The organism is Acidiphilium sp. PA (assembly GCF_026191915.1).
In the GTDB taxonomy this organism is placed as follows: Bacteria; Pseudomonadota; Alphaproteobacteria; order Acetobacterales; family Acetobacteraceae; genus Acidiphilium.
This window is the reverse complement of record NZ_JAIMBY010000015.1, coordinates 1-83055: the sequence shown is the minus strand read 5'-3', so window position 1 is coordinate 83055 and position 83055 is coordinate 1. Positions and strand designations below refer to the sequence as shown.

General features: G+C 64.4%; 84 protein-coding genes, 2 tRNA genes, 1 other RNA gene and 1 pseudogene. 37 read left to right on the top strand and 51 right to left on the bottom strand.

All coding sequences use genetic code 11. The features are described 5' to 3' along the window. Positions 1–305: 305 nt before the first annotated feature. From AruPA_RS15950 to AruPA_RS15930, 5 genes are read left to right on the top strand one after another with little or no spacing between them, the layout of a single operon-like run. Positions 306–2564: a hypothetical protein gene (locus AruPA_RS15950; protein WP_265637756.1), complete on the top strand. Its 2259-nt coding sequence runs from the start codon at positions 306–308 to the stop codon at positions 2562–2564. A 4-nt stretch (positions 2565–2568) separates the two neighbouring features. Beyond that, on the top strand, positions 2569–2922 hold the full coding sequence (locus AruPA_RS15945; RefSeq protein ID WP_265637755.1) for a hypothetical protein: 354 nt from the start codon (positions 2569–2571) through the stop codon (positions 2920–2922). 16 nt (positions 2923–2938) lie between these two features. Next, the gene (locus AruPA_RS15940) at positions 2939–3160 is read left to right on the top strand and encodes a hypothetical protein (protein ID WP_265637754.1); all 222 of its coding nucleotides are present in this window, start codon (positions 2939–2941) and stop codon (positions 3158–3160) included. A gap of 1 nt (position 3161) precedes the next feature. Then, positions 3162–3551, top strand: coding sequence for a hypothetical protein (locus tag AruPA_RS15935; protein WP_265637753.1), 390 nt, complete (start codon positions 3162–3164; stop codon positions 3549–3551). Next, on the top strand, positions 3548–3808 hold the full coding sequence (locus AruPA_RS15930; RefSeq protein ID WP_265637752.1) for a hypothetical protein: 261 nt from the start codon (positions 3548–3550) through the stop codon (positions 3806–3808). Before AruPA_RS15935 ends, AruPA_RS15930 begins: the two co-directional genes overlap by 4 nt. Here the strand turns inward: AruPA_RS15930 and AruPA_RS15925 are convergent. From AruPA_RS15925 to AruPA_RS15910, 4 genes are read right to left on the bottom strand one after another with little or no spacing between them, the layout of a single operon-like run. Next, positions 3798–5981 carry an RNA degradosome polyphosphate kinase gene (locus tag AruPA_RS15925; RefSeq protein ID WP_265637751.1) on the bottom strand — a complete coding sequence of 728 codons (2184 nt, stop codon included), beginning with the start codon at positions 5979–5981 and terminating at the stop codon, positions 3798–3800. The genes AruPA_RS15930 and AruPA_RS15925 overlap by 11 nt on opposite strands. A gap of 30 nt (positions 5982–6011) precedes the next feature. After that, complete coding sequence (locus AruPA_RS15920; RefSeq protein WP_265637750.1) at positions 6012–6764, bottom strand: DnaA ATPase domain-containing protein; 753 nt, start codon at positions 6762–6764, stop codon at positions 6012–6014. Further along, positions 6757–7851: an AI-2E family transporter gene (locus AruPA_RS15915; RefSeq protein WP_265637749.1), complete on the bottom strand. Its 1095-nt coding sequence runs from the start codon at positions 7849–7851 to the stop codon at positions 6757–6759. Before AruPA_RS15915 ends, AruPA_RS15920 begins: the two co-directional genes overlap by 8 nt. After that, a complete protein-coding gene (locus AruPA_RS15910; RefSeq protein ID WP_265637748.1) occupies positions 7848–8606 on the bottom strand; it encodes a CDP-alcohol phosphatidyltransferase family protein in 759 nt (252 codons plus the stop codon). The genes AruPA_RS15915 and AruPA_RS15910 overlap by 4 nt, the downstream gene beginning before the upstream one ends. On the opposite strand from AruPA_RS15910, the gene purM reads away from it, so the two are divergent. The 4 genes and pseudogenes from purM to AruPA_RS21825 form a co-directional block, all read left to right on the top strand. Continuing rightward, positions 8575–9645 carry a phosphoribosylformylglycinamidine cyclo-ligase gene (gene purM, locus AruPA_RS15905; protein ID WP_265637747.1) on the top strand — a complete coding sequence of 357 codons (1071 nt, stop codon included), beginning with the start codon at positions 8575–8577 and terminating at the stop codon, positions 9643–9645. The genes AruPA_RS15910 and purM overlap by 32 nt on opposite strands. Continuing rightward, positions 9642–10262: a phosphoribosylglycinamide formyltransferase gene (purN, locus tag AruPA_RS15900; protein ID WP_265637746.1), complete on the top strand. Its 621-nt coding sequence runs from the start codon at positions 9642–9644 to the stop codon at positions 10260–10262. Before purM ends, purN begins: the two co-directional genes overlap by 4 nt. An 89-nt stretch (positions 10263–10351) precedes the next feature. Next, positions 10352–10513 carry a hypothetical protein gene (locus AruPA_RS15895; protein WP_265637745.1) on the top strand — a complete coding sequence of 54 codons (162 nt, stop codon included), beginning with the start codon at positions 10352–10354 and terminating at the stop codon, positions 10511–10513. Positions 10514–10917: 404 nt separating this feature from the next. Next, positions 10918–11733: pseudogene (locus tag AruPA_RS21825) on the top strand (transposase); the annotation flags it as partial. A 169-nt stretch (positions 11734–11902) separates the two neighbouring features. On the opposite strand, the gene AruPA_RS15875 reads toward AruPA_RS21825, so the two are convergent. The 4 genes from AruPA_RS15875 to AruPA_RS15860 all read right to left on the bottom strand — a co-directional run bounded on the left by AruPA_RS15875 (position 11903) and on the right by AruPA_RS15860 (position 14505). Next, a tRNA-Val gene (locus tag AruPA_RS15875) sits at positions 11903–11977 on the bottom strand. A 56-nt stretch (positions 11978–12033) separates the two neighbouring features. Next, a complete protein-coding gene (locus AruPA_RS15870; RefSeq protein ID WP_265637741.1) occupies positions 12034–12591 on the bottom strand; it encodes a hypothetical protein in 558 nt (185 codons plus the stop codon). Beyond that, complete coding sequence (locus tag AruPA_RS15865) at positions 12588–13616, bottom strand: cyclopropane-fatty-acyl-phospholipid synthase family protein (RefSeq protein WP_265637740.1); 1029 nt, start codon at positions 13614–13616, stop codon at positions 12588–12590. The genes AruPA_RS15870 and AruPA_RS15865 overlap by 4 nt, the downstream gene beginning before the upstream one ends. A gap of 91 nt (positions 13617–13707) precedes the next feature. Next, positions 13708–14505, bottom strand: a complete 798-nt coding sequence (locus AruPA_RS15860; protein ID WP_265637739.1) for a DUF1295 domain-containing protein — start codon at positions 14503–14505, stop codon at positions 13708–13710. Between the two features lie 100 nt (positions 14506–14605). Here AruPA_RS15860 and moaB point away from each other — a divergent pair, with 100 nt between their 5' ends. Then, complete coding sequence (moaB, locus tag AruPA_RS15855; protein ID WP_265637738.1) at positions 14606–15154, top strand: molybdenum cofactor biosynthesis protein B; 549 nt, start codon at positions 14606–14608, stop codon at positions 15152–15154. Between the two features lie 86 nt (positions 15155–15240). On the opposite strand, the gene AruPA_RS15850 is transcribed toward moaB, so the two are convergent. The 14 genes from AruPA_RS15850 to AruPA_RS15785 form a co-directional block, all read right to left on the bottom strand. Continuing rightward, a complete protein-coding gene (locus AruPA_RS15850) occupies positions 15241–15636 on the bottom strand; it encodes an OmpA family protein (protein ID WP_265637737.1) in 396 nt (131 codons plus the stop codon). Positions 15637–15756: 120 nt separating this feature from the next. Beyond that, positions 15757–16572 (bottom strand): 3-deoxy-8-phosphooctulonate synthase, encoded by an 816-nt coding sequence (kdsA, locus tag AruPA_RS15845; RefSeq protein WP_265637736.1) that lies wholly within the window; start codon positions 16570–16572, stop codon positions 15757–15759. Between the two features lie 169 nt (positions 16573–16741). After that, positions 16742–18373, bottom strand: a complete 1632-nt coding sequence (locus AruPA_RS15840) for a CTP synthase (RefSeq protein WP_265637735.1) — start codon at positions 18371–18373, stop codon at positions 16742–16744. A 67-nt stretch (positions 18374–18440) separates the two neighbouring features. Further along, positions 18441–18845: a preprotein translocase subunit SecG gene (gene secG, locus AruPA_RS15835; RefSeq protein ID WP_265637734.1), complete on the bottom strand. Its 405-nt coding sequence runs from the start codon at positions 18843–18845 to the stop codon at positions 18441–18443. Positions 18846–18927: 82 nt separating this feature from the next. Then, the gene (locus AruPA_RS15830) at positions 18928–20289 is read right to left on the bottom strand and encodes an NAD(P)H-dependent oxidoreductase (RefSeq protein WP_265637733.1); all 1362 of its coding nucleotides are present in this window, start codon (positions 20287–20289) and stop codon (positions 18928–18930) included. A gap of 4 nt (positions 20290–20293) precedes the next feature. Continuing rightward, positions 20294–21094: a phytanoyl-CoA dioxygenase family protein gene (locus AruPA_RS15825; protein WP_265637732.1), complete on the bottom strand. Its 801-nt coding sequence runs from the start codon at positions 21092–21094 to the stop codon at positions 20294–20296. A gap of 57 nt (positions 21095–21151) precedes the next feature. After that, a complete protein-coding gene (locus AruPA_RS15820) occupies positions 21152–21877 on the bottom strand; it encodes an ABC transporter ATP-binding protein (RefSeq protein ID WP_265637731.1) in 726 nt (241 codons plus the stop codon). Beyond that, positions 21874–22623, bottom strand: coding sequence for an ABC transporter ATP-binding protein (locus AruPA_RS15815; protein ID WP_265637730.1), 750 nt, complete (start codon positions 22621–22623; stop codon positions 21874–21876). The genes AruPA_RS15820 and AruPA_RS15815 overlap by 4 nt, the downstream gene beginning before the upstream one ends. Then, positions 22620–23615 carry a branched-chain amino acid ABC transporter permease gene (locus tag AruPA_RS15810; protein WP_265637729.1) on the bottom strand — a complete coding sequence of 332 codons (996 nt, stop codon included), beginning with the start codon at positions 23613–23615 and terminating at the stop codon, positions 22620–22622. Before AruPA_RS15810 ends, AruPA_RS15815 begins: the two co-directional genes overlap by 4 nt. Then, complete coding sequence (locus AruPA_RS15805) at positions 23612–24484, bottom strand: branched-chain amino acid ABC transporter permease (protein ID WP_265637728.1); 873 nt, start codon at positions 24482–24484, stop codon at positions 23612–23614. The genes AruPA_RS15810 and AruPA_RS15805 overlap by 4 nt, the downstream gene beginning before the upstream one ends. Positions 24485–24558: 74 nt before the next feature. Further along, positions 24559–25812 carry an ABC transporter substrate-binding protein gene (locus AruPA_RS15800; RefSeq protein WP_265637727.1) on the bottom strand — a complete coding sequence of 418 codons (1254 nt, stop codon included), beginning with the start codon at positions 25810–25812 and terminating at the stop codon, positions 24559–24561. Between the two features lie 321 nt (positions 25813–26133). Continuing rightward, complete coding sequence (locus AruPA_RS15795; RefSeq protein ID WP_265637726.1) at positions 26134–28131, bottom strand: DUF2075 domain-containing protein; 1998 nt, start codon at positions 28129–28131, stop codon at positions 26134–26136. Continuing rightward, positions 28132–28803 carry an RlmE family RNA methyltransferase gene (locus AruPA_RS15790; RefSeq protein WP_265637725.1) on the bottom strand — a complete coding sequence of 224 codons (672 nt, stop codon included), beginning with the start codon at positions 28801–28803 and terminating at the stop codon, positions 28132–28134. A 13-nt stretch (positions 28804–28816) separates the two neighbouring features. Then, positions 28817–29914, bottom strand: a complete 1098-nt coding sequence (locus tag AruPA_RS15785; RefSeq protein WP_408858807.1) for a Ppx/GppA phosphatase family protein — start codon at positions 29912–29914, stop codon at positions 28817–28819. A 138-nt stretch (positions 29915–30052) separates the two neighbouring features. Between AruPA_RS15785 and AruPA_RS15780 the strand changes: the two genes are divergently transcribed. Next, positions 30053–30126 (top strand) — tRNA-Gln (locus tag AruPA_RS15780). A gap of 71 nt (positions 30127–30197) precedes the next feature. On the opposite strand, the gene AruPA_RS15775 is transcribed toward AruPA_RS15780, so the two are convergent. The 6 genes from AruPA_RS15775 to ffs all read right to left on the bottom strand — a co-directional run bounded on the left by AruPA_RS15775 (position 30198) and on the right by ffs (position 35139). Beyond that, entirely contained in the window at positions 30198–30869 is a 672-nt protein-coding gene (locus AruPA_RS15775) for an SGNH/GDSL hydrolase family protein (RefSeq protein ID WP_265637724.1), read from the bottom strand. 28 nt (positions 30870–30897) lie between these two features. Beyond that, entirely contained in the window at positions 30898–32001 is a 1104-nt protein-coding gene (locus tag AruPA_RS15770) for an OpgC domain-containing protein (protein WP_265637723.1), read from the bottom strand. Beyond that, a complete protein-coding gene (recR, locus tag AruPA_RS15765) occupies positions 31998–32588 on the bottom strand; it encodes a recombination mediator RecR (protein WP_265637722.1) in 591 nt (196 codons plus the stop codon). Before recR ends, AruPA_RS15770 begins: the two co-directional genes overlap by 4 nt. A gap of 303 nt (positions 32589–32891) precedes the next feature. Next, a complete protein-coding gene (locus AruPA_RS15760; RefSeq protein ID WP_265637721.1) occupies positions 32892–33215 on the bottom strand; it encodes a YbaB/EbfC family nucleoid-associated protein in 324 nt (107 codons plus the stop codon). Continuing rightward, a complete protein-coding gene (locus tag AruPA_RS15755; protein ID WP_265637720.1) occupies positions 33212–35014 on the bottom strand; it encodes a DNA polymerase III subunit gamma/tau in 1803 nt (600 codons plus the stop codon). The genes AruPA_RS15760 and AruPA_RS15755 overlap by 4 nt, the downstream gene beginning before the upstream one ends. 27 nt (positions 35015–35041) lie before the next feature. Further along, positions 35042–35139, bottom strand: an RNA gene (gene ffs, locus AruPA_RS15750) — signal recognition particle sRNA small type. A gap of 73 nt (positions 35140–35212) precedes the next feature. On the opposite strand from ffs, the gene nudC reads away from it, so the two are divergent. Continuing rightward, positions 35213–36124: an NAD(+) diphosphatase gene (nudC, locus tag AruPA_RS15745; protein ID WP_265637719.1), complete on the top strand. Its 912-nt coding sequence runs from the start codon at positions 35213–35215 to the stop codon at positions 36122–36124. Positions 36125–36339: 215 nt separating this feature from the next. Here the strand turns inward: nudC and AruPA_RS15740 are convergent, their stop codons facing one another. Then, complete coding sequence (locus AruPA_RS15740; protein WP_265637718.1) at positions 36340–37077, bottom strand: hypothetical protein; 738 nt, start codon at positions 37075–37077, stop codon at positions 36340–36342. A 242-nt stretch (positions 37078–37319) separates the two neighbouring features. Between AruPA_RS15740 and AruPA_RS15735 the strand changes: the two genes are divergently transcribed. From AruPA_RS15735 to AruPA_RS15715, 5 genes are all read left to right on the top strand, one after another. Continuing rightward, a complete protein-coding gene (locus tag AruPA_RS15735) occupies positions 37320–37856 on the top strand; it encodes a DUF892 family protein (protein ID WP_265637717.1) in 537 nt (178 codons plus the stop codon). Positions 37857–38150: 294 nt separating this feature from the next. Then, entirely contained in the window at positions 38151–39041 is an 891-nt protein-coding gene (locus AruPA_RS15730) for a PEP-CTERM sorting domain-containing protein (RefSeq protein WP_265637716.1), read from the top strand. A 192-nt stretch (positions 39042–39233) separates the two neighbouring features. Beyond that, a complete protein-coding gene (locus tag AruPA_RS15725) occupies positions 39234–39953 on the top strand; it encodes a phosphatidylserine decarboxylase (RefSeq protein ID WP_265637758.1) in 720 nt (239 codons plus the stop codon). Further along, the gene (locus tag AruPA_RS15720) at positions 39950–40816 is read left to right on the top strand and encodes a phosphatidylcholine/phosphatidylserine synthase (RefSeq protein ID WP_265637715.1); all 867 of its coding nucleotides are present in this window, start codon (positions 39950–39952) and stop codon (positions 40814–40816) included. The genes AruPA_RS15725 and AruPA_RS15720 overlap by 4 nt, the downstream gene beginning before the upstream one ends. A gap of 266 nt (positions 40817–41082) precedes the next feature. Next, a complete protein-coding gene (locus AruPA_RS15715; RefSeq protein WP_265637714.1) occupies positions 41083–42282 on the top strand; it encodes a S9 family peptidase in 1200 nt (399 codons plus the stop codon). Here AruPA_RS15715 and bioD read toward each other — a convergent pair. Further along, positions 42272–42922, bottom strand: a complete 651-nt coding sequence (gene bioD, locus AruPA_RS15710) for a dethiobiotin synthase (RefSeq protein ID WP_265637713.1) — start codon at positions 42920–42922, stop codon at positions 42272–42274. The genes AruPA_RS15715 and bioD overlap by 11 nt on opposite strands. Beyond that, positions 42919–44061 carry an aminotransferase class I/II-fold pyridoxal phosphate-dependent enzyme gene (locus AruPA_RS15705; RefSeq protein WP_265637712.1) on the bottom strand — a complete coding sequence of 381 codons (1143 nt, stop codon included), beginning with the start codon at positions 44059–44061 and terminating at the stop codon, positions 42919–42921. Before AruPA_RS15705 ends, bioD begins: the two co-directional genes overlap by 4 nt. A 250-nt stretch (positions 44062–44311) precedes the next feature. On the opposite strand from AruPA_RS15705, the gene bioB reads away from it, so the two are divergent. Together bioB and AruPA_RS15695 are read left to right on the top strand one after the other, a co-directional pair. Continuing rightward, on the top strand, positions 44312–45286 hold the full coding sequence (gene bioB / locus AruPA_RS15700; RefSeq protein WP_265637711.1) for a biotin synthase BioB: 975 nt from the start codon (positions 44312–44314) through the stop codon (positions 45284–45286). Between the two features lie 3 nt (positions 45287–45289). Continuing rightward, the gene (locus tag AruPA_RS15695) at positions 45290–46597 is read left to right on the top strand and encodes an adenosylmethionine--8-amino-7-oxononanoate transaminase (RefSeq protein WP_265637710.1); all 1308 of its coding nucleotides are present in this window, start codon (positions 45290–45292) and stop codon (positions 46595–46597) included. Here AruPA_RS15695 and AruPA_RS15690 read toward each other — a convergent pair. The 3 genes from AruPA_RS15690 to AruPA_RS15680 all read right to left on the bottom strand — a co-directional run bounded on the left by AruPA_RS15690 (position 46594) and on the right by AruPA_RS15680 (position 50729). After that, entirely contained in the window at positions 46594–48402 is a 1809-nt protein-coding gene (locus AruPA_RS15690) for a hypothetical protein (protein WP_265637709.1), read from the bottom strand. The genes AruPA_RS15695 and AruPA_RS15690 overlap by 4 nt on opposite strands. 217 nt (positions 48403–48619) lie before the next feature. After that, positions 48620–49981, bottom strand: coding sequence for a glutamate--cysteine ligase (locus AruPA_RS15685; RefSeq protein ID WP_265637708.1), 1362 nt, complete (start codon positions 49979–49981; stop codon positions 48620–48622). Positions 49982–50012: 31 nt separating this feature from the next. Then, positions 50013–50729, bottom strand: a complete 717-nt coding sequence (locus tag AruPA_RS15680) for a 16S rRNA (uracil(1498)-N(3))-methyltransferase (RefSeq protein WP_265637707.1) — start codon at positions 50727–50729, stop codon at positions 50013–50015. Here AruPA_RS15680 and ubiA point away from each other — a divergent pair. The 6 genes from ubiA to AruPA_RS15650 all read left to right on the top strand — a co-directional run bounded on the left by ubiA (position 50728) and on the right by AruPA_RS15650 (position 55910). Next, positions 50728–51645 carry a 4-hydroxybenzoate octaprenyltransferase gene (ubiA, locus tag AruPA_RS15675; protein WP_265637706.1) on the top strand — a complete coding sequence of 306 codons (918 nt, stop codon included), beginning with the start codon at positions 50728–50730 and terminating at the stop codon, positions 51643–51645. The two genes, AruPA_RS15680 and ubiA, sit on opposite strands and share 2 nt — an antisense overlap. After that, entirely contained in the window at positions 51642–52280 is a 639-nt protein-coding gene (locus AruPA_RS15670) for a methyltransferase (RefSeq protein WP_265637705.1), read from the top strand. Before ubiA ends, AruPA_RS15670 begins: the two co-directional genes overlap by 4 nt. 155 nt (positions 52281–52435) lie before the next feature. Continuing rightward, the gene (gene sdhC, locus AruPA_RS15665) at positions 52436–52879 is read left to right on the top strand and encodes a succinate dehydrogenase, cytochrome b556 subunit (RefSeq protein WP_265637704.1); all 444 of its coding nucleotides are present in this window, start codon (positions 52436–52438) and stop codon (positions 52877–52879) included. A 32-nt stretch (positions 52880–52911) separates the two neighbouring features. Further along, complete coding sequence (sdhD, locus tag AruPA_RS15660) at positions 52912–53280, top strand: succinate dehydrogenase, hydrophobic membrane anchor protein (RefSeq protein WP_265637757.1); 369 nt, start codon at positions 52912–52914, stop codon at positions 53278–53280. Between the two features lie 19 nt (positions 53281–53299). Then, on the top strand, positions 53300–55111 hold the full coding sequence (gene sdhA / locus AruPA_RS15655) for a succinate dehydrogenase flavoprotein subunit (protein WP_265637703.1): 1812 nt from the start codon (positions 53300–53302) through the stop codon (positions 55109–55111). A 16-nt stretch (positions 55112–55127) separates the two neighbouring features. After that, positions 55128–55910: a succinate dehydrogenase iron-sulfur subunit gene (locus tag AruPA_RS15650; RefSeq protein WP_265637702.1), complete on the top strand. Its 783-nt coding sequence runs from the start codon at positions 55128–55130 to the stop codon at positions 55908–55910. A 164-nt stretch (positions 55911–56074) separates the two neighbouring features. Here the strand turns inward: AruPA_RS15650 and AruPA_RS15645 are convergent, their stop codons facing one another. The 4 genes from AruPA_RS15645 to AruPA_RS15630 are packed head-to-tail and all read right to left on the bottom strand — an operon-like array spanning position 56075 to position 58701. After that, positions 56075–57301 (bottom strand): MFS transporter, encoded by a 1227-nt coding sequence (locus AruPA_RS15645; RefSeq protein WP_265637701.1) that lies wholly within the window; start codon positions 57299–57301, stop codon positions 56075–56077. Further along, positions 57298–57627 carry a hypothetical protein gene (locus AruPA_RS15640; RefSeq protein ID WP_265637700.1) on the bottom strand — a complete coding sequence of 110 codons (330 nt, stop codon included), beginning with the start codon at positions 57625–57627 and terminating at the stop codon, positions 57298–57300. Before AruPA_RS15640 ends, AruPA_RS15645 begins: the two co-directional genes overlap by 4 nt. A 2-nt stretch (positions 57628–57629) precedes the next feature. Beyond that, a complete protein-coding gene (locus AruPA_RS15635) occupies positions 57630–58193 on the bottom strand; it encodes an isochorismatase family protein (protein WP_265637699.1) in 564 nt (187 codons plus the stop codon). 55 nt (positions 58194–58248) lie between these two features. Further along, on the bottom strand, positions 58249–58701 hold the full coding sequence (locus AruPA_RS15630) for a MarR family winged helix-turn-helix transcriptional regulator (RefSeq protein WP_265637698.1): 453 nt from the start codon (positions 58699–58701) through the stop codon (positions 58249–58251). A 243-nt stretch (positions 58702–58944) separates the two neighbouring features. Here AruPA_RS15630 and AruPA_RS15625 point away from each other — a divergent pair, with 243 nt between their 5' ends. The 6 genes from AruPA_RS15625 to AruPA_RS15600 all read left to right on the top strand — a co-directional run bounded on the left by AruPA_RS15625 (position 58945) and on the right by AruPA_RS15600 (position 64374). Beyond that, on the top strand, positions 58945–59526 hold the full coding sequence (locus tag AruPA_RS15625) for a cysteine hydrolase family protein (RefSeq protein ID WP_265637697.1): 582 nt from the start codon (positions 58945–58947) through the stop codon (positions 59524–59526). 155 nt (positions 59527–59681) lie between these two features. Beyond that, positions 59682–60884, top strand: coding sequence for a multidrug effflux MFS transporter (locus AruPA_RS15620; protein ID WP_265637696.1), 1203 nt, complete (start codon positions 59682–59684; stop codon positions 60882–60884). A 64-nt stretch (positions 60885–60948) separates the two neighbouring features. Then, positions 60949–61692, top strand: a complete 744-nt coding sequence (locus AruPA_RS15615) for a gamma-glutamyl-gamma-aminobutyrate hydrolase family protein (RefSeq protein ID WP_265637695.1) — start codon at positions 60949–60951, stop codon at positions 61690–61692. 72 nt (positions 61693–61764) lie between these two features. Next, a complete protein-coding gene (locus AruPA_RS15610; RefSeq protein ID WP_265637694.1) occupies positions 61765–62211 on the top strand; it encodes a hypothetical protein in 447 nt (148 codons plus the stop codon). A gap of 10 nt (positions 62212–62221) precedes the next feature. Beyond that, the gene (gene accD, locus AruPA_RS15605; RefSeq protein ID WP_265637693.1) at positions 62222–63091 is read left to right on the top strand and encodes an acetyl-CoA carboxylase, carboxyltransferase subunit beta; all 870 of its coding nucleotides are present in this window, start codon (positions 62222–62224) and stop codon (positions 63089–63091) included. Continuing rightward, positions 63088–64374 carry a folylpolyglutamate synthase/dihydrofolate synthase family protein gene (locus tag AruPA_RS15600; RefSeq protein ID WP_265637692.1) on the top strand — a complete coding sequence of 429 codons (1287 nt, stop codon included), beginning with the start codon at positions 63088–63090 and terminating at the stop codon, positions 64372–64374. Before accD ends, AruPA_RS15600 begins: the two co-directional genes overlap by 4 nt. Before the next feature lie 60 nt (positions 64375–64434). On the opposite strand, the gene AruPA_RS15595 is transcribed toward AruPA_RS15600, so the two are convergent. From AruPA_RS15595 to AruPA_RS15585, 3 genes are read right to left on the bottom strand one after another with little or no spacing between them, the layout of a single operon-like run. Continuing rightward, complete coding sequence (locus AruPA_RS15595; RefSeq protein ID WP_265637691.1) at positions 64435–65214, bottom strand: ABC transporter permease; 780 nt, start codon at positions 65212–65214, stop codon at positions 64435–64437. Beyond that, positions 65211–65951, bottom strand: coding sequence for an ABC transporter ATP-binding protein (locus AruPA_RS15590; protein ID WP_265637690.1), 741 nt, complete (start codon positions 65949–65951; stop codon positions 65211–65213). Before AruPA_RS15590 ends, AruPA_RS15595 begins: the two co-directional genes overlap by 4 nt. 15 nt (positions 65952–65966) lie before the next feature. Then, on the bottom strand, positions 65967–66977 hold the full coding sequence (locus AruPA_RS15585) for an ABC transporter substrate-binding protein (protein ID WP_265637689.1): 1011 nt from the start codon (positions 66975–66977) through the stop codon (positions 65967–65969). Between AruPA_RS15585 and AruPA_RS15580 the strand changes: the two genes are divergently transcribed. Then, positions 66976–67269 carry a hypothetical protein gene (locus tag AruPA_RS15580; protein WP_265637688.1) on the top strand — a complete coding sequence of 98 codons (294 nt, stop codon included), beginning with the start codon at positions 66976–66978 and terminating at the stop codon, positions 67267–67269. The two genes, AruPA_RS15585 and AruPA_RS15580, sit on opposite strands and share 2 nt — an antisense overlap. After that, a complete protein-coding gene (locus AruPA_RS15575; protein ID WP_265637687.1) occupies positions 67262–67597 on the top strand; it encodes a DUF1491 family protein in 336 nt (111 codons plus the stop codon). Before AruPA_RS15580 ends, AruPA_RS15575 begins: the two co-directional genes overlap by 8 nt. 4 nt (positions 67598–67601) lie before the next feature. Here the strand turns inward: AruPA_RS15575 and AruPA_RS15570 are convergent, their stop codons facing one another. The 8 genes from AruPA_RS15570 to AruPA_RS15535 all read right to left on the bottom strand — a co-directional run bounded on the left by AruPA_RS15570 (position 67602) and on the right by AruPA_RS15535 (position 76579). Next, the gene (locus tag AruPA_RS15570) at positions 67602–68426 is read right to left on the bottom strand and encodes a formate/nitrite transporter family protein (RefSeq protein ID WP_265637686.1); all 825 of its coding nucleotides are present in this window, start codon (positions 68424–68426) and stop codon (positions 67602–67604) included. A 110-nt stretch (positions 68427–68536) separates the two neighbouring features. Then, positions 68537–68782: a formate dehydrogenase subunit delta gene (locus tag AruPA_RS15565; protein WP_265637685.1), complete on the bottom strand. Its 246-nt coding sequence runs from the start codon at positions 68780–68782 to the stop codon at positions 68537–68539. Next, positions 68772–69599: a formate dehydrogenase accessory sulfurtransferase FdhD gene (gene fdhD, locus AruPA_RS15560; RefSeq protein WP_265637684.1), complete on the bottom strand. Its 828-nt coding sequence runs from the start codon at positions 69597–69599 to the stop codon at positions 68772–68774. The genes AruPA_RS15565 and fdhD overlap by 11 nt, the downstream gene beginning before the upstream one ends. Further along, positions 69596–72436 carry a formate dehydrogenase subunit alpha gene (gene fdhF, locus AruPA_RS15555; protein ID WP_265637683.1) on the bottom strand — a complete coding sequence of 947 codons (2841 nt, stop codon included), beginning with the start codon at positions 72434–72436 and terminating at the stop codon, positions 69596–69598. Before fdhF ends, fdhD begins: the two co-directional genes overlap by 4 nt. Before the next feature lie 12 nt (positions 72437–72448). Continuing rightward, on the bottom strand, positions 72449–73999 hold the full coding sequence (locus AruPA_RS15550; RefSeq protein WP_265637682.1) for an NADH-quinone oxidoreductase subunit NuoF: 1551 nt from the start codon (positions 73997–73999) through the stop codon (positions 72449–72451). Next, entirely contained in the window at positions 73999–74472 is a 474-nt protein-coding gene (locus AruPA_RS15545) for a formate dehydrogenase subunit gamma (protein WP_265637681.1), read from the bottom strand. Before AruPA_RS15545 ends, AruPA_RS15550 begins: the two co-directional genes overlap by 1 nt. Positions 74473–74603: 131 nt before the next feature. After that, complete coding sequence (locus AruPA_RS15540) at positions 74604–75506, bottom strand: LysR family transcriptional regulator (RefSeq protein ID WP_265637680.1); 903 nt, start codon at positions 75504–75506, stop codon at positions 74604–74606. Next, on the bottom strand, positions 75503–76579 hold the full coding sequence (locus AruPA_RS15535) for an alcohol dehydrogenase (RefSeq protein WP_265637679.1): 1077 nt from the start codon (positions 76577–76579) through the stop codon (positions 75503–75505). The genes AruPA_RS15540 and AruPA_RS15535 overlap by 4 nt, the downstream gene beginning before the upstream one ends. 157 nt (positions 76580–76736) lie before the next feature. On the opposite strand from AruPA_RS15535, the gene AruPA_RS15530 reads away from it, so the two are divergent. Then, on the top strand, positions 76737–76940 hold the full coding sequence (locus AruPA_RS15530) for a hypothetical protein (protein ID WP_265637678.1): 204 nt from the start codon (positions 76737–76739) through the stop codon (positions 76938–76940). Positions 76941–76981: 41 nt separating this feature from the next. On the opposite strand, the gene fabI is transcribed toward AruPA_RS15530, so the two are convergent. After that, positions 76982–77818 carry an enoyl-ACP reductase FabI gene (fabI, locus tag AruPA_RS15525; RefSeq protein ID WP_265637677.1) on the bottom strand — a complete coding sequence of 279 codons (837 nt, stop codon included), beginning with the start codon at positions 77816–77818 and terminating at the stop codon, positions 76982–76984. A gap of 102 nt (positions 77819–77920) precedes the next feature. Here fabI and pdxH point away from each other — a divergent pair, with 102 nt between their 5' ends. The 3 genes from pdxH (at position 77921) to AruPA_RS15510 (ending at position 81434) form a co-directional block, all read left to right on the top strand. After that, positions 77921–78508 (top strand): pyridoxamine 5'-phosphate oxidase, encoded by a 588-nt coding sequence (pdxH, locus tag AruPA_RS15520; RefSeq protein WP_265637676.1) that lies wholly within the window; start codon positions 77921–77923, stop codon positions 78506–78508. Continuing rightward, positions 78505–79824 carry an amidohydrolase family protein gene (locus AruPA_RS15515; protein WP_265637675.1) on the top strand — a complete coding sequence of 440 codons (1320 nt, stop codon included), beginning with the start codon at positions 78505–78507 and terminating at the stop codon, positions 79822–79824. The genes pdxH and AruPA_RS15515 overlap by 4 nt, the downstream gene beginning before the upstream one ends. Before the next feature lie 65 nt (positions 79825–79889). Further along, positions 79890–81434 (top strand): DHA2 family efflux MFS transporter permease subunit, encoded by a 1545-nt coding sequence (locus AruPA_RS15510; RefSeq protein WP_265637674.1) that lies wholly within the window; start codon positions 79890–79892, stop codon positions 81432–81434. A 177-nt stretch (positions 81435–81611) separates the two neighbouring features. Here the strand turns inward: AruPA_RS15510 and AruPA_RS15505 are convergent, their stop codons facing one another. Beyond that, positions 81612–82892, bottom strand: a complete 1281-nt coding sequence (locus AruPA_RS15505) for a type ISP restriction/modification enzyme (protein WP_265637673.1) — start codon at positions 82890–82892, stop codon at positions 81612–81614. Between the last annotated feature and the right edge of the window lie 163 nt (positions 82893–83055).

The window sequence follows — 83055 nt, the reverse complement described above, 5'->3', positions numbered from 1 at the left end:
GGCGTCGTCAGGAAATAGCTTCTGAAATTCGGGGAGCGATTGGGGAAAAGCCAGTTCGTCACGCTGGTGAATGTCAATGGCCGCCATGGCGGGGGCCACTAGCCCTAGTGGGTGTCTGAGTCAACCGGATAGGCACGCAATCAACCAACAAGCGTGAGCATTAGCGCAGGGTCTGGCACGCTGGCGTTGAATGGCGGCGTCAGTCCACCGCAGGCGACAGCGACACAGGTCGCATTCTCGATCAGTAATACGGTAAGCCCGACGACGGGCTGGCAAACAGCGGCAATTATCGATAACAACACCGTTTGGGCGATCTACGCGACAGTGCCAGCGTCAGCCGGAACCTATTACATCTGGGTCGAGACGACGAGCGGAACGAATGCCGTCGTTTCATCGTTCTCGATTCAGGTAACTTGACGATGGCATTAATGGTGGTTGCGAGTGGTAGTCCCCTCGTTTCGTCGACCGGACGGATTTTGACAACTGCTTTAGGGGCGACTGGGTCCGGTGTACCGGGGCCAACTGTGTTTTCAGGGCCTGATCCATCAGCAATAACGGGGCTCGCGGGGTGGTGGGACGCCGGCGCGCTGAATGGCGTCCTAGATCTGAACGGCAATGCCGTGGGTTCGTTCAATGCCACCGTCGGTTCTCTCGCAGATAAATCGGGTCAAGGCACCGCACTGGTGCCATTTCACTATTTTATCAATGCAGCGCCTAATCCTACGCTTGTCGTACCGCGTGTCAACGGTTTTCTTGGCGCCATTGGAAGTCCCAATGCTAGCATTGCGCAGTACGGACCTAGCCTCGACCCCGATTGGGGGCTGTCGCTGGCATCACTCAATTTGAGCAATGCTACAGAGTGGACAGTATACCTAGTATGGACCCGGCCGAATTGGCGGCAGGGTACTTACCAGGTCAATAACGATCCGGCACCGCTGATCCACGATATGGCAACCGGGACCACGGTGATGCAGGCAGCTGGCCCAACAGGTGTTGGACTGGTCCTGTTTGCTAATACACCCCATAGCGTGACGGTCGCACCGATATTGGCACGCCGTCATAGCCACGCGCTGATCTTGCGTAACACACCTGGTTTGGGCCTGGATGTGTGGCTCGATGGTGTGCTGGTAGTGAAAGCGGCGACAAATCCGTTGCCTGCGTCCAGCGGTGGCCAGGTTTTGCTGTTCCATGATGGTACGGCGCAGGGTTCGGCACAATGCTGGTTCCATGAAGCGGCTCACTGGGCACGGGCATTGGATGCTGTTGACATCGCGACGCTGATCGCATGTCAGGGGCGATGGGTGCTCGGAAGTCGACGTGGCGTCAATCTTTTGGTGATGGGTCAGTCTAACGCGGAGTGGTTTGTCCAGTCGGGCGCCCCGCTCGCGCTTGCGCGCGGTGTGGCTTGGTATCTTGGGGCGGCTGCGTGGGCCGCGACATCTTTGCAGTCTGGGAGTTTTATCAGCCCGGCGCGCTACTCAATGGTCTCGGGCCACCCGATCTCGAACTCGTCGCCGCCGCTGTTTCCTCCGGGCGTTGGCAGTGGAACATTCTTAACCAATCCGGGGGATGGGTCGGCGCCATCCACCTGGAGCCTCGGACCGGATGGTCAGGCACTGACCGCTTATCTAACGGGCGCCCAGGCCCTGGTTTCAGGCGCAGATTTAAGCGATATCGCCTTTTTGCTCTGGCCTTGGTCTGAGCAAGACAGCACAATGCCCTACTCAAACAAGGCCCTTTATAAAGGTAGTGTCGTTCAGCTTGCGAATGCGACGCGCGGTTTGTTCGGACGGTCTGCCGCGCAGATGCCGCTTTTGATGTGGAGCGCTATTCCATACGAAACCGATGCTGGCGTCCAGATGGTGCGCGAAAGTGTATTCGATCTTGCGCAGGACCCAACACAGGGTATTCAGACGTTTGTCTCCCAGACGGCCGATTCCAATCCGCTCAATGCAACATGGAATCCCTTGACTGGAACATTTGCCGGCGGCGACCCGCAGCATCGTGATCAACCCGATTTGTTGCGCTATGGTCAGATCGGTGCACATGTGGCGGCGCGAGCAATGATTGCGCTGGGACTATCGGACACGATTGCACCAGCTGCGTTGCCGGCAAGTGGACTGCCAGTCGCGGGTGGACCGAGTATTGTTCATGCATATCAGTCAATGCCGACAGAGGTTGTTCTGACGATCAAGCATGATGCGGGAACTGATTTGATTGTGCCGCTCCAAGCCCTTAATGGTGCGGGATTTGCCGTGATGGACGGCGGCACCGTGGCCAATCCGGGCCCGATTATAAATGCCATTGCGGCAACACGGATCGATGCGACGCATGTTTCAGTTACATTGGCGCGACCACCGGCCAGTCCGGCCAGCGAATGCCTATTCTATTATCCATACGGCAGTACTCAAATTGGCAGAGGTGATGCAGTGACCGACAATTTATCGCAAGTTACACCGCCGATTGGCTGGTCGATCGCGGATGATCTTGGTGCATCATTCTCCATCAATATGCCACTTCAAGCAACAGCGTACGGCGTGCCGTTGACGATAGTTCCAAACTAAAGATATGGCGGATGATGCGATCGCGCTTCTGCGCGATGCTATGGCGGACCTGCGATCCGAGGTCGGGCTGTTGCAGACGGAAGTGGCCTCGGCGCGCAGGGATATTGCAGCCGTCGAGGCACGTCATATGGCACTGGAGACTTGGCGTAGCCGGTTCGAAATGCAGGTTGCGACCGCACAGGACCGGTTCGTCGGCAAAAGCGATGAACTGGTCAAGGAGTTATCACGATTTCATGCCGACCTTGCCCAGTTCCGGGGTGAACAGTCGGGTGGTCATCGGGTCACAATGATTGTTGTGGGACTGCTTTCAGCGGTGATCGGTAGTATTGCGACGCACCTTATGCACTCGGTGTCATGATCGGCATGCATTCAATATGAGACGTATATTAGCGGAACTCATCTCTGATTCGAATGGTCGCGCCGACGAATTGGCTGTGTTGTCGATCGTCGGGGTGCTCAGCTTTATTGGGCTCGAGTTATTCGCTGTTCTGGTGCGGCACCAGGCGTTTGAGCCTGAGCGGTTCGGCATGGGGCTAGGTTCGGCGATTGCCGCTGGGGCAATCGGCATGGGATTGAGTTCACGGTTTGGAGGCTAAAATGCCGGCATTGCTTGCATCATACCTAACGCGATTTCTGCCCTGGTTGATTGGCGGTTTGTGCGTGATCGGTTGTTTGATTTATGTCTGGTATCTTCGCGATCAGCTCAGGACCGCGCAGGGGGACATCGCCTCAGCGCAATCGACGATCGTCCAGCTTAGTGCAATTAACCAACAGAATCTGGTTGCCTTGAAAGTCCTGCGCGCGGAGGATGCGGCCTGGCAGGCAACACTTGCGACGACCTTGGCAAGCGACAGCCAGATCACGCGCTTCACCGATGGCTTGCTTCAAACAATTGCGACAGCGCCAGCGAAAAATGATGCCGCGGTGGCGCCAGTTTTGGCAGACACTCTCGCATCTATCGCCCAAACACAAGGAGTGCCTCGATGATCAGATTGATACTGATGTGCTGCCTCATAACAGGGTGTACTGTGGGCAAGCCTGTCACCATCACCAAAATCAAGTTGGTGCAGCCGGTAATTCCAACAGCGTTATTGACTTGCCCTGGAAGCCCGGTTGTACCTGTGGCAACGCGGCAGTCGCAGGTCGCTGAATATATTGCCGCGTTGTGGCGGGCGCATGCGATTTGTTTCGATCATCTGGCCGCGGTGAGACAGACCTTGCAGGTACCGTTCGCTACTCATTGATCAGAAATGTTTTGCGATATCGATTGCGTTCGCGCTGCTGATGGTTAATCGGGCTACGCAAGGCGGAGCCCCGGCCTGACAGTGAAGGATTGGTCATGAAATACTCGTGGGCGGATACCGGGTGCGATCCCTGTGGTATTTTTGACCAGTTACCGTCTGCGCTGAGGGTCCAGGAATCGACATCGTCACGCAGGTTGACCGCCATGATTTGGTCAAGCACTTGTGCGTGCACAGTAGCATTATGGATCGGGACAAAGGTTTCGACCCGCCAATCCATGTTCCGAGCCATCCAATCGGCGCTCGATATAAAAACCTTGTTTTCCCGGCACGGCATGTCAGCACCGTTGGCGAATACTGCAATACGTGCGTGCTCCAGGAACCTGCCGATGATCGATTTGACCTGTATGGTCTCGGATAGTCCTGGCACACCAGGTCGGAGGCAGCAGATGCCGCGTATGACGCAGATGATCCGCACACCTGCGGTCGACGCCCGGTAAAGGTGGTCGATCAGTCGCTCGTCGACGAGCGAATTCAGTTTCAACCAGATGCCCGATGGCCGGCCGACTTTCGCGGCCGCAATTTCGGAATCAATTAAAGCCTCGATCGTTCGGCGTGTGCTGATCGGGCTGAAAGCCAATTGGTCCATGTGCTCGGGGCGCGCGTAGCCGGTCATATAATTGAACAATCGAGCGGAATCGCGGGTGAGTTCAGGATCGCAGGTGAAGAACGATAGATCGGTGTAGATGCGCGCCGTGATCGGGTGGTAATTACCGGTACCGAAATGGGCGTAGGCTCGCATGGCACTGCCTTCGCGACGAACGACCAGAGAAAGTTTGGCGTGGGTTTTCAGCCCAAGAAAGCCGTACACGACCTGCACGCCCGCAGCTTCCAGCGTGCGGGCCAGACGGATGTTCGCTTCTTCATCGAAGCGGGCGCGTAGCTCGACCATCGCGGTGACGCTTTTGCCAGATTCCGCGGCTTCGATCAGTGCGCCCACAATCGGGGAGTCGCGGCTGGTGCGGTACAGGGTCTGTTTGATTGCGACCACATTGGGGTCGCCCGCTGCCTGGCGAAGGAATTGCACGACCACGTCGAAGCTTTCGAACGGATGATGGACGATGATGTCCTTGTTGCGAATGGCAGCGAAGCAGTCGCCGCCGAAATCGCGAATGCGTTCGGGAAAGCGGGGCGTGTAGGCGGGAAACAACAGTTCGGGGCGATCATCGACGATCATTTCCTTCAGATCGACCAATCCGAGCATTCCGGCTTCGATGAACAATTCATCGTCGGGAGCCTCAACTTCGTCGATCACGAAGCTCTGCAGATCTTCCGGCATGTTCGCCGCAAGGGTCAGTTGGATCGCGGCACCACGGCGCCGTCGTTTCAGGGCTGTTTCATAGGATTGCACAAGATCTTCGGCCTCCTCCTCGAACTCGACATCGGTATCGCGCGAAACGCGGAACAGCCCAGAGCCAGCGTGGCGAAACCCATGAAACAGCCGGTCAAGAAATAGAGAGACCAGATCTTCCAGCACAACGAACCGGATTATGGCGGATGATGCATCCGGTAGGCGGATGAAGCGACGGATCTGGGCAGGGAGTGGGATCAGCGCACGCATCACCCCGGCATCGTCTTCGCGGACCAGTTTGAGGGCGAGCACCAGACCCATATTTGGAACAAAAGGAAATGGATGTGCTGGGTCGATCGCGAGCGGCGTGAGAACGGGAAAGACTCGTTCCATAAAATAACTGTCGAGGAATTTGCGATCTTCACCACTCAGATCGGTGGTGCCAATAATAGTGAGCCCGACGGCAGCGAGTTCGGCGCGCAATTTAGCCAGAACCTGTTGCTGGGCTTCCCGCAGACCGCGGGCACAGCGATTCACCTCGGCGAGTTGCTGGGTCGGTGTCTGCCCGTCGGATGAATGCAGGGCAAGCCCGGCGCGGGCTTGACCGATCAGACCTGCCACGCGGACCGAATAAAATTCGTCGAGATTTGATGCACTAATCGACACGAAGCGAAGACGTTCCAGTAATGGATAGCGGCTGTTTTCAGCCGCGCCGACCACGCGCAAATTAAAGTCAAGCCAAGAGAGCTCCCGGTTGATGAACCGACCCGGGTCTTCGATCGTGATCGGTGCGTCGCTTGCACAGATGTGCGTATTCTGATCCATTACATCATGTTGGCACGAATTGCCGCAGCGCTAAAGCAGCGATGGCGTTTCCAGTCCATGAAATTCACGGGGGCGGCCCGGCTGCGGACCCAATTGGTCCTCTTCCGGCGGATCGGCGAGTTCACCGAGGAGTCGTTCGGCGATGCGGCGGGACGGCGCTGTGCCGAGCGCGAGCGCATAACGATCGAGCCGGGCGATTGCCTCGCGCAACACGGCGGGGCGGCGGGGCAGGCGGCCCAGCAGAAATTGCTGGACCGATGAAGAAATGGTCATTTGCCGAGCGGCGGCGAGGCGGACGAGCATGGCATCGAGCAATGCAGGTTCGGCGGGTTCGATCTGGATGGTCAGACTGGCGCGCAAGCGGCTCGCAAGATCGCCGAGCTCGATGGCAAGTCGCGCGGGTGGCGTCCGGCTTGTCATCAGAACAGGTTGCCGGCCTGCCGCCGCTTGTTCCAATGTCGCGAACAAGGCGACTGGGGCGGCCATCGCGTCGATATCCTCGATCACGATCGCCGCACGCGATGACGATAAGGTTTGGCGCAGTTGCGATGCCTCAACGAGTTCTGCTGCATGCGTCGCACGCCAAAGATGGGAGAGGTGGCTCTTGCCACAGCCTGCGTCCCCCCACAACACCAAGCGGTTGTTGACCCAGCTGGATGGGGTAGCGAGAGCCACTCTTGCTGCCTGGTTTGATCGAGCCTCGATAAAATCTGCTGCGGCGAATTGATCGGGTTCATCAAACGGCAACGCCAGTTGGCGTGTGGCGGTTGTGTTGTCAGGCACTGGGTTTCGGCGGTTCCAGATAGAGGGAGCTCTGTAAATAATGATGCAACCAGAAGCGCGCCAGCACACCGAGTGTTGCGGTAACCGGCACCGCAAGCATGACGCCGAGAAAACCGAAGGTCTCGGCGCCGGCAAACAGGGCAAAGATCACCCATACGGCAGAGAGCCCAAGGCGATCGCCAAGGAACCTTGGCGCTACAACGTAATCGTTCAGTAGCTGACCCACCACGAAAATGAGGGCAATGACGAGGACGTGGTCGAGCCCGCTGAACTGGCCCAGAGCCAGAACAATTGAAGAGACGGCCCCAACGATCGTGCCGACGTAAGGAATAAACGACAGCAGCCCGGCCGTGAGTCCCACGACCAGACCGAGATTCAAGCCCGCGATACTAAGCGCGGCGGCGTAGAAGACTGCCAGAAACAGGCAGCATATGGCTTGGCCACGTAACCAGGCATTCAGAATTCGGCTTATTTCCTGGCAGAGATTTCGAATGACACTCTCTTGAGAGCGCGGTAGCCATGAGTCGATCCGCGCGACCACGAACGGCCAATCACGCAGGAAATAGAACGCGACGATTGGTGTGATGATCAGCAGCGTCAGAATATTGATCAACACAAAGCCAGTGCCCACCACGCGCCGCGCTGCCGTGCCGACGAAACCCATGAGCGTTCCGGCTTCGTTGCTGACCAGCGACTTAAGTTTGCTTGAAACGAAGCCCTGACCGAATTTCTGTTGAATATTGTTGATTTCATGAGTCGCGAATTTCTGCAAATTTTCCACCATGCCAGGCAATTGCTGGGATAGCAGCCCGATCTGCGCAGAAATGAGAGGGTAGAGCAGCAGAATGCAGAGCGCCGCCCCGGCGATCAACGCCAGCAGCATGATCGCAGTGCCGAGCGAGCGCGGAATGCGCAGGCGTGACAATGCTGAAACGGCCGGGTCAAGGAAATAGGCGATGCCGGCGGCGGCAACGAACGGCAGCAAGATTGAGGAAAACAGCCGTAAGAAAATAATAGCCAAAACTACCGCCGCGCCGATCGCTATGAAACGTTGCCAGCGAGGTCCCGTCTCGATCCGTCCGCTCATACCAATCTGCTGCCCCGCATGACGTAAGCCCCCCCTGAAATCAACGTGGTCAGCGCGACGAGACCAATCAGCGTTAACCGTATATACGGTGGATGCACGGCGAAGCCAGCATCGGCAAGAGAAACGCCTACGAGCATGATTTGAGCGACGCTGTTCAGCTTGGAGATGATCAGCGGCCGGATGGTAACGGTGCGCCCGAGCAAACGGAGCAAGCCGATACCGCCGATAATCACGGCATCACGAAATACCACCAGGATCGTGAGCCATAACGGCAGCAAACCGATGGCAGCCAGCGTAATAAACATTGATGTCAGCAGCAGTTTGTCGGCCAACGGATCGAGCAATGTGCCCAGGATGGACGGTCCCTGGCGCCGCGCGAGCCACCCATCCAGCGCGTCGGTCAGGCCCGCAAGCACGAAAAGTATCGCCGCGATGGCGCACTCACCGCGCAGAACCAACCAGATTGCGATCGGAACTGCACAGATCCGGCCGAACGTCAGCACGTTCGGAAGTGTCACAACTTCGGTTGAAGCGCCGAATGCGCTACCATGGCGATTTATGCCGTCTGGCATGATTGATCTTCGTGGTTGCGCTGGTTCCGGCGTTGTGGTGATAACCACGCCGAATGCAGCGTGCGCTGCCGTCCGCTGTCGAACGACGTATCGTAGGTGACGGTTGCGCGCCGGTTGTTCATAAATGACGATTAGCGCATCGGAGACGTGGATGACCAGAAGCGACGGCAGGAACGGCGTCACCTATCGCGATTCTGGCGTCGACATTGAGGCCGGCGACGAATTGGTCGATCGGATAAAGCCACTGGCGAAGGCAACAGCCAGGGCAGGTGTCATCGGCGGTATCGGCGGGTTCGGCGCGCTGTTCGACCCCAAGGCGGCTGGCTTCGTCGACCCCGTATTAGTCGCAACCACAGATGGGGTCGGCACCAAGCTCCGTCTCGCCATCGACACCGGCATTCATGACACGGTCGGGATAGATCTGGTCGCCATGTGCGTCAACGATCTGGTGGTGCAGGGCGCGGAGCCGCTGTTTTTTTTGGATTATTTCGCGACCGGCAAGCTTGATCCGGCGATAGCAGCCCGCGTCATCGCCGGGATCGCCGAGGGCTGTCATCAAGTCGGCTGCGCTCTCACCGGCGGTGAAACCGCCGAGATGCCGGGTATGTACGGCAGCGGCGATTACGATCTGGCCGGTTTCGCCGTCGGTGCCGCCGAGCGCGGCACTTTGCTCCCTGACCGAGTTGCCCCTGGCGACATACTCCTCGGATTGCCGAGTTCCGGCGTGCATTCCAATGGCTTTTCGCTGGTGCGGCGTATTATAGACAGTGTCGGGATCAAATTAGACGATGCGGCGCCGTTTTCACGGGGGCAAACCCTGGGTGCCGCGCTCATGGTGCCGACGGCTCTATACGTTCATCCTGTGCTTGCCCTGGCGCGGGCCGGTGTCCTCCGGGCCGCTGCCCATATCACCGGCGGGGGGCTGCCCGGCAACTTACCGCGCGTGTTGCCTGAAGGCTGTGCGGCCCTGATCGACCAGCCCTGGGCGATTCCGCCGGTGTTTGGCTGGTTGGCCGGTGCCGGCGGCGTATCATCCACCGAGATGCTGCGGGTTTTCAATTGCGGGATCGGGATGGTGCTTGTAGTCCGCGAGACCGATTGCGATCACGCGATCAAGCTGCTGTTGGGCCAAGGCGTGGCACCGTGCCATCTCGGGCGCGTTATTCCCACTGACGGTCCCGCCGCAGTCCATATCACCGATCCCGACGCTTTGTTTGCATGAAGCCACGCGTCGGCGTTCTGATCTCGGGGCGTGGGTCGAATATGCAGGCATTGATCCGTGCTGCGGCCAATGCCGATTACCCGGCCGAGGTCGCGCTCGTCATCTCAAACCGCGCGGATGCCGTCGGCCTCGACATTGCGCGCCAGCACGGGATCGCCGCCAGGGCAATTCCAAGCCGCAATTTCCGTACTGATCGGGCTGGGCACGAAGTCCAAATCCACGAGGCTCTTATAGGCGCCGGGTGCACCATCGTTTGCCTTGCAGGATACATGCGGCTGTTGACGCCCGAGTTCGTGACGCTGTGGGCAGGACGCATGTTGAATATCCATCCCTCACTACTGCCTGCGTTTCCCGGTCTCGATACCCACGCGCGCGCTTTGGCGGCCGGCGTAAAAATCCACGGCTGCACCGTGCATCTTGTAACGGCTGCAATGGATGAGGGGCCGATATTAGCGCAGGCCGCTGTTCCCGTCCTGCCGGATGATACAGAAACGGTACTGGGTGACCGCGTGCTCACGCAGGAACATATCATCTACCCAATGGCGCTGCTTCACTACATCGACAGCAAGCCCACCCACCCTGAATCGGTCGCTGCTCTGCTCAGCCCTTGCGCTTGACGCCAAGACGCAATAACCATTCAGAGTGTCACGAAAGCGTGTGACGCGACAGTAAGTGGATGGGATTCGAAAGGGTCAAGGCGGTAATGATGGCTGATACTGATACACCGAACAACCTCCCCATCGGTCTGGAGCAGCTCGAACGAGGCAGCCAGGCGGGCTGGAACGGTTTCACCCGCTTTTTGGTCGTGACTGTCATAAGTTTAGTTGTGATTCTGCTCTTGATCGCTGCATTCACAGTCTGGAGTTGAGCAAGACGCGGCTCGCGCCACACATTGAACCTGGCTTTAGCTTTCATCCGTCCATATCTTGGGCTATTAGAACAATTTTTGATCTAATTGATGATGGCAGGTCGCGGTAGCGACGAAGCATCCGCGAAAGAACATCACGGTTGGCGTAAGAGCGGCAAGCCGTGCCGTGTATGCCTAAACCAAATGCTGTGTTGGGCCAAAGCCGTTTTTACGTGCGATTTTGGCAAACTGACGGGCCTCCTATAGCGCGGTGTGGCCATACTGCCATCGGGTGGACGGATTCCCTGGCGGTCCGTCACACACTTACCAAGATCTTGAACCTCGTTAACGAAACTGCATTAAAGAGCTGTTTGAGAACCCGTGTGATGCTGGTGCACGCGCTGGTGATGGAGATTATCTGACTGCTGCGCGGTGGAGTTGCGAAGCTCACTCGAACCCGAGAGGCCCCGAGGACCGACAACAGACCGCCTTTGGCTGAGTTGCTGGCGAAAACCGGCGATGCAGATTGCCTGCGCCGCGGGGCGCAAGCTGTAGTGTGACTGCTTATGGACGCCGACTTGGAAGGTCTGATCGGCGCCGGGCGCCATGAGCGGGCTGACGGGCGCACAACCTACCGCAACGGCTACCGCGACTGCTCCCTTGACACCCAGCTTGGCAATCTGCAGCTGCACATCCCCAAGCCGCGGCAGAGCGCTTGCGTTCCGCCCTTCTTCGAGCCCAGGAAGACGTCCGAGCATGCCCTGGCACGGTGATCCGGGGTTGAACCGTGAACCGGATCGACGGGTTGGTGGCGTTTCCACCCGACGCGTCGACGACCTGGTACAGGCCATGGGGCTGAGCGGCATCGGCAAGCGCACGGTGAGCAAACTGTGCAAGGATATTGACGAGCGGGTGGACGCCTTCATCAAGAGCCTGGTGCGCGCGGCCTGAGCCCGATGAAGCTGGTCATCTCCGACTCGCACAAGGGTCTCAAGGCCACCGCCCGCCGGGTCATGGGCACGTCCTGGCAATCATTCCGCGTTCACTGCATTCGCAACGCCCTGGCCTATGTCGACAACGGCCAGCAGAGCATGGTCTCGGGCGCGCTCCGCGGGGCCTTCATTCAGCCTGACCGGGGTGGCGCCAGCCAGACTTTGCGCCACACCGCCGACCAGCATCGCGCCAAAGGGTCCAAGCGCGCCGTACACATCAATGACAGCGCGATCGACGTCCTCGCCCACTCCGTAGTTTTCACCACGTTGACAGACGTGATCCTCGTGACCTTGGGGCCCGATCTATGAAAATGCGGCCCATAGAATTCAAAGGTCCAATGCAGGATTGACTTTCAGTGAACTAAACTGGGGCGGGGCCAGATTTCCTGATAAGCGACCGTAGTCACTTCGGAAAATCTGGTGGGCGCGACAGGGATTGAACCTGTGACCCCCGCCGTGTGAAGGCGATGCTCTACCGCTGAGCTACGCGCCCGATCCAAGCGATGATCTAGCTTTACCCAAAGATAGACGCAAGAGGGTGCCACGCAGTCACGTGGCCTTCGTCGGGCGGGCGCTGGCGAAAGCGATACCGAGGAAGCCCACCAGGCATGCCACGCTGAAGCCGTTCAACGTGATCAGGCTCGAATACTCGGCCCCGCTATAGCGCTTCAGCGGCGCCCAGCTGCTGAACCGCAGCACGCCATACGCAATAAACGGCAAAGCTGCGATCGCGAGCGAGACGATACGTTCGCGTTGGTGAAACCCCAACGTGCCGAGCAGGACGCAGGGGATCAGGAACAGCGCGGTGCCCGACGCGAAGCCCAGCACCGCGCTGCACCACACCGTGTTCAGCACGCCCACCACAGTCAGCACCAGCCGGCCCGCCAGCCCGTTGCGCCGTGCGATGGCGGGCACCACGGCCCAGAACGGAAAGGAACACAGCGTCAGCAGGATGGACGGTGCGGCATCACGCCCGAGTACCGCCCAAAGATAGAGCGGATAGAACGGTGTGTTGCCAGCCAGCACCATCGCCACCTTGTTCAATGCGAGGGTCAGCGGGTCGTCATGCGCGATGTAACGGCCGAGTGCAGCAAACAGCGACGTCATCCGGCCGGGTGCAACCGGTAATGGCTCACCCCCCAGGCATCGCCGCCGCGATAGCCGAACAACCCTTCGGTCGCGAGAAAGAACAACCGCCAGCGGCGCTTCCACAAACCGGCATCGGCCCGGTAGACCGATTGCAGGATCTCATCGATCGCGCCTTCATTCCGGTCATAATTGTCGAGCCAGTCGCGGGCGGTGCGCGCATAATGCGTGCCGCTCCAGCGCCAGTCCGCCTCCAGCGTGAACAGGTCGGGAAACTGGGTGATCAGCCCGTGGCTCGGCATGATGCCGCCGGTGAAAAAATGCTGGGCGATCCAGTCCGCACGATCGTGATGATCGAACCGGTAGGTGCCGCGCCGGTGCGAAAACACGTGCAGGAACAATTTGCCCTCGGGCACCAGCCAGTGGCGGATGCGGCCGAGCAATTCGCGCCAGTTCGACATATGCTCGAACATCTCCACCGAAACCACCCGGTCGAACCGCGCATCGGTCTCGAAATCATTCATGTCGGCGGTGATGATCGTGAGGTTGTCAAAGCCGCGCGCCGCCGCCTGCGCCTCGATATGGGCGCGCTGGGAGGTCGAATTCGAAACCGCGGTAATGCGGGCTTCAGGGTAATGCTCGGCCATCCACAGGCTCAGCGAACCCCAGCCGCAGCCGAGTTCAAGAATCCGCTGGCCATCCGCCAGCCCCGCGTTGGCGCAGGTGCGCTCCAGCGCGGCAATCTCGGCCTCCGCCAGGGTGCTCTGGGCGCTGTCATAAAAACAGGCGGAATATTTCCGCCGCGGCCCTAGCACCAGGCTGAAAAACGCGGCCGGCACCTCGTAATGTTGCGCGTTCGCCGCATCGGCATGCAGCGCGATCGGCAGGCGCGCCATCTCCAGTGCAAATGCCCGCTCCGTCGTGTCCGACGCATCGGCCAGCTTCCGGTCGGTCCGCCCGACCAGCCCGGCGATGCCCTTGCGGGTCAGGCTGTCAGGAAGCGGGAGCCGTTCGGCGACATCGGCCATGGTGGCTGCGAAATTCATCAATCTCTCCGCTGGTTGGGGTCTATCCCGGAATACGCCGCAACACGACCATTGGATGACGCCCTATTGAAACGCGCCTGATCCCCGGTGATCACCGGCGCTTGGGCGGCAACGGAATCATCGGGCTCACACGCGCCTGATAATCGCGATAGGCGGCCCCGCGCGACTCCACCATTTCCCGCTCCAGCGGCGGCACGCCCGAGATTTTATCGAGCAGCACATACATGAACACCGGCCCGATCAAGGCGAGGAACCCCGGCCACCACCACCCGGACAGCGCGATCAGCGGGTAGCTCAGCCAGATCAGGAACTCGAAAAAATAGTTCGGATGGCGCGACCACCCCCACAACCCGGCCTCGCAGACCTTGCCCTTGTTCGATCTGTCGGCGCGAAACGCATGCATCTGCCGGTCGGCCAGCGCCTCACCGCCGATCGAGATCGCAAACACCGCAAGCCCCGCCACCGTCCAGCCAGACGACAGGGCATGCGGGCTATTGCCCGCGATCATCACACACAACGCCAACAGCCAGGCCACCACCGCCTGGATCATCAACAGGCCGAACATCCGCGATTCAAACGCAGCGCCCCACTCCGCGCGAAACCGCGCATAACGCGCATCCTCATGCGTGATCGCGCGCGTGCGCTGCACGATGTAGCCGCCCAACCGCGCCGCCCACAGCAACACCAGTGCTGCCACCAGCAATCGGCGCGCCAGCGGCGCCGGACCAATCGGCACCAGCGCGCCAATCGCCCCGGCAACGCCGGTGCCGAATGTCCAGAACGCATCGACCCAGCCGGAATTGCGCGTACGCTTCTGCGCCGCCCAGGCGCCGGCCATCACCAGAGCCAGAAACACCAGCAGTACGATCGCGAGACTGATATAACCCATCTGCCTTAAATTCATCGCCCCGGCACCCCGTCAAGAGGGCAGCTTCGGCGCCGCGGCAGAATGGCCTATAAACGCCACCAGCCCAACCAGGAGCCAAGTCATGTCCCGGATCGACGAAACCCGCCCCTTCATCCCTGTCTCCATCGCAATCATGACCGTGTCCGATACCCGGACCGCGGCGAACGATACCTCCGGCGATACGCTCGCCACCCGCATCAGCACCGCCGGCCACCACCTCGCCGATCGCACGATCCTGCGTGACGACGCGGACCTGATCGAAACCCAACTCCGCAGCTGGATCGCCAATCCCGCCATCGACGTCGTCATCACCACCGGCGGCACCGGTGTCACCGGCCGCGACGTCACCCCCGAAGCATTCGACCGCGTGCTCGACAAACACATCGAAGGCTTCGGCGAACTCTTCCGTATGCTCAGCTACCGGAAAATCGGTACGTCCACGATCCAGTCACGCGCCATCGGCGGCGTCGCCGGTGGCACCTATCTGTTCGCCCTGCCCGGCTCAACCGGTGCCGTCAGAGACGGCTGGGATGACATCCTGCTGTTCCAACTCGACTCCCGCCACCGCCCCTGCAACCTCGTCGAACTCATGCCCCGCCTGCAGGAACACCTCACCACGGCATCGCCGTAATGGCTTTGGGGTGGACATAGGGAGCAACGCCGGGCCGCGTTGCCTCTGGCCCTGTTTTCCCAGTCCAGGCCCCCACCCCGAAGCCATCAATGGCCGATCGTGATGGTGGCAGTGCGGCTGGCCTGCTGGCTGGCGGGCGGGCTGCCGACGGCACCGAGGCCTTCGGCAGAAACCCGGGTGGCGGGAACGCCATCGGTGATGAGTTGTGCGGCAACGGCGGAGGCGCGGGCGTTGGACAGTTTGATATTATCCGGCGTGCTGCCAACGGTGTCGGCGGCGCCGGAGACCGTAACGGGGCTGAGCGGGTAGTCGGCGGCGACTTTCGCGGCTTTCGCAATCACGCTGAGTCCGGGGCTGCGGAGCGTGGCGGAGTTCGGCTGAAAGAAGATCACGTAATTGCGGTCTGGATGCATGAACGGCAGATTGGCGCAACCGGCCAGAGCCAGCAGCGGCAGGGCGGACAAAGCGATCGAACGGCGCATGAAGATCTCCCGCGGGTTCATTCCCGGTATGGCATCGTTTCTGCCCGGTCTCAGCTTTCGCGACAAGCCGCTTTTATTGAGGGCGTCAGGACCACCCGCTGCCCGATTTCGCGTGTGGTCTCATTGCTTTGCCACCCGATCGAACTGCTGCAGCCGTGCCAGCAGGGCGGGCATCTGATCGAGCGGGATCATATTCGGCCCGTCGCTCGGGGCGTGGTCGGGGTCGGGGTGGCATTCGATGAAAAGCCCAGCACAGCCGACGGCGACTGCGGCGCGGGCCAGGATGGGAGCGAATTCGCGCTGGCCGCCGGATGATGTGCCCTGGCCGCCGGGTTGCTGGACGGAATGTGTGGCATCGAACACCACCGGATAACCGGTGCGCGCCATGATCGGCAAAGCGCGCAGGTCGCTGACCAGGGTATTATAGCCGAAGCTCGCGCCGCGTTCAGTCAGCAGGATGCGTTCATTGCCGGTGCTGGCGATTTTGGCGGCAACGTTGGTCATATCCCAGGGCGCCAGGAACTGCCCCTTTTTGATGTTGATGGCGCGGCCGGTGTGGCCGGCCGCAAGGAGCAGATCGGTCTGGCGGCAAAGGAACGCCGGGATTTGCAATACGTCGACCACTTCGGCGACCGGCGCGCATTGATGCGCATCATGCACGTCGGTCAGCACGGAAATGCCGAATTTGGCGCGGATATCCGCAAGGATCCTCAAGCCGAGATCCATGCCGACGCCGCGCCCCTTGCCGAGCGCGGTGCGGTTTGCCTTGTCGTAGCTCGATTTGAAAATCAGCCCGATGCCGAGTGTGCGCGTCATCGCAACCAGTTCGGCAGCCACCCCCATGGCATGCTCAGCACTTTCGATCTGGCAGGGGCCGGAGATCAGGGTGAAGGGCAGGTCGTTGCCGATGGTCAGGTCGCCGATGGTGACGCGCATGAGGTGCCTTGAGAAAAGAAGGGCAGGGTAGGCCTTCTTTTTTATAAAAAAGAAGCAAAAAATTTTCTTGAGCTAGGCCTGGGACTTTGACGCAGCCCACGGCCACGACCCAGCAAATAAAAGTTTTTTGGTTCTTTTTTACAAAAAAGAACCGCTTTCCTGCGCCTTTCTAAACCAACCGAGCCTGCCGCACCGCCGCCCCGATGAACCCGGCGAATAACGGGTGCGGATCAAACGGTTTGGATTTCAGTTCCGGGTGGTATTGCACACCGATGAACCAGGGGTGGTCGGGGTATTCGACGATTTCGGGGAGGATGCCGTCGGGGGAGAGGCCCGAGAAATGCAGGCCGGCGGCTTCCAGGGCTTCGCGGTAGTGGATGTTGACCTCGAAGCGGTGCCGGTGGCGTTCCTCGATCGTGGCGGCGTCGTCGTACACCGCGCGCGCCAGGCTGTGCGGTGCGAGGCTGGCGGGGAAGGCGCCGAGCCGCATAGTGCCGCCAAGGTCGCCTTCGGCCGCGCGGCGTTCGATTTCATTGCCGCGCGCCCATTCCGTCAGCAGCCCGACCACCGGCGTTTCGCAGGGGCCGAATTCGGTGGAGGAAGCGAGCGGCAGGTTGGCGAGGTTGCGGGCCGCCTCGATCACCGCCATCTGCATGCCAAAGCAGATGCCGAGGAAGGGGACCTTGCGTTCCCGGGCGAAACGGACCGCCTCGATCTTGCCTTCGGTGCCGCGTTCGCCAAAGCCGCCAGGCACCAGAATGCCGTGCACGCCGTCAAGCCGGGCGACGGCGCCGGGTTGCTCGAACACCTCGGAATCGACCCATTCGAGCTTGACCTTGATCCGGTTGGCGATGCCGCCGTGCGCCAGCGCTTCCGCCAGGGATTTATAGGAATCCAGCAGATTGGTGTATTTGCCCACCACCGCGATCTTCACTTCGCCTTCCGGCGCGTTGACGGTTTCGACTATGCGGCGCCAGCGCGAGAGATCGGGCGGCACGTCGTGCGGCAGGTTGAAATGGCGCAGCACTTCGCGGTCCATGCCGGCCTGGTGGTAGGAGATCGGCACTTCGTAGATGGTCGAGACATCGAGGGCGGGGACCACCGCCTCGGGGCGGACGTTGCAGAACAGGGCGATCTTGCGGCGTTCGCCATCGGGGATCGGCCGGTCGCAGCGGCAGATCAGCATTTGCGGCTGAATACCGACGTTGAGCAACTCCTTGACCGAATGCTGCGTTGGTTTGGTTTTCAACTCGCCGGCGCTGGGAATGTAGGGGACCAGCGTAAGGTGGACGAACATCGCGCCATCCGGGCCAAGCTCGTTGCCGAGCTGGCGGATCGCTTCGAGGAAGGGCAGCGACTCGATATCGCCCACCGTACCGCCGATTTCGACCAGCACGAAATCGAGCCCATCGGTGTCGTTCACCACCACCTGTTTGATCGCATCGGTGATGTGGGGAATCACCTGCACGGTGGCGCCGAGGTAATCGCCCCGCCGTTCGCGGGCGATGACCTCAGAATAGATCCGCCCGGTGGTGGCGTTGTCGGATTTGGTGGCGTGGACGCCGGTGAAGCGCTCGTAATGGCCGAGGTCGAGATCGGTTTCGGCGCCATCGTCGGTGACGAAGACTTCGCCGTGCTGATACGGGCTCATCGTGCCGGGATCGACGTTGAGATACGGGTCGAGCTTGCGCAACCGAACCTTGTAGCCGCGTGCCTGCAACAGCGCGCCGAGCGAAGCGGAAGCGATACCCTTGCCGAGCGAGGAGACCACGCCGCCGGTGATGAATACATACCGGGTCATGGACGGTCCCCATAACAGAGGGCGGCGCGGCGTAAAACCCCGCGCCGTTGGCATCGCGGATCAGCCATCAGTTTTTGGCGGGCGCGGGTGTCGGCGTGGGTGCCGGGGCAGGTGATGGTGTCGCGGTGGATTCACCCGGCACCGGCGGCAGAGGTGCCAGGGGTGCGCTGGGTGCCTTGCTGCTGGCCGGGGCGCTGGTCGCGGGCACCGGGCCGTTCAGGATCGACTCGCCGCTGCTGGTGCCGCCGTTCTTGTACAGCAACGCCAGGATCAGGCTGAGCGCCATGAATGCGGTGGCCAGAATGGCGGTGGTGCGGGTGAGCAGATTGGCGGTGCCGCGGCCAGTCATGAAACTCCCCATGCCCTGGCTGGAGCCGAGACCCAACCCGCCTCCCTCGCTGCGCTGGATCAGCACGACGCCGATCAACGCGAGAGTGACGAACGCTTGCAGCACGAGCAGAACCGTAATCATGAGAACCTTCCGAACATCGCGCGGGTTCTAATCTGCTGTGGCGATGGTGGCAATCGGCGCGGTGGCCATGGCGTTACGCCGATCACTCGACCGCTGATCGTTCTGAAATGCGAAACGACCCCGCAGCCGACAACAAACCCTCCTCCATGCTCCGGCGCGTCGCGATGGCGTCCTGCATGATGGAATCGGCGTGGGCGAAATCGACATCGGACCACAGCACGGTCTCGCCCGCCCGGATATCGCGCCGCAGCCGCGCGTGGTGCGCCAGGCCGATCGGCAGGGCCCCGCATGCCAGACTGGCCTGGGCCGGCATCAACCGGCCCCACACGGTATAGCCGCCCTCACCGTCCAGCACCTCGCCCGCGCGCAGATCGCGCTTGGCCGTGGCGGTCACATCGCCGCGAAACGCGTCCGGCGCGCCGGTCGGTTCCTGGCGCAGCACAGCGGATAGGACCGATACGTTCAATTCGAGCCCGATCAGATGAAACGGCTTGTACATCGCGGCATACCGCCCGGTGCTGTCGGTCTTCAGCCCGTATTGCGCAAAGCAGGCGGCGGCGTAATCGTTCGGTGCCTCGAGCACGACGTACACGCCCCACCGCAGGTCGCGGAACACCGGCCTGCCGTCACGTTCCAGGGAGGATACCACCTCGACCATGCCGGCGCGCTCGAGCATGCCGCCCGCCGCGCGGGGGCGCAGCACGTGCGGCAGGTCATCGACGCCGCAGGGGGGAAACCCAAGGCCGCCCTCCGGCACGTCGAGCCCCGTCGCGTTCGCGATCGCAGCCATCTCGATCGCGGATTTGGTGCCATCCAGGAAGGAGTTGAACATCTGCGGGTTCATCCCGGCCGCGCGCGCCGCTTCGGGCTGCAAGCCGTAATGCTGCCAGACCGTGTCCGGTGTCACGCCATGATAGAGCGGCAGATATTTGGTACCCTTGCCCGCCGCGACCACGGTAAAACCGCAGGCGCGCGCCCAATCGACCAGTTCGGCGGTCAACGCCGGCTGGTCGCCATAGGCGAGCGAATAGACCACGCCGGCGGCCCGCGCTTCCGCCGCCAGCAGCGGGCCGGCCAGCGCGTCCGCCTCGACATTGACCATCACGATCGCACGCCCGGCGCGGATCGCGGCGCGCGCGTGCTGAATGCCGTGGGCCGGGCTGCCCGTCGCCTCGATCACCAGGTCGATGTCCGGCCGCGCGATCGCCGCCGGCGCGTCGTCGGTAAACACCGTGGCCGCGATCAACTCCTCGCCCCAACCGACGCCGGCACAGGTGCGCCGCGCGCGATCCGGCGCCAGATCGGCGATGCAGGCGACCTCGAGACCCCTGGTATGTGGCACCTGGGCGAGAAACATCGCACCGAATTTGCCGGCGCCGATCAGCGTCACCCGAACCGGCCGCCCGGCATCGGCGCGGGCGGCGAGCAGGCCGTGCAGGTTCATCCGCCTATTCCGCGGCCACGCGGTAGGTCTGCGCCATCTGCGCCAGGGCGTCGTCGCCGACCGGTTCGATCGGCGTGAAGTCGCGATGCGCGATGAACGCGGGCCGCGTCGGCGTTCTGATCGCATTGGAAACGGCATTCAGCGTCAGATACACGATGCGGCGCGGAAACGGCGTGATGTTGCCGGCCGAACCATGCACCAGATTGCCATGGAACATCAGCACGCCGCCGGGCTTGCCGGTCGGTGCGACAATGCCCCCGGCGGCAACCAGCCGCGTCACCGTGGCATCGTCCAGCGTCCAGAGCGGGTACGAGGTGGTCTCCACGTCGTGCCGCGCCTCGAGGTCGCCGGCTTCATGGCTCTTCGGCACCAGCAGAAGCGGCCCGTTGATCGGCATCACCTCGTCGAGAAACACCGAAATATTCATCGCCTTGGGTGCGGGCATGCCATCATCGCGCTTCCAGGTGCCGTAATCCTGGTGCCACTGCCAGACCTCGCCGGTGAAGGCCGCCTTGGCGTTGATTTTATATTGATGCATGTAAACCCGCTCGCCGAAGATCTGCTCGACCGGGCGGATCAGCCGCGGATGGGCGCCAAGGACGCGGAACGCTTCGTTATAGGTATGTGCGGCAAAGGCGGTGCGGGGCGCGCCGTTGGTTTCCCGCCAGACTTCCGGCCGCTCCTGGTCGTAAATCGCCTGGGATTCGCGCTTCAGCACCTCGACTTCCGCAGGGGTGAACAATTCGGGCAGGAACAACCACCCTTCACGATGGAAGTCCTCGATCTGTTGATCGGTCAGCTTCATGGTCGTGTCCTCCATTTTCGATCGAACGAAAACGTGCCAGATCGCCAGCCCCGCTCGTCAGTGCCGGATATCGACCGCCGCGTGGCTGACACCGGCCAGCTGTTCCATCCGGGCCCGATCGTCGGCGAGGGTCGCGGCATTACCGTCATATACCACCTCGCCATCCGACAGGACATAGGCCCGGTCGGCGAGTTCGAGGGCGAGAAACGCGTTCTGTTCGACCAGCAGGATCGACATGCCCTCGCCCTTCATCCGGCCGACGGTGCGCATCACCTCCTGCACGATCACCGGCGCCAGCCCTTGCGAGGGTTCATCGAGGATCAGGAACTTCGGATTAAGCAGCAACGCGCGCGCGATCGACAACATTTCCTGCTCGCCGCCGGATAACCGCCCCCCCTTGCTGGTGCGGCGCTCGGCGAGGCGGGGAAACAGCTGGTACACCGTCTCGATCGTCCAGGGGCCTTTGGTCTGGGGCGGCACCAGCAGATTTTCGTGCACCGTCAGATGGCCGAAAATCTTGCGCCCCTCCGGCACGTAGCCGACGCCGAGGTTGGCCACCCGATAAGGCGGCTTGCCGGTGGTATCACGGCCGAACAGTTTCACCCGCCCTTCGCGCGGCACCGTCAGGCCCATGATGCTGCGCATCGTGGTGGTCTTGCCGGCACCGTTGCGGCCGAGCAGGGCCACCAGCTCGCCCTCACCGACCGTAAGTGACACGCCGTGCAGAATGTGGCTCTTGCCGTAATAGGTCTGCAGCCCCTCGGCCTCGAGCACGGCGCTCATGCCGCGTTACCCAGATAGGCGGCCTGGACGCGCGGATTGGCCGCGATCTCGGTCGCGTTGCCCTCGGCCAGCATCCGGCCGTTGTCCAGCACCGTGATCCGGTCCGCGATGCCGAACACGATCGCCATGTCATGCTCGACGAACAGCATGGTGATGCCCTGGTCCTTGTTCAGCCGGCGGATCAGATCGGTCATGTGGTGGGTCTCCTCATCGCCCATGCCGGCGGTCGGTTCATCGAGCAGCAGAAGTTTCGGCGATTTCGCGAGCACGATGCCGATCTCGACGACTCGCTGATCCCCATGCGACAATTCGCCGGCAACGCGATCGAGCTTGGCGGTCATCCGCACGATCTCGGCGAGATGTTCAACCTGGTTCATCACCACGCTGCGCACGGCGGCGGAAATCCAGGGCCTGAGATTGAGCCCCATCGCGGTTTCGACCGCGACCCGCAGGTTTTCCCGCACGGTGAGCGAAAGAAAAATCTCGGTGATCTGGAAGGTGCGAATGATCCCACGTTTGACCAGCGCGGTCGGCGTGCCCGCGGTGATCGGTTCGCCGCCGAACACGATGCTGCCGTCGGTGGGTGGAAAATAGCCGCTGATCAGATTGAACAGCGTCGTCTTGCCGGCGCCGTTCGGGCCGATGATCGCGCGCAGTTCGCCGGCCTCAACGCTCAGGGAAATCCCCGACAACGCCTGCAAAGCACCGAACCGGCGCCCCACATCGTTCAGCACCAGGAGACTCATGACCCGGATTTCCGGTTGAAGAAGCCTAGCACACCCATCGGGAAAAAGATCACCGAGATCACGAACACCAGCCCGATCACGCTCATCCAGTTATCGGTGACCGAGCTTACGTAGTCGCGCACCAGCACGAAAATCACCGCACCGGCCAGCGGCCCGTAAAAATTGCGCATCCCGCCCAGTACCGCGATGATCAGGAAATCGCCGGACATGCTGTAATTCAGCAGGTTGGGCGAGGCGAACCCATCGAGCAGCGCATTCAGCCCGCCCGCCAGCGCCGCGATGAACCCTGAGATCGCAAACGAGATCGCGATGTAACGCTGCGTGCTGACACCGAGAAATGTCAGCCGCTTGTGGTTCTCGCGGATCGCAACAAACGCATGGCCGAGCGGTGCGTTCAGGACCACCCACAGCAGCAGTGCCGCGATGGCGAATGCCGCCAGCACCAGATAATACATCCCGGTCGGACCCATCGGCAGCAGATGGCCGGGTCCCGCGAATTTCGGGCGCGCGAAACCGGACAATCCGTCGTACCCGCCGGTCAGCGTGTTCCAGCGGATCGCGATGAAATAGAACATCTGGCCGATCGCGATGGTGATCATCGAGAAATAGATGCCCCGCCGCCGCACCGCGATCGGGCCGAGCAGGGTCGCCGCGAGACCACCGAGCAGCGTACCGGCCGCCAGCGCCAGAAACAGGCTGTGGGTTTCGTATTTCAGCATCAGCCCGACGCCGTAGGCCCCGAGCCCGAAATAGGCGGCGTGGCCGAACGACAAGCCGCCGGTGAAGCCGAGCAGCAGATTGAGACCCATCGCCGCGAGCGCGTAAATCAGCACGCGGCTGGCAAGGTCGGTATAGCCGCCGACCAGCGGCAGCCAGAGCGGCACAGTGAGCAGCACGATGCCGAGCACGACATTGCCGATGGTGCGGCGCGAAACGCCGGTGCGCGCCTGGGGCGCCGTGCGCGCGGCTTCGGTCGCGAGATCGGTGCTCATTCGAACAATCCTTCCTGGCCCATCAGCCCGCGCGGCCGGACCACCAGCATCACGCCCATGATGATGTAGATCACCACCTCGCTGGCCGCCGGATAGAACGCGGTGGTGATGCCGGATGCGAGGCCGATGATCAGCCCGCCGAGCAGCGAGCCCACCAGCGAACCAACGCCGCCGACCACGATCGCGACAAAGGCGGGCATGATCAGCGCATCGCCCATGTTCGGGTTGAGCCCGAGCTGGCCGGCGGCCAGAATGCCGGCGACCCCGGCGAACACGATGCCGATCACGAAATTGGCCGAGCGCAGCAGATAGATATTCACGCCGAGCGCCGAGATCGTTTCAAGATCGGAGTTGCCCGCACGGATGCGGATGCCGATGCGGGTGAACCGCAGCACCGCGAACAGCGCGGCGGTGCCCGCCAGGGCGACCCCGACCACGAACAACCGGTAGCCGGTGAGAAAAAAATATGTGCTGCTGAGCGGCTGGTTGAGGAATTGCGGAATCGCCAGCGGCTTGCCCTGCGCACCCCAGATGGTGCGGATCATGTCCTGCATGATGAAGGCGAGCCCGAAGGTGAGCAGCAGCGTGTAGATCGGATCCTTGCGGTTATACAGCCTTCGCACCAGCGTGGTCTCGATCGCGAGGCCGAGCGCACCGGCCAGCAGCGGTGCAATGATCAGCCCGCCCCAGAAACCGACATAGGGCGTGAGGGTAAACGAGAAATAGGCCGCAAGCGCCATGAACGCGCCCTGGGCGAAGTTGATCGTGTTGTTAAGTCCCAGGATCAACGCGAGGCCGAGCGCCATCAGCGCGTAGAACGCCCCCTGGATCAACCCGTTGAACCCGTTGAACAGCAATAACAGACCCATGATGCCTCCCTATGGCGCGTGCGGCACCGCCAGGAGCAGTGCCGCACCGGAACACGCGATCGCCCGTCAGCCGATCAGGACGGGTAGGTCATCTTGCAGCCGGCCGCGGCCGGCGAGAGCGCCAGTTTTTCACCCGGAATGATCGATGACACATCGAACAGATCGGGATATTTCGCACCCTTCACGACATGACCGGGGAACATGCTGAGCATCAGCTGATGATCGGCGGCGCGGTACATCGGCGCGTTGGGTTGCAGCGCGACTTCCGGCGGCAGCACCAGGCCTTCCATGCCGCGCACGACCTTCATGGTGTCGAGCGACTTGGCCCGCTCCACCGCCAGCTTGATCGCATAGGTCGACGCATAGCCGAACCAGGACCGCGCCGAGGGATACTCACCCTTGTATTTGGCGCGATAGGCTTTGACGAAATCATCGAGATGCGGGGTGTTCGGCTGTTTCCAGTACCATTCCGCGGTCCACCAGCCATAGCGCGCATTCTCCGGCAGGGACTGCAATTGTTCAAGCTCGATCAACGCGCCCGCGACGGCGATTTCCTTGTCGATGCCGAACTGCGCGATCTGCTTCATGCAGTTCACCTGGTCATCGCCGGCGAGCAGCAGGCAGAGCACCTTAGGTTTCTTCGCCTTCACCTCAATCAGGTAGGACGAAAAATCCGTAGTGCCGACCGGCGCCAGCGCCGATCCCGCCATGGTGCCGCCGTGGTGTTTCAGCTGCTTTTCATAATCGGCCTGTTCGGCGTGGCCGAAGGCGTAGTCGGTGGTGATGAAATACCAGCTCTTGCCGAATTTATCGAACAGCGTTTCGAAATCGCCGGCGGTCAGCATCCAGGTGGTCGAGCAGGTGCGGAACGTGTTCCACTGGCAATTGGTACCGGTCAACGCATCGACGTGACCGCCAGTGCACAGGAACAGCATGTTGTGCTGATTGGCGAACTGGCTGACGGCGAGCGAGGCGGCGGAATTGACCGTGCCCATCAGAAAATTGATCTTTTCGCGCGCTACCAAGCGCTTTGCCTTGTCGATGGCGGTACCGGGACTACCGGCGCTGTCCTCGACGATCAGCTGCAAGGGCCGGCTCATGATGCCGCCCTTCTTGTTGATTTCCTCCTCGGCGAATTTGGCGCCCTTGATTTCGCTATGGCCGAGGGCCGCGAAAATACTGGTGATCGGATCGACCATGCCGATCTTGATCGGCTTTTCACTCGCGGCCCAGGTCGGCTCCGGTGTCGCGAGCAAGCCCGCGATCCCCGCCGCGGCACCGGCCTTGAGTACGCTCCTGCGATCGATCAATGCTGATTGGTTTGTCATCAACGCCCCTCTGCGTAACATCTGTTTGTTATCGTTTAAACGCACGTACAACGCACAACAATCCAGCCGCCATACCGCGCGATATCTACTCGTCGATCAGTAATCGAACCGCCCCGCTCGGACGGCATAGTCTTGGCCCTCGTTTCCACCGGTCTTTGCCGGCTGGTAATTGTTTGTCCATCCTATGTGTCACATCTGTCAACAGTCCTCAGGTGGTAACCAGCGGGTTTTTCATCAAAATTCTGCGTGATCCGGCAATAAAAAGGCAGAGTGTCTGTCCTTTACGTTGCCAAGGAACAGCCAACCGGACACCCGGCCCGCTCAAATAATATCGAACAGGGCGCCCTGATACGGCACGGGCGAAGCCGCCGTCGCCGGCGCAGGCTCGAGCATGGTGGCCCCGGCGCCCAACAGGAATCCAGCCACCTGATCAAAGGCGGCCGGGCTGCGGGTCTCATCTGCCGGATCGCCGGGCGGGATGAACAGGATGGTCTCGTAGCGAGCGCGCGAGAGCAGGACCCGATAGGTGTTGATCTGCCAGACAATCGCCTCCGGGCGCTTGATCGTCTGCCATTTCGTGCCGCGAAACTTCCGCGCGCGCCAGGCCGCACCGCCAGGCGCGATCACCAGATCGCCACCCCAGCACAGACCGACATAATCAAGTTCAAGACCCTGGCAGGCATATTGCGTGGCGGGCAGTTCGAGCGCGTCCGACGCGCGCACATCCGGCCAGGCGTTGAGAAACCAGTTGGCGACCGCATCGGCGTCCATATGCGGAAAATCGGCGGAGAGACCATCGGCGCGCAGGCGCTTGGCATCGGCGCTGCACACCAGCCCGGCGCGCCGGCTGCCGCGGGAGAGACGGCGGAGTTCGGCGCGCAGCATAGGAAGCGAGCGGGTGATCCGGAACGGAACGCCGCCGGCCGCGCGGCCGATGCGTGCGGCTTCGGCTGCATCGTGGCGCAACACCGCATCCACCCAGTCGGCCGCGGCGTGCGAGCGGATCTGCCGGACGCTCACATCGAGGTGCAGCGCAGGATCGATGCTCATGCCGGCCGGCCGGGTCGCCGCCAGACAGCGCGCCGGATCGGCGTTGCCGATAACGGTTGCCGGCCCCATGATCGACCACGCGGGCCGGGCGGCAAGGGCCACGCCCCAGGAGGCGAGGCCCGCCTCACCGGTGTTGATCTCCTGGCCGCTGCCGACCAGTGCGACAATCACCGCCCAATCCGCGTGGCGGCGCATGATGTCGAGGAACAGGGCAGCTTCACTATCCGGCAGGTTGAATTTGCGGCGGCCGAAATCGGCATCCCAGGCGCGCTGGGCTTCGTCGAACACAATGACATGTTCATGTGGCGCATCGCCGCGGGGCTGGCTGTCGCGCAGAAAGCCGAGCAAAGGCTGGATCGCCGCTTCGAGCTTATGCGCGGCATCGCGGAGGCTGCGGCCCTGCTCCCTGGCATCGCGCGCAAGGGCCGCGCGCAACACATGGACCAACGGCAGATTGCCGGTCAGGAAGGCCGCTTGATGGGCGGTGGTGAAAACCGCGTTCAACCCGCACAAGGTTTTCCCGGCGCCGGGAATGCCGGTCACGAAAACAATGATATGCCGGCGGGCGTCCGCCGCGGCGGCGATCGCAGCGCGGATGGCATCGGTCGTGCGGGTCAGGTTGGTGACATCGGCGCGCGACGAAGCAAGATCGGCCACGCCGTGTTTGCGATACAGCATGGTGGCGGCTTCGACGATGGTGGGCACCGGGCGGTACGCGGCATTATCCCAGGCATGCGGGTCGAGCGGTGCGTGCGGGTCCGGCAGTTGCGCGGCAAGGGTTTGCAAAAGCGGTTCGAGGGTCGCGCCATTGGCATCGATCACCGGTGCGATTGCATGCCAGAACAACGGCAGCGCCGCGGCGGGGATTGGTGCGTGGCGCGCGACCAGCACGGGAATGATCGGGTGGATGCGGCTGCCCGCGTGGAAATCGAACAGGTCGAGCGCATAATCCTCGACCTGTTCGCGATCGGCATTGGTGAAGCCGGTGGCTTCGGTCTTGAATTCAACGACCAGAATGGCCCGGCCGGTCAGGATGATCGCATCGATCCGGCGGCCCAGGCGGAGCAGCGGGTATTCGAGCAGAACGTGCCAATCGGGCAGAGTCCGCAGGGCCGCCCGGAGCAGGTCGATCTGGTCGCGCCAGGCGCGGATCTGCGCCTCATGATTGACCATGTGGGTCTCAACCAGGCGCCGGGCCAGATGATCGACCAGCCGAGCCGGATCTTCCTGGCGGAACGACGCGGCACGGCCGGACCACCAGGCGGGCATTCAGCTCTCCGGCCGATACCCTGTCGCAACGAGATACAATTCCCGGCTGTCTTTGCGGCTGGCCGCCGGTTTGGCGTGACGCACCAGCGTGAACCGGCGCTTCAGCAGGGCGAGCATACCACCCTCGGCACCACCCTGGAACAATTTGGTCACGAAGCCGCCGCCCGGTTCGAGGGTCTTGAACGCGAAATCGAGCGCCAGCTCCGCCAGCCCCATGATTCGCAAATGATCGGTCGCCATATGGCCGGTGGTGTTGGGCGCCATGTCCGACAGGACCAGATCGGCCTTGCCGCCCAGGGCGGCGCGCAGGGCGGCTTCCATCGCCTCGTCCTGGAAATCGCCTTGCAGCAACGTGGCGCCAGGAATCGCGTCGATCGCCAGCAGGTCGATGCCAACGACCCGCGCCGCACCACGGTCGAGCGCGATCTGCGTCCAGCCGCCGGGTGCCGCGCCCAGATCGATCACGCGGCTCGCCTTGCCGATCAGCGAAAATTTCTCGTCGAGTTCAATCAGCTTGAAGGCCGCGCGCGATCGATAGCCCTTCGCCTTCGCAGCTTCGACATAGGGGTCGTTCAGCTGGCGGGTCAGCCATTTCTGCGACGAGGGTTTGTGTTTGCGCGCGGTTTTGAGCCGCACGGCGGTGCGGCGGCCCTGCGAGAGGTCATCGGTCATCGGCGGGGTTCGTTCATGCCTGATAGGGGCGCGATCGGGCGCGCGCGGTGCGGATCAACCGCATCAACATCCCCTCGCGCAGGCCGCGATCGGCCACGGCCAGGTCGCTGGCCGGCCACATCTCTTCGATCGCGGCGAAGATCGCGCAGCCCGGCAGCACGAAATCGACCCGGTCGGGCCCGATGCACGGGTGCTCGGCAAGGCCGGTACGCCCCAGCGCGCGGATCGCGGCAAGACCACTGGCCACCTGCTCGCGCGGCAGCACGGCCCCGTCGATCGCGCCGCGGCGATAGCGATCGAGATTAAGCGCGATGCCCGCGATGGTGGTAACGGTACCGCTGGTGCCGACCAGCCGGACGCCGCCCTGCCGGATTTCCTGGCCGATCCGGTGGATCTGCTCGAACGGACACAGCAGCGCCTTGATCTCCTCGACCACAGCGGCAAATCCGGCCTCGCTTTCGCACCAGCCGGCGCAGCGTTCGGACAATGTCACCACGCCGACCGGAATGGTATGATACCCGATCAGCTGCGGCAGGCTGCGATCGGCCGCACCGGCGCTGCCCGGCACCCGCACCCAGGCAATCTCGGTCGAGCCGCCGCCGATGTCGAACAGCAATGCCCGGCGCTCGGCCTGATTGATCAGCGAGGCGCAGCTCTCCATCGCGAGGCCGACTTCCTCACGCGGCGAGATGGTTTCGATCGGCAGGCCGGTGGCCGCCCGGGCGCGCGCAATGAAGGCGGCGCCGTTTTCGGCCTGCCGGCAGGCCTCGGTCGCGATCGCGCGAATGTCGCTCACCTGCCAGCGCCGCAGGCGCTCGGCGCAGATCGTCAGCGCATCGATCGCCCGATCCATCGCCGCCTCGGACAAGGTGCCCGAGCGGTAGAGACCCTCACCAAGGCGGACCACGCGGCTGAAACTGTCGAGCACATGAAACCCACCGCCGCTGGGCACGCCGACCAGCATGCGGCAATTATTGGTGCCGAGATCGATCGCCGCATACGCCGGCGGGCGCGCACGCCGCTCGTTCGGCACGCGGCTGGTGGCGCTGCGCCGATCGGGGCTGGTGCGGCCAAGGGCCGGCTGGGTCGACAGGGCGAAATCGCTTGCCATGGTCCTCATATAATGGGCGTACCTATGGCTGGAGAGCAAGTCAGAATTGCATGATCGGGCGAATTGGCATCAAACGCCGCGGATCGATTGCCTCGCGCGGCGCAGGATGCTAGCAGCGTCCTACGCGGGACACCTGCTTGGGGGATAGTTTAGCGGTAGAACTTCCGGCTCTGACCCGGACAGCCTTGGTTCGAATCCAGGTCCCCCAGCCACATCACCCGTCACCCTGCGCTCGTCCCGCCTTGGGTGCGCCCTGCTCCTACCGTGAAAGTGATCACCGACATCATTTCACCGCCCGCACGATGGCGGCCGCCAGAGCCGCGGCGGTGCAGGCATACCCGCGGTCGTTCATGTGCAGCCCGTCGCTCGCCAGAAAATCGCTGAGCGGGGGGTCGTTCGCCTGCCACTGGCGCATCAGCGCATCGCGCGAGAACAGGCTGACGCCGGGCGCCTGGGCGAGGGAGGCCAGCGCGGCGTCGATCCGGTCGTTATCCGGCGAGGCGAGCAATTCGCGCGACCGCTGATTGTCCATCAACACGATATCCGCATTGGCCGCGCGCAGACGATGCAGGCCGCGGCGGACCAGATCCTTGAAATGGCGAATGCTTTCGCGCCGCGCGGCCGCGTTCGCACCCACCTGCCAGATCACCAGACTCGGCTCCAGCGCCAGCACGTCGCGCGCCATGCGCTTGTCTTCGCGCCCGGCATCCTCGCCGCTGACGCCGCGATTGATCACACTGATTTCCGAATCCGGCAGCAGCGACGCCAGATCGTCCTGCAATTCGGCGGGATAGGAATCCGCGATGTCATGCGCCATGGCACCCCAGGTCGAGGATGAGCCGAGTGCTGCGATCACCACGGGCTGACCCGCCTTCAGCGCGGCTTTGAGATGCGGCAGGGCAAGATGCTGCACCGGCGCGCGCGGGCAGACCAATGGTGCCGCATGCGCTGCCATGGGCACGCTCAGCAACAGGCCGAAAAGTCTAAGAAGCCGCCGGTTTCGCATCCTTCACCCTATACCAGGCGCCGCTCGCCGCGATGCCGAGCAACGCAACGAGGCCGACGCCATTGACAACGATCTGCATCACCCAGCCCGGATCATGATCGAGCACGACCCGCCCCGCAAATGACAGGACGATGCTGGCACAATACGTGGTCAGCCCGTGCTGGCCGATCAGCACGAACACCGACCCCAGCCGTGTTTCAATGAATTTCGCCCCAGGCGGCACATAGCGCGAGGCGAGCCAGGCGAGCGACAGGATCGAGAGCAGCCGGTAAGGGTGCAGGCCGGTCTTGTCGATGTCACGGATCAGCGGCTTGATCGCCCCCGGCACATGGCGGGCCAGTTGCGGCTCGATCCAGGTGGTCAGCAAAATCAGAAATCCCATCACCAGCAGCGCGATCGCCGCGACATCGGTGGCGACACGCGGCAGCGCCGGCCGCCCGAACCGCGCGAAGATCATGCCGAGCACGAACAAAAACTGCCAGGTCAGCGGGTTGAAGAACCAGCCGTGGCCGCCCGCGGTCGGCAGGTTCCAGCCGAACAGCCGCGCCGCGACATAGAGCGCAAAACTCGCCGCCAGCAAAATCCGCGGCCGGCGCAACAACAACAGCAACGGCGCCATGCCGCCCATGATCACCACATAGAGCGGCAGCACATTCAGGAACGATGGCTGATACAGCATCGGCACCGCATCGATCATCGCGACCAGCGGTTCACGCACCAGACGGTCCATCCCCACCCGCGCCAGATACCCCGGCGTGGCAAACCAGGCGGCAAACAGCGCAACCTCGGCCGTGAAGATCACGAACAGGAAAATATGCGCAATATACAGCGTCCAGGCCCGCTTGAGCATATCCGCCCCGGCCGAGACCGGGCCGGCCTGATCGAGCTTGCGGCCATACACCAGCGAGGCGGCATAGCCGGCCAGCAAAATGAAAATCTCGGTCGCATCGTTCAGCGCCAGATTGCGCACGGTGAAGCGCGCCAGAGCATCATGCGGAATATGATCGAGGAAAATGCAGAACAACGCGATGCCGCGAAAGAAATCGACCCTGAGATCGCGGCCCGCGCGAACCAGCTTCACTCGGCCGACCTTCGCGCGGACATCGCCATCGCCAACGTGCCTTCATCGAGAATCTCGATGCTGCCGCCCACCGGCACGCCTTGCGCCAGGCGCGTGATCCGGACACCGAACGGGGCCAGACGTTCGGTCAGGTAATGCGCGGTCGATTGACCATCGACCGTCGCCGGCAACGCCAGGATCACCTCACGCACTGAACCATCCAGCCGCGCCAGCAACCGCCCGACGCCCAGTTCCTCCGGCCCGCGCCCGCCGATCGCCGATAACAACCCGCCCAATACATGATACCGGCCCCGATACACCGAAGCCCGCTCCAACGCCCATTGGTCCGCCACCGACTCCACGATGCAGATCATCGGCTCACGCGCCGGATCGCCGCATACCGAACACGGGTCCACACTGTCCAGCCCGCCACACACCGAACACACCACCACCCGCTGCGCCGCCGCCGCCAACGCCCCCATCAACGGCAACAACCGACCCTCACGCTCACTCAGCAACCGCAACACAATCCGCCGCGCACTCCGCGGCCCCAACCCCGGCAACCGCGCCACCTGGGCCACCAAACTCTCGATCTCAGGGCCCATCATGAGAGCGGCTGCCAAGCCGGGGCGCTGCCCCGGGCCCTGGCAAGGGGGCTTTGCCCCCCTGCACCCCCGACTAAGGACTTAGTCCTTAGAACCCATTTTTTTCGGGTGAGAGGCCGGGGGGTGTGCGCCGCCTGCGGGATTAGCGCATCCGCGCCGATCCCGCAGGCGGCGCACACCCCCCGGCCCCTCACCCGAACGAGTGGATTCCAAAGACTAAGTCTTTGGCGGGGATGCAAGGGGCAGCGCCCCTTGCCGGGGTCCGGGGCAGCGCCCCGGCTTCGCCAGCGCCCCATGATCGATCCCTCAGAACGGCAGTTTGAGGCCGGGGGGGAGCGAGAGGCCGCCGGTGGCTTTTTGCATTTCGTCGGCGGTGATGGTTTCGAGTTTGGTTTTGGCGTCGTGGTGGGCGGCGATGATGAGGTCCTGGAGCATTTCGGCGTCGTTGGGGTCGAGCAGTTTGGGGTCGATCCGGGCGGATTTCAGGACGCCTTTGCCGGAGAGGGTGAGTTTGACCAGGCCGGCGCCGGATTCACCCTGGATTTCGAGGGCTTCGAGGCGTGCCTGCATGTCCTGCATGTTTTGTTGCATGGCCTGGGCTTGTTTCATCAGGCCGGCGAGGTTTTTCATCGATCGATCTCCATGGCATCGGCGATGTCCTGATCGGACATCGGGGGGGCGTCGTCGCCTTCGTATTCGGGCAAAGCGGCGGGTGCGGCAAGGGGTTCGGGGTCTTCGGGTTCGACGCTGGTGATTTTGGCGCCGGGGAAGGTGGTAAAGATGGCCTGGACCAGCGGGTGGGCGAGTGCGTCTTCGCGGGCTCGATCGCGGGCGGTGTTGCGGGCTTCGAACACGCTGGGCGCGCCGGCTTCGCGGGAGAGGGCGATGGTCCAGCGGCGGCCGGTTTCGGCTTCGAGGAATTTGGCGAGCCGGGCCGAGAGGTCGCGCGGGGCGTCCGGCGAGAGGTTGAGTTCGATGACCGGCGGTGCGAATTTGACGATGCGGGCGTCGTGGCGGAGTTGGCTCGTGAGCAACGCGTCGCGCCGGTCTTCGGCGAGGGCGATGACATCCTCGAAGCGGGCGAGGCGCGGGGCGGCGCTGGTGATGGCGGGGCCGTTGACCACGGCGCGGGGTGCGGGGTCGCTGGGTTCGCGCGCGGTGGTGGGGCGGGGTGCGGTGGTTTCGGCCGAAAGGCGGCGGACCAAGTCGCCGGGGGGTGGCAGGTCGGACACGTAGCACAGGCGGATCAGGATCATTTCGGCGGCGGCGCGGCGGTCGCTCGCCTGTTCGACTTCGGCGATGCCTTTGAGGAGCATCTGCCACAGACGGCCGAGCCAGGGGATCGAGAGGGCGGCGGCGAGGGTTGCGCCGCGCGTGCGTTCGAGTTCGGGCAGCGTGTTGCCGGTCGCGAGGTCGGGGATGGATTTCAGGCGCGAGAGCGTGTGGGCGAGGCCGAGCAGATCCTGCATCAGCAGCACGGGGTCGGCACCCTGGGCGTGGGCGCGGTCCATCACGGCGAGCGCATCGGCGATGCGGCCGGCGGCGATCGTGTCCATCAGGTCGAAGACGAAGCTGCGATCGGCGAGGCCGAGCATGTCGCCGACCAGGGCGGTGGTGATTTCGCTGCCGTCGTCGGCGCGGGCGATCGCCTGGTCGAGCAAAGAGAGACCGTCGCGCACCGAGCCATCGGCGGCGCGGGCAATGGCTTCGACCGCGGCGGGTTGGATGATGATGGCTTCGGCGGTGGCGACCCGGGTGAAATGGGCGGCGAGGGTTTCGACCGGGACGCGTTTGAGGTCGAACCGCTGACAGCGCGAGAGGACGGTGATCGGGACTTTGCGGATCTCGGTGGTGGCGAAGACGAATTTGACGTGCGGTGGCGGTTCTTCGAGGGTTTTCAGCAGCGCGTTGAAGGCGTTGCGCGAGAGCATGTGGACTTCATCGATGATGAACACTTTGGTGCGGGCGATCATCGGGCGGAAGCGGGTGGCTTCGATGATTTCGCGCACGTCATCGACGCCGGTGTTGGAGGCGGCGTCCATCTCCACGACGTCGGGGTGGCGGTCGGCGAGGATGGCGATGCAATTGTCGCAGACGCCGCACGGGTCGGGGGTCGGGCCGCCCTGACCATCGGGGCCGGTGCAGTTGAGGGCGCGGGCGAGGATGCGGGCGGTGGTGGTTTTGCCGACGCCGCGCACGCCGGTGAGCATGAAGGCGTGGGCGATTCGTCCCATGGCGAAGGCGTTGCGCAGGGTGCGGACCAGGCCGTCCTGGCCGATCAGGTCGTCGAAGGTGGTGGGGCGGTATTTGCGGGCGAGGACGCGGTAGGCCTGGGCGTGGACGGGTGCGGGGCTGGCCGGTTCGTCGCCGAACAGGGATGGGCCTGGAGGTGGAGGCGGCTGGTCATCATCGTCGAACAACCCGGCCATGCATCCTCGATACGGTGAGAGGTTTGGGTGGGAGACCGGGTCCGCGACCCGTGCGGAAACTCGTTGCGGCTGCTGCCTTCCGGCCCTGACCGGGTTGGCGAGGCGCCCGTCCGCGGCCGATCTCCCGGCGGTGTTATCGGGTTTTCCGCCCTGTTTTGCAAGCTTGCCTCGGCGCAAGGCGGATGCCAGTCTAGCGGCATGCCCGACACCAATGCCGCCAGTGCCCTGCTGTACAGTTCCGCCGCGCTCGACCGGGCCGGCCATCGCCGGACCGACGCGGGGTGGATTGCGCAGGCGCGGGCGAGTGCGGAGGCTTTGTTCGTGCCCTATTGGCGGGGGCGGATGCTGATCGCACTGGAACCGGCACCGCAGGCGGTGTTGACGGCGCGGCCGCGCGATGCGGCGCTGGCGGGGAGTTTTCTGGGCTTGATGGCGGGGCGGCCGGTGTTCGCGGTCGATGTTTCGGCCAGCGAGACGCCGCTGGAGACACTGGCCGGGGCGGGCGGTGAATTTCTGGATCTGCGCGGCCTGACGGGGACGCTGCCGGCGGGGCAGGCCGGGTTGCTCGCGACCGCGAAAGGGTTGCTCTACTGGCAGTCGCGCACCCGGTTTTGCAGCGTCTGCGGCGGGGCGTGTTCGGCCGAGCGCGCGGGGCATACGATGCTGTGCGGACAATGCGGCGCGGAGCATTTTCCACGCACCGATCCCGCCGTGATCATGCTGGTGACGCGGGGTGAGCGGGTTCTGCTCGGGCAGTCCCACAAATTTCCGGTTGAGCGGAACTTTTTTTCAACGCTGGCAGGGTTTGTCGAGCCAGGCGAGAGCCTGGAAGATGCGGTGCGGCGGGAGACGCTGGAAGAGGTGGGTGTGACGGTGGGCGCGGTGCGTTACATCGGCAGCCAGCCCTGGCCGTTTCCGGCGTCGCTGATGCTGGGGTATCGGGCCGAGGCGCTGAGCGAGACGATCACGCTGGATGAAGAGGAAATGCGGGCGGCGGCGTGGTTTACCCGGGAGGATCTGGTGAACCGCAAACAGGCCGGGTTCAATCTGCCACCGAAAGATTCGATTGCGCGGCGGTTGATTGAGGATTGGATGGATGAGGGACGGTAGGAAGGGTTTCTTGATGTAAAGACGGGCGGAAGGGAAGGCTTCTTTTTTGTAAAAAAGAAGCAAAAAACTTTCTTTAATCTGGGTCACGGGCGTTTTCACCGGCACGGGCCCAGATTAACAAAGTTTTTTTTGCTTCTTTTTTGTTCACAAAAAAGAAGGACTTCCCTTGCTTCTTTGCCTATTTCGTTTTGTTATCGTAACGAATTAGGCGTGCATCAGCCTCGCGGGCCTTTGCGCCACATTTTTTTGGCATCGAAGGAGGGCACGAAGGGATGGTGCCAGGGCGGGACGGGTGGTGGCGGTGGGCCGAGGATGTCGCGGAGTTGTTCGGGGGTGAAGTCGATGCTGCCGTCGGGGTTGACTTTGTATTGGGCCATGAAGTCGGGCTGGCGTTTGGGGCGGGGGCGTTTGGGGCGGCGGTTGGCGGGGTTTGTGGGTTCGCCTGTGGGTTCGCTCCGGGGTTTTCTGGGGCGTTTGATGATTTGGGGGGGACGCAGGCCGAGCATGGTGTGGAGGGGGCGGAGGATGCGGCCGAGGCTGGGGTGGGTGGCCAGCAGGTCCAGCACGATGGGGTCTTCCATGAAGCACTGGAGATCGGCGCGGGCGGCGGCACCGGCGACGACGGTGGCGGGGCCGTTGGGCAGCAGGCGGATCAGCCAGGCGAAGCCGCGCGGGAGGGTTAGGGCGGGTTTGGGGTTGGGATTAGGGGTGGCGGGTTCGCGCTTGACCGGTCCGGGAGCGCGGGTGCGGGTGCGGGGGGATTGGGGTGGGCGGGATGCGATGCGGGCGAAGCGGGCGATCTGGCGGGCGAGGTAGTTCCAGATCAGGACGATGAGCGGGCCGTGGATTTTGAGGCGGTAGCCGTTGTCCGCGACGGAGCGCTGCAGGGCGCGGAAGATCAGCGTGAAGCGCTCGGTCGGATCGGCAGGCATGAACGGCGCGTTTGCGATCATGGGTAGGGTTAGACCATGAGCGGTGGGGGGTGAGAAAGGGGTTTGTTAGGGGATTTTGTTAGATTCTTTTTGGGGGTTGGTGGGGTGGGGGATGACGGGCGGCGCGGCGATTAAACATCGCACAGGTTTTTTCAATCGTCTTGTGGTCATCGCGCGTCGTACCCAGAGTTTCGAGATGGACGTCCGCTTCCGGTTGGGATGGTTATACTGGGCGATCCTTAGACAAAGTAAAGGAGGGTGCAATGGCTTATCTTGAGAATCGTAATGAATCTATGCTGACTTATTTCGATGGATTGCAAAATGCCCATGCGATGGAGACGCAGGCGATCGAATTGCTGAGCCGGCAGGTGGAGCGGCTTGAACATTACCCGGAGATGGAAGCGCGGATGCGCCAGCACATCACGGAATCGGAGACCCAGCGCGCCCGGCTGGAGGACGTTTTGAAGTCGCATTCGGAGCGGGCGAAATCGGGGACGTCCTCGATCAAGGATGCGGTTCTGGGGCTGGGCGGCAATATTGCGGCGGCTTTGCATGCGCCGGCCTCGGACGAGGTGCTCAAGAACACGCTGGCGAATTTCGCGTTCGAACATTTCGAGATCGCCGCCTATAAATCGTTGATTGCGATGGCCGATACGCTGGGCGATATGACGGGCCGGGCGGCGGCGGAGGCCTGCCTTGCGGAAGAGGAAGCGATGGCGGCCTGGATCGATCAGCGGATTGCGCAGACGACGCTGACGTTCCTCGATCGGACCAACGCCGGGGTGGTTGCCAGCCATTGAGCGGCCCTGGCACCGGCCCTGGGGCCGGCCCTGGGACTGGCCCTGGGGACTGACGCCGCCCAGACCGGCACGATACGTGCGGTCGGTTGTGGCGCGCCGGACGCATCGCGCCGGACGCATCGTGCCGGACGCATCGTGCCGGTCTGGGCGGGCTTCGCGGCGGCGCGAGGTGTCAGGATTCTTTACACTCTCGATGTCGTGAAATCGTTATGATGTTGAATTGACATAATATTTTTGTTTGGCATCGATTTTGCCTGGTCAGCGCCGTTCATTCATTTCTTGCACGGAGCCAGCATGACCCGCATTCGTATCGCCCTGCTCGCCACCACTCTGTTTTGCGCGACGACGGCGCATGCCGTTGCCGATCCGATTCTGCTGATCGTCGCCGGTGGGGGTGGTGGGGCGGGCTATAGTAGCGATGGCGGTTCGGGACAGTCCGGGACGACGGCGCAGGCTGGTTTACAGGGTGGTGCAGCTGCCGGTGTGAACGAGTTGGGCGGTGGTGGCGGGAGCAACAACGGTGGCGGCGGCGGCGCGGGCGCTCTTGGTAATGGCCTTGACGGACGGACCTACAGCGGGAGCGGGGGCTTGGCTTATCCGTCGTTCGGCGCGGCTGGGGACTACGGTGGCGGCGCCGGTGCGTACGGGGGTGGTGGTGGCGGCGGCTACAATGGTGGTGGTGGCGGCGGCGGCTACAATGGCGGCGGCGGCGGCTTCGGCGGCGGCGGCGGGGGTAGTTCTTACCTTGCCGCTGCGTTCACCAGTATCTCGGAGACGTCCAGCAATAATACCGGCCCGGGCTCCATTTCGATAGAATTCGGAAATTCCATACAGTCGTTCAGCTATACTACCGGGGGTCCACAGAGCTATGTTGTTGCCAACACCGGCGTCTATACGATTACCGCCTCCGGCGGCCAGGGCGGAGCATCGACCTCCAACAATTACGGGGGAGGCCTTGGTGCGACGGTCAGCGGCAGTATCTTGCTGACAGCCGGGACCACGCTCGACCTTGAAGTCGGTGGCATGGGGGGTAGTTCTACAGACGGCGGCGGCGGCGGCGGAGGGTCCTGGGTTTTTGACATGTCGGCGCCGACGCCGGTGCCGGAGCCTGGGTCGTTGGCGGTGTTTGGAACGGGTCTGATCGGGTTGGGTTTGGTGGTGCGGAAGCGGCGCAGGATGGGTTGATCGCGGGTTGATCTGCGATCGGGTGTCAATCCGGTTTGTTGCCGGGTTGGGGCGTGGGTGGAATGAGGGGTATCGGGGAATACCGATCGTGGGGCGCCTGATCCGAAGCGCCCGCGACCCCGAGTCAAAAAGTTTTTTGCTTCTTTTTTTTAAAAAAGACGCGCTTGTCTGACTAACTGCCCCCGCCGCCCGATCCTTGCGCGACGGCAAGCCGGTCGCCATAACGCGGTCATGGATATTATCGACAGTTTGCGCTCTGCCTGGGTTCCGCCGCATCGGGCGGGGTTGCCGTTCATTATCGGCGGTGTCGTGATTTTCGTGATCGGTTTGATCGTGGCCGGGTGGCTGGCGTGGATCGGGCTGGTGTTTGCGTTGTTCTGCCTGTTTTTCTTTCGTGATCCGGCGCGGGTCGTGCCGCCGCGGGCGGATGCGGTGGTGGCGCCGGCGGATGGGCGGGTGGTGATCGTGGATCGGGCCGTGCCGCCGGCCGAGCTTGGTTTGCCGGCGGTTGCGATGCCGCGGGTGGCGATTTTTCTTTCGGTGCTGGATGTCCATGTCAATCGGGTGCCGATGGCGGGGATGGTGACGCGGATTGCGTACCGGCATGGCACGTTCGTCAATGCGGCGGCGAAGGAATCGGAGCTCAATGAGCGCAATGCCATTGCCATCCGGCTCGACAGCGGGGCGGAGATTGCGGTGGTGCAGATTGCCGGGCTGATCGCGCGGCGGATTCTGTGCGATATTCACGAGGGCGACCGGGTGGCGACCGGAGCGCGGTTCGGGATTATCCGGTTCGGCAGCCGGACCGATCTGTATCTGCCGCCGGGCACCACGCCGCTGGTTGCGGTGGGTCAACGGATGGTGGGGGGTGAGACGGTGATTGCGACGCTGGGCACGACACTGGCATTATGAGCGAGACGTTCAAGCCGCGCCGCTTCGTGCTGCCGCGCCGCCGCCCGCCGCGCCGGCCACGGCTGCGCGGGTTGAGCTTCAACCGGATGCTGCCGAATTTGCTGACTCTGGTCGGGCTGTGCGTGGGGTTTACCGCGATCCGGTTCGCGCTCGATGGGCGGTTCGGGGCGGCGGTGATCGCGATTGCGGTGGCGGGTGCGATCGACGGGCTCGATGGGCGGTTGGCCCGGCTGTTGAAGGCGACCTCACGGTTTGGCGCGGAGTTCGACAGTCTTTCGGATTTCCTGTGCTTCGGGGTGGCGCCCTCGCTCGTGCTGTTCCTGTGGTCGCTCGATCAATGGGGGGCGTTCGGGTATCTGCCGTCGCTGATGTTCACCGCGAGCATGGCACTGCGGCTGGCGCGGTTCAACGCGGCGCTCGATGAGCTGCCGCACGCGGATGACGGGCACCTGCCGGCATCCCGGTTCGCGCAGAATTTTTTCACCGGCGTGCCCGCGCCCGCCGGGGCGGCACTGAGCCTGTTGCCGATCTATCTGGGACTCGAGGCGGCGGAGCATAATATCGCCTGGCTCGCCGACGTGGCGCGCGCGCCAGGACTGAGCGCGCTCGTGCTGGTGGGCACCGCATTGCTGTGCGTCTCCACCCTGCCGGTCTGGAGTTTCAAAAACTTCAAGGTGCCGCCCAGCTTCGCCCTGTGGCTGCTGCTCGGCGTCGTCGTGTTCGCGGCCATCATGCTCGCCGACCCGTGGCTCGCGCTCGCCCTGCTCGCCGCCGCCTACCTGACCATGCTGCCGTTCAGCCGCCGTAGCTTCAAACAGCTCCAAGCCGAAGCCGAAGCCCGGCTGCAACCCGAAACCGAGTGATCGCGGCGTTGGGGTGGGGCGCTCGGAGACAGGAAGGCGGGGGGCTTTGCCCCCTCGACCCCCACTAAGGGCTTAGCCCTTAGAACCCGCTAGTTTTAGGTAAGGGGAGGGCGCTGCCTCGGATTTTCCGTCGATCTGACCTGTGTCGCCCTCCCCTTACCTAAAACTAATGGATTTTAAAGGCTCCGCCTTTAACGGGGTCCAGGGGCAGAGCCCCTGGCCTTGCTTGCTTCAAGCGCCACATCCCAGCGCAGGGATCATTCGGTATGGAGGTTGGATTGCTGCGGTTTTTGGGGTTGGTTGGGGTGGTGGTGGGGTTATCGGCTTGTGCGATGCCGCGGCCGGGTGGGTTTTATCGGGGGGTTGATGTTGCGGGGGCGCGTCCGGGGCAGGTTTTGCGGGTGCGGCCGTTTGGGGCGGCGCCTGCGGGGGCGACGGCGACGTTGGTGATTTATGCTTCGACGGGGTTGGGTGGGGCGATCGTGCCGGTTTCGGGGGTGATTTATGTGCCGCGCGGGCCGGCGCCGCCGGGTGGGCGGGATGTGATTGCGTGGGCGCATCCGACGACGGGGGTTGCGGCGGGGTGTGCGCCTTCGTTGGGCAACAGGGTGTTCGACAGTCTTGACGAGGGGGCGAGCATTCCGGGGTTGCGGCGTTTTTTACGCGCGGGCGATATTGTGACGGCGACGGATTATGAGGGGTTGGGGGTGGCTGGGGTGCATCCGTATCTGATCGGGGATGCGGAGGCGGCGGATCTGATCGACAGTGTGCGGGCGGCGCGGGCGTTGCCGGGGGCCGATGCGAGCCGGAATTATGGTGTGTGGGGGCATTCGCAGGGGGCGCAGGCGGCGTTGTTCGCCGGGCAGGATGCGGCGGCGTATGCGCCGGGGTTGCATCTGGTCGGGGTGGCGGCGGCGGCACCGCCGACGGATCTGGGCGCGGAGTTGCGCAAGCCGACGTCCGACAGCGGGCGGGTGCTGGTGTCTTATGTGTATGCCACCTGGTCGCGCTGGTATCATGTGCCGATGACGAGCGTGGTGGCGCCGGCGGCGGTGGCGCTGGTGCGGCGGGCGGCGGATCGGTGCATCAATTCGGTCGGGCAGTATGTGCTGGCGCAGCGTGCGGGGGCGGCGCTGAAGCGGGTGTTTCTGGCGCATGATCCGATGGTGACGCGGCCATGGCCGCGTTTGTTTCATGAGAATTCACCGGGTTATGCGCCGGCGGGGGCGCCGGTGTTGCTGACGCAGGGGACGGCGGATGACACGGTGTATCCGCGATATACCGATGCGTTCGATCGGCGCGCGTGTGCGCTGGGGGACCGGGTGGATTATCTGAAGCTGAAGGGGGTTGGCCATGTGTTCGCGGGGTATCGGTCCGCGAAACTGGTGGCGGCGTGGTTCGCGGGGCGGTTTGCCGGGGCGGCGGCACCGGATACGTGTCCGCGTTCGGTGACGGTTAAAGGGTGAGGAGCCAGTCGTGCCAGGCTGGCGTGTCGAAGATGGTGACCGGGCCGGCGCCGTGGCGGATGAGGGTGGCCATGGTTTTGGCGGGCGGGACGGGCAGGTCGCCGATCGGGTTGAGGATGACCATGGCGATCGGGATGTGGCAGGCGCGCAGGGCCTCGATGGTGCAGAGGGTGTGGCTGATGGCGCCGAGGTAGCCGCCGGCGACGAGGATGGCGGGCAGGCCGAGTTCTGCCATCCAGTCGCGCACGGTGTGACGGTCATCGAGCGGGACCATGGCGCCGCCGACGCCTTCGATCAGGAGGGGTGCGGCGGATTGCGACATTTCCGTGCGGCAGAAAGCGAGCAGGGCGTCGAACGGGATGGTTTTGCCGGCGCGGGCGGCGGCCATGTCGGGCGAGAGCGGATCGGGGAAGCGCCAGGGGCAGATTTTCGCGACCGTGGTATCGCTGGTCATTTGTCCCATGGCGGCGAGCAGCGTGCCGGCGTCGCTGGCGGCGGAGCGGGCGGGTTGGTAGCCGCTGGCGACCGGTTTGAGCGCCCAGGCCTTGATGCCCTGGCCGTGCCAGTGGCGGAGCATGGCGGCGGCGATGTGGGTTTTGCCGATGTCGGTGCCGGTGCCGGTGATGAAGAACTGGGTCATGCTGCGATCAGGATAGAGGTGCGGACGTGGTTGGCCAGACGTTCGATATCGGCTTCGTGGTGGCCGGCGGTGAAGGCGAAGCGGAGGCGGGCGGTGCCGTCCGGCACGGTGGGCGGCCTGATCGCGGTGACCAGGAACCCGGCGGCGGCGAGGCTGGCCTGGGCGGCGAGCGCGGTTTCGGCCGCACCGAGGATGAGCGGGACGATCGGGCTCTGGGCGGCGGGCAGGCCGAGTGCTGCGGTGAAGTGGCGGGCGTGGCGGAGCGGGCGGGCGCAGAGAGCGGGGTCGGCCGCGATCAGGTCGAGCGATGCGATGGCCGCCGCGACCACGCCGGGCGGCAGGCCGGTGGTGTAGATGAAGCTGCGCGCGCGGTTGCGGATCAGGTCGCAGACCGCAGCGGAGGCGCAGAGATAGCCGCCGTAGCCGCCGACCGCTTTCGAGAGCGTGCCCATCTGGAGGGGAATTTCGCTGCCGTGCGCCGTGCCGCGACCGGCGTTGAACACGCCGATGCCGTGGGCGTCATCGGTCATCAGCCAGGCGCCGTGGGTTGAAGCGAGGGCGGCGAGGGCCGGGATGGGGGCGAGGTCGCCATCCATGGAGAAGACGCCGTCGGTTGCGATGATGGCGTGGCGCCAGTTGTGCGCGGCGATCAGATGGGTCAGGTGGGCGACATCGTTATGGCGGAACGGCAGCACCGCGGCGCCGGAGAGTTTGGCACCGGCCCAGATGCAGGCGTGGGCCAGCTCGTCGATGAACACGGCATCGCCCGCACCGACCAGGGCGGGGATGATGCCGATGTTGGCGAGGTAGCCCGAGCCGAACACGACGGCATCCGCCGTGGACTTGAGGGCGGCCAGCCGGAGTTCCAGCGTGCGGTAGAGCGGGTGATCGCCGGTGACGAGGCGTGAGGCGCCGGCGCCGACGCCGTAGCGCTGCGTGGCGGCGACCGAGGCGGCGATGACATCCGGGTGCTGGGACAGGTTGAGATAGTCGTTGCAGGAGAACGAGATCAGGCGCTGCCCGTCACGCAGGGCGATGGCGTCGGGGCCACGGGTGATCGGGCTGATGCGCCGGCGGAGGGATGCGGCGTCGAGCGATGCGAGTTTGGTGGTGGCGAACTGGTCCAGGGTGGTGGTCATGGGGTTTGGACTCGGAGAGAAGGCGCAGCAAGCACTTCTTTTTTTGTAAAAAAAGAAGCAAAAAAACTTCTGGTCGTGGGGGCGTTGCTTGGGAAAATGCCCGTGTCCCCGATTATGGAAGTTTTTTGCTTCTTTTTTTCAAAAAAGACGCCCTTCCCTACCCTTCCCTGACTCACGCTGAAAACCCTTCCCGTCATCCCCACCCCGGTTTATCACCAATTCCGGCCATAGCGGCAATTCGGAGAGATCGATGTCCCTGACGCTCGCACCATCAACCACCCAACCGGCCACGCCATCCGCCACGCGCGCGCGGATCGCCGCGATGCTCGCCTTGCCGCTGCCTGAACTGATGTTTCAGGCGCAGAGCGTGCACCGGCAGCATTTCGACCCGACCGAGGTGCAGATTTCCACGCTGCTCTCGATCAAGACCGGCGGCTGCCCGGAGGATTGCGGGTATTGCCCGCAGTCGGCCGGTTTCGATGCCGGGGTGCCGGCCTCGAAGCTGATGGAGCTGGAGCCGGTGCTGGAGGCGGCCAGACGCGCGCGCGATGCCGGGGCGCAGCGGTTCTGCATGGGGGCTGCGTGGCGGTCGCCAAAGGATCATGATCTGGACCGGGTCGCCGCGATGGTGGCCGGGGTGAAGGCGCTGGGGATGGAAACCTGCGTCACGCTGGGGATGCTGCGGCCGGATCAGGCCGAGCGGCTGAAAACCGCCGGGCTCGATTATTACAACCATAATCTGGATACCTCGCCCGAGTTTTATGGCCGGATCATCACCACGCGGGTCTATCAGGACCGGCTGGATACGCTGGCCGCGGTGCGGGATGCCGGGATCAACGTGTGTTGCGGCGGGATCATCGGCATGGGCGAGGACCTGAATGATCGCGCCGGGCTGCTGGCGGCGCTGGCGGATCTGGACCCCTATCCGGAATCGGTGCCGATCAATGCGCTGGTCGCGGTGAAGGGGACCGCGCTGGGCGAGACGGCGCCGATCGATCCGATCGAGTTCGTGCGCACCATCGCGGCGGCGCGGATCGCGATGCCGAAATCCTACGTGCGGCTCTCGGCCGGGCGTGAGCAGCTTTCCGACGAGGCGCAGGCGCTGTGCTTTCTGGCGGGGGCCAATTCGATTTTCTATGGCGACACGCTGCTGACCACCAGCAACCCGGCGGTGGCGCGGGATAACGCGTTGTTTGCGAAACTGGGCATGAACCGGCAAGCCTGAGGCATGGATGGGAATGATCCCGACTGGCTGACGACGGGGTGGAACCACGTCTGGCTGCCCTATGCCCAGATGCGGACGGCACCGCTGCCGATGCCGGTGGTGCGGACCAGCGGCAGCGACATCGAGCTTGCGGATGGGCGCATCCTGATCGATGGCATCGCGTCCTGGTGGACCGCCTGCCACGGCTATAACCATCCGCACATCCGCGCGGCGGTGGCGGCCCAGCTCGAGGCGATGCCGCATGTGATGTTCGGCGGGCTGGCGCATGAGCCGGCCTATCGGCTTGCCGCGCGGCTGGCGGGGTTGCTGCCGGACGGGTTGAACCGGGTGTTCTTCACCGATTCCGGTTCGGTCGCGGTCGAGGTCGCGATGAAGATCGCGGTGCAGGCGCGGCTTAACCGGGGGGCGCGCAACCGGACGAAATTCGTTGCGTTTCACGGCGGCTATCATGGCGACACGTTTGCGACCATGGCGATCTGCGATCCTGAGGAAGGGATGCACGCGCTGTTTGCCGGGATGCTGGCCGCGCAGGTGATCGCGCCGTTGCCGCGGGATGCGGCGTCGCGCGTGACGTTCGACCTTATAGTTGAGGAGCATGCGGGGACGCTGGCCGGGATCATCGTCGAGCCGCTGGTGCAGGGGGCGGGCGGCATGGTGTTCAACGATGCCGCGACGCTGCGCCATTTGCGGGCGACCGCCGATCATTACGGGCTGACCTTGATATTCGATGAGATTTTCACCGGGTTCGGGCGCACCGGGACACTGTTCGCCTGGCAGCAGGCAGGGGTGGTGCCCGATATCATCACGCTGTCGAAGGCGCTGACCGGCGGGACCTCGCCGCTGGCGGCGACGATTGTGGCCGATGGGCTGTTCGAGGCGTTTTTATCGGACAATCCTGGCCATGCGCTGATGCACGGCCCCACGTTCATGGCCAATCCGCTCGGGTGTGCCGCCGCCAATGCCTCGCTCGACCTGTTCGAGACCGAACCGAGGCTGGCGCAGGCCGCCGCGATCGAGGCGGGGTTGCGCACCGGGCTCGCGCCGTGCCGGGCGCTGCCGGGGGTGGTGGATGTGCGGGTGATGGGCGCGATCGGCGTGGTGCAGCTCGCGCGGATCGATGATCCGGGGGCCTTGCGCGCCGCGTTCATCCGGCACGGTGTCTGGGTGCGGCCATTCCGGGATATCGTTTATCTGACGCCGGCGCTGACCATCGGGCCGGGTCAGCTGCGGGCGCTGTGCCGCGCGGTCGTCGATGTGGTCGGCGGGATGGTCTGTGTTCCAAACCGGACCGAACGAACGCCCGGCGGTTAGGAGGTCAGGCCGGTGAGCTGTCTGGCCTCGATCGTTGCATCGTGCGGGGCGACCTGTCCGAGGGCGAGCCGTTCGACCAGCGCCTCGTTCGCCCGGGCGCGCAGGGCGAACAGCGACGCGCCGACCTCCCGCGCTGCCTGGTTCAGTTCGGCCATCTCGGCCTGGGCATAACGCCCCGCGCTGCGCGGGCCGCAGACCAGAACGCCGAACAGCCGGCCGCGCAGGGCGAGCGGCAGGGCGAGGCCATCGGCGCCCAGCGCGGTTTCGACGCCTTGCAGATCGAGCGGCGCCAGGGTCGCGCGAAGGCGGACCAAAGCGGGGTCATCGCCATCGATCGCGTCCGGCCAGCGCTGGCCGTGCTGGGCCGAGCGCTCGAACATCGTGGCGCGCGTTTCGTAGAGCACCGCGCCGCTGCCGCCGGCGTGCTGGCTGAACATCGTGACCATCCGGGCGACCAGCACATCGGCCTGTTCGATGAAGCCGGCGTCGCGAACGAATTCATGCAGGGTTTTGCGGGCGTGGTGTTCGCGGCGGAAGAAGACGCGGTCCACGATCTGTTCGATCCGTCGTTGCAACTGGTCGAAGGCGATGCCGAGGATCAGCGGGGCGGCGACTTCGAGGGCGAGACCGGCACGGCCATGCAGGGCGCTGTTCTCGATCAGGCTTTCGACCAGGGCGAGCAGGCCGACGACGAGACCCATCAGCGCGGTGAAGACGACGGCGCGGTTGACCGCGATGCGGACCTCGACCAGGCGGGTTGCCAGCACGGCGAAGGCATAGGTCCCGAAGATCACTGCGGTCAGCACCGCACGGAAGGCGGCAACCAGCACCGAGGCCTCGGAGCCCTTGGTCAGCCAGAGCGCCTCCAGGAAACTGGTTGCAAGCTGCGGGATCAGCAGGAACGTGCCGGTAAAGACCCAGCGGATACGCAGACGCTGCTCCGGCGGGGCACCGCGATAGCCCGATGCGAGCGTGACCAGCGGCACCACGAGCATGAGCGCGGCGAGGCTGCCGCCCAGCAGGTTCAGCGCGGCGGTGCCGCTGATTCGGTGCGCGAACAGCACCATCGGGATTGGGGAGTATTCGCAACAGACCATGGTCAGCGCCATGGCGCCATAGATCCAGAGACCGCGCTGCTGTCGCGCACTGGCTCGTGCCGTCAGGGCGCGCGACGACAAATAGAGACCGATAAAGGTCATTGGCCCGGTGAACACCACCTCGACGAAGGCGGCAACAAGGTTGAAAAAAGGTGGCAGCGGCGCCTGGCCGAGGGCGCTGCCGATCAACACCGATAGTGAGAAGGCGGCCAGGCCCCAGGCCGACCAGTCTCGACCGCGCCAGAGTGCGGCGAGGCCCAGGACGAGGATGGCCATGATGCTAAACAGATTGATCACGAAGAGGAACGGGCCTTCGCTTGGCTGCCTGATGGTTCTGACCATAATCGTCTGTGGCTCGCCGGCGTGGTGGATCACCAGCGGATAGGCTTGGGTGCCCGTCACCTCCGGGGCCATCAGCACGGCGCGCGTCGCCAGCGTCTGATCGGCAAAGGCAACGTGGACGCCCGGTTGCAGCCCGGCCGGGAGTGCGACGCCGGCGCGCGGGGTGACGAGTCCATAGGTGGATTTGGGATCGAAATGGAACGGCAGTTGCCGGTTGGACATGCCCAATTGCACGGTCACCGCCACGATCGTGACGAGCGTGATCAGCAGGCGGACGATCAGGCCCCGGACCGTGAAGCCGAGCCAAAGGGACGCGGCATGCGCCGCTGCCGGCTCGGTTCGATGCTGAGCGACCGCCTGATCCATGCGCTGCGGACAATACGGATATTCGCGCAATGGACCAAGGAAATTATCGGGTCAGGCAGACACGCAGCCGGAAAAACGGAGGAAAGCGCTTCTTTTTTTTTGGAAAAAAGACGCAAAAAACTTCTTTTAATTTGGCCTACGGGCGGTTCTGCGGGCGCAGTTCGAGGGGATTGACGTGTTTTTGCTTCTTTTCTTCAAGAAAAAGAAGCGTTTCGCTTTACAACGCCGCCTCGGCAAAAATGCGGCTGACGTCGCCGTGCCAGGCGCCGTGATAGCGGCCCAGCCAGTACTCCGCCTGGGTCGGTTCGCCTTCGGTGATGGCCTGCAGAGGGGCGAGGTAGATGCGTTCGTCCTCGCCGGCCGCGTTGAATTGCGCGCGCGCCCGCAGGCCTTCGGCGGCGATGGCGACCGCGTCGCGCCCGAGGTCGCGCAGCGTGCCTTTGCCGAGTTTGATGTCGAGGCCGGCGCGCGGCACTGCGTTGCGCAGCGTGATCAGCGTGTCGTAGTCGATGTCGCGGATCAGTTCGCAGGCGGCTTCGAGGGCGGCATCGTCGTAGAACAGGCCGGCCCAGAAGGCCGGCTGGGCCAGCAGCATGGCGGGGTTGCCGCTGTCCGCGCCGCGGGTTTCGATGAAGCGTTTGAGCCGGACATCGGGGAATGCGGTGGTCGCGTGATCGGCGAAATCGCCGATCGTGGGGGTCTGGCCCTCGAACCCGGCGAGCCGGCCCGCCATGAAATCGCGGAAGGAGCGGCCGGAGACGTCGATGTAGCGCCCGTCGCGGTAGACGAAATACATCGGCACATCGAGCAGATAGTCGGCGTAGCGCTCGAAGCCGAACCCGTCCTCGAACACCGCGCGGGGAATGCCGGACCGTGCGTTGTCGGTATCGAGCCAGGTGTAGGCGCGGTTCGACAGCATGCCGTCGGGCTTGCCTTCGCGGAACGGGCCGTTGGCGAACAGGGCGGTCGCGAGCGGTTGCAGGGCGTAGCCGACCCGCATCTTGCGGACCATGTCGGCTTCGGAGGCGAAATCGAGATTGGCCTGCACCGTGCAGGTGCGCAGCATCATGTCGAAGCCGCGGGTGCCGACGCGGGGCATGTAGGCGCGCATGATGGCGTAGCGGCCTTTCGGCATCCAGTCGAAATCGGCGCGGGTGCCGGTCGGGTGAAAGCCGAGCGGTGCGAAGCCGAGGCCGAGTTTGGGGGCGACGCGGTGGATGCGCGCGATATGCGCATCGATCTCGGCCTTGGTTTCGTGCAGCGAGGCGACGATGCCGCCGGACAGCTCGAACTGGCCGCCCGGCTCCAGCGAGATCGAGAAATTCGGCCCGGTCAGGCCGATCGGGTTGCCGCGATCGAGGATGGGTTTCAGCCCTTCATCGGCGCCGATCATGTCGAGCAATTCGCGGATGCCGCCCTCGTAGCGGGGCGGGTGCTGGCCGTTCAGGGTGAAGCCGAAGCTTTCGTGTTCGGTGCCGATCCGAAATTCGGACGCGGGTTTGCAGCCGGCCGCGAACCAGGCGGCAAGCTGGCTGGTTTGGGTAATTGCCGTCGCGTCGGCCTCTCCGGGGTTAGACAAGCACGTCTCCTGATCTCAACTCTGCACGATCTCAACCCTGATCCGGTGCGGCGAGCAGGCGCGCAAGTCCGGCAATGGCGGCGGTCTCGGCGCGCAGAATGCGCGGCCCGAGCGAAACCAGCGTAACAAACCCATGCCGCACCATGCCGTCAAGTTCCGCCGGTGCAAACCCGCCTTCGGGGCCGACCAGCAGGGCGTGGGGTTGCAAATGCGGCAGCGCGACCAGCGGCGGCGCGGTGCTGCGTTCGGCGGCGACGAACAGGCGGCGACCGGACGGGAAATCGGCGAGGAACTGCGCGAGGTCGCGCGGTTCGGACACCGGGGGTACGTGCAGGCGCTCGCACTGCTCGGCGGCTTCGGTGGCGATGGCGGTGAGCCGCTCGCGGTTGATGCGTGCGGTCTGGCTGCGGGCGGTAATCACCGGGTGGAGCGCGGCGGCGCCGAGCTCGGTGGCTTTTTCGACGATCAGATCGGTCGCGTCGCGCTTGACCGGGGCGAAGGCGAGCCAGCAATCGGGCTCCGGCGCGGGGGCGCGGGTTCGGGCGCCGAGGGCGACATCGGCGCCGTGGCGGTTGATGCGCTCGATCACGCCATCGAACTCGCCATCCGCGCCGTTGAAGAGGCGGAGGGTATCGCCGGCACGCCGGCGCATGACCGTGCCGAGGTAGTGCGCCTGGGCCGGATTTGTGCCAATCACCGCACCGGTTGCCAGTTTCAGCGGAACATGAAGGCGGATGATCGAAGCCATGCCGAACGCTTTACCAGCAGATCAGGGATTTACCGATATCCGCCCGACGGGCTGGATCGCGCGGTTGCCCGCCAGGCTGCGGCCGTTTGCGCTGCTGGCCCGGCTGGATCGGCCGATCGGCATCTGGCTGCTGTTTCTGCCGGGGTTGTGGAGCATTCTGCTCGCGGGCGCGGGGGTGTGGTTCAGCCTGTATCTGATCGTGCTGTTCGCGATCGGCGCGATTGTGATGCGGGCGGCGGGCTGCACGGTGAATGATTTATGGGACCGCAGGCTGGATCGTCTGGTCGCGCGCACGGCGGGGCGGCCGCTGGCGTCCGGTGCGCTTTCGGTGCCGCAGGCGCTGGGGTTTCTGGTGGGGCTGCTGGTGGCGGGGCTGGTTATTCTGCTGCTGCTCGATCGGACGGCGCAGATCCTCGGCGTGGTCTCGCTGGTGCTCGTGGCACTGTATCCGGCCGCCAAGCGCGTGACGTTCTGGCCGCAGATGATGCTGGGTTTCACCTTCGGGTGGGGCGCGCCGATGGGGTATGCCGCGGCGCACGGCAGCCTCGACTGGCCGGTGCTGCCGCTCTACGCCGGGACGATTTTGTGGATTCTGGGGTATGACACGATCTATGCGCATCAGGATCGCGAGGATGATGCGATGGCCGGGATCAAATCGACCGCGTTGAAATTCGGCGCTGACACGCGGCGGTTTTTGATGGTGTGCTATGGCGGGGCGATCGGTCTGCTGCTGGTTGCGTTCATCGTTGCGGGGTTGCGCCCGCTGGGTGTTGTTGCGCTCGCGGCACCGGCGGCGGTGCTGGCCTGGCAGATCGTGCGGCTCGATATCGATGATCCGGTGCGCTGCCTTGCCCTGTTCAAGCTGAACCGCGAGGTCGGGTTGCTGGTGGCGCTTGCCGTTCTGCTCGGGCGATGACCGATCCGGAGGATTTCATCCGCCGCTCGACCTGCCTTGCGGCACCGGATCTGATCCCGGAAATCAGGCTGCATCTGGCGACCGAGATTACGCCGATCTGGCAGGCGACCGAGGCGTTTCTGGCGGAAACCGGCATCGCACCGCCGTATTGGGCGTTTGCGTGGCCGGGCTCGATCGCGCTGGCGCGGCATTGCCTCGATCATCCTGGTCTGGTGCGGGGCAAACGGGTGATCGATTTCGCCGCCGGGTCCGGGCTTGCGGGCATTGCCGCGTGGATGGCCGGCGCGGCCGCGGTGACCGCGATCGAGATCGACCCGATGGCGGGGGCGGCGATGGCGCTGAACGCGCGGGCGAACGGGGCGGGGATCGCCGTTGAAATCGGCGATGCGACCGGGTCGGTGCGGGATGCCGATCTGATCCTGTGCGGCGATATCTGTTACGAAGCCCCGATGACGCGGCATATCTGGCCCTGGCTGCGCGCATGTGCGGCGCGCGGCGAGGTGTGGATCGCGGACCCGGGGCGCGCCTATGTGCCGCGGGAGGGTCTCGCGGCCTTCGCCCGCTATGAGATTGCCACGACGCCGGAACTGGAAAGCCGGACGATGCGCGAGACGATTTTGTATCGGATCACGTGATAGGCGCGGGGCGTGGGCGTTTTCTGCGGTGGTTTTGCCAAAAGGAAACGCTTTCTTAACCATGCCCTGCGACATTGACGTGCGGTTGACCCTCACCACCTCGGGCAGTAAGCAAGTGCAGCATTTCGATATGTTTTCTCAACAATCGACAACGAATGGTGATCGTCGTGCCAGATGTGCGTGAGGCCCTGATGCAGGGCCGCAATACCGCCGGAACCCTCGTCCAGCGACCGTTATCGCCGCATTTGCAGGTCTATAAGCCGCAGATTTCCTCGGCTCTGTCGATTTTCCATCGGATTACCGGCGTGGCGCTGTCACTCGGGGCGGTGCTGCTGTCGCTCTGGCTGGCGGCGGCGGCGACCTCGGCGGGCGCGTTCGCGCTTGCACAATCGCTGCTCGATTCGATCGTGGGCATGCTGATCCTGTTCGGCTTCACCCTCGCGCTGTTCTACCATTTCTGTAACGGCATCCGGCATCTGCTGTGGGATGCGGGGTATGGGTTCGACCTGCCGACGATGCACCGGACCGGCTATGCGGTTCTGGTTGCGAGTGCGGGGTTGACGGTGGTGTTCTGGGTCATCGGGCTGGTGATCCTGTGAGCGCGCCGCGATCCGACCAGGCGATCAAGATCATGCGCTCGCCGCTCGGGCGGGCGCGCGGCATGGGTTCGGCGAAATCGGGCCTCGGGCATTGGTGGGCGCAGCGGCTGACCGCGATGGCGCTGCTGCCGCTGTCGCTGTATTTCGTGCTCTCGGTGTTTCTGCTCGAAGGGGCGGATCAGGCAGCGATGCTGCGCTATATGGCCGAGCCGTGGAACGGGGTGTTGTTCATCGCGCTGGTTGCAGCCCTGTTCTATCATTTGCAGCTGGGTTTGCAGGTCGTGATCGAGGACTACATCCATTCCGAGGCCAGACGCCTCACCGCCGTGCTGGCGATGCGCGCAGTCGTTATTTTCTTCGGCCTGCTCGCGCTGGTCTCGGTGCTGAAACTGATTTTCTGATCCTGCAGGGTAAACAACCATGAATGCCATGTCCAAGCCATCGCTCGGGGCTTACACCATCATCGATCATACCTATGACGTGCTGGTGGTGGGCGCCGGCGGGTCCGGTCTGCGCGCCACCCTCGGCATGGGTCAGGCGGGGCTGAAAACCGCGTGCATCACCAAGGTGTTCCCCACCCGCAGCCATACCGTGGCGGCGCAGGGCGGCATTGGCGCGGCGCTCGGCAACATGGAGCCGGACGACTGGCGCTGGCATATGTATGACACCGTCAAGGGCTCGGACTGGCTGGGCGATCAGGACGCGATCGAATACATGTGCCGCGAGGCGATTCCCGCGATCTACGAGCTTGAGCATTTCGGTGTGCCGTTCAGCCGCACCGAGGACGGCAAGATCTATCAGCGGCCGTTCGGCGGGCACATGAAGGAATTCGGGGCCGCACCGGTGCCGCGCGCCTGTGCCGCAGCCGACCGCACCGGGCATGCGATTCTGCACACGCTGTATCAGCAGAGCCTGAAGCAGGATGTGGAATTCTTTGTCGAGTATTTCGCGACCGACCTGATCATGGACGACGAGGGCGCATGCCGTGGCGTGATGGCCTGGTGTTTGGAGGACGGCACGATCCACCGGTTCCGCGCGCAGCTGGTGGTGCTGGCGACCGGCGGATACGGCCGGGCCTATCTGTCGTGCACCTCGGCGCATACCTGCACCGGCGATGGCGGGGGCATGGCGTTGCGCGCCGGGCTTTCGATGCAGGACATGGAGTTCGTGCAGTTCCATCCGACCGGTATTTTCCCGGCCGGCTGCCTGATCACCGAGGGTGCCCGCGGCGAAGGCGGCTATCTGACAAATGCCGAGGGCGAGCGGTTCATGGAGCGCTACGCGCCGACCGCGAAGGATCTTGCCTCGCGCGACGTGGTTTCGCGCTCAATGACGATCGAGATCATGGAGGGGCGTGGCTGCGGGCCGAACAAGGATCATATCCTGCTGCATCTCGAGGGGCTCAAGCCCGAGCAGTTGCACGAGCGGCTGCCGGGGATTTCGGAGACCGCGCGGGTGTTTGCCGGTGTCGATGTGACCAAGGCGCCGATTCCGGTGCTGCCGACCGTGCACTACAACATGGGCGGAATTCCGACCAATTTCCGCGCCGAAGTGCTGCGCCCGACCGCCTCCGATCCTGATGCGGTGGTGCCGGGGCTGATGGCGGTGGGTGAGGCTGCGTGCGTTTCGGTGCATGGCGCCAACCGGCTTGGGACCAATTCGCTGCTCGACCTGGTGGTGTTCGGCCGGGCGGCGGCGCATCAGGCGGCGAAGATCGTCACCCCCGGTGCGTCGCAGCCCAATCTGCCGCCGCGGGCGGGCGAAGCGTCACTCGACCGGCTGGATGCGACACGTCATGCCAAGGGCGGCACCAATGTGGCGGCGCTGCGCGACAATATGCAGCGCACGATGCAGAACCACGCTGCGGTGTTCCGCAATTCGAAGACCCTCAAGGAGGGTGTCGATAAGATGTCGACGATCTGGCACGGCATGAAGGACATCACGGTCAATGATCGGGGCATGATCTGGAATTCCGACCTGATGGAAGCACTCGAGCTGCATAATCTGATGGGCAACGCGATCACCACGATGGTCTCGGCCGAGGCGCGGCACGAAAGCCGTGGCGCGCATGCGCATGACGATTATGCCGAGCGTGACGATGCGGCGTGGATGAAGCACAGCCTGGCGCATTGCTCGCCCGATGGTGCGGTTTCGCTCGATTACCGGCCGGTGCGGATGCAGACCATGACCAACGACGTCTCGGTGTTTCCGCCCAAGAAGCGCGTTTACTGATCAGAGGTTTCGAATCATGGCCGAACTGACCCTTCCGAAGAACAGCCGCGTCACCGCCGGGACCACCCACAAGGCGGCGCCCGGGGCGACGCGCGTGAAAAACTTTCAGGTCTATCGCTGGAACCCCGATGATGGCGGCAATCCGCACACCGATACGTACGAAATCGATCTCGATCAGTGCGGGCCGATGGTGCTGGATGCGCTGATCAAGATCAAGAACGAGATCGACCCGACGCTGACGTTCCGCCGCTCCTGCCGAGAGGGCATCTGCGGGTCGTGCGCGATGAACATCGACGGCACCAACACGCTCGCGTGCCTCAAGCCGATCGACGAGGTGAAGGCCGACGTCAGGATCAACCCGCTGCCGCATATGGCGGTGGTGAAGGATCTGGTACCCGATTTGACGCAGGCCTATGCGCAATATCGTTCGATCGAGCCGTGGTTGCAGTCCGAGACCCCCGCCCCGCCGGATGGCGAGCGGCTGCAGAGCATCGAGGAACGCGCCGATATCGATGGGTTGTGGGAGTGCATTTTGTGCTTCTGCTGCACGACATCCTGCCCGTCCTACTGGTGGAACGGCGATCGTTACCTTGGGCCGGCTGTGCTGATGGCGGCGTATCGCTGGATTGCGGATTCGCGGGATGAGAGCACCGGCAAACGGCTGGATGCGCTGGAAGACCCGTTCAAGCTCTATCGCTGCCATACCATCATGAACTGCACGCAGACCTGCCCGAAGGGACTGAATCCTGCCAAGGCGATCGGCAAGATCAAGCAGTTGATGGTCGAGCGGCAGGGGTAGAGCGCGACCCGATCGAGGTGGCGCGGCAGCGGCATCGTGTGACATGGGCGGGTCGTCTGCAACCGGATCATCGCCGGCCGCCGGCACATGGGATGGCGTGGTCGGCGCGGTGGGTCGTGGTTCGCGGCGCGCATTGATCGAGGGTGTTTCTCCCCGGCGACATCTCAATCCGAAGATCGCGGCGGCAGGCGCGTCAGGGCGTAGGCGCCGAGGATCGCCGCGGCGAAACCCGAAATGGCACCGACAGCGAGTGACCAGCGTGGTCCGCAATGGTCCGCCACCCAGCCGACGACCGGTGCACCGATCGGCGTGCCCCCCAGTGCGACGCCGACCCGCAGTGCCATGACACGCCCGCGCATGGCGGGCGCGGTCGAGAGCTGCATCAGGCTGTTGGTCGTGTTGGCGAACGTCAGAGCGGCGATACCGATGATCACGAGGGCCGCTGCAAACAGCCAGTAGTTCGGCGCAAGCGCGGCGAGCAGGCAGCCGGTCCCGAGCAGGGCCGCCCCCAGGATCACGGTGCTGAATCGCGCCTGACGCCGGCCCGCGGCGAGCAATGCCCCGGCCACCGTGCCGATCGCCATGATCGATGACAGCAGGCCGTATCCGCGGGCGCCGGCATGGAAGACCCTGACCGCCATGGTGGATATGAAGATCGGAACATTCAGCGCGAATGTGCCGATCAGAAACAGCATGCCGAGCATCGCCTTGAGGTCCGGCCGCCCCCATACATAGCGCAACCCTTCGGCGAAGCTGCCCTTGGCGCGGTGTGCCCTGGCGTTCGGGCGGAGTGCGGCCGCGCGCAGGCAGGCAAGCGAGATCAGCACCGCGACGAAGGAAACGCCATTGATCAGAAACGCCCAACCGGTGCCGGTCGCGGTGATGAGCAGGCCGGCGAGGGCGGGTCCGATCATGCGTGCGGCGTTGAACGAGGTCGCGTTGAGTGCCACCGCGTTGGGCAGGTCTTCATCGCCCACCAGTTCGGCGACGAAGGTCTGGCGGACGGGTGCGTCGAACGCGGCCGCGCTGCCGAACAGGCAGGCAAAAAGGTCGACATGCCAAAGCCGGACGACGCCGGCGACGGTCAGGATACCGAGCGCGACGGCAAGCGCGCCCATTGTGGCCTGGGTGAGGATCAGCAGCCTGCGCTGGTTGAAATGATCGGCGGCAAAGCCGGTCCAGGGCGACAGCAGCAATTGGGGTGCGAATTGCAACGCCATGACGACACCGACAGCGGAGGCGTCGTGATGGGTGAGCTGGGCGAAGACCAGCCAGTCCTGGGCGGTGCGCTGTATCCAGGTGCCGATGTCGGAGACGAAAGCGCCGGCGACCCAGACCCGATAATTGAAACGGCGCAGGGATCGGAAAAGGCCGCGCCACGGCGCCATCATCGAGGCGCCGGCCGATCGCCGCCGTGCAGGCGGCCAAAGTGCCGGGCGGAGAAGACGGCGATCAGCAGCGCACCGGCACCGCATGCCAGCGCATCGCCCGTGCTCCTCAATCGGAAATCACCGACGCGGCATATCAGGAGATACCCGATCACGATATTGCCGCTACCCCACAGGACATTCACCGTCGACGACGAGAGCCCTCGTCCCGGCGGTTTGGCGAAAGGGCTCTGGAATGCCCTGCCCATCATGCCGCTGACCAGATGCGGGATCGCGTTCGCGAGGAATCCACCGCCGAAGACATAGGACACCAGGTCGGGCCATGCCATGCTCAGGGGTTCCTTGCCGACAGCAGGGCGATGATGTCCTGGGTGGTGCCGGTTTCACCCAGGCGCGGAAAGACGGTCTTGATGCTGTGGTCATGCGCCTCACGGCGCCGGTCGGTCATGGCGTCGATGGCCAAAGTGACATTGAACCCCTGCTCGTAGGCCTGACGCGCGGTGGCTTCCACGCCGGTTCCGGTCGCGATGCCGGCGATCACCACCTGGGTGACGCCCAGCGCCCGCAGGCGCGCTTCGAGATCGGTGCGCGCGAATGCACCCCAGCTTCGCTTCGTGATCAGGATGTCACCGGACTGTTGTTGCAGATCAGGAATGATATCCGTCCACCCTTCCGGGAGAGGTCCGGTTTGCGCCGGTTGTTCCGTCCGGCCCGGCGCGCCGCCGGCCACGTTCACGAGCACCACCGGCAGGTGGTGCGCGCGGAAGGCGGCGGCGAGCGCGCACGCACGCTCGATGATGCCACCGATGGGGTGGACGACGGGTAGGGCGACGATACCCTTCTGCAGATCGACGATGATGAGGGCCGTGTTCGGGTCGAGCGTGGTGACCGCCATGGGATATCCTTTCAAAATCAGATCGGGTTCATTGCATGCGCCCGGGCGGGCACCGTCAGTCATCGACGAGCCGGTTGAGCAGCGCGAGGCAGGCGGCGAGGTTGGTCTGCTCCTGCGCGGAAAGCCGGGCCTCGATGGTGCGGGTCAGCCAATCCTGTTTTGCGGCGCGCTGTGCGTGCGCCCAGGTGCGGCAGGCCTCGGTGAGCGAGAGCAGGGTCTGCCTGCCGTCCCTGGGGTCGGGCGCGCCGCTGACCAAACCTGCGCTCTCGAGTGCGGTAATGAGCGGCCCGATGGATTGCGGACGCATCCCTTCGGCGCGCGCCAGCGCCGCGGCTGTTGCCGGACCATTCGTCTCGAGCCGCAACAGGACGGATGCCTGGGACGGGGTGAGGTCTCCCGCATGCCCCTGCTCGCGCAACCGGCGTTTCAGCTTGCCGAGCAGCGCGCGAAGATCCTGGGCCAGAGCCGGAGCGGTGACGGTTCGGCGATGGTTCGGTTCGTCGTTCATGCCGATCGATTGCCATATAGTAAGATAAACTGTCAAGTTAACCTTGTCAGATTGCCTGATTGATCGGTCCGCCTTGCCTTGCGCATTCAGGCGGTGCCGTGGGCATCCGGACGCTGGGCGTGCCGACGTTCAGACCCCGACGCGGTGCGGCGTGACGGACGCCATGCGCTCTGTTACCGATGAGCCTGACCGATCAGCCGGCCCCATCACCACAATCCCGCCAAACCGGAGGAGACAATGACGATGACAACACCACAAGGCAAAACCGCTCTGATCGTTGTTGATGCGCAAATCGGCGTCATGCGCGACGCCTGGGATGCGGATCGGATCATCGGCAACATCGCCCAGGCCGTCGAGCGCGCGCGAAGCCGGCTTGTTCCGGTCATCTGGGTGCGGCACGCGGACGAGGACCTGATCCAGGGGAGTCCGGCGTGGCAACTGGTCCCCGCGCTGGTGCCGGCCGACGGTGAACCGATGATCGACAAGCATTTCAACTCGGCGTTCGAGAAAACCGGGCTGACCGAAATCCTGCGGAGACTTGAAGTGACCCATATCGTGCTGGCAGGGGCGGCGACCAACTGGTGCATCCGCGCCACCGCCTATGGCGCGCTTGAACGCGGCTATGATCTTACCCTGATCGAGGACGGCCACACCACGGCCAGCATCGAACGCCCCGACGGGCAGACAATCGAAGCCGAAACGATCATCCAGGACCTCAATATCGTCATGAAATGGGTGAGCTACCCCGATCGTTCGAACAGCACGGCGTGCGCCGCGGCTGTCGCTTTCACGCCACCACCGGCAGCGCCGGCGCGGCAGGCGTAGGGCGGGCACGATCGAGCGAACCCCACCGGGGCAGATCTTTTTTTATTTCTTATTCGTTATTGTCATGATATCAAAACACAAAAATCCGCCCTGTCACGCCTGGGTCAACCTGCGGGCAGGTTCACGCCCGATCACCAAGCCGTTAGACTGGTACGATGTCCGCCCCCCAGACCCTCGTCGCGACACCCGCGCCGCCACGCCGGCTGCCCTTGCTGCTTGGCTTCCTGATCGCGATCGGGCCGGTCTCGGTCGATATGTATCTACCCGCTTTTCCCACCATCGCCCGCGATTTCCATGACCCCGCCGGCCCGGGACTGACGCTGGCGGCCTATTTCGCCGGTCTTGCGATCGGTCAGATGACGCAGGGCCCCTTCTCGGATCGCGCGGGCCGCCGGCTGCCGATCCTGCTCGGCCTCACACTCTACACCCTCGCCTCGCTCGGCTGCGCCCTCGCCTGGAATACGAGCGCGCTTTCCGCCTTCCGCCTGCTCGCCGCGTTCGGCGGCTCGGCCTCGGTCGTCATCCCCCGGGCCATGGTGCGCGACGTGGCGGATGGCCCGGCCGCCGCCATGCTGTTCTCCAAACTCATGCTGGTCATGGGCGTGGCACCGATCATCGCGCCGATCATCGGCAGCGCCGTCGTCTCGGTCGGGTCCTGGCGGTGGATTTTCGTGATCGCCGCCGCCTACGGCGTTGCCGCACTCGCCCTGGTCTGGTTCAAACTGCCCGACACGCTGCCCGCGGCGCGCCGCAGCCTGATCGGCTTCCGCTCGATCCTGCTTCGCTACGGGCAGATCGCGACCGACCGCGCCTTTCTCACCAACGCGCTGACCGGCACCTTCGCGATCGGCGCGCTGTTCGCCTATCTCACCGGCACACCGGGCGTGTTCATCGGCCAGTTCCACTGGCGGCCGCTCGCCTATGCGGCCCTGTTCGGCGCCAACGCCGCAATTTATATCGGCTTTAACCAATGGAACCCGCATCTGGTCGCCCGCGTCGGCCTGCGGCCGGTGATCGGCGCCTCGATCCTCCTGCTGCTCGGCGGCACGCTCGCCCTGAGCACGGCAGCGGTGCTGGGCAGCGGCGCCGTTGCCCTCGTGCTCGCCCTGTTCGTCTGCCAGGCCAGCTATGGGTTCGCCCTGCCGAGCACGATGGTGGCCGCCCTGTCGCGCCATCAGGCGCATGCCGGCTCGGCCTCCGCGCTGATGGGCACGTGGCAGTATCTCGGCGGCGCGATCGCCGGCGCCGTGGTCGGCGGCTTCGCGGATGGCACCGCCCGGCCGATGGCGTTCACCATGCTCGGCTGCGCCGCCCTCGCCGTGCTCGCCGGCCGGTTCCGCCCCCGAAATCCGCCGTGACAACACCCAGCCATGAGAAAAATCTGATTGGATGGCGCGCGCCATCCCGATAAACACCGGGGTCATGACAAACATCATCGGCATCCCCGCCTGCACCAAGCTCATCAACAACCACCACCAGCACGCCACCCCCGCCCGCTACGGCGAGGCCCTGATGCGCGCGGCCGATGCGGTGCCCCTGCTCATCCCGCCGGAAGGCGAAGCCATGCTCGCCGTGCTCGACCGGCTGGACGGCATCCTGTTCAACGGCAGCCCGAGCAACGTCATGCCCGCGCGCTACGGCGCGACCATCGATGAAACCCCCGACGCGCACGACCCGGACCGCGATGCGACAACCCTGCCCCTGCTGCTCGCCGCCATCGCGCGCGGCATGCCGGTATTCGGCATCTGCCGCGGCTTGCAGGAACTCAACGTCGCGCTCGGCGGCACGCTGCATCAGCAGGTCCACACCGTACCCGGCCGCAACGATCATCGCGGCGGCGTCGGTACCCGCGCCGAACAATACGCCGTCCGCCATCCGGTCAGCCTGACCGGCAGTATCGCGCGGATCTGCGGCAGCGAGACGATCATGGTCAATTCGCTGCACGGCCAGGCGATCGACCGCCTCGCGCCCCGCCTCGTGGTCGAAGCGACCGCGCCGGACGGCACGATCGAAGCGGTCCGCGTCGCGGATGCCAAGGGCTTCGCCCTCGCCGTGCAATGGCATCCGGAATGGGACGTGCTGGGCGCGCCGGACCGTCAGCGCCTGTTCGCCGCGTTCGGTGCCGCCTGCGCCGCCTATCGCACCGGCGCGCGTCAGGCCGCATGAGGGTTCGGCCCCGCCTGACTTTCGGCCGGAGAGCGCCTATATAGGACGGACAACCTCCCAGGAGCCGCGATCATGGATATCCAGACCATCGACAGCCAGTATTCCCAACTGCAGGGTCAGGCCGATCAGACCGTGCAGTCCCTCAAGGCCCTGGCGGGCAAATTGCAGGCCGCATCGCAGGCCGGCAACCCGGATGCGCGGGAATGGATGCTCGATCTGAAAGAGATCGCCCTGGCGATCCAGGCCGAGCAGAATCAGGTCGCCAACCTGCTGCAGGCGCTGCACGGCTTCGTCGCCAACCAGGCGCCGCCGATGAGCTCGGTGCCGCAGACCCAGCAGCCCTGGGGCGCCCCGCAGCAACAGAATTACCCGCCACAGGGCTACCCGCCGCAACAGGGCTACCCGCCGCAGCAGCAGGGCGGCATCCTCGGCGGCTTCCTGAACTCGGGTTTCGGGCGCGCCATCACCATGGGCGCCGGGTTCGGCATCGGCGACAGCATCATCAACGACATCTTCTGATCGCGCCACGATGAACTGGCTCACCGAATTCGTCCGCCCGCGCGTCCGCACCCTGCTGGGGCGCAAGGAAGCGCCGGACAATCTCTGGCACCAATGTCCGCAATGCCAGCAGATGATCTTCCACCGCGAGCTCGAAGCCGCGCGGAAAGTCTGCCCGCATTGCGGCCATCACATGCGCGCCACCGCGCAGGAGCGCCTGGGCTGGACCTTCGATGATGCCAGTTTCACCCGCATCGACCTGCCGAAAGTCCCGGCCGATCCGCTGAAGTTTCAGGACAAGAAGCGCTACTCCGATCGTCTGTCGGACTCGCGCAAAAAAACCGGCATGGACGATGCGGTGCTGGTCGCCCACGGCAGCGTCGGCGGCCATAAAGCCGTCGTCATGGCGATGGATTTCCGCTTCATGGGCGGCTCGATGGGTGCCGCGATGGGCGAGGCGCTGGTCAGCGCCGCCCGCCTCGCCGTGCTGCAACGCGCCGCCCTCATCGTCTACACCGCTTCGGGCGGCGCGCGGATGCAGGAAGGCCCGATCAGCCTGATGCAGATGCCGCGCACCACCATCGCCGTGCAAATGGTGCGCGAGGCCGGCCTGCCCTATATCGTGATCCTCACCGACCCCACCACCGGCGGCGTCACCGCCTCCTTCGCCATGCTGGGCGACATCCAGATCGCCGAACCCAACGCGCTGATCGGCTTCGCCGGCGCGCGCGTGATCGAGGAGACCATCCGCGAGAAACTGCCGGAGGGCTTCCAGCGCGCCGAATATCTGCTCGAACACGGCATGATCGACATGGTCACCCCGCGCGGCGAGCTTACCGCAACACTCGGCCGCCTGCTCGGCCTGCTCCACGTCCCGGCGGCGGAACCGCTCGCGGCGTGAGCGCCATCGCCTCGCGGATCGACCAGCGGCTGGAGCGTCTGCACACGCTCTACCCCAAACTGATCGATCTGCGCCTCGAACGGCTCGAACGCCTGCTCGCCGCGCTCGGCCACCCCGAGCGCCGGCTGCCGCCCACCATCCACGTCGCCGGCACCAACGGCAAGGGCAGCACCTGCGCCTTCATCCGCGCCATTGCCGAAGCCGCCGGGCTGCGCACCCATGTCTATATCTCGCCGCATCTGGTGCGCTTCAACGAGCGCATCCGCCTGGCCGGCACGCTGGTGAGCGACGATGCGCTGGATGCCGCCCTCGCCGAGGTCGAACGGGTCAACGCGGCCGCGCCGATCACGGTGTTCGAAGCCATCACCGCCGCCGCCTTCGTGCTGTTCGCCGCCACCCCGGCCGATCTTGCGGTGATCGAGGTCGGGCTCGGCGGCAAATTCGACGCCACCAACGTCATCCCGCCGCCGCGCGCCGCCGCCATCACCGCCATCTCGCTCGATCACCGCGAATTCCTCGGCGATACCGATACGATCATCGCCCATGAAAAATCCGGCATCATCAAGCCCGGCACCCACGCCATCACCGGTCGCCAACGGCCGGATGTCTTCGCCGTCATCCAGGCCACGGCGCAATCCCTCGGCGTTCCGCTCGCCGCCAGCGGCCGGGACTGGACCATCGAACCGGCGCAAGCGGGGCTGCGCTACACCGACCGGCACGGCCGCCTCACCCTGCCCGAACCCGCGCTGCACGGTGCGCACCAGCGCGACAACGCCGGCATCGCCATCGCGGCACTCCGCCACAGTGGAATCGCCATCCCCGATGCCGCCTACGCCGAGGGCATGCGCAGCGTCGAATGGCCTGCCCGCATGCAGCGCCTCGGCGCGCCGCTGCTCGATGCGCTGCCGCCCGGCTCGACCCTGTGGCTCGATGGCGCCCACAACCCCGGCGGCGCCGAAGCGATCGCCGAAGCCCTCGCCGATTTCCCCGACCCCACCCATCTGATCATCGGCATGAAACAGGCCAAGGACTGCGCCGAGTTTCTGCGCATCGTCGCCCCGCATGCCGCCAGCATCCAGGCCATCGCCGAACCCGGCCAGCACCTCGCTTTGCCGGTCGAGCAGATCATCGCCGCCTCGGGCGGCATCGCGACCGCCGGCCCCACGCTCGACGCCGCCTTGCGCCAGCTCGCGGCCGATACCGTCCCGAAACGGGTGCTGATCTGCGGCTCGCTCTACCTCGCCGGGGTGATCCTCGCCCGTCAGGCGCTGGTCGCGGGGTGAGGACGGGGCCGCGACGCCATCGGTTTCGCTTCGGTTCAGTCCGCACAAACCAGTTATGGCTTACGCCGCATCGCCGGGCGGCCCCGCGCCGAACCGCCGCAGGATCAGGCGTTCGAACGCACCGAGGGCGGCGTAGATCAGAATGCCGGTGATCGCGAGCAGGGTGAGGGCGGCGAACATGCGGGCGATCTCCAGCCGGTAGCCGGATTCGAGGATGCGGCCGGCGAGGCCCGAGGCAAATCCGCCGGAGCTCGCGACGAATTCGGCGACGACGGCGCCGACCAGGGCCAGCGTGCCGGCGATGCGCAGGCCTGCGAGAAAATAGGGCAAGGCGGCGGGCAGGCGGAGCAGGAACAGGGTCTGGCGGCGGGTGGCGCCATTGAGGCGGAACAGGTCGGCGAGTTCGGGCGGGGTGGCGGCGAGGCCGGCGGCGGTGTTCGACAGCACCGGAAAAAAGGCGACGATGGTGGCGCAGACCACCAAAGCGGCGAATTGCTGGTTGACCCAGATGATGATCAGCGGCGCAATGGCGACCACCGGCGTGACCTGCAGCACCACCGCCCAGGGCTGAATGGCGGCGCGGGCGAGGCGGCTGGCCGCCATGGCGAGGGCGAGGACCATGCCGAGGCTGGCGGCGGCCAAAAGCGCCACGGCGGTGACGGCAAGAGTGGAGAGCAGCGAGACCAGCAGCGAGGCATGGTCCGCCCAGAAGGCCGCGACGATCGCGATCGGGCCGGGCAGCACATAGACCGGCACGTGCATCAGGCCGACCGCCGCCTGCCAGAGCAGCAGGCCGAGCACGCCGAAGGCGATCGGGGCAGCGCGTTCCAGCCTGGTCATGCGGGCATCACCGCGCGCAGGGTTTCAGTGACCTGCGTGGTGAGCGCGGCATAGGCGGGATCGGTCCGGCGGTTGTTCGTATCGGGCAGACCGCAGGTGAGTTCGGCGGCGATCCGGCCGGGCCGGGGCGACATGACGATGATGCGCGAGGCGAGATAGGCGGCTTCGTAGATCGAGTGGGTCACGAACACGATGGTGGTGCGGGCTTCCCGCCACAGGGCGTAAAGATCGTCCTGCAGGCGGTGGCGGGTGAATTCATCGAGCGCTGCGAAGGGTTCGTCCATCAGGAGGAGTTTCGGGCGCGAGACGAGCGCGCGCGCGATCGAGACGCGCATGCGCATGCCGCCCGAGAGCGCGGCGGGTCGGGCCTGTTCAAAGCCGGCGAGGCCGAGCCGGGCCAGACTGTCGCGCACGACCGGCCGGGCGGTCTCAAACGATTGTCCGGCAAGCCGCAGCGGCAGGAAGACATTGGCTTCGGCACTCGCCCAGGGCAGCAGCGTCGCGTCCTGAAACACGAAGCCGATGTCGCCGGGCCCGGGCGGGGCATGGTCATCCCAGGTCAGGCTGCCGGTATCGGGCGCATCGAGCCCGGCCAGGATCCGCAGCAGGGTCGATTTGCCGCAGCCGGACGGGCCGAGCAGGACGACGAAGGCGCCCGGCTCGATCCGTGTCGTGATATTTTCCAGCGCGGTGACGTTGTTGGCAAAGCGTCGGCCGACGCCGTTCAGCCGGAGCATGTCAGGCGGGGCGCCTCAAGGTTTGACCGGGGTTTTATGGTCGACGAATTGCAGCGTGAACGCGGCGCGATAGTCAAAATGCCTGGGATAGAGGCCGGCTGCGCTCATCTGGGTATAAAAGCCTTTCCAGCGTGCGTCGGTCATCGCGCCGATGCCCATGGTTCTGGCGGTGCCGGACTCGACGATGCCGTGCTGTTTCAGCGCCTCGTAGCCGAATTTCAGGAGCGGCATCGTCATGTCGGGATTGGCTTTGCGGATCAGCGCAAAGGCAGGGGCCGGATTGCCATCGAGGTAGGATTTCCAGCCGGCGGCGGAGGCGGCAACGAAGCGCTGCACCACCGAGGGGTCGGTGGCGATCAGTTTTTTCGAGGTCGCGATCAGCTCGGCATAGCCATCGAACCCGGCTTTATCGAGCCGCAGCACGACGGGGTAATGGCCGGTTTTCTGTTTGACCAGAAACGGCTCGGACGTCAGATAGCCCTGCACCGCGAGGTTCTTGTTGGTAAAGAACGGGGCGAGGTTGAAATCATAGGGGCGGATCTGGCTGTCGCTGTAGCCGTATTTATGGGCAAGGTAGAGCCACCAGCTCGCGCGGGTGTCCGATGAAATGGCGATGGGTTTGCCCTTGAGGGCGGCGAAGCTGGTTTCCCCGGTGCTGCGATGGGCCAGCAGAATATCCGGGTCTCTCTGGAACATGGCGGCGACCGCCACGAAGGGGATTTTCTGCTGAACGAAATTGAAGGCGAGAAAACCGTTCGAGGTGATGTCGAAATCGAGCTTGCCGGCCAGGAGCAGCTGGGCGTTGTTCACCTCCGGCCCGCCCTGGCGGATGGTGACGTCGAGCCCATATTTCCTGTAGATGCCGGTGGCGACGGCTTGATAGAACCCGCCGTATTCGGCTTCGGCCACCCAATCGAGCCCGAAGGTGATTTTCTGGAGTGCGGGGGCGGCGCTGGCACGGTGGGCCGGCACGATCAGACCCGCCGCCACAGCGAGGCAACAGGCCAAGGAGCGAATGCAGCGCATGAAGTTGTCCCCGTTTTCGATTGATGTCGATTCATTGCAGTATGGACAGAGTTCGGGCCGATCGTCGAGAGGTCAAGGTGTTGTGGTGAGACGGTGGAGTCGCAGTACAGCGAGGAGGCAGGTCTTCTTTTTTGTGAACAAAAAAGAAGCAAAAAAAACTTCATTAATTTATGCCCGTGCCGGCAAAACCGCCCGTGCCCCAGAGTCAGAAAGTTTTTTGCTTCTTTTTTTCAAAAAAGAAGTGCTGTCATTAATTTGCCTGTCTTCTCGCGAGGCTACAGCGAATGTCTGAGCCCAGAATCAAAGCCGCCCTCTGGGTGCAGATGGCGCTGCGGCTCGGCGCGTCGGATGGACGGCCGGGCATGGTGATCAGGCGCGGCGATGCCGATGCCGGCGGCGTCGTGGTGTTGCTGCGCGGCCGGATGGGGATTGTGGCGCTGAGCCAGACCCGCGATGCCGCGGGCCGGGCGGCGTGGCTGCGCGCGACCGGGCCTGATCCGGTCGATGAGGCACGGGCCGACGAGTATGTGGCAAAACAGATGCGCTTCGACCCCGATCTGTGGGTGATCGAGTTCGAAGCGCCTGATTATCTGCCGCCGTTCGAAGCGAAGCTGCTATGAAGGCTTATTCGGCCGCCATGACGACCGAGGCGGGTTCGGCCTTGGCGGAGGCGCCGAACGCGAGGTAAAGGCCGAGAGCGGTGATGACGATGGCACCGACCATGTTGCCGAGCGTGACCGGAATTTCGTTCCACATCCACCATTGTGCGACGGTCACCTTGGCGCCGAGCATGATGCCGCAGGGAATCACGAACATATTGACCACGCAGTGCTCGAAGCCCTGGGCGACGAAGGCCATGATCGGCAGGAACATCGCGACGATCTTGCCGATGGTCGAGCGGCTGACCAGACCCATCACCGAGCCGAGGCTGACCATCCAGTTGCACAGGATGCCCTTGAGGAACGCGGTAGCCCAGCCCGCACCGCCGGCCTTGGCATAGGCCAGGGTTTTCAACCCGGTCAGGGCGATGAGCTTCGCACCGATCGGGTCGGGCGCCTCGGTGAACAATTTGGTGTCGATCGCGGCAAAGATGAGGGCATAGATCAGGCTGCCGATCAGATTGGCCACATAGACGGTAACGAGCGACGAGACGACCTTGCCAGCCGGGACTTTGCCCGCGAACGCGGCGTAGGGGATCATGGCGACGTTGCCGGTGAAGAGTTCAAGGCCAAGCAGGATGATCAGGATGAAACCGACCGGGAAGAACAGGGCCGAGACCACGATGTTGCCGGTGGCGACCAGCGCCGAGACGAACAGGGTGGTGGTGAAGCCCAGCAACATGCCGGACAGGATACCCGTGACCAGAATGGTTTTGGTGGGCAGGTTCGCCTTGCGCGTGCCTGCATCGATCATTGCGGCCGCGAGGGCCGGTGGGTTCAGCCAATCCATGTGACGCTCCTTAGTGAATGTGAATTTTGTGTAGTCACGCGGCCATGTTTCGTCAATAAAACTAAAGGAAACGCTAAATTTTTATTTAACGGGCCGGTAAATCGTTTTATTCAGGCGGATTGTTGCTGCGGATGCGACAAACGCTCGACCGCCGCGTGCGCGCGAGGCAGCAGACCCCCACCGCCGTGGCCGACATAGGCGGTGATTTTCGCGCGCATCCGCGGGTCCCAGAATTTGATGATGTGGTTGGCAATTTCGCCGATCGCCTGATCATCGGGCTGGGCGTTGAAGAAGGTAGCGATCTGATTGGCCATATAGACCAGTTTCCGGTCCTGGGCTTCATGGTCATGCGACATGCGCGTGGGCTCCAAACTCGATGCGGGATGCGTGCGTGAAAATCTCAAAGCCATCGTCGCGTGCGACGGCGGCAAGGGTGATGCCGGCGGCATCCGCCGCGCGAATGGCATGCGCCGTGGGCACCGAGACGGCGACGATGACCGGAATGGCGGCGATTGCAGCCTTCTGGATCAGCTCGATCGAGATCCGGCTGGTCATCAGCAGAAGTCCGGCGGCGGGGTTGCGGTTCTCCCGGGCGAGCGCGCCGATCAGCTTGTCGAGCGCGTTATGCCGGCCGACGTCTTCACGAACCAGCAGCGCCCCATCGGCCGGATCGAGAAAAGCGGCGGCGTGGACGCCGTGGGTCCGCCGGTTGAGGGTCTGGTGCAGCGGCAGGCTGCGCATGGCGCGCATGATGGCATCGGCGGTGACCGGACGGCCGGCGGTCACGCGCGGAATGGCGCGATTGGCTTCCGCCAGGCTTTCGAGCCCGCACAGGCCGCAGCCGAGCGCGCCGGCCAGGTGGCGGCGGCGCTGGGCGAGGCGGGCGGCGACGTCGTGCGCCACCTCCATGCGGCATTCGATGCCTTGCTCGACCGTGACGATATCGCAGGCGATGATGTCCGCCGCGCGATCGACGATGGCTTCGGACAGGCTGAAGCCGATCGCGAAATCGACCAAATCGCAAGGCGTGGTCATCATCACCGCGTAGCCGACGCGGCCGTAGCTGAGGGCGACCGCCGTTTCCTCCGGCACCGCGCGCGTCTGCGCGGCAACGGTGCCGTTGCGGAACGCGGTGGCCGCCGCGTCAACCACCGGTTCCGGCGCAGCACTCATTCGGCGGCGACGGCCTCGATCTGGCGGGTACGCCGGCCGAGTTCTGCATAGTCGCGCTGCGCGTCGGTCGGGCCGTTGGATGGCGAGATCTGCACCGCCGTGACCTTGTATTCCGGGCAATTGGTCGCCCAATCGGAATAATCGGTGGTGACCACATTGGCCATGGTCATCGGGTGATGGAACGTGGTGTAGACCACGCCGGGGGCGACGCGTTCGGTGATTTTGGCGCGCAGACTGGTCTCGCCGGCGCGGCTGGCGAGCTTGACCCACGAACCATCCGTCACGCCACGCTGCTCCGCGTCATGCGGATGGATTTCGAGCAGATCTTCCTGGTGCCAGGCGGTGTTTTCGGTCCGGCGCGTCTGCGCGCCGACGTTGTACTGGCTGAGAATGCGCCCCGTGGTGAGCAGGAGCGGAAAGCGCGGCCCGATTTTCTCGTCGGTCGGGACATATTCGGTGACGAAGAACCGCCCCCGGCCACGCACGAAATGATCGATATGCATGGTCGGCGTGCCTTCCGGCGCGGCCTCGTTGCACGGCCATTGCACCGAACCGACGCGCTCCAGCAGATCGAACGACACATTGGCGAAGCTCGGCGTCAGGCGCGCGATTTCGTCCATGATTTCAGCCGGATGGCTGTAGTTCATGTCATAACCGAGCGCCTGGGCGAGACGCTGGGTGATCTGCCAGTCCTCGAACCCGTTTTTCGGCGTCATCACCTTGCGGACGCGCTGGATGCGGCGCTCGGCATTGGTGAACGTGCCGTTTTTTTCAAGAAACGTCGAGCCGGGCAGGAAGACATGGGCGAATTGCGCGGTCTCGTTGAGGAACAGATCCTGCACGACGACGCATTCCATCGCCGAGAGACCGGCGGTGATGTGGCGGATGTCCGGGTCGGATTGGGCGATGTCCTCGCCCTGAATATAAAGACCCTTGAATGTGCCATCGATCGCGGCATCGAGCATGTTGGGAATGCGCAGGCCCGGCTCGGGCTCGATCGTGACACCCCAGGCCTGATCGAACAGGGCACGCACATCCGGCATCGATACATGGCGATAGCCCGGCAGTTCGTGCGGGAAGCTGCCCATGTCGCAACTGCCCTGCACGTTGTTCTGGCCACGCAACGGGTTCACCCCGGCGCCGACATGGCCGATATTGCCGGTCGCCATCGCAAGGTTGGCCAGCGCCATCACGGCGGTGGTGCCCTGGCTGTGTTCGGTGATGCCAAGACCGTAATAGATCGCGGCCTTGCCGCCGGTGGCGTAGAGCCGGGCGGCTTCGCGCACCGCGATCGGATCGGCGCCGGTGATGGCGGCGGTCGCTTCGGGGCTGTTGGCGTCCCGGGCGACGAATTCGGCCCAATGGGCGAAGGCATCGGTCTCGCAGCGCTCGCGGACGTAATCGGCATCGACCAGATTTTCAGTGACGATGACATGGGCGAGCGCGGTCAGGATCGCGACATTGGTGCCGGGTCGGATCTGCAGATGGATCGCCGCCTCGACATGCGGGGTACGCACCAGATCGATCCGGCGCGGGTCGATCACGATGAGTTTGGCGCCTTCGCGGAGGCGTTTTTTCATGCGCGAGGCGAACACCGGGTGGCCATCGGTCGGGTTGGCTCCGATCAGCAGCATGACGTCGGCGTGTTCGACACTGTCGAAATCCTGGGTGCCCGCAGACGTGCCCAGCGTCTGGCTGAGGCCGTAACCGGTCGGCGAGTGGCAGACGCGGGCGCAGGTATCGGTGTTGTTGTTGCCGAAGACGGCGCGCACCAGTTTCTGGACGAGGTAGGTTTCCTCATTGGTGCAGCGCGAGGAGGTAATGGCCCCGACCGCGTTTTTGCCATACTGCGCCTGGATGCGCTTGAATTCCGACGCCGTGTGGGCAATCGCTTCATCCCACGAGACTTCGCGCCATGGATCGTTGATATGCGCGCGGATCATCGGCTTGGTGATGCGGTCGCGGTGCGAGGCATAGCCCCAGGCGAAGCGGCCCTTGACGCAGGAATGGCCGTGGTTGGCCTTGCCGTCCTTGAAGGGGACCATGCGGACAACCTGCTCGCCGCGCATCTCGACCTTGAACGAGCAGCCGACGCCGCAATAGGCGCAGGTGGTGACCTTGGAATGTTCGGGCTGGCCGATCTCGACGACGGATTTTTCCATCAGCGTCGCGGTCGGGCAGGCCTGCACGCAGGCGCCGCAGGAGACGCATTCGGACTCGAAGAAGCTTTCCTCCATGCCGGGCGAGACCTTGGAGTCAAAGCCGCGGCCGGCGATGGTGAGCGCGAAGGTGCCTTGGACTTCCTCGCACGCCCGCACACAGCGCGAGCAGACGATGCATTTCGCCGGGTCGAACTGGAAATACGGGTTCGAGATGTCCTTGGCCGAAGCGAGATGATTGTCGCCGGCATAGCCGTAGCGGACATCGCGCAGCCCGACCGCGCCGGCCATGTCCTGCAATTCGCAATCGCCGTTGGCCGAGCAGGTCAGGCAGTCGAGCGGGTGATCCGAGATATAGAGTTCCATCACACCGCGGCGGATCTTGCCGAGGCGCTCGTTCTGCGTGTGGACCACCATGCCCTCGGCGACCGGGGTGGTGCACGAGGCCGGCGTGCCGGCGCGGCCTTCGATTTCCACCAGGCAGAGGCGGCAGGAGCCGAAACTGTCCAGCATGTCGGTCGCGCAGAGTTTGGGGATTTTGGTGCCGATCTCCATCGCGGCGCGCATCACCGATGTGCCTTCGGGCACGCTGACGGCAACGCCATCGATGGTGAGGGCGACCAGTTTTTCGGATTGCGAAGCCTTGGTGCCGTAGTCGATTTCGTGAACGAGACCCATGGGTGTGTTCCTTTATTCAGCGGCCAGCGGCAGCGGTGAAGCCGTGAAATCCTGGGGAAAATGATTGAGCGCGCTGAGCACCGGGTAGGGCGTGAAGCCGCCGAGGGCGCAGAGCGAGCCAAGCTTCATGGTCTCGCACAGGTCCCGCACCAGCGCGAGGTTCTTCTCCGGTTCGATACCGGCTGCGATCTTGTCGAACGTCTCCACGCCGCGCACCGCGCCGATCCGGCACGGCGTGCATTTGCCGCAGGATTCATGGGCGCAGAACTCCATGGCGAAACGGGCCATCCTGGCCATGTCGGCGGTGTCGTCGAACAGAACGAGGCCGCCGTGGCCGATCAACCCGTCACGCTTGGCGAAGGCTTCGTAATCGTAGGGCGTGTCGAACAGCGAGGGCGGGAAATACGCCCCCAGCGGCCCACCCGCCTGCACGGCGCGGACCGGGCGGCCGGAGGCGGTGCCGCCGGCGATATCATCGACCAGCTCGCCGAGGGTGACACCGAAGGCACATTCGAACAGGCCACCATGCCTCACGTTTCCGGCAATCTGCACCGGCATGGTCCCGCGCGAGCGGCCATAGCCGAGCTCGGCATAGCGCTGCGCCCCTTCGGCAAGAATGAACGGCACGCTGGCCAGGGTTATCGTGTTGTTGATGATGGTCGGGCGGCCGAACAGGCCCTTGATGGCAGGCAGCGGCGGCTTGGCACGCACCTGACCGCGCTTGCCTTCCAGGCTTTCCAGCAGGGAGGTTTCCTCGCCGCAGACATAGGCGCCGGCGCCGACGCGCACGTCGATGTCGAACGCATGGGCGCTGCCGTTGATCGCCGCACCCAGCAGGCCGGCGCGGCGGGCCAGCGCGATCGCGCGGTTCATCATGGCGATGGCGAACGGGTATTCCGAGCGGAGATAGATATAGCCCTGGGTGGCGCCGACGCCGATGCCGGCGATGGTCATGCCCTCGATCAGCATGAAGGGATCGGCTTCCATGATCAGACGATCGGCGAAGGTACCGGAATCGCCCTCATCGGCGTTGCAGACGATGTATTTGCGGTCGGCGCCGGTGCGCGCGACGGTCTCCCATTTGATGCCGGTCGGAAAACCCGCGCCGCCACGGCCACGCAGACCGCTGTCCTTGACCGCGGCAACGATGGCCGCAGGCCCGATCGAGAGTGCGGTTTCCAGACCCTTGTAGCCGCCGAGGGCACGATAATCATCGAGCGAGGCAGGATCGGCGATGCCCGCGCGGGCGAAGGTGAAGCGGGTCTGGCGCGCGAGAAACGGAATCGCCTCGACCGGGCCGACGCATTTCGCATGCGTGCCGCCCTCGAAAATATTGGCATCGAACAGCGCTTTCACATCCGCCACGGTGAGCGGGCCATAGCCGATGCGCCCGGCCGGGGTCTCGACCTCGAGCAGGGGTTCAAGCCAGAACAGCCCGCGCGAGCCGTTGCGCACGATGGTCAGCGGCATGTTGCGGGCGCGCGCCTCGGCCTCGACCGCAGCGGCGATGCGGTTGGCGCCGACCGCGACGGCGGCCATGTCCTGCGGGATGAAGAGTTTCATCAGGCGGCCTCCGCCACGAGGGTTTCGAGCATCTGCTGGTCGGCCCGGCCGATCGGTTCATCATCGAACAAAGCCGAGGGCGCGGTGGCGCACAGGCCGAGGCAATAGACCGGCTCGATGGTGATCCGCCCGTCCGGCGAGGTTTCGCCCCAATCCAGCCCCAGCAGGTCGAGCAGGCGCCGCGCGGTGACCTCCGACCCCATCGACTGGCAGGCTTCGGCGCGGCAGAGTTTCAGGACGTGGCGCCCCGCGGGCTCGCGGCGAAAATCGTGATAGAAACTGATCACGCCATGGACTTCGGCGCGGCTGAGATTGAGCGCCTCGGCGACCAGCGGCTCGGCATCGCGTGGAATATAGCCGAATGCGGCCTGCAATGCGTGCAGAATGGGCAGCATGGCCCCTTCACGATGCAGCTCGGCCGCAATGATCGCGCGCGCATCAGCCGGATTCCAGACAGAGTGTTGTTTTGCCATCACGCCCGTTCAACTCCCGCAGCAGCATGCCGGATACGTTTGGTACCCGATAAAGCTTTCCATTTGATTAACGATAACGCGAATCCGTTAAAGTTAACAGGCCAAAGACTCGAAGGTTTGATAGAAAATCTCTATCGAGAAAAATCGTCCAGATCCCTGGCATGGCGGGTGGCGATCTGCACCAGGGCGGCGGCGAGCGGGGCCATCGGTTCGCGGTCGGGCAGGAGCAGACCGACGGCGTGGACCTCTTCGGGGGCCACGATCGGAATGGCGCGCAGCCTGGTGGTCAGGCCGAATATCTGCGCGAGTTTTTCCGGCAGCACGCAGGCCCAGCGGCCCGTCTGCACGTGGCTGACCAGCACGACGATGGAATTGCTTTCGAGCGTGGGCAGCAGATCGACCCCGGCGTTGCGGAGCAGGCGGTCGAGAATGCGCCGGTTCTGCATGTCGGGCGTGAGCAGGCAGAGCGGGATCTGGCCGAGTTCGGCCCAGGTGACGCGGTCGTGCCGGCCGAGCGGCGCATCGGCGGCGGTCAGCAGGCGGTAGCGCTCCTGATACAGCGGCACCACGCGGTTGCGCCCGATCGGTTCGTTATCAAGATAGGTGACCCCCGCATCGACCTCGAAATTGTTCAGCCGGCGCAGCACCTCGTTCGAGGTGCAGGACTGGATCGAGAACCGCACATCCGGGTGCTGGGCGCGGAACGGCGTGGTGAGTTCGGTGATGGTGGCAAGCGCGGTGGGAATCGCCGCAATCCGCAGCAAACCGGTCAGCCCACGCTTGAGCGCCATGATATCGGCGCGCATCGCCTGCATGTCGCCGACCAGCCGGCGGGCCCAGTCGAGCACGCGCTCGCCTTCCGGGGTGAAGCCCTGAAAGCGCGACGAGCGCTCGACCAACGGCATGCCGAGGGTCTCCTCGAGCACGCGGATGCCGGCGGAAAACGTCGGCTGGGTGACGCCGCAGGTTTCGGCGGCGCGGCCGAAATGTTTTTCGCGGGCGAGGGCGAGCAGGTATTCGAGCTTGTCGATCAAGCGGGATCGGCAACCAGAACGAGGCGCCCGGTCACCGAGCCCTCCTTGAGCCGGTGCAGGGCGGCATCGGCCGCGCGCTTGGGCATGGTCTCGACCGGCAGTTTGGGCAGCGCGCCGCCCTGCGCGAGGCCGACCAGTTCGCGCAGGTCGCCCGGTGTGCCGACGAAACTGCCCTGAATGGTCAGGGCGCGCATCGGCATGAAGGGCAGCGGCAGGGTCAATTCGCCGCCGAACAGACCGACCATGATGAGCTTGCCCCCCTTGGCCAGGGCGCCATACGCGGCGCGGGCGGTGGCCGACCCGTTGACCAGATCGATGATGGCGACCGGCTGACCGCCGCACGCCGCGATAATGGCCTTGTCGAGCCGTTCCGCCGTGCCATCGACCGTGGCGGTGGCCCCCGCGGCGGTCGCGGCGGCGCGCTTGGCGTCGCTGGTATCGACACTGACGATGGCGCGATGGCCCAGCGCGCGGAGCACCGCGATCGCCGACAGTCCCAGTCCGCCGGCGCCGATCAGCACCACCGGCACATCCGGCGCGAGCGGCATGATCTTGCGGATGGCGGCGAACACGGTGATGCCGGAGCACGCATAGGTCGCGGCCAGCGCCGGGTCGAGATCGCCGGGATCGACCAGGTGCCCCGCATGGGCGGCAATGACATGGGTTGCAAAACCGCCGTGCTGGAAAATCCCGAGCGAGCGCTGTTTCGCACAAAGATTATCCTCGCCCGCCGCGCAATGCGCGCAGCTGCCGCACCCGACCCAGGGATAGACGATGCGCAGATCCCCCGGTTTGACGCCGCTGGCATCGGGTCCGAGCTTGACGACCCGGCCGACGATTTCATGCCCGAGCGCCAGCGGCAGGGAAATGCCGCGCTGCATCACATCGAGCCGCCCGGCGCTGCCGAGATCGTAATAGCCGTCCCAGATGTGCAGATCGGAATGGCAGACCCCGCAATGCGTGACCTCGAGCAGGATCTCCCGGCCCTTCGGCTCGGGCATCGGCAGGCTGATTTCGGCAAGACTGGCGCCGTTTTCGACAATGGCAAAAGCGGTCATGGTCGGTGCCGTCATGGAAATTTCCCCCGTGGTGCGGTCATGTGTTTTTGGACGGCGCATATCGTGCGGCGCAAATCCCCGCGATGCAAGCAGCCCCGCCGTCCGCCCCCGACCGCCCCGCCATTCGGCGATCGCGCTTGAATCCCGCCCCACGCTCTGGCACAGCCCCATCATGACCCGAAAAATGACCGACGCCCAGCTCGACTACGAACGCAAACGCGCCGCCAAGGCCAACAAAAGCCTCGATGAGTGGCTGAAAGCCAAGGCGAAGGCCGAACGCAACGCCGCCCCCGCCAAGCCCGAAACCGCCAAAAAACCCGGCCTGCTCAGCCGCCTGATCGAACGCGGCCACAAGCCGATCGCCGCCAAAAAATAACGCGCCCCCGCTGCCGCCGGACAACAGCGGCGCAAACCCCGCTATTCGACCGCGTTGATATCCGGCGCGCTCGGGTTCTTCATGCCCACGATGTGGTAGCCGCAATCCACATGATGGATCTCGCCCGTCACCCCGCGCGACAGATCGGACAACAAATACAACCCCGAGGCCCCGACCTCCTCGAGCCCGACATTGCGCTCCAGCGGCGAATTATACTGGTTCCACTTCAGAATATAGCTGAAATCCCCGATCCCCGACGCCGCCAGAGTCTTGATCGGCCCGGCCGAAATCCCGTTCACCCGAATGCCGCTCGCCCCGAAATCCGCCGCCAGATACCGCACCGATGACTCCAGCGCCGCCTTGGCAACCCCCATCACGTTATAGTGAGGCGTCACCCGCTCCGCGCCGAGATACGTCAGCGTCACCATCGATCCGCCCCGCTTCATCAGCGCCCCGGCCCGCTGCGCCGCCGCCGTGAACGAGAAACACGAAATATCCATCGCCTGCAGAAACGCCTGGCGCGGCGTATCGGCATACCGCCCCCGCAGGTACTGCTTGTCCGCGAACCCGATCGCATGGACCAGGAAATCGATCTCGCCCCACCGCCCCGCAATCGCATCGAACGCCGCATCCAGCGCCGCATCGTCACTCACATCGCACGGAATGACCAGATCCGACTGAATGCTCTCCGCCAGCGGCCGGATCCGCTTCTCCAGCGCCTCGCCCTGATACGTGAACGCCAGCTCCCCCCCCTGCGCCGCAATGGCCTGCGCGATCGCCCAGGCGATCGAACGATTGTTCGCCACACCCATGATCACACCGCGCTTGCCCCGCATCAGCGTGCCGGCAAGAGGAAGAGTTGCAACGGATTCCTGCATAGAATAGCTCCAATCAGATCACCGCGCGCGCAGCGACCCCGGGGTGGTGACACAACGCGGCATGACCTATCAAGTATGGCGACACAGCGGCAAGGGCAACCAATGATCGACCTCACCTCCGACCCCTATGAATTATTCGCCGCATGGATGGCAAAGGCGCAGGACTCCGAACTGAACGACCCCAACGCCATGACCCTCGCCACCACCACGCCCCAGGGCCACCCCTCGGCCCGCATCGTGCTGCTCAAATCCTGGGACCGTCAGGGCTTCGTCTTCTACACCAACCTCGAAAGCCGCAAATCGGCCGAAATCCGCGCCAACCCCCACGTCGCCCTGCTGTTTCACTGGAAAACCCGCAAACGCCAGATCCGCATCGAAGGCACCGCAACCCAGGTCAGCGATGCCGAAGCCGATGCCTATTTCGAAACCCGCCCCCGCCTGTCGCGAATCGGCGCCTGGGCGTCCGACCAGTCCCGCCCCCTGCCCGACCGCAAACGGCTCGAACAACGCCTCGAATCCGCCATCGCCCAATACGCCGATGCCCCGGTCCCCCGCCCGCCCCACTGGTCCGGCTGGCTGGTCGCCCCCAGCGCCATCGAATTCTGGGAAGACCGCGACTTCCGCCTCCACGACCGCGCCGTCTTCACCCGCGCGGCCGATGAATGGACCGCAACCAGGCTCTACCCGTGACCTGGTCGCTCCTCATCCGCCAGGCGAATTTGCCGGACGGCCGGAGCGGCCTCGACATCGGCATCCGCGACGGCATCATCGCCGCCATCGAACCCAGCCTGCCCGGCGACGCCGGCCAGATCATCGATGCCACCGGCAACCTCGTCAGCCCCCCCTTCATCGATGCCCATCTCCACCTCGACTCCACCCTCTCGCGCGGCGAACCCCGCCTCAACCACTCCGGCACCCTGCTCGAAGGCATCGCACTCTGGGGCGAACTCAAACCCCGCCTCACCGCCGATGCCATCTACCAGCGCGCCAAACGCCTCTGCCTCTGGTCGATCGCCCAGGGCATCGGCGCCATCCGCTCGCATGTCGATATCTGCGACGACCGCCTCCTCGCCGTCGAAGCCCTCACCGCGCTGCGCGCCGAACTCGCCCCCTACCTCACCATCCAGCTCGTCGCCTTCCCGCAGGACGGCTTCCTCCGCTATCCGAAATCCCCCGAAAACCTCCACCGCGCCCTCGCCATGGGCATCGACCTCATCGGCGGCATCCCCCATTTCGAACGCACCATGGCCGATGGCGCCGAAAGCATCCGCCAGCTCATGAAAATCGCGGCCGACCGTGGCCTCATGGTCGACATGCACTGCGACGAAACCGACGACCCCCACTCCCGCCACATCGAAACCCTGGCGGCCGAGACCATCCGCCACGCCATGCACCACCGCGTCGCCGGCTCGCATCTCACCTCGATGCACTCAATGGACAATTACTACGCGAGCAAACTCATCCCCCTGATCGCCGAAGCCGGCATCAGCGCCATCGCCAACCCCCTCATCAACATCACCCTCCAGGGCCGGCACGACACCTACCCCAAACGCCGCGGCATGACCCGCGTGCCCGAACTCATGGCAGCCGGCGTCACCGTCGCCTTCGGCCACGATTGCGTCATGGACCCCTGGTACCCGCTCGGCAGCCACGACATGCTGGAAGTCGCCGGCATGGGCCTGCACGTCGCGCAGATGACCGGCATCGACGGCATGCGCGCCTGCTACCACGCCGTCACCACCAACGCCGCCGCCGCCCTGAACCTCACCGATTACGGCATCGCCCCCGGCAAGCCCGCCAATCTGATCATCCTCGACGCCGCCGACCCCATCGAAGCCATCCGCACCCGCCCCGCCCGCCTCGCCGTTATCCGCGGCGGCACCGTCATCGCCCACGCCCCCGCCCGCCGCAGCACCGTTACCCTCACCGGTGAAACCACCATCGTCGATTGGCGCGAACCGCACCTCGACCTGGCGCAGCCCCGATACCCACCATCCCACGCATAGATGATATCCCGCCCCGCCGCGTGATTTCGGCTGGTCACCGGCCGGGCAACGACTAATATGCCAGCATGTCTGCCTCATCAATCGCGCCCGCCGCCACAAGCGACACCGAAAAACCCAAGGCCGCCCTCATCCCGCTCACCATCGGCCTCGGCCTCGGCCTCGGCATGGGCTCCTTCACCGGCGGCGCCCTGCAGAGCATCTACCCCTACGTCGCCGGCACCCTCGCCACCAGCAGCGACCACGCCCTCTGGACCCTCACATACTTCCTCGTCCACTGGGCGCTCGGCATCGCCCTGATGCCCTGGTTCGCCCGCAAATTCGGCCTCAAACGCCTGTTCATCCTGGCCATGACAGTCCTGATCGCCAGCTGCTTCATGGCCATCCTCGCCCCCTCGCTCACCCTCATGCTCATCGCCCGCTCCATCCAGGGCATCTCCGCCGGCATCCTGGTCCCGCTCGTGCAAACCCTGTTGCTCACCAACTATCCCAAACGCCACCAGACCCTCGCCGTCGCGCTCTGGAGCAACATCATGCTGGTGCCCTTCTTCCTCGGCCCGGCCCTCGGCGGCTGGCTCGCCACCAATTTCTCCTGGCTCGATATCTTCTGGCTCGCCATCCCCCTCTGCGCCGTCTCGATCGCCCTGGTGCAGATCGCCCTCCCCGCCGACCGCCCCACCACCGCCCCACCCAAATTCGACACCGTCGGCCTCGCCCTCCTCTGGCCCGGCATGATCGCCCTGCAGATCGTGCTCGATCAGGGCGAACAATACGGCTGGTTCCGCTCCGTCTTCATCAGCCACGTGGCCCTCATCGCCGCCACCCTGCTCGTCCTGTTCGTCATCTGGGAACTCTTCGAACCCGCCCCCCTGCTGCAACTCCGCTACCTCGCCCGCCGCAACTTCGGCTTCGGCCTGCTCCTGCTCTGCCTCGGCTGGTCCATCTTCGTCGGCTGGAGCTCCATCCTCCCCCTCTGGTCCGAAACCGACCTCGGCTTCAACGGCTGGTGGGGCGGCGTCCTCCTCGTCCCCCTCGCCGCCACCGCCATCCCCATGGCCGCCATGATGAGCCGCCTCACCCGCCTGTTCAGCCTGCGCCTCCTCGCCTCCGCCTGCTTCATCATCTACGCCGGCGCCTACATCCTCGCCTTCTTCGACCCCGCCGTCGGCCTCAACGCCACCATCCCGAGCGAACTCGTCCAGGGCATCGCCGTCGGCATGCTCTTCGTCCCCCTCACCATGATCGTCATGTCAGACGTCCCGCCCAGCGAAATCGCCCTCGCCTCCACCACCTCCAACTTCATCCGCGTCTCCAGCGCCAACCTCGGCGTCACCCTGCTGACCACCCTCTGGCAACGCCAGACCGCCCACATCGAAGACAACATGACCGCCGACATGCCCCACAACGCCGTGGCCAGCTGGACCGCCGCCATGAAAACCAAAGGCATGTCCCACGACAGCATCATCGCCACCCTCGCCCACAACCTCCACATCGCAGCCGAAACCTGGAGCCTCGACAACGCCCTCCGCCTCTCCGCCTACCTCTGCATCGCCGCCGCCATCATGGCCCTCATCCTCCTCCGCACGCCGCAGAACGCGGCCGCGAAGCCGTAAGGCGAGGAAGGCTTCTTTTTTGGAAAAAAGAAGCAAAAAACTTTTTTGAATTTGGTGCCGGGCGCGGACGCCGTCAGAGACTCACGCACCGCCCAACCACGTCATTGCGAGCCCTTGCGAAGCAATCCAGCCCCGCCACAGTCAAGTCCCACCACCGAACCCGACCACCCCACCATATCACCCCAACGCCCGATGCGCCGCCGCACAATCCCGAAAACTCGCATCCAATGCCGGCCCCAACAACAAAATCGCCGCCAGCCGCCGCGCCGTCTCCATCACATGCCGCACCTCGCCAGCCGCCAAATCCCGCCCGATGATCGAATACTCCCGATACGACAGCCACTTCTTCAAAACCTGATACCCGCCGATATGCAAATCCCACACCGCCTCTGGAATATTCGCCCAGTAACTCCCCTCGTTCAAATAAACATCCCGCGTCCGCGCCCCGAGCACCCCACCCACCGCCGCCGTCGCCGCCTCGCCCGGCGCATATTCCCGCACCACCGAACGCCCCTTGCCCGGCATCGTAATCCCCTTGTCCGTCCGATTGCCCCACCCCGCCGTCACCCCGAACCCAACCCCATGCGGCACCCCGATCGAAACCAACTCCGGCCGGATCACCCCGCGCGTCACCCCCTCGACCGGACAATCCGGATCAAGCAACGCCGCCAAAACCTCCCCCAACCCCGCCGACCGCCGCAACAGCCCCGCATCCGAAGGCAACGGCACCCGCGGCCACCCCTGCCTGATCCCCCCCGCATTCTCCGCCAAATAAGCCGGCGCATACATCACCGCCAAAGCATGCATCCAAACCGCCCGCGCCCCGGCGGCCGTCGCACGCACCGCTTGCTCACGCTCCAATACCTCCCCGTCATCGCGAGGCGCAGCCGAAGCGATCCATGGCTCAACATCCGCCGAAGCCACCTCGGGGCCACCCGACGACAACCCACCGTCTGCCGGAACCATCGCCGCCAGATACCCAACCGCCAACGCGGACAGATTGGCCCGTGGCGCACCCGAAAGGTTTTCAACGATTGGAAAAAAATAAGAATGGCCGCGTAGACCATCGTTATCGCCGAGCGTGGACGACCAACAGCTTGGAAATCCATCAGGATCCGCGACAGCTGAGGGACGCGAAATAACAAACCCTTCCGCGTCTGCGAGAATCCTTTGCAGCATCGGCCGGGGCTCATTCCAAATCGGCCTTATAAGCGTCGTGTAAGCCCAGCAATGATCAAATGCGCGTACCCAGTATCGCTTTATTTTTTCGGTTCTAAAGAACTCCGATTTCGCATCATCGCGGGCATCAACAGCATTAAATCGTGCACGATCGTCAGCAAGGCCAGGAGCAATTCGCCGCACTACTTCCATCGGCTGCTTTGGGTCCAGATATACTTTGATCCTGTGCTCTAGGGCCGACTTCGAGTAGTCCATGAGAGAACCGCCGCGCTTCTCCATAAGTCCGTTCAGCGGTGGGACTGCTCCTAGTGCATTGACGCTTTCATAAGATTCACATTTTTGGCAGGACATGCGAATCGTGTGGCATGGCCCAAACTGTCAATGTCATCGTCCCTGTGGGAGATCGCGAGCGACTGCTCGCCATTATCGGCGACCGCAATCG

What these genes read in the sequence shown, in the direction of transcription:
- AruPA_RS15945 (WP_265637755.1), top strand. Translation starts at nt 2,569, where the DNA reads ATGGCGGATGATGCGATCGCGCTTCTGCGCGATGCTATGGCGGACCTG.
- AruPA_RS15940 (WP_265637754.1), top strand. Translation starts at nt 2,939, where the DNA reads ATGAGACGTATATTAGCGGAACTCATCTCTGATTCGAATGGTCGCGCC.
- AruPA_RS15935 (WP_265637753.1), top strand. Translation starts at nt 3,162, where the DNA reads ATGCCGGCATTGCTTGCATCATACCTAACGCGATTTCTGCCCTGGTTG.
- AruPA_RS15930 (WP_265637752.1), top strand. Translation starts at nt 3,548, where the DNA reads ATGATCAGATTGATACTGATGTGCTGCCTCATAACAGGGTGTACTGTG.
- AruPA_RS15925 (WP_265637751.1), bottom strand. Translation starts at nt 5,981, where the DNA reads ATGGATCAGAATACGCACATCTGTGCAAGCGACGCACCGATCACGATC.
- AruPA_RS15915 (WP_265637749.1), bottom strand. Translation starts at nt 7,851, where the DNA reads ATGAGCGGACGGATCGAGACGGGACCTCGCTGGCAACGTTTCATAGCG.
- purM (WP_265637747.1), top strand. Translation starts at nt 8,575, where the DNA reads ATGACCAGAAGCGACGGCAGGAACGGCGTCACCTATCGCGATTCTGGC.
- purN (WP_265637746.1), top strand. Translation starts at nt 9,642, where the DNA reads ATGAAGCCACGCGTCGGCGTTCTGATCTCGGGGCGTGGGTCGAATATG.
- AruPA_RS15895 (WP_265637745.1), top strand. Translation starts at nt 10,352, where the DNA reads ATGGCTGATACTGATACACCGAACAACCTCCCCATCGGTCTGGAGCAG.
- AruPA_RS15870 (WP_265637741.1), bottom strand. Translation starts at nt 12,591, where the DNA reads ATGACGTCGCTGTTTGCTGCACTCGGCCGTTACATCGCGCATGACGAC.
- AruPA_RS15865 (WP_265637740.1), bottom strand. Translation starts at nt 13,616, where the DNA reads ATGAATTTCGCAGCCACCATGGCCGATGTCGCCGAACGGCTCCCGCTT.
- AruPA_RS15860 (WP_265637739.1), bottom strand. Translation starts at nt 14,505, where the DNA reads ATGGGTTATATCAGTCTCGCGATCGTACTGCTGGTGTTTCTGGCTCTG.
- moaB (WP_265637738.1), top strand. Translation starts at nt 14,606, where the DNA reads ATGTCCCGGATCGACGAAACCCGCCCCTTCATCCCTGTCTCCATCGCA.
- AruPA_RS15850 (WP_265637737.1), bottom strand. Translation starts at nt 15,636, where the DNA reads ATGCGCCGTTCGATCGCTTTGTCCGCCCTGCCGCTGCTGGCTCTGGCC.
- kdsA (WP_265637736.1), bottom strand. Translation starts at nt 16,572, where the DNA reads ATGCGCGTCACCATCGGCGACCTGACCATCGGCAACGACCTGCCCTTC.
- AruPA_RS15840 (WP_265637735.1), bottom strand. Translation starts at nt 18,373, where the DNA reads ATGACCCGGTATGTATTCATCACCGGCGGCGTGGTCTCCTCGCTCGGC.
- secG (WP_265637734.1), bottom strand. Translation starts at nt 18,845, where the DNA reads ATGATTACGGTTCTGCTCGTGCTGCAAGCGTTCGTCACTCTCGCGTTG.
- AruPA_RS15830 (WP_265637733.1), bottom strand. Translation starts at nt 20,289, where the DNA reads ATGAACCTGCACGGCCTGCTCGCCGCCCGCGCCGATGCCGGGCGGCCG.
- AruPA_RS15825 (WP_265637732.1), bottom strand. Translation starts at nt 21,094, where the DNA reads ATGAAGCTGACCGATCAACAGATCGAGGACTTCCATCGTGAAGGGTGG.
- AruPA_RS15820 (WP_265637731.1), bottom strand. Translation starts at nt 21,877, where the DNA reads ATGAGCGCCGTGCTCGAGGCCGAGGGGCTGCAGACCTATTACGGCAAG.
- AruPA_RS15815 (WP_265637730.1), bottom strand. Translation starts at nt 22,623, where the DNA reads ATGAGTCTCCTGGTGCTGAACGATGTGGGGCGCCGGTTCGGTGCTTTG.
- AruPA_RS15810 (WP_265637729.1), bottom strand. Translation starts at nt 23,615, where the DNA reads ATGAGCACCGATCTCGCGACCGAAGCCGCGCGCACGGCGCCCCAGGCG.
- AruPA_RS15805 (WP_265637728.1), bottom strand. Translation starts at nt 24,484, where the DNA reads ATGGGTCTGTTATTGCTGTTCAACGGGTTCAACGGGTTGATCCAGGGG.
- AruPA_RS15800 (WP_265637727.1), bottom strand. Translation starts at nt 25,812, where the DNA reads ATGACAAACCAATCAGCATTGATCGATCGCAGGAGCGTACTCAAGGCC.
- AruPA_RS15795 (WP_265637726.1), bottom strand. Translation starts at nt 28,131, where the DNA reads ATGCCCGCCTGGTGGTCCGGCCGTGCCGCGTCGTTCCGCCAGGAAGAT.
- AruPA_RS15790 (WP_265637725.1), bottom strand. Translation starts at nt 28,803, where the DNA reads ATGACCGATGACCTCTCGCAGGGCCGCCGCACCGCCGTGCGGCTCAAA.
- AruPA_RS15785 (WP_408858807.1), bottom strand. Translation starts at nt 29,914, where the DNA reads ATGGCAAGCGATTTCGCCCTGTCGACCCAGCCGGCCCTTGGCCGCACC.
- AruPA_RS15775 (WP_265637724.1), bottom strand. Translation starts at nt 30,869, where the DNA reads ATGGCAGCGCATGCGGCACCATTGGTCTGCCCGCGCGCGCCGGTGCAG.
- recR (WP_265637722.1), bottom strand. Translation starts at nt 32,588, where the DNA reads ATGATGGGCCCTGAGATCGAGAGTTTGGTGGCCCAGGTGGCGCGGTTG.
- AruPA_RS15760 (WP_265637721.1), bottom strand. Translation starts at nt 33,215, where the DNA reads ATGAAAAACCTCGCCGGCCTGATGAAACAAGCCCAGGCCATGCAACAA.
- AruPA_RS15755 (WP_265637720.1), bottom strand. Translation starts at nt 35,014, where the DNA reads ATGGCCGGGTTGTTCGACGATGATGACCAGCCGCCTCCACCTCCAGGC.
- nudC (WP_265637719.1), top strand. Translation starts at nt 35,213, where the DNA reads ATGCCCGACACCAATGCCGCCAGTGCCCTGCTGTACAGTTCCGCCGCG.
- AruPA_RS15740 (WP_265637718.1), bottom strand. Translation starts at nt 37,077, where the DNA reads ATGATCGCAAACGCGCCGTTCATGCCTGCCGATCCGACCGAGCGCTTC.
- AruPA_RS15735 (WP_265637717.1), top strand. Translation starts at nt 37,320, where the DNA reads ATGGCTTATCTTGAGAATCGTAATGAATCTATGCTGACTTATTTCGAT.
- AruPA_RS15730 (WP_265637716.1), top strand. Translation starts at nt 38,151, where the DNA reads ATGACCCGCATTCGTATCGCCCTGCTCGCCACCACTCTGTTTTGCGCG.
- AruPA_RS15720 (WP_265637715.1), top strand. Translation starts at nt 39,950, where the DNA reads ATGAGCGAGACGTTCAAGCCGCGCCGCTTCGTGCTGCCGCGCCGCCGC.
- AruPA_RS15715 (WP_265637714.1), top strand. Translation starts at nt 41,083, where the DNA reads ATGGAGGTTGGATTGCTGCGGTTTTTGGGGTTGGTTGGGGTGGTGGTG.
- bioD (WP_265637713.1), bottom strand. Translation starts at nt 42,922, where the DNA reads ATGACCCAGTTCTTCATCACCGGCACCGGCACCGACATCGGCAAAACC.
- AruPA_RS15705 (WP_265637712.1), bottom strand. Translation starts at nt 44,061, where the DNA reads ATGACCACCACCCTGGACCAGTTCGCCACCACCAAACTCGCATCGCTC.
- bioB (WP_265637711.1), top strand. Translation starts at nt 44,312, where the DNA reads ATGTCCCTGACGCTCGCACCATCAACCACCCAACCGGCCACGCCATCC.
- AruPA_RS15695 (WP_265637710.1), top strand. Translation starts at nt 45,290, where the DNA reads ATGGATGGGAATGATCCCGACTGGCTGACGACGGGGTGGAACCACGTC.
- AruPA_RS15690 (WP_265637709.1), bottom strand. Translation starts at nt 48,402, where the DNA reads ATGGATCAGGCGGTCGCTCAGCATCGAACCGAGCCGGCAGCGGCGCAT.
- ubiA (WP_265637706.1), top strand. Translation starts at nt 50,728, where the DNA reads ATGCCGAACGCTTTACCAGCAGATCAGGGATTTACCGATATCCGCCCG.
- AruPA_RS15680 (WP_265637707.1), bottom strand. Translation starts at nt 50,729, where the DNA reads ATGGCTTCGATCATCCGCCTTCATGTTCCGCTGAAACTGGCAACCGGT.
- AruPA_RS15670 (WP_265637705.1), top strand. Translation starts at nt 51,642, where the DNA reads ATGACCGATCCGGAGGATTTCATCCGCCGCTCGACCTGCCTTGCGGCA.
- sdhC (WP_265637704.1), top strand. Translation starts at nt 52,436, where the DNA reads ATGGTGATCGTCGTGCCAGATGTGCGTGAGGCCCTGATGCAGGGCCGC.
- sdhD (WP_265637757.1), top strand. Translation starts at nt 52,912, where the DNA reads ATGCGCTCGCCGCTCGGGCGGGCGCGCGGCATGGGTTCGGCGAAATCG.
- sdhA (WP_265637703.1), top strand. Translation starts at nt 53,300, where the DNA reads ATGAATGCCATGTCCAAGCCATCGCTCGGGGCTTACACCATCATCGAT.
- AruPA_RS15650 (WP_265637702.1), top strand. Translation starts at nt 55,128, where the DNA reads ATGGCCGAACTGACCCTTCCGAAGAACAGCCGCGTCACCGCCGGGACC.
- AruPA_RS15645 (WP_265637701.1), bottom strand. Translation starts at nt 57,301, where the DNA reads ATGATGGCGCCGTGGCGCGGCCTTTTCCGATCCCTGCGCCGTTTCAAT.
- AruPA_RS15640 (WP_265637700.1), bottom strand. Translation starts at nt 57,627, where the DNA reads ATGGCATGGCCCGACCTGGTGTCCTATGTCTTCGGCGGTGGATTCCTC.
- AruPA_RS15635 (WP_265637699.1), bottom strand. Translation starts at nt 58,193, where the DNA reads ATGGCGGTCACCACGCTCGACCCGAACACGGCCCTCATCATCGTCGAT.
- AruPA_RS15630 (WP_265637698.1), bottom strand. Translation starts at nt 58,701, where the DNA reads ATGAACGACGAACCGAACCATCGCCGAACCGTCACCGCTCCGGCTCTG.
- AruPA_RS15625 (WP_265637697.1), top strand. Translation starts at nt 58,945, where the DNA reads ATGACAACACCACAAGGCAAAACCGCTCTGATCGTTGTTGATGCGCAA.
- AruPA_RS15620 (WP_265637696.1), top strand. Translation starts at nt 59,682, where the DNA reads ATGTCCGCCCCCCAGACCCTCGTCGCGACACCCGCGCCGCCACGCCGG.
- AruPA_RS15615 (WP_265637695.1), top strand. Translation starts at nt 60,949, where the DNA reads ATGACAAACATCATCGGCATCCCCGCCTGCACCAAGCTCATCAACAAC.
- AruPA_RS15610 (WP_265637694.1), top strand. Translation starts at nt 61,765, where the DNA reads ATGGATATCCAGACCATCGACAGCCAGTATTCCCAACTGCAGGGTCAG.
- accD (WP_265637693.1), top strand. Translation starts at nt 62,222, where the DNA reads ATGAACTGGCTCACCGAATTCGTCCGCCCGCGCGTCCGCACCCTGCTG.
- AruPA_RS15595 (WP_265637691.1), bottom strand. Translation starts at nt 65,214, where the DNA reads ATGACCAGGCTGGAACGCGCTGCCCCGATCGCCTTCGGCGTGCTCGGC.
- AruPA_RS15590 (WP_265637690.1), bottom strand. Translation starts at nt 65,951, where the DNA reads ATGCTCCGGCTGAACGGCGTCGGCCGACGCTTTGCCAACAACGTCACC.
- AruPA_RS15580 (WP_265637688.1), top strand. Translation starts at nt 66,976, where the DNA reads ATGAAGTTGTCCCCGTTTTCGATTGATGTCGATTCATTGCAGTATGGA.
- AruPA_RS15585 (WP_265637689.1), bottom strand. Translation starts at nt 66,977, where the DNA reads ATGCGCTGCATTCGCTCCTTGGCCTGTTGCCTCGCTGTGGCGGCGGGT.
- AruPA_RS15575 (WP_265637687.1), top strand. Translation starts at nt 67,262, where the DNA reads ATGTCTGAGCCCAGAATCAAAGCCGCCCTCTGGGTGCAGATGGCGCTG.
- AruPA_RS15570 (WP_265637686.1), bottom strand. Translation starts at nt 68,426, where the DNA reads ATGGATTGGCTGAACCCACCGGCCCTCGCGGCCGCAATGATCGATGCA.
- AruPA_RS15565 (WP_265637685.1), bottom strand. Translation starts at nt 68,782, where the DNA reads ATGTCGCATGACCATGAAGCCCAGGACCGGAAACTGGTCTATATGGCC.
- fdhD (WP_265637684.1), bottom strand. Translation starts at nt 69,599, where the DNA reads ATGAGTGCTGCGCCGGAACCGGTGGTTGACGCGGCGGCCACCGCGTTC.
- fdhF (WP_265637683.1), bottom strand. Translation starts at nt 72,436, where the DNA reads ATGGGTCTCGTTCACGAAATCGACTACGGCACCAAGGCTTCGCAATCC.
- AruPA_RS15550 (WP_265637682.1), bottom strand. Translation starts at nt 73,999, where the DNA reads ATGAAACTCTTCATCCCGCAGGACATGGCCGCCGTCGCGGTCGGCGCC.
- AruPA_RS15545 (WP_265637681.1), bottom strand. Translation starts at nt 74,472, where the DNA reads ATGGCAAAACAACACTCTGTCTGGAATCCGGCTGATGCGCGCGCGATC.
- AruPA_RS15535 (WP_265637679.1), bottom strand. Translation starts at nt 76,579, where the DNA reads ATGACGGCACCGACCATGACCGCTTTTGCCATTGTCGAAAACGGCGCC.
- AruPA_RS15530 (WP_265637678.1), top strand. Translation starts at nt 76,737, where the DNA reads ATGACCCGAAAAATGACCGACGCCCAGCTCGACTACGAACGCAAACGC.
- fabI (WP_265637677.1), bottom strand. Translation starts at nt 77,818, where the DNA reads ATGCAGGAATCCGTTGCAACTCTTCCTCTTGCCGGCACGCTGATGCGG.
- pdxH (WP_265637676.1), top strand. Translation starts at nt 77,921, where the DNA reads ATGATCGACCTCACCTCCGACCCCTATGAATTATTCGCCGCATGGATG.
- AruPA_RS15510 (WP_265637674.1), top strand. Translation starts at nt 79,890, where the DNA reads ATGTCTGCCTCATCAATCGCGCCCGCCGCCACAAGCGACACCGAAAAA.
- AruPA_RS15505 (WP_265637673.1), bottom strand. Translation starts at nt 82,892, where the DNA reads ATGGAGAAGCGCGGCGGTTCTCTCATGGACTACTCGAAGTCGGCCCTA.